This is a genomic window from Novispirillum itersonii subsp. itersonii ATCC 12639 (genome assembly GCF_000381985.1).
GTDB classification, from domain to species: domain Bacteria; phylum Pseudomonadota; class Alphaproteobacteria; order Rhodospirillales; family Rhodospirillaceae; genus Novispirillum; species Novispirillum itersonii.
The window spans coordinates 1-114,813 of record NZ_KB907349.1 but is presented as its reverse complement, the minus strand read 5'-3'; the positions used below and the strand labels follow the sequence as shown (position 1 = coordinate 114,813).

Genomic DNA, 114,813 nt, shown 5'->3' with positions numbered 1-114,813 from the left:
TCCAGCCATTCGTCCGGCCAGATACCCACGTATCCCTTCCCTCTCTTCACTTGTCTAACAGCGGCGCCACCGGGGTGACTTCCAACTTCGCACCGTCAGCTTTTCGCTGCGGCCCGCGTCGTCGGGAGGCGCTTTATAGGTCCCCCACGCAGAACCGTCAAACACTTTTTTCTCAAAAATGACTCTTTATTCAGGGGGGTGGCCGTTCGCATTTGCAAAATGCAATGTCCCCTTCCCCTTCCCTCATCCATCCTGCTCATATTTCCAATCAAGCCGGAATGCTATTCTCTACCAATCGCTCGGGGTCCCGGAAGACCCCGCGTGAAAGACACGAATACGACAAAACGGCAGAAGCCGATACACCGGCGCGGGTGGGGGGGGCTTAAGGCAGGACAGCAGCGACTGGCCCGTAGAACCATAACCATCATCAGGAAACGTCACGTTCCGCCCGTCAGCCCGGAGGGGGAAATCAAATGCAAAAGCGTACATTCCGTATCGCAACAAAGTTACCGCTTCTAACCGGCCTGATTGTTCTGCTGGCGATCACGGTGACAGCGTCCGTTGCTTATTTTCTGGAAGCCCGTCAGCTGGAAAATGACGCACTTGAAAAGCTCGATACCCTTCACGATAGCCGCAACACTATGCTGAAAGCTTACCTGGGAACGGTTTAAACCGACCTGATTGTACAGGCAAGCTCCCCGAATATTCAAGAAGCGTTACATGAACTGGGAGATGCGTATAGCCGTCTTGGTGGCAATGCGGAAACGACCCTGCAGGCCGCCTATATCACAAAGAGCCCCTACAAAGCTGGCGAGCGGCAAAAACTGGACGACGCGAAAGACGGTTCAGCTTATTCCGCCACTCATGCACGCTGGCATCCATGGCTGCGGACAGTTCAGGAAAGCCAAGGATATTACGATATATTTCTGGTCACTCCGGCGGGTGACGTGGTCTACACCGTTTTCAAAGAGCCTGACTTCGCCGGGAATGTTCTGACCGGGAAATGGAAAGACACCGACCTTGGCTCTGTCTTCCGTAAGATTGCCGCGGCACCAAAGAACGGGGCCGTGCAGTTTGCAGACTTTGCTGGCTATGCGCCGTCAGACAATGTCCCTGCCAGCTTTATCGGTACACCGGTCCTTGACGACAAGGGCAATTTCCTCGGTGCCCTGATCTACCAGATGCCGATCGACCGCATGAACAGTCTTCTGCAGTCTGAAAAGGGGCTTGGAAAAAGCGGGGAGATCATGCTGATCGGGAAAGATCTGCTGATGCGGAATCAGGCCCGGTTTATCAAAACCAATACAATCCTTAAGGAGAAGCGGGAAACGGCGTCAATCCGTGCCGCGCTTTCCGGTGAGGAAGGAACAACGGCAGAAGTCCTGGCCGATGGCACTCATGTTTTGACCTCCTACGCACCCTTTATCTTTGGTGGTGTGACATACGCTCTGGTCGCACAGATCAAATCAGATGAAGTGCTGCAGCCTGTCCGGGATGCCAGAAACAGCCTGCTGATGGTTGGCGCTGCGATTGCTGCCTTTGGGCTGATCTGCAGTGTTCTGTTCTCCCGCACCATTACCCGCCCGCTGAGTGATATGACCATCGCCATGAAGGGCCTTTCAGAAGGCAACCTGAGTATCCCGATCCCTGCCAGTGAGCGAGGGGATGAAATCGGTGCAATGGCTCAGGCAATGCGGGTCTTCCGCGATAATATGTCTGAGATCGACCGCCTGAAACTGGAGGAAGAAGCCAGTAAGAAGCGGGCGGCAGAACAGCGCCGAGCCGAAATGATGCAGTTAGCGGATTCTTTCGAGAACAAGGTACGGGGTGTTGTCAACAGCGTCTCCAGCGCCGCGACGGAACTGCATTCCCAGGCAGATGCCTTGAATGCCATGGCTTACCAGACCCAGCAGCAGGCCACCGCTGTTGCCGCCGCAACCGAACAGGCTTCAGCCAGCGTGCAGACGGTTGCCGCCGGTGCGGAAGAACTGTCAGCCTCGATCTCCGAAATCGCCCGACAGGTGGAGTTCTCAACCGACGCAGCACGCAATGCTATGGAAAAAGCCACCTCAGCCCGCGCCATGATTGATGGGCTGGCTCACTCCTCGCAGCGGATCGGAGAAGTTCTGACTCTGATCAGTGCCATTGCCGGCCAGACCAATCTTCTGGCGCTGAATGCCACGATTGAGGCGGCCCGGGCCGGTGACGCCGGAAAAGGCTTTGCCGTGGTTGCCAATGAAGTGAAAAGCCTCGCCAATCAGACCGCACGGGCCACCGAAGAAATTTCCCGCCAGATTGAGGGAGTACAGAATCAGACAGCACAGTCCGTGCAGATGATTGAAACCATTGTTGAGGCCGTCAACAGTATGAATGAGATTGCGGCAACCATTGCAAGTGCCGTGGAGCAGCAGAATGCTGCCACCCGCGAAATCGCTGGCAATACCCAGCAGGCCGCGACCGGCACCACAGAGGTCTCGACCCATATTCAAGGGGTAACCCAGGCGGCATCGGAAACAGAACACTCCGCCACCCAGGTCACGCAGGCCGCTGCAGATGTCAGCCGTCAGTCAGAAATTCTTCTGGCAGAAGTAGATGCCTTTATCGCGGAAATCCGCGCCGGGTAATGCTGCCCCTTTCTGCGGCGGACAGGGATCTTCCCCTGTCCGCCGCAGACTGACCTTGATTCCGTCCCCGAACCGTCTATGGTGCAAAAGCCAGATGGCCGGGTGATCGCCCCAGTCCGGCGGCTTCGGCTGCCGGAGGGGAGGAAAGTCCGGGCTCCACGGAATCACGGTGCCGGATAACGTCCGGCGGGGGCGACCCCAGGGAAAGTGCCACAGAGAGCAAACCGCCCGGACTGCGGTCCGGGTAAGGGTGAAAGGGTGCGGTAAGAGCGCACCGCGCTGCTGGTAACAGTGGCGGCATGGTAAACCCCACCGGGAGCAAGACCAAGTAGGGACGGCAGCCGTTAACCGTCGCGAGGATCCCCGCACCGCCTTCGGGCACGCGGTGACATCGGGCGGCAGGAGCGGCAGGCAGGATTTCGGGCCGCCGTCCGGGTCGGTCGCACCGAGGTGTTCCGGTAACGGGCACCCCAGATGAATGATCACCCAGCGCCTTTCGGGGCGTGGACAGAACCCGGCTTACAGGCCATCTGGCAATTTTCTCTTTTCTTTCTGGGATGTCAGGTCAGAGAAAATTTGCCGCAATTAATTTTAACACAAAAAAATTGTCATTATATTTAATTTTACATTCGTTATTGACAGGCCGTGGCACTGCGGTAGCATCGTTGTTGATCCTAACAGACGACTCCTGATTGCCGGACTCAAAATCATGACTACCTATCTCGTCGTTCCCGGCTGGCAGAACTCCGGCCCGCAGCACTGGCAGAGCCTGTGGCAGCAAAAATCCCGCAACTGGTACCGCGTTGAGCAGGCAGACTGGGAAAACCCGGTCGGGGACCAATGGGTCGCCACCCTCGACCAGACCATCCGCAGCCTCGGCCAGAGCCGTGGCAACCCTATTCTTCTGGTCGCCCACAGCCTTGGCTGCCTGACGGTCGCCCATTGGTTTGAAAGGCATTCGCCTGACGGGGTCATCGGTGCCATGCTGGTCGCCCCGCCGGATCTGACCCAGCCGAATGCCCCGAAAGAAATCGTCGGATTTCTTCCGCCGCCAGCCTCACCGATCCCGGTGCCATCCGTGCTGGTTGGCAGTACGAACGATCCTTATTGCAGTGTTGATGTGGCACAGGACTTCGCCCGCACCTGGGGATCGACTTTTATCAATGCCGGGGCTGTGGGGCATATCAATACGGACTCCGGCCTTGGGGAATGGCCGCAGGGGCAGCGCCTTCTTGCTGACCTTGTGGAACAGGCGCAGGAAGAAGATCCCTCGATCACGCCCCGGCAGGAACGGACGACGGAACCGGCATAACCATCCGGTCGCCTGACCCATAACGGGTCAGGCGGCCCCCCGTTCTGCCAGAAAGGCCCGGACTGCTTCCTCAGCGGGAACCGGGGCCACCGCTCCTAACCCTGTCGCCGACAGGGCAGCGGCAGCAGCGGCGTAAGAAACCGCGTCGGTCAGAGTGTCACCCACCGCCAGACGCGCCTCCAGCGCACCGTCGAAGCAATCGCCCGCCCCGCTGGCATCAACCACCTGCACGGCAAAAGCCGGAACAGATGTGACATGTCCGTCGTGATCAATCCACACCCGGCGCGGGCCATCTTTCAGGACCGTCGTTTTAACCCCCTGCGCCCGGCACCATGCCAGCCCTTCCTCCGGGGTCGAAACTCCGGCCAGCAGCCGCAGGTCATCGACACCGGGCAGAAACAGGTCACACAGCCGGGCAGCGGCCCCCACCAGCGCCCGGGCCATTGGCATCGGCCACAGGCTGGGGCGGACATTGGGATCAAAGCAGACCATAACCCCAACGTCCGCCGCCCGCTCCATCGCCGACAGGGTGGCGTTGGCAGCGGAGGAAGAGATTGCCAGACTGATCCCCGATGCATGTAGCATCCGGGTCCGGGCCAGAAGGCTATCGGGAATGTCCGCCGCCGTCAGGCCGGTGGCGGCAGAATGACGGCGGGCATAGCTGAACGCATGGCCCCCCGGGCCATGGGTGACGAAATAGGCCCCGGTCTGGGCCCCCGGCACCACGGCAACCGCCGAGGCGTCCACCCCTTCCCGCCGCCACAGATCCTGCAGCAGGCCGCCGAACGCATCGTCACCGATCCGGCTGACATAAGCCGTGCGCGCCCCCTGCCGGGACGCCGCAATCACCATGTTTGACGTATCACCGCCAAATCCCTGCACATAGGCGGACGAGACCGAGATATTCCCCGGCTGCTGATTAAACTCCACCATCGCTTCACCGATGGCGACGATATCCAGATCATCCGGCCCTTCAACGGGCCGGGGGGGCAGAAAGGCTGCGGTCATGATATCAGGCCAGTTCAGTCAGGCGGTCGCAAGCAGCCAGATGCCCGGGTGCCAACTCTGTCAGGGCGGGCACGGCAGCGGCACAGGCCGGGGCGGCATGCAGGCAGCGGGTGCGGAAAACGCAGCCTGACGGGGGATTTGCCGGGCTGGGCAGATCAGACTTCAGCAGAATCCGCTCCCTCTTCTGATCAGGATCAGGTTCCGGCGAGGCTGACAGCAGCGCCCGGGTATAGGGGTGACGCGGCCGGGTCAGGCTGGCGACCGGCAGAATTTCCATCACCCGCCCCAGATACATCACCATCACCCGGTCGGACAGATAGCGCACCACCGACAGGTCATGGCTGATGAACAGCATGGCAAGGTTCATATCCCGCCGCAGATCCTGCAGCAGATTGATGACCTGCGCCTGTACCGACACATCCAGCGCCGAAACCGGTTCATCCGCCACCACAAAGCGCGGCTCCACCGACAGGGCTCGGGCGATGCCGATACGCTGACGCTGACCACCGGAAAACTCATGCGGGAACCGGTTCATCGCATCGGCGGGCAACCCGACTTTCTCCAGAATCGACGCAATCCGGTCGTCCCGCTCTGACCGGCTGCACGGCAGATGCAGATCAATGGCTGTGCCAAGGATTGACCGCACCCGCTTCCGTGGGTTCAGGCTGGCGTAGGGATCCTGAAAAATCATCTGCATGTGACGGCGGAACCGGCGCATCGTGCCGGTATCGAGCGTGGTGACCTCCGTCCCGTCAAAGCGGATGCTGCCACCGGTCGGTTCCACCAGCCGCAGCAAAGACCGTCCGGCAGTGGTCTTCCCGGAACCGGACTCCCCGACCAGACCCAGCACTTCCCCGGCTTTCAGCGAAAATGTCAGATCCTCCACCGCCCGCACCCGGCCGACTTCCCGCCGCATCAGGCCGCGCACAATGGGAAAATGCTTCTGCAGACCGCTGATCTGCACCAGTGCGCCGGTCTCAGCGGCAGCGGTATTAACGGACGGCTGCGGCGACATCGGCGTCCCTCCAGCGGATACAGCGAAGACTATGGGGGGGAAGGCCGTTCCCTGAAGAAACGTCCTCAAGCGGCGGCACCGCCGTGTGACAGGCCTCAATCACCCGGTCACAGCGGCTGGCAAAGGTGCAGCCGGTCTGACGGATCAGCGGGCTGGGCACCGTGCCGGGAATGGCATACAGCCGACGGCCATAACCACTCTCCCCTTCCTCCAGACGCGGCACGCTGGCCAGCAGCCCCCGGGTGTAAGGATGGCCGGGCGCCTTGAACAGGGTGCGGGTCTCTGCGGTTTCAACAATCCGCCCGCCGTACATCACCGCCACCCGGTCAGCCACATCACAGACCACCCCCAGATTGTGGGTGATGAACAGAATGCTCATGCCGAAATCGCGTTGCAGACGGCGCATCAGATCAAGGATCTGGGCCTGAATGGTCACATCCAGCGCGGTTGTCGGTTCATCGGCAATCACCAGAGACGGGTCGCAGGCCAGCGCCATGGCGATCATCACCCGCTGGCGCATCCCGCCGGACATCTGGTGCGGATACTCCTGCACCCGGCGGTGCGGATCGGGGATGCCGACAACATCCAGCATTTCCTCGGCGCGTTTCCAGGCTGCCGCCTTGCTGACACCCTTGTGCAGCATGACGCTTTCGGCAATCTGGTCCCCGACCGGGTAAACCGGGTTCAGGCTGGTCATCGGCTCCTGAAAGATCATGCTGATCTCATTGCCGCGGATCGTGCGCTTTACCCGCTCCGGAGCAGTGCGCATATCCACCACGCTGCCATCGCGGCGGCGGACCAGAATTTCCCCTGCGGTCAGGCGGCCCGGCGGCGTCGGGATCAACCCCATCGTCGCCAGACTCATCACAGATTTCCCGGAGCCGGATTCCCCCACCAGAGCCAGCGTCTCTCCGCGCCGGATGGTCAGATCAACCCCATTGACCGCGTGGGCGACGCCCTCTTCGCCATGGAAGCGGACCTCCAGCCCCCGCACGGCCAGCATCACATCATCGGGCACAGGCGCTGTCATCGCGTGCAGCCCCGGGCAGCAATCTGCCAGGTGTCCACCACCGCACCGTTGCGCACCACCGGGATCGCATCATGCAGGTTGCTGACGACGCAGACATGGTTCGGCACAATCCGCACCCGGTCCCCGATCTGCGGCTTTTCCGGACAGCGGGACAGATCAACGATGCCATGTTCTTCATTCAGGCGGATGATCACCGCCCCGGGATATTCAAGGATCAGGCCGTGCCCTTCCCCCGCCGCCGGGCTGACCCGGTCGGACGACAGGGTCTTGGATCCACAGTCCAGCACTGCCAGCCCCTCTTCCGGGCGGCTGACGACAGTGGCGACCACCACCATCGCCACATCTTCCAGCGCCGCCGCCCCGGCGGCAACCGTGGCGCGGTCGTGGTAGGTATAGGTGCCGACACGGTATTCGGTCAGGAACGGCACCAGATGGGCGCCCCGGTATTCCGGGGTACCACCGCCGGAGACCACGCCGATCTTAAAACCGCTCTCGTCAGCCAGTGCTTTGAAAGCGGTCAGGAACGGGCCGGTCCGGTCGGTGATCGGATAGGTCATCACCCCTTTGTAGAAGCCCGGTCCCCCCGCAGCCTGAATATGGGCGACCAGAGCCACAGCTTCTTCCGGGGTGCGCACGCCGGTACGCATCCCGCCGGAATCAAACTCGATGTAAATCCCGATGGCCGCATCAGCGTCTCTGGCGGCCGCCAGTACCGTATCAACGGCCGCCACGCTGTCGGCAGCAACCGTCAGGGTACAGCCCCGCCGGGCCAGATCCGCCAGCCGGGCCTGTTTGGCGGCCCCGATCAGGGGGTAGGAAATCAGGATATCCGTGATCCCGGCTTCGGCCATCACCTCAGCTTCACCCAACTTCTGGCAGGTGATACCGACCGCCCCCAGATCCATCTGCTTTTTGGCCAGCAGCGGGATTTTGTGGGTTTTGATATGCGGGCGCAGGGCAAGGCCATGGGCATCGCAATAATCCTGCATCACGCGGAAATTATGGTCGACCCGGTCGGGATCAATCACCGGGGTCGGGGTTTCGAGGTCGTCAAGAAGCATCGGACAACTCCGCAGAAAGGGGGCGCCAGCCAAGATCGCGGGAAATAGCGTCGGCGGCAGACCGGATCACCGCACGCAGGGCCTGCAGACGGTCTTCGCCCATGTGAGCGAGGGAACTGGAGATACTGACCGCCGCCACCACCGCACCACGGGCATCGCGGATCGGGGCAGAAATGCAGCGGATACCGGGTTCATTCTCTTCCATGTCAAAGGCAACGCCATCCCGGCGCACCGACTGGATATCGGCGACAAAGGCCTCGACCGTCTGACAGGATGCCGGGGTGCGCACCCCATCCGCCGAAAAGCAGCCCCGCTGCTGGGCCAGCGGCTTGTCTGACAGCAGCGCCTTGCCCAGACTGGTGCACTGGGCAGGCATCCGCTGCCCGATGCGGGACCGCATTTCCAGCGACCGCCGCCCGGAAACCTTGTCGAGGTAAATTACCTCGTCGCCTTCCAGAACGCCCAGATGCACGGTGTCATTGGTCACCGCCGACAGGTCTTCCAGATGCGGGCGGGCAATGGTCGGCAGGTGGGCCTGCTCATGGGCGCGGAAGCCAAGCTCGATCAGCTTCGGCCCCAGCTGATAGCCTTTTCCATTCAGGCGACGCAGCAGCCCGGCTTTCACCAGCGTCGACAGCAGACGGTGGGTGGTGCTGCGGTTGATACCGACGGCCTCGGTGACCGTTTTCAGGTCATCGGCCCCGGCAGAGACGGCTTCCAGAACCGCCAGAGACCGCCATAGCACCTGACTGCCACTGTCTTTGGCACCGTCGGGAATCAGCGGGCTTTCGGTCCGGTCTTCGTCCATCAGCAGCCTCCTGCGCGCAAGCTGTTATCAGAAAAGGGATTAAGCCGCAGTTTCCGGCAGCAGGGCAATGCAGTCCATCTCGATCCACACGCCGATCAGACCGGCGGCGCAGGTGGTGCGGGCCGGGGCATTGGACGAGAAGAACTCTTTGTACACGTCGTTGTATTCATTAAAGCGGGTGGCATCAGACAGATAGGTATTAACCTTGATGATGTCTGACAGCCCACAACCGGCCTGCTTCAGAATGTTTTCCATATTGCGGATGCACTGGCGCACCTGCTCGGCGAAGTTATCCGGGATGGTGGTGGTCCCGGGGACCATCCCGATCTGGCCGGAGACGAACACCAGCCCGTTGGCAACCACGGCATGAGAGAAATGCCCGGCGGCGTTGGGACCATTGGTAATGACGATGTTTTTACGCATGGGATAATCCTTCAAAAAAGTCTCTGCGGTTCTGCTGTCAGGCCCGAAACACCCGACCGGAACACCCGACCGGGGGCCTGCCCCGGTGACAGGGTGACCGCCCGGCCATGATCCACCACCGGCACCCCGGCGACCCAGACATGATCAAGGCCCAGCGGCGGTAACGTCGGGTTGTCAAACGTGGCGCAGTCGCGCACATCATCGCCGAACAGCACCAGATCGGCGGCCAGTCCGGGGCGCAGGATCCCCCGGTCCTGCAGGCCGAACCGCTGCGCAGGCAGCGATGTCATTTTCCGCACCGCCTCCTCCAGCGGCAGGGTGCCCCCGGCCAGTGCATAAACACCGATAAAGCGCGGGAATGTGCCGCAGGCACGCGGATGCGGAAGGGTGCCCTGACGCGGCAGGCTGTCAGACCCCAGCATGTGCAGGCGGTGGCGCAGCACGTCGGCCAGTTCTTCTTCCGACAGCTGGAACATGATGATGGTGGTCTGTCCGGCATCGGACAGGATCAGATCCACCAGCGTCTCGAAGGGCTCTTCCCCGCGCTCTGCCGCCAGTGCTTTCAGGGTCCGGCCCTGCAACGGTTTCAGCACTTCGGTGGCAACACCGCTGATCCGCACATTCTCCCAGCCGATCAGCCGGACCTTGGATTCCCACCCGGCGTCCGGGGCCTCCCCCTGCTCCACCGCCCGTCGGATCGCCGCCTTCCCGGCCGGATCCCGCAGCCGGGCCGACAGGGCCGGATAGCCGCCGTCGAGCGCCGAAGGCGGCAGAAGCTGCAGAATGGTGCTGCTGCCTGCCGGATAAGGATACATATCAAACGACACATCGGTCCCGGCCTGCCGTTCCTGTTCCAGACGCGCCGCCGCCTGCCGGGCCTGTCCCCAGTACGGGGCTCCGGCGGCCTGCAGATGCGACAGCAGGCCAGCGGCTTTCGCCGCCCGCAGCAGACGCAGGAATTCCTCCACGCTGTCCAGCAGCCCGCCTTCATAGCTACGGACATGGGCAGCCAGAAGCCGCCCGCGCCGGGCCACCACAGCGGCGAGGGCCAGCAGTTCATCCTCATCGGCAAAGGCGCTGGGGGGATACACCAGCCCAAGGCTGAGACCTGCCGCGCCCTGTTCCAGCTGACGGTCGAGCAGCGCACACATGGTCTGCCGCTCCGCCGCAGAGGCCGCACGGCGTTCAAACCCCACCACCGCCAGCCGCAGGGCGGCATGACCGACCAGACCGACGTAATGGGTGTTCATCCCCGCCGCATCAAGCTCATCAGCATAGGTGGTAAAGTCGGGGAACACCTCGTCTTGCGCCACCGCCCCCAGCAGGGCCCCGTAGTGATCCCGCAGGGCAGCACCCGAAGACTCCACCGCCGGAAACAGCGAGAACGAGCAGTTGCCGCCGACCACGGTGGTGACCCCCTGCGCCGCCTTATCCCCCCGGGCCGGGGCCCGCAGGGCAATCAGGTCATCGTGGGTATGGGCATCAATGAAACCGGGGGCGAGGTAGCGCCCGGCGGCCTCGATCACCGTATCCCCGGCCTCCGCCATCGCCTGGCCGGGGGCGGTAACCGCGCGGATCACCCCGCCTTCTGCCACCAGATCACCACGGAACCACGGTGCGCCGGTGCCATCAATAATACGGGCATGACGGATAACCAGACGGGGAGTCATCGACAGGCACCCTTCTCTTACGAAGATTTCTGCAGGCGGGGATCAAGACTGTCCCGCAGCCCGTCGCCGACGATCTGCAGCGACAGCACGGTCAGCACAATCGCCAGACCGGGGAAGGCCATCAACCAGTCGGCCTGACCGATATACTGCTGCGACGCAGCGATCATATTGCCCCAGGTCGGGGTGGTCGGCGGGGTACCGACCCCAAGGAACGACAGCGCCGCTTCGGTCAGGATGGCATAGGCAAACACAAAGGTGCCCTGCACGATGATCGGCGATGACAGATTGGGCAGGATCTCTGACAGCATCACCCGCCACGGGGCAATCCCCAGCGCCCGCGCCGCCTCGACATACTGCATCTCGCGGATCACCAGCGTCGCGGCACGGGCCACCCGCAGCACACGCGGGGTGTAAACAATGCCCAGTGCCAGCACCACATTCATCAGCGACGGCCCAAGGCCCGCCATCAGCGCAATTGCCAGCAGAATATCGGGGAAGGCCATCATCGCATCGGTCAGACGCATGATCGGCCCGTCAAGCGGCCGGATGTACCCGGCCAGCAGCCCGCCGATGGCCCCGGCCACACAGGCAAAGGCGGCAACCAGTCCGCCGACCAGCAAAGACACCTGCCCGCCGTACAGCACACGGGACAGCAGATCCTGCCCGTATTCGTTGGTACCGAACCAGTAAGTGCCGCTCGGGCCCTTCAGGCGGTTCGCCAGTGACATCTTGTTGGGGGCGAACGGGGCCAGCCAGTCCGCCGCCAGAACGGCCAGAACAATCAGGGCCAGCACAACCGCCGACACCAGCACCAGACGGCGGCGGAACAGGCGGCGCAGCAACAGGCGCAACGGTGAGGTCTGCGGGCGGGGAACGGCGGCAGAAGAGGTGGAGGCGGTCATGATCAGTACCGGATCCGGGGGTCAACCACTGCATAAAGCAGGTCGATGACCAGATTGATAAGGACATACAGGCCGGAGATGATCAGCAGCGCCCCCTGAATCACCGGGTAATCCCGGCGCAGCACGGCGGAGACAATCAGATTTCCGGCCCCGGGCAGGCCAAACACGGTTTCGGTGACGATGGCCCCGCCGATCAGCACCGCCAGCGTCAGGCCGACCACGGTCAGAATCGGGATCATCGCATTGCGCAGGCCATGCTTGAGAACCACGCGATGGGTCGGCAGGCCCTTGGCCCGGGCGGTGCGGACATAATCCTCAGTCAGCACATCCAGCATGCTGGAGCGGGTAAAGCGGGTGATGATCGCAGAGTTGGGAATGCCCAGCGCCAGCGCCGGCAGCACCAGATGATGCATACGCTCCAGCAGACCGGCCCCCGGCTCGCCATAGCCCGAGACCGGAAACCAGCCAAGGTTGACGGCAAACCAGCGGATCAGGGTCAGACCGATCCAGAAGCTGGGCAGACTGGCCGCCAGCATCGCCCCGGCGATCACCGCCTGATCAACAGCCGTGCCACGGCGCACGGCGGAGATCACCCCGACCGGAACCCCGACCGCCACGGAGACCATCACCGCCATCGTCGCCAGCAGCAGGGTCAGTTCCGACCGCTCGGCAATGGCCGTCAGCACCGGCTTATTCAGGAAGATCGACTCCCCCAGATCACCGGTGACGATCTGTAAGGCGAACAGCCCGAACTGGGTCAGCAGCGGCTGATCCAGACCAAGGCGGGCACGCAGGGCCGCCACATCTTCCGGCGTTGCCGAGGTGCCCAGCATCACCGCTGCCGGATCCCCCGGCACCACTCGGGCGACGATAAAGACAACCACGGCCACCAGACACATGACGACCAGCATGCTTAACAGGCGGCGGACCACATAAGCGGCCATGACAACTCTCTCTGTAACGGGCTGTGAACAGCAGCAGACTGGAATGCTCCCGCAGGTCCGGCCCGCCACCCCCAAGGCCTAAGCCAGGGGCAGCGGACCGGCCCCGCCGGGGGAGGATTTATTTCACGCTGACATTCCAGAAATACGGCCACGGGGCCGGGTTGAGTCCCTCAACCTTTTCGCTGGTGGCGGCAAGGCTGTAGAACTCGCCGATTTTCAGGGTCGGGGCCTGCTTGAAGAACACATCCTGCAGATTGCCCCACAGCACGGCCCGGGTGGACGGATTGGCGTCAGAATTAAAGGCGTCCAGCGCCGCCGCTTTCTCCGGGGTGTCCCACCACCCGGCATAGGCCGGATTCATGATGGTGATCAGCGACGGTTCCGGCACAAAGGTATGATAGGTGAACAGCGCATCCCACTGCTTGGGATCATTGCGGCGCTGCACCAGCGTCGCCCAGTCCAGCACCTGCAGGTCAACCTTGAATCCGGCGTCCTCAAGCTGCTGCTGGGCAACCAGACTCATCTTATACAGGAAGTCATACTGGGTAGAGGTCATGATCCGGATCGGCTCACCCTTATACCCTGCCCCCTTGGCCAGCACCTTGGCCTTGGCAGCGTCAGCAGCGCCGAATGTTTCCGCGCCCTTGGTGCTGGCCAGCGCCGCACCCTTGCCGTAGAACGGTCCGTTGACGGCAAAAAACTCCGGGTCGCCAAAGGCGGCCATCAGCATATCTTCCGGGGCCAGTGCGCTCTGGATCGCACGGCGCAGGGTGGCGTTGGCCAGACTGCCTTCCTTATTGTTCATGATCATGAACGGCCAGGCGAACGGTTTGACCACAACCGGCTTGACGCCGGGCTTGCCGTTGATGCGGGCCTTCATCTCGGTCGGCAAAGCATCAGAATACAGGAACTGCCCCGACAGCGCCCCTTCCAGACGCGTCACCGCGTTGGGGGTCGGTACAAAGCGCAGCTCCGCTACTTTAGCCTCACGCTTCCCGGCATAACCGGACGCCTCCCCTGCCGGAGACGCGTAGTCCGCAAAGGCCTCCAGACGGATGTACTGATCGGGCTTATGCTCCACCAGCCGGAACGGGCCAGTCCCGATAAAGGTCTTCAGCGGGCCTTCGGCTTCAGCCTGCGCCTTCGGCATCATCACCGCGGCACCATTGTTGAAGGCCAGCAGCGACCCCAGCGGGGCAAACGGCTTCTTCAGGGTAAACCGCAGGGCCTTGCCATCGACGACCGACACTTCTTCCAGCACCGCCGCCACGGTCTTCCCGCGCGGAGACACCGCCAGCCAGCGCTTGACCGAAGCCAGAACATCCTCGCCGCCCATTGCCGAACCATCGTGGAACTTGACGCCACTGCGCAGCGGAATGGTCCACACCTTGCCTTCATCGGTCACCACCGGCTCCCCGGCTGCCAGCAGGGGCTTCAGGGTCCAGTTGGCATCAAAGGCATACAGGGTCTCAAAGACGTGCTGGGTGATGGTGCCGACCAGATCGGCGGTGGTGCTCATCGGGTCCAGCGACGGCGGCTCGCCGATGGTGGCAACGGTCATCACCCCGGTCGGGGCCGCCAGAACAGTCCCCGTCATCAGGGTTCCGGCAAAGGTCAGGGCGACAGACAGGCTGGCAGCCGCCAGCAGCCGCGGACGCAGGCTGGTCATTGTGGGATCTCCCATGGTCAACCGGTGCCGTCACAGCGTGCAACGGGCCGGAGTCAGATGCATGAAGCCGCCCGATACGATCCTCTTTTCCAGCGCTGACAGCGGGGAAACCGGGACCTGTCCGGGTCTTTTATTCGATGGGCAGACGTTACCTGCAGCCTTGATGAATCTCAATATGGAAAATTGATTTCATATAGTGAGAATTATTGCAAATCAATACGTTGTCAAAATACATGACGGATCCGCTGTGCTTTTTTTTTGCAGGCCACCGGAAAAAAGCATCCACCCGGCATTTTTTGACTGAATTTTTCCTGCCTCCATCCGTTGTGAAAGTGCATGCCGGAAGTTTACCCGCCCCCTGCGAGTCCCTTCCGGCAGCCGATCTCCCCGCTGGTTTTGAGGTATCTGATGTTCGAGGCCGACGGTATCAGTGTGATACATGACCGGAGCCCCCTGCTGCATCCGCTGTCCCTGACAGTTGCCCCCGGCACCGTGGTCGGCCTGATCGGTCACAACGGATCCGGCAAATCCACCGCCCTGAAAGTGATGGCCCGGCATCTGCCTCCGGCCTCCGGACAGATCAGAATCGACGGACAGGATGCCACCGGCCTCGACAGCCGGGCTTTTGCCCGCCTTCTGGCCTATATGCCGCAAAACCTGCCGCTGACGCCCGGTCTGTCGGGGCGCGATCTGGTCAGGTTGGGGCGTTATCCGTGGCATGGTGCCCTCGGTCGGTTCGGTGCCGAAGATCAGGCGGCGGTGGAAGAGGCCCTGACGTTGACCGGCACCCACACGCTGGCCGACCGCATGGTCGCCACCCTGTCCGGCGGCGAACGGCAACGGATCTGGCTGGCCCTGCTGCTGGCCCAGAAAAGCCGTTACCTGCTGCTCGACGAGCCGATCTCGGCACTGGATATAGCCCACCAGATCAATACGCTGGCCCTCGTGCAGGATCTGGCCCACAGCCTGAACCTTGGCGTGGTGATGGTGCTGCATGACATCAATCTGGCAGTCCGTTACTGCGACCGGCTCGCCGTGCTGAAAAAGGGGCAGCTGCAGATCGACGATACGCCTGAAGCGGTGCTCGGCAGCGGAATCCTTGAGGATGTCTATGGGGTCACCACCCACATCATCCCCCACCCCCATCACGCCAGCCCCGTGGTGCTGTTCGGGACCTGAAGGACGGCCCTGAAGAGACGATCCTCAAGAGAATATTGTCTAAATCCTTTATCGCGCTACAGTTCTTCCCGGATAGCAGCCCACCACCCCGGGAAGGAGCAGCTTTATGCGCCGGATAGATCATCTTGTGGTTGCCGTGCGGGACCTTGACAGTGCCGCAGACTTTTACCGCCGCCTCGGCTTTCAGGTCGGGGCCCGTAACCGCCACCCATGGGGGACGGAAAACCGCCTCGTCCAGTTCCGTTCCTCCTTCATTGAGCTGATCACCACCGGCGATGACCCGGCACTGATTCCCCCGCATGGCGACGGTGTTTTCAGTTTCGGGGCCTTTGTCCGCGATTCCCTGATCCGGCGGGAAGGCTTCCCGATGCTGGTTCTGGACAGCGAAGACGCAACCGGCGACGCAGCAGCCTTTGCCGCCGCCGGGATCGGGGCCTTTCAGCCGTTTTTCTTTGAACGCAAGGGCGTCCGCCCGGACGGAACGCCGACACATGTGGCCTTTACGCTGGCCTTTGCCGCCGACCCGCTGGCCCCGGAGGCAGGCTATTTTGTCTGCCAGCAGCATTTTCCCGAAAATTTCTGGAACCCGTCATTCCAGATCCATGCCAACGGCGGAGAGAATATCACTGCCGTCACGCTGACCACGCCCCGGCCACAGGCGCACGCCGCTTTCCTGTCAACCTTCGGACGCTCAACCGCCGACACCGGGACAGACGGGTCCGTCACCGTCCCCCTGCGGGGCGGGCGGATCATCGCCTCGTCCACCGGGGCGGGGGAAACTCCGCGCCTGACCGGATTCGCGGTGCAGGTCCCGTCCCTGTCGGCCACCGCCGCGCTGCTGCAGAAAGCAGACATCCCCTTCCACGCAACAGCGGATACCCTGACCATCAGCCCGGATATCGCCTTCGGGACCGCGATTGTGTTTGAACAGACCTGAAAAAACCGGGGCCGCCTGATCACAGACAGCCCCGGCTCTCTTTGTTACCCCTGTGCTTTCAGCGTCCGCATCTGCCACAGGAACATCGGCACCACGATCAGCCCGGCCAGACCGGCCGCCACCGCCGGACCGGCGATGACCCCCTGCATACCCCACACCAACGGCAGGGCCAGCAGCAGCGGCAGCAACAGATACCCCCGCTGCGCCAGCGCCACCACGGCAGACAGCCTGCCTTTGCCAAGGGACTGCAACAGCACCAGCAGCACACATTCCAGCCCCGCCAGCAGGAAGAACAGATGGAAGGCCACCAGCGCCGACGCCCCCTGTGCCTGTACCCCGGCATCATCGCTGAACAGGCTGACCACAGCCTGCGGCCACAACAGCATGACGGCAGAGAACACAGCCGCAAAAGCCGTCGTCACCAGCAGCATGAACCGGACACCATCCCGCAGACGGCGATAATCCCCGGCCCCGTGGCTATAGCTGATCACTGCCTGCGCCCCAAGGCAGAAGCCGATGATCGGGAAGTACCCCAGCAGAACCACCCGGGCCGCAATGCCGATTGCAGCCACGGCGCTTTCCCCGCCGTATCGCCCGGCCATGTGATACAGGATAGCGAAGCTGACAGCCGTCAGAATGCTGGCCGCCGTGGTTGGCATCCCGATGGCAAGGATCGGCCCGGTCACCCGCCGCCGCCAGCGGATCAGGCGGGTATGCACCTGCACCACCCCCCAGCGCCGGGCGAAGTAAACGGCATAGGCGCCCAGCGCCACACCCTTGGCCAGAATGGTCGCCCACGCGGCCCCGGCGATCCCCATTTCAAGGGTATAAATCAGCAGAGGGTCGAGGGCGATGTTCACCGCAAACGATCCCAGCAGGGTATACATGCTGAAACGGCTGTTCCCTTCAGCAATGGCGATAAAGTCACAGACGATCTGGATCAGGGTCAGCACACAGGTAAAGGCCAGAATGCTGATATAGATCCGCGCCAGCGGCTCGGTCTCTCCGCCGCCGCCCAGCAGGGTGATCACCGGCCCCTGTGCCAGCAGCAACGCCCCGGTCACCAGCAGCCCGATTACGGTTGCCAGAATCAGACCGGTGCTGGCAATCGCCCCGGCCTGCCCGCTGCGTCCTTCGCCCAGCAACCGGCCGACATTGGCCGCAACGCCGACGCCAATCCCTTCCCCCAGCGCGGCCACCAGTGAAAATACCGGCAGGGTCAGGCTGATTGCCGCCACCGCCGGGGTCCCAAGCCCCCCGACAAAGGCAGCATTAACCACATGGTACAGCGCGTTGATCAGCAGCCCGGCCACCGAGGGCAGGGCAAGGGTCAGGATCAGGCGCTTCAGGCGCGGATCGGCCAGATCAGCCGGTTCCGCGAAGCGGGCAAGCCGGGCCATCGCCTTACTCCGCCGCCTGCGCTGCCGGGGCAGCCGCGAGATGGGCCGACCACTTCCGGTTTTCGAAGAACCGTTCCCGCAGCAGCATCACCAGCATCGCCCGCTTATGCGGGAAATTAAATTCCTTCATCAGCGCAAAACCGCCGCGCGACAGGTTGTTCAGCTGCTGGGCATGGCTGGCGGCCGGTTCGCCGACAATCCGCTGGGTCCGCAGGTCATCCAGAAAGATGTAGTGCATCAGTGACGGCAGCCAGGCGGTGACATAGTCCCGGCCCCGGCAGTTTTCATCCCCGATCAGCACATGCCAGCCACGGTCAAAATCCTCGCAGTCGTAATACGGGGCAATGCGGTTTTCTTTCGCCCAGTAGACTTCAAAGTAGCCGAAGGGGCGGTCCCCGATCCGGCCGATCAACGGGGTGACATGCGGGTCCGCCAGCCGGTCTGCCACATAGGTGGCGTGCTTATCAAGATCACCGGCCTCATCCCAGATGGCATTCACACGGGGATCGTTCATCCATGTGTGGAAGGTCTCAAGGTCGGCGACGGGATCGATCAGGCTGAAGGTCAGCGACTGCTCCAGCCACGGAATAAAACGGCGGTACTGTTCGCCCGGCACCTTGGCCCGGCGCAGCGGATGACGGATGGCGCCGGTCATCACCCGCCGGATCTGATGCGGATGGTGCATGTGCGGGGCGGTCCACAGCGATGACACCTACCAGAACAGCTCTACGGAGACGGAAATCAGGTTTCCGTCCTGCACGGCGCAGCCGCTTTCCAGAATATAGTCGGCGGCCTCGGTCAGGGTCGGCAACTCCGCGACCGTCGCCGGAAACAGGACCGTATCCAGCTCCGGCGTGGCGGAAGACACCACTTCCGCCGCCCCCATCAGGGCCAGACACAGCGGATATCCGCCCGGCACCTCACCGACAACCGACGGGGTCAGGCGGCACACGGCAGGGGACAGGCTTTCCACCGTTACCCGGCACAGCACTTTCCCCTCCTGCGACACTTCCAGCAGCGCCGGGGCAACCGTTGTGATGCTGACCCCGCCGCCGGTGCAGTCAAGGCTGGAAAAAACGACGCCCGGCGCGGGCAGGGTCGGAAGGGTGGTCATAAACAGTCTCCGCTGATCAGAATGGGAGGAATGCGTCTCCCTCCTGTGACGAATGACCCTCTCATCGGTTCAACCGAAACCGGCGCGGCATTTTCTTTTCTTTTTTCACTGAATTTCGGGCCCTGCCGGTCGTTCGACAAAACGAGATTAAGTCGCAATAGCGATACTCCTGTTTTGCAGAGACCCCGCCATGACTCATCAGACCGCTGCCGACCCGATGTCGTCTGCCCCCGCCGTCTCCGGCCCGCTGCCGCCGACTGCCGCCCAACGCCGGATCTGGGCGCTGTGCCAGATCGGGCAGGATGCCGTTGCCGGGGTTCCCGCCCTGCTGCTGCCGCTGGAAAGCGCCGATACCGCAGCGGCTTGCCTGACTGCTCTGTCCGCCCGTCATCCGGTGCTGGCAACCCGGGTTCAGGTGTCCGCCGGGGGAAAGCTGGATCTGTTTCCCGGACAGCAGGAGATCCCTCTGTCCACCCTGTCCCTGACCGCCACCGAAGACCGTGAGGCGGCCATTGCCGCACAGGTCCGCCGCCCGGTCCGCCTGCCGGATCAGCCGCCGGTGCGGGCGGTGGTCATCACCCACCCCTATCATCCCCCGGCCCTGCTGCTGGTGATCCATCCGCTGCTGGCGGACCAGCATACGCTGACGGTACTCGGCGGCGATCCGGCGGTGGCGGTGGAAAGCGGCCCGCCGCCAGCCTATGCTGATGCGCTGACATACTGGCGGCCACGCCTGAACCCGGATGAACCGCCCGCCCTGCGCCTGCCGGTACGCCCGGTGCCGGTATCGCCGCCGCAGGAAACCCGCAGCAACCACAGCCGGACCCTACCCGCCGCCACCGCAGGCCGCGTTCACCGCCGGGGCCGCGAAACCGGTCTGGGGGTTGACGGCCTGCTTGCCGCCGCCATGGCCCTGCTGATTGCCCGTTACGGTGCCGGGTGGCAGGTTTCCGTCGGAATTATCAGCAGCCTGCGCGCCCCGACCGACCCCGCCCTGTGCCATGCAGAAACCATTACCCCGCTTTGCCTGCCACTGTCTCCGCAGCAGACCGCCGACGATATTATCGCAACGGTCACCGCCATCCGGCAGGAGGCCCTGACCCATGCCGCCCCCTTTGACCGGCTGGCACAGGATCTGTGGCAGGAAAACGGGGAAGACGGATCCGCCCTGCTGCATACACTGATCGAACATCTGCCCCTGCCTGCAACCCCGATGGTCCGGCGGGTCAGCCTGCCCCGCAGTGATGCCTCTGTGCTGCTGACCGGGGCCGATCTGCCCGATGGCAGCCTGCTGCTGACCCTGAATGCCGCCGAAGATGATCATGATCCGCGCCTGCTGGAACGGTCGATGGACCATCTGCTGCTGCTGCTGGACGCGCTGATCGGTGAGGCCAGCACCCAACCGGGCCTGCTGCCCCTGCTGACCGACGACGAGGTGCGGCGTCTGGGGGCCCCCTATGACGGCACGGAGCCCCGGGACGAAACCCCGGTCCATCAGCGCATCCACGCCCACGCCAAAGCCAACCCGGCAGAAACCGCCGTGCTGTTTGACGACCGCAGCGTCAGCAGGGGCGAGCTTGACACCCTCGCCGCCCGTATCGCCGCCCGGCTGCGGCGGATCGGCATCGGCCCGGAACACTGCGTCGCCATCCTGCTGCGTCGTTCGCCGGAAGCCATTGCCGCCATTCTCGGCGTCCTGCGCGCCGGGGGGGCCTATATCCCGCTGGACCCCGATCATCCCGACAGCCGTAATCACCACATTCTGCGGGATGCCCGTGTTGCCGCCGTGGTGACGGAAGACCGCTGGCGGTCCCGCCTGCCAAAAGACCCGAACCAGAAAGACCCGGCCAATGCCGACCTGCCGCTGGTCTGTCTGGATGATATCGCAGACGAAACGGATCAGCCGGACCCGGTTCCGGTCGATCCGTCCTCGCTGGCCTATGTCATGTATACCTCCGGCTCCACCGGGGCCCCGAAGGGGGTCGCCGTGGAACACGGGGTTCTGGCCCGTCATCTGGACAGCACCGCCCGCATTTACGAGATGGACGGCAATAGCCGGGAACTGCCGGTCCTGCCGTTCAGCTCTGACGGCGGGCATGAACGCTGGATGGTGCCGCTGATGCTGGGGGGCAGTATCGTTCTGCCGCATCGCCCGCTGCTGGCCCCGGAGGAAGCGCTGGATCTGATGCGCCGCCACGGTGTCACCAATGCCAGCCTGCCGACCAGCTATGTACACCAGCTGGCGGAATGGGCCGACCTGACCGGAGAGGCCCCCGACGCCCGGCTGTATTCGTTCGGGGGCGAGGCAATGGCCCCGGCCACCTTCCAGCTGATCACCCGTGCCCTGAAGGCAAAAACGCTGATCAACGGCTACGGCCCGACTGAAACGGTGATGACGCCGATGGTCTGGAAAGTACCGGCCGGCACCGCCTTTGACGGACTGTGCACCCCGATCGGCCGCCCGGTCGGCCTGCGCCGGGCCTACATCCTTGATCCGCAGGGGTTGCCGGTGCCGGTGGGAGTGCCGGGCGAACTGTACATCGGCGGTGACGGGGTCGCCCGTGGCTATGTCGGCCTGCCGGATCAGACCGCCGCCCGTTTTCTGCCCGACCTGCTGCACCCGGACAGCGAACGGATGTACCGTACCGGCGATCTGGCCCGCTGGCGCGAAGACGGGGCCATTGACTTCCTCGGCCGGGCCGATCAGCAGATCAAGCTGCGCGGCTACCGGATTGAGCTGGGCGAAATTGACTCCGCCCTCAAGGCCCTGCCGGAAGTGGGCGAGGCCGTCACCATCCTGCGGGATGACCTCGGAGATCCGATGCTGGTCGCCTATGTGGTCGCCGCCGCCGGACACACCGTGGATGCCGATGCGGTCCGGCTGGCCGTCACCCGCACCCTGCCCGATTACATGGTGCCCGCTGCCGTTGTCAGCCTGCCCGCCCTGCCGCTGACCGCCAACAGCAAGCTGGACCGCAGGGCCCTGCCCGCGCCACAGCGTACCGAACGGGTCCTGACCCCGCCGGAAACCCCGCTGCAACAGACCCTGTGCGAGATTCTGGCCGAAGTGCTGGGGTTAGACAGCGTCGGCCTTGATGAAAACTTCTTCCGTCTTGGCGGCAGCTCGATTCTGGCCCTGAAAGTTCTGGCGCAGGTGCGCCGCCGCCTGCCGAACTGCGACATGGCGATTGTCGATCTGTTCAATCATCCGACCGTGCGCGGCCTGTCTGCCCTGCTGACCTCGGACACCTCCGACCGTCATCAGGATGTGATCATCCTGCGTTCCGGCGGCACCCGGCCAATGCTGTACTGCTTCCCCGGGCTGCTGGTCTCAACCCGCGAATATCTGAAACTGATCGACTACCTCGGGCCTGATCAGCCCGCCACCGGCTTCATCTGCTACACGCTGGCCGATGATAAGAAGCAGAACGTTTCGGTTGCGGACATAACCGCCCGCTACGCTGACTACATCCGTCGTCACAGCAAAGGGCAGCCGGTCACCTTCCTCGGCTGGTCATGGGGTGGCCTGCTGGCCTACGAGGCCGCCTGCCAGCTGAAGGGTGAGGTTGATGTGCGGATGATCGGCATGATCGACGTCTGCGACATGGATACTGACTTTGCCATCGGGGCCGTGCCCACCTTCGCCCCCGGTCAGCGGGACGCGGTGGAAGCCCGGGTCCGTGACTGGCTGACCAGAACCGCCATGCGGGCGGAGTGGGAAAAACTGTTTGCGGTGATGGATCCCCTGACATGGGACCAGTTCCTGTCCTTCGTCCTCAACAGCCCCTATGACCTGCCGCTGGATGGCCCGGCAGTCGGCAGCACGGAACATATGTTCTGGGTGCTGATCGACAATGCGCTGATCTTCCGCAGCCACAGCCTGACCCCGCACGAGGTGCCGATCCGCTCTTTCGCCGCCGGGGACACCCTGCACCGGGGCCTGAACCTGATTGACTGGCGGCGCTATTCGTCGCTGACCCCGCCCGCCGAAATCATTCACGGTACCACACACCTGCACATCGTCGGCATGACCGCTTTCCACAGCCGCTTTGCCCGCTGCCTTGACGCGGTGGCGGCAGAACTGGCTGCAAAAGGCCGCTAAGGCCCCGGCGGCGGGGAATACTGAACCACAGCCCCCGCCATTCGTCTCTCTCCTGACACCGTCTCAAAAAGGATCTCCGCAATGTCTGCCTCTTCCCTGCTTGATCTGGCGGGTATCGGCTGCGGCCCGTTCACCCTGAGTGTCGCCGCCCATCTCGACCGCCTGCCGGAGGTGTCCGCCGCCTTCTTCGACCGCCGGACCACGTTTTCATGGCATCCCGGTATGATGCTGCCCGGCGTCGAGCTGCAGAATTCCTACCTGAAGGATCTGGTCTCCGCCGCTGATCCCACCAATCCGTGGTCATTCCTGTCCTATCTGGTCAGCCAGAAGCGCTTTTATGCCTTCCTGAACTGCGAGTTTGACGCCGTTTACCGCAAGGAAACCGCAGGGTACTTCAAATGGGTGGCCAACGGTCTGCGGTCCCTGAATTTTGGCCATGACGTGCAGGAGGTCCGCTTTGAGGACGGTGCTTTCACCCTGCGGATGACCACGCCGGACGGCAGCAGCGTCAGCCGGCGCTCGCGCAGCCTGTCCGTCGGGGTCGGCACCACCCCGTGGGCACCCGACTGCACCCGCCGTCACCTCGGCCCGACCTGCATTCACGCCAGCCAGATTGCCCTGAACCCCGGGATTCTGTCGGCCCGCCGTATCGCCATCATCGGCGGCGGCCAGTCGGGATGCGAGGTGTTTCAGGCCCTGCTGAACCGTGAGATGACCGCCGAAGATGAAGTGGTGTGGATCAGCCGCCGCCCGACCTTCGAGCCGATCGACGCCTCACCCTTCACCAACGAATATTTCTCCCCGACCTACAGCGACCTGTTCCACGGGCTGCCTGCCGCGCGGAAGGGCGAAAAACTGGCCCAGCAGAAACTGGCCAGTGACGGGGCATCGCTGTCGACCCTGAAAGCGATTTACCGCCGCCTGTACGAGCTGAAACATCTGGACGGTCATCCGGTCCGCCTGCGCCTGCTGCCCAACCGCACCCTGACCGCCATGGACCACACCAACGGTCAGTACCGCCTGCACACCGACAACGCCTTTGACGGCGGCACCGATATTTTCACCGCCGATGTGGTGATCCTCGCCACCGGCTATCACACCATCATGCCGGAGTGCCTCGCCCCGCTGGCCGACCGGATCCGCCGCACCGACAGCGGTCAGTACCGCCTGAACCGCGATTATTCGGTGGAGTGGGACGGTCCGGCGGCGAACCGTCTGTTTGCCCTGAACGCCAGCCGCCACAGCCACGGCATTGTCGACCCGCAGCTGTCGATCGCCGCGTGGCGCTCGGCGGAAATCGTCAATGCGCTCCTTGGCCGGAAGCATTTTGACCTGACCCTGCCGCCATCCATGGTGGAATGGGCCAGCACCCAAAGCGCTGCCCTGCAGATTGCCGCTGAATAACATGCGGCATCTGCTGGCCTTTCTGTGCATCCTGATCTGCTCCGGCTGGGGAAACTCGGCCGGGGCAGACGGCTTTTCCGCACCGGCCCGGCGGGTCATCACCCTTGACTGGGGGGTGGCGGAAACGCTGGTCGCCCTGGGGGCCCCGCCGGTCGGGGTGCCGGATATCAAAGGCTATGCGGACTGGGTGGCGGATCCGCCCCTCCCGCCCGGCACCGTCAATCTGGGATCACGGTTTGAACCGAATCTGGAACTGATCCGCAGCCTGAAACCGGACCTGATCATCCTGATTCCGTTCCAGAGCGGGCTGGAGCCGCTGCTGCGGCGCATTGCCCCGACCCTGACCCTGAGTGTCCATCAGGGGGTCGGTCAGCCCTACGCCGCCGCGCAGGAAGCAACCCGGACACTGGGCAGGCTGGTCGGACGCGAGGCCGAGGCCGAAGCCCTGATCCTCCGCACTGACGCCACGCTGGCCGACAGCCGGGCCCGCTTTTCCGCCGCCCCGCCGCCGCCGGTTCTGGTGGCGGCTGTCGCCGATGCCCATCACCTGTGGGTGTTCGGTCAGGGCAGCCTGTACGGTGATCTGCTGATGCGGCTGGGGCTGCGGAACGGCTGGACCGATCCGGTCTCTGACTGGGGATTTTCTGCCGTCGGTGCCGACCGGCTGGCCGGGGCCGGAGACAGCAGCTTTGTCACCCTGCGCCCGCTGCCCCCGGATTTTGAAACCGGGCTGACCCAAAGCCCGCTGTGGAACGCCCTGCCGTTCGTGCAGGCCCGGCGGGTCCACGTTCTGCCGCCGGTGCTGATGTTTGGCATGCTGCCGTCCTCTGCCCGGTTCGCCACCCTGCTTGCTGATGCACTGGTGCCCCGATGACCCTGCGTGTCCCGCCCCCCCTGCGGCCTGCCCTGCTGTGCCTGCTGCTGTTCACCGCCACCGCCGGAATGGGCAGCCTTGCCCTGCACCCCCTGCTGGAAGACAGCCGCCCGCTAGCGGAGATCCTGCTCTGGCAGGGGGCCGTGCCCCGTCTGGTCTCGGCGGTGATCTGCGGCTATGCCCTTGGCCTGTCCGGGGCCCTGTTTCAGCATATTCTGCGCAACCGGCTGGCGTCACCGGATACTGTCGGGGCCGCAGGCGGGGCGCAGCTGGCGCTGGCGCTGGCGCTGCTGTTTGCCCCTGGCCTGCTGACCGAAGGACGCTTCGCTGTCGCTTTCGCCGGATCGGCGGCAGCCGTCGCGGCAGTGCTGGCCCTAAGCTGGCGGCGACGGCTGGACCCGATGCCGCTGATCCTCTCCGGGCTGATCATCACCCTGTATACGGGGGCGGTATCGGCAGCCCTGATTCTGGTGAACGACGGCTATCTCGCCAGCCTGTTTCTGTGGGGCAGCGGATCACTGGTACAGACCGACTGGTCTTTACCGCAGACCCTGACACCGCTGGTCGCGGTCTGCGGCCTGCTGGCATGGGCCCTGCTGCGCCCGCTGTCGCTGCTGGATCTGGGGGATGACGCCGCCCGCAGTCTGGGGGTGCCGCTGACACTGATCCGCCTTGCCGCCCTGACGCTGGCCGTCACCCTGTCCGCCGCCGTGGTCGCCAAAGCCGGGGTTCTGGGGTTTGTCGGGCTGGCCGGACCGGCGCTGGCATATGTCTCCGGGGCGCGGACCCTGCGTCAGTCCCTGCTGTGGTCGCCGCTGCTGGCCACCGGCCTGCTGGCACTGACCGACCAGAGTGTCGCCGTCGCCGGGCGCTTTGTCCCTGATCTGCTGCCGACCGGTGCCGCCACCGCTGTTTTCGGGGCACCGCTGATCCTGATGCTGGTCCGCACCCTGCGCAGCCATCCGGCCCAGATCACCACCCCCGGCACCCCGGCCCGCAGCCGCCTGCCAACCCGTCACCCCGGGCGCTGGCTGCTGGCACTGGGGGGAATCACCCTGCTTCTGGTGCTGACTGCCCTGACGGTCGGGCGCGGGGCCGAGGGCTGGACTCTGGCGCTGGGGGATGATTTTTCCGACCTGCTGCCATGGCGCCTGCCCCGGGTTCTCGCCGCCGCCGCCGCCGGGCTGATGCTGGCGCTGGCAGGCACCATGCTGCAACGCCTGACCGGCAACCCTCTGGCCGGGCCGGAGGTGCTGGGCGTCACCTCCGGCGCTGCCATGGGGATGCTGATCAGCCTCTATGCCTTCCCGGCGGCAACCGGCGGCACATCCACCGGGTTCGCCGCACTGGGGGCCTTGGGGGTGTTGCTGGCCCTGCTGTGGCTGAACCGCCGTGACGGCGGCAGCACCGACCGTATTCTGCTGGCCGGGATCGCCGTCGGCGCCCTGTTTGACGCCTTGACCTCAATCCTGACCGCTGACGGCGATCCCCGCGCTGTCGCCCTGCTCAACTGGACCATGGGGTCCACCTACCGGGTGGACATGCCCGATGCCCTTCTGACCGGCGGCATCGCGCTGGCACTGGCGGCGGTGACACCGCTGTGCATCCGCTGGCTGGATCTGCTGCCCCTCGGGCCGGAGGGTGCCCGCAGTCTGGGCCTGAACCTTCAGGCGGTCCGGCTGCGGCTTCTGGTGCTGACCGCCGCCCTCTCCGCTGCAGCAACGCTGGTGATCGGCCCGCTCAGTTTCATCGGCCTGATGGCCCCGCATCTGGCCCGCCTGCCCGGCCTGCTGTCGGCCCGCACCCAACTGGCAGGGGCGGCCCTGTCAGGGGCCGGGCTGATGCTGGCCGCCGACTGGATCAGCCGGGTCGCGGTCTTCCCCTTCCAGATCCCCGCCGGACTGACCGCCACCCTGATCGGGGCGCCGCTGGTCCTGCTTCTCATCAGCCGGGAGTAAGCCAAGCCATGCAGCCTGCCCGACCCATCCCGCCGGATCAGATCACCCTGATGCTTGAACAGCGGATGACAGGATATCTGTCCGGCTGCCGCACCGTGCGCTTCTGCACCCCGGAAGACCTGCCAGACCACAGCGACACCTGCATTCCGGCCTGTCACCTGCTTGACCCCGCCGCCGTCAGCGCCCTGATCGACCGTTACGCCGCCACGCACAGCGAAGGCACCGACCGGCGGGGTCTGGCATCCATCTGGGCGCAGTATTTCTTCGGGGTGCTGCTGCCGCCGCTGGCGATCGCCGTCCTGACCGCCGATGCCGATGCCGCCGCTGACCCGGCGTTGTGGCGGATGCATCTGTCCGAGACAGCCCTGCCGGAACGCTTTGACATCGCCGTTGCCACACCGGCCTTTGCAACCGATCTCGCCGCCTTCGAAGCAGTGATCGCCCCGCTGGTGGAAAACCTGCACAAAGCCAGCCGCCTGTCACGGCGGGTCCTGTGGAACAGTGTCGGCAACGTTCTGGAATGGGGCCTGACCGAGCAGGCGAAGGAAGCCCCGGCCCTTGCCGCCCGCCTGCGCCCGGCGCTGGACCTGTTTGCGCAGGAACGGTTACCCCCCGATCACCCCAACCCGCTGTACCGCCCGGTCGCCTATGTCGAAGACCAGCGGATCCGGACGGTGTGTTGCCTGCGCAACCGCCTGCCGGAACTGGGAAACTGCAGCAACTGCCCGCTGACCCATGCCGACAGGCTGAAGGGATAAGGGCGCCCTTCTTTTTCATGACAGCCCCTCATGCCCCGGATCATGCCATGACCCATCTCTCCCCCTCTCTGCCGCAGCCGGATTTCACCGAGGTCCGGGAAATCCTGTTCGCCCGCACCGACTACGCCGCCAATGCGGCTGCGCCACCGATCTTTCAGACCTCGCTGTTCAGCTTCGATACCTACGAAGATATGGCCGCGGTTTTTGCCGGAGAGCCGCGTCTGGTGTACAGCCGGGGCGACAACCCGACGGTGATGGAATTTGAAAGCCTGACCGCCGCACTGGAAGGAGCGGAGGCCGGACGGGCCTTCTCCAGCGGTATGGCCGCCATCGCCGCCGTGGTGATGGCCTTCGTGCAGGCCGGGGACCGGGTGGTCACGGTGCGCAACGTCTACGGCGATGCCTTCAAGCTGTTCGAAAAACTGCTGGTGCCTCTGGGGGTCCGCTTCGACTACATCGACGGCGGCGACCCCGATGCCGTGGCCGCCGCCCTGCCGGGGGCAAAACTGCTGTATCTGGAAAACCCCACGACCCTGACGTTCGAGGAACAGGATCTGTCAGCCCTGACCGCTCTGGCAAAAGAGCACGGGGTGATCACGGCAATCGATAACTCCTGGGCCACGCCCCTGTATCAGCAGCCGGTGCGGCATGGTGTTGATCTGGTGATTCATGCGGCTTCCAAATATCTTGGTGGCTACAGCGATACCGTCGCCGGGGTTGTGGTCGGCCGCAAAGATCTGATTGATCGCATTAACGGCCTGACCTACCCCTACCTCGGGGCCAAACTGTCCCCGTTTGAGGCCTTTCTGCTGACCCGGGGCCTGCGCAGCCTGCCCCTGCGGATGCCCCTGCACATGAGCGGCGGGCTGGAGATTGCCGCCCGCCTTGCCGCCCACCCCGATGTGGAGCAGGTGTTCCATCCCGGCCTGCGCACGGTGACAGGCCCCCGCAGCCTGACCGGGTTCGGCGGTGTGTTCTCGTTCGAGGTCAGCCCGGCGGTCGATGTGCCCCGCTTTGCTAATGCGCTGCGCCATATCCGGCTGGGGGTCAGCTGGGGCGGGCCGGAAAGCCTGCTGGTCCCCCTGAAAGTCGCGGTACCGACCGCACCGTCACCGGTGCCCAACCCCTTCGCCCGCTTTGGCATCAGTCAACGCCTGATCCGCCTCGCGGTCGGGCTGGAGCCGGTGGAAACCCTGTGGGATGACCTGTCCGCCGCCCTTGCCGCCGCCCGCGTCTGACGCATCCCCCCGCTCAGACAAAACCCCCCGCCGGATTTCTCCGGCGGGGGGTTTTTCATGATCTGGCACAAAGCCTTACCAGTTAACGGTCAGAGACGACATCACCGTCATACCATCCCCGTAATAGCAGGTGCCGTAATAGCAGGTGGTCGTATATTCCTTATCGAACAGATTTGATCCGGTCAGCGACAGCTTCACGTTTTCCTGCACCTGATAATGGACCGCCGCATCATAAACGGCATACCCTTTATTATTAGCCTTTTTGCCACTGGCATCCAGATTGACCGTGTTGCTGACAAAACGGCCACCACCGCCGACGGACAGACCGCTCAGGGCACTGACAGCCGTCCCAAGGTCATAATCCAACCAGCCGGACACCATGTGCTGCGGCACCAGATCCGGGCGGGCACCGACTTTTTGCGGGTCGTTGTCCTTGGTAATCTCTCCATGCTGGAACGTGTAACTGGTCATCGCCGTCAAGCCGTTGACCACCTGCGTCCGGCCTTCCAGCTCAATCCCCCGAATATTGATCTTACCGGTCTGATTGTACCGGCTGGTCACCGGATCGGACGAAACCACATTGGTCTGGGTCAGATCATAGGCCGCCAGCGTGACCAGCGTGTTGCTGGACGGCGGTGCGTATTTGATGCCGGCTTCGTACTGGCGCCCCTTGGTCGGTTCAGCCTTCAGCGGATTGCCTGCCGCGTCCTTATAACCATACAGGGCCGCCACCGTCACCGGGTCAAAGGATTCTGAATAGCTGACGTAGGGGGCAAAGCCGTTGCTGAACAGATACGATACCCCGGCCCGGCCACTGAAGGCCCCGTCAGAGATGGTTTCCGCCGGATTGGTGCTGTTGGCGTAATCCACCGCCGAAACACTGGTCCGTACTGCATCATAACGCCCGCCAAGGGTCAGCAGCCAGTGATCATCCACTTTCAGCTGGTTCTGTCCGTACAGGCCGACGCTGGTCTGGCGGGCTTTAACGTATTGATCGGCAATCGTCGCATTCTTCAGAGTTCCTGCGGGGGCCCCGGTACCGGTCGAGGAAACATTGAAGACGGAGTCGACGTTGCCGCGCCATGTCCGCTCCGTCCCGGAGGCAATCCGGTAATCGACCCCGACCAAGGCCTGATTTTTCAAGCCCTTGCCTTCCCAGTCGTGCGTCACGTTGGTGTCCAGCGCCAGCGACCGGGTCTGACCGTCGACACCAAAATAGTAGCGGTCAAGCTGATCGGTGGAGGAATCGTAGCTTGACAGTGCCAGTGCCAGAGAATCGGCCTTGACGTAATTGAACCGTGCCCCCTGATGCACCGCCCACGCATCATTGAAGCGGTGATCCACTTCATAGCCGATACTGGCCTGCTCGGTTTCAAAAGTATCGTATTTGGAATCACCGAGCTGCACATCCCGCCCGATCCTGCCGACCAGCGCCTGCGGCACACCGAAGGGGGACATGCTTTCCACCTTCTGATACTGCGACAGAACGGTCAGCTTGGTCCGGTCATTGGGGGCCCAGGTGATCGCCGGGGCAAAGACAGCGCGGTCATTTTCGCTGTCCTTAACCTGCGTTTCCCCATCGCGCCCCAAGGCGGTCAGCCGGTAAGAAAAATCTGTGCCATCAATCTTGCCACCCAGATCCGCCGTGGCCTGCTTAGTGTTAAAGCTGCCATACCCGATGCTCAGTTCGTGCAGCGGCTCGCTGGTCGGGCGTTTGGTGGTGGCGTTGATCATCCCGCCCGGCTTGTTCAGACCGAACAGCGTAGAGGTCGATCCCTTGAACACCTCCAGCCGCTCCAGCATGAACGGATCAATACGGGCAACCGTGAAGTCGGTCAGGGACCGGTCAGCAAGGCCGTCACGGTAGACACCGCGCTGCCCATGATCGAAGCCACGGATCACAAATTGCTGGAAGCGGTCATCCTGCCCCCAGGCATCAGCATAAACCCCGGCAGTATACGCAACGGCCCCTTCCAGATCGGTCGGGCCACGCGTCTCAAGTTCTTTCTGGGTAATGATGCTGACCGCCTGCGGCACCTCGGTCACCGGCACTTTGGTCTTGGTGCCGGTGCTGCCCTCTGTTGCCACCCAGGAGGTGGCATCATCCTCTGATGCCACCGCTGCCCCGGTGACCGACAGCGGAGCAAGCTGGGCCGGGACCTGCTGCGCCATGGCCGGGGCAGACAGCGCCATCAGGGCAGCCATCCCGGTTCCCGCCAGAAGACGGTAACGGCAACGCAGCGAGGACAGGGTTACAGGGGGCAGGGTCGGAGACATCCGGGGCACCTCGTCTTAAGCCATTGGAAGAAGGATCGTTCCCCTTTCTGACGAATGATTGCCGCGATAATTCAGCGATTGAGAATGATTTTCATTATTGAATCTTTCCGGGAGCTGTGCATAGAGTTCGCCCGGAAACGCTCCTCCTTATAAGAGTTTCCTAACTTTAAACACTCTCTCAGGATGTAAAGATCATGACCTTCCGAAGCCTGTCCCGGACCGCCAGCCACGCCTTCGTTCTGACTGCATCCGGGTTCCGACGTCATGATGGCCACCGATCGCTCGCGTAACACTGCTGCCGTTGCGCTGCTGGACCGTGCCACCCGCCTGCGCCCGACCCTGCTGCGCATCGCCCGCCGCCGGACCGGCTGCCCCTATCGGGCGGAAGACGTGGTTCAGGACGTTTTCCTGAAGCTTCTGCAAACACCGGCGCAGGAGGCTGATGGCGTCACCGACGCTTATATCCGCCGCATGGTCAGCAATCTGGCCATTGACCGCTGCCGCCGCTGCACGCTGGAACGGACGCTGTTTGCGTCCCTTGATGATCCCGACATCACCCCCCCCTGCCAGACCGCCACCGCCGAAACCCGGCTGGTGTCCGCCGATGGCCTGCGGCGGGTTACCTCGGCCCTGCGGACCCTGTCCGGACGGGACCGGCAGATTTTTCTGCTGCACCGGATGGACGGCATCCCCCAGAAAGAAATCGCCGACAGCCACCATCTGTCCCGTGCATCAGTCTGCGGCATTATCCGCAAAGCCCATGACCGCTGCGCCGATGCCGCCGGAATCCTGCAGACAGGCACGGGGGACCTGTGATGACAGATCACCCACGCTTGACAACCTCCCCCCCTCTGCGGCCAGATCACCCGGACATCGCCTCACCGTTGCCGGAGACCTGCCATGGACCCCCTGTCTGCCGTTGCGGCCTTTACACTGGCCGCAGGACTGCTGACCATCACCCCCGGTCTCGATACGGCGCTGGTGCTGCGCACCGCAGCGGTTGAAGGGCCGCGTCAGGCCCTGCTGGCCGGGGTCGGGATCACCCTTGGCGTTCTGGCGTGGGGCCTGATTGCCGCCCTCGGTCTCGGGGCCGTGCTGGCGGTGTCAGAACTGGCCTACAGGGTGATTCAGAGTGCCGGGGCACTCTACCTGCTGTGGCTGGGGGCGCAGATGCTGCGCACCGCCCTGCGGCGGGGTCTCAGTCTGCCCGCCACAGAGGACGGCCCCCCGGTAACCCGCGTCAACTGGTTCTGGCGCGGGCTGGTGACCAATATCCTCAATCCCAAAGTCGGGATCTTTTACGTCAGCTTCCTGCCGCAGTTCATGCCTGCCGAGATGGCAGCAGGGCTGCCGTCGGTCGGCTTCAGCGTCCTGCTGGCGGGCATTCACGGCCTGCTCAGTCTGCTGTGGTTTGCAGCCCTGACACTGGCAACCCGCCCGCTGTCAGCCCTGCTGCGCCGCCCGGCGGTGCTGCGCGGTCTGGACGGGGTCACCGGAACCGTCCTGATCGGTTTCGGCCTGCGGCTGCTGGCGGAACGGCGCGGCTGACCCCTTTCGCCACAGCATCCCCCACCCCCATATACGGCGGAACAGACTTTGTTTTAAACTGGACCGCCCCGTGACAGAGATCCACCCCGCCCCGCGCACGGCTGATGGCCGGTTCACCAACACCACACCCCGGCCCCCGTCCGCGACCTCCGGCGGACCGGATCTGAAGCTGATCTGGACCCTGCTGTTCAACCCGCCCCCGGAAACCCGGCCCACCCGCCCGGTCCCGGTGCAGCCCTTATCGCGGGCTGACCTTGCGAACGCACCGGACAACAGCCTGTACCGCCTTGGCCACTCCACCGTGCTGATGAAACTGAACGGCGGCTGGTGGCTGACCGACCCGGTGTTCTGTGACCGGACCTTTCCGGTCCAGTTCATGGGGCCAAAACGCTTTCATGCCCCGCCGGTGGCCCTGACGGATTTACCGCGCCTGCGCGGCGTGATCCTGTCACACGATCATTACGATCATCTTGACCGCAGGGCTGTCAAAGCACTGGCCCGGATCACCGATCTGTTCCTGTGCCCGCTGGGGGTCGGTGACCGCCTGACCGGCTGGGGCATTCCGGCAGAGACGGTCAGACAGTTTGACTGGGGACAGGGCATCTCCACCGGTGGCCTGCGCCTGACCGCAACCCCGGCCCAGCATTTTTCCGGCCGCAGCCTGAAAGACGGCAACCGGAGCCTGTGGTGCTCCTGGGTGATCGACACCGGACTGCACCGGATCTTTTTCAGCGGTGACAGCGGTTATTTTGACGGGTTTGCCGCAATCGGGCGCCAGTTCGGCCCCTTTGACCTGACGATGCTGGAAACCGGGGCCTACGACGCGCGCTGGCCATATGTTCACATGCACCCTGAACAGACGGTGCAGGCCCACCGTGATCTACAGGGGCGCTGGCTGCTGCCGATCCATAACGGTACGTTCTCTCTCGCCCTGCACGGCTGGAAGGACCCGTTTGAACGGGTGGTCGCCCTCGCGGACAGCAACAATATCGCCCTGACCACCCCAATGATGGGAGAGCGGCTGGACCTGACCGCCCCGCACCGAGGCAGCCACTGGTGGCGGGAGAAATAAAAAAGAAGGGTGCCCCGCCACTATGACGAAGCACCCGAAGGGACTTGGGTCTCTCAAAAACGCCGGATCGACCGCAGCCTTACGGCTGATCGAAATCCACCACCATGCGGTCAGAGGCCGGACGGGTCTGGCAGGTCAGCACATAACCTGCCTCAACCTCTTCCGGCTCCAGCCCCCAGTTCTGGTCCATCACCGCCTGCCCTTCCACCACCTTGGCCCGGCAGGTGGCACAGACCCCACCCTTGCAGGCGAACGGCAGATCCAGACCGGCTTCCTGACCGGCATCCAGAACATAATCGCCGCGCGGCATGTCAAAGTCCCAGCGGTCACCGTCCATGATGACGGTGACATGCGACACCTCGCCGGAAGCGGCGGCACGGCGGCGGGTTTCTTCCCGCGTCGGGCCACCGGCCACTTTCGAGGCGCCCGGCGCGGTGAACAGCTCGGCATGGATCCGGCCCGGCTCAACGCCGCCTGCGGCCAGGGCCGCCTTCACATCCTCCACCATTCCTTCCGGACCGCAGAGATAAAAGCCTTCCACCGCCGGGGCATCAACCAGAACCTTCAGCAGATCCGCCACCTTGGCACGGTCGATCCGGCCATTGAACAGATCCACCTCCTGCCGTTCCCGCGACAGAACATGAAACACCCGCAGCCGCCCCATATAGCGGTTTTTCAGGTCTTCCAGTTCCTCACGGAACATGATGCTCTGGCTGTTGCGGTTGCCGTAAAACAGGGTGACATCGCTGCCCGGCTCCCGCGACAGCAGGGACTTCAGGATCGCCAGCACCGGGGTAATCCCCGACCCGGCAGCAAACAGAACGTAAGACGCCGCCCGTTCCGGGTCCGGGGTAATGCCGAAGCGCCCGGCCGGTTCCATCACCTGCAGGGTCTCCCCGGCCTTCAGCTGGGTGGTCGCCCAGGTCGAGAACACCCCGCCGGGGATTGCCTTGACCGCCACCCGCAGGTCGCCGTCATCCGCCCCGGAACAGATGGAATAGCTGCGCCGCACGTCGGTGCCGTCAAAGTCCCGGCGCAGGGTCAGGTACTGCCCCGGCACATAACGGAACTGCCCGGCCAGATCGGCGGGAATTTCAAAAACGATCGACACCGCGTCTTCGGTCTCGGGGCGGACGCTCTGCACCCGCAGGGCATGAAAATGAGCCATGATCCAGCAATCCTTGCTGTCAGATGCACTTGAAGTAGTCGAAGGGCTCGCGGCAGTCGCGGCAGCGCCACAGCGCCTTGCAGGCGGTGGAGCCGAACTCCGACAGCTGTTCGGTATGGGTTGAGCCGCAGTGCGGACAGGTCACCTGCGCCGGATGGCCGAGCAGGGCAGACCGCCCGCTGCCTTCCGGCGGGGCAATCCCGGCCTCCCGCAGGCGCTGGCGGCCGGTTTCGGTGATCCAGTCGGTGGTCCACGCCGGGGCCAGAACCCGCCGGATCACCACCTCGGCAAATCCGGCAGAGCGCAGGGCGGTTTCGGCATCCAGTTCAATCACCGAGACCGCCGGGCACCCGGAATAGGTCGGGGTCAGGTCAGCACTGACGCGGTCGCCGTCCGCCGACACCGCCCGCACCACCCCAAGGTCGACAATCGACAGCAGCGGGATTTCCGGGTCCGGCACCGCGCACAGCGCCTGCCATGCCCGGTCAAGCGCCGCCTGATCTCCGCTGAAGACCGGCGTCACCACTGGCTGCCCGGATAGGCGCGCTGCATCCACTGCATTTCCGCCAGCAGGAAGCCCAGATGCTCGCTATGGTCGCCGCGACGGCCACCGACCGGCTGCCAGCCATCAGCCGGACGGCTGAGGGTGGCTTCCGTCAGCGCGTCCCCAATCCGGGCCATCACGTCAGCCCGCAGGGCCTGACGGTCCACCGCAATCCCGGCGTCAACCAGACGCTGTTCGGCGGCGTCCATCTCAAACAGCTCATGCAGGAACGGCCACATCTCCTCAAGACCGGCCTGCATACGGTCATGACTTTCGTCGGTGCCGTCCCCCAGCCGCACCAGCCAGTCACGGCTGAAGCGCAGGTGATAGGTGCTTTCCTTCACGGCTTTGGCGGCAACAGCGGCCAGCGTTGCATCCGCCGACTGCGTCAGGGCTGTCATGAACGACACATCAAAGGCATCGAACAGAAACTGCCGGGCAATGGTACAGGCGTAGTCGCCGTTCGGCTGTTCCACCAGCAGCGCATTGCTGAAGCCACCGACATCGCGCAGAAACGCCAGCGCATCCTCATCCCGGCCCTTGCCCTCGACCTCTCCGGCATAGGTCAGGAAGGTGCGGGCCCGCCCGAACAGGTCGAGCGAGGTGTTCATCAGGGCAATATCGAGTTCCATTTCCGGCGATCTGGCACACCATTCGCCCAGACGCTGGCCCAGAATCAGGCTGTCGTCGCCCAGACGCAGGGCATAACGGAACAGATCTTCGCTGTGTGCGGCAGTCATTGCTCCGGCCCCTTACATATGCCCGACTTCGTCGGGAATGTCGTAGAAGGTCGGGTGACGGTAGACCTTGTCATCCGCCGGTTCAAACAGGCTGTCCTTGTCGGCCGGGTCAGAGGCGACAATCGCGCTGGCCGGCACCACCCACAGGCTGACACCCTCACTGCGGCGGGTATACAGATCACGGGCATTGGCGATCGCCATTTCGGCGTCGGCAGCATGGACACTGCCGACATGCTTATGGGACAGCCCGGCCTTGCCGCGCACAAACACTTCCCACAGCGGCCAGTTCACTTTGCTCATGGTATCCTCGATACGTCCTGCCCGCCCGGCGCTGCCGGGCGATGATTTCTTTGAGTCTGTCTCCCGGGGTTTGTCTCCCCGGGTTCCGGAACACCGGGATTACGCCGCCTGAACAGCGGCAGCCTGACGGGCCTTCTGCTTCCCGGCGTAGGCGGCGGCGGCTTCACGCACCCAGGCCCCGTCAGAAAACGTCTTGTTCCGGAAGGCCATCCGCTGGCGGTTGCACGGGCCATGACCCTTCAGCACGGCGTAGAACTCTTCCCACGGCAGATCGCCGAAATCATAGTGACCACGCTCGTCGTTCCACTTCAGGTCCGGGTCAGGAATGGTCAGCCCGAGGAACTCAGCCTGCGGCACCGTCATATCGACAAACCGCTGCCGCAGCTCGTCGTTGGAATGGCGCTTGATCTTCCATTTCATCGACTGGGCAGAATTCGGGGACTGATCATCCGGCGGGCCGAACATCAGCAGCGACGGGAACCACCAGCGGTTCAGGGCATCCTGCGCCATCTGCTTCTGTTCCGGCGTGCCCTGCGCCAGCACCATCATGATTTCGTAGCCCTGCCGCTGATGGAAGCTTTCTTCCTTACAGACGCGGACCATCGCCCGGGCGTAGGGGCCGTAGGACGTCCGGCACAGCGGGACCTGATTGCAGATCGCCGCGCCGTCCACCAGCCAGCCGATGGCCCCGATGTCAGCCCATGTCGGGGTCGCATAATTGAAGATTGAAGAGTACTTGGCCTTCCCGGTCAGCAGGTCGGCAACCATATCATCGCGGGAGGCACCAAGGGTCTCGGCAGCACTGTAGAGGTACAGGCCATGCCCGGCCTCGTCCTGCACCTTGGCAATCAGCGCCACCTTACGGCGCAGGCTGGGGGCGCGGGTGATCCAGTTGCCTTCCGGCTGCATGCCGATAATCTCGGAATGGGCATGCTGTGAAATCTGACGGATCAGGGTGCGGCGGTAGGCATCGGGCATCCAGTCCCGCGGCTCAATCTTCCGCTCGGCATCAATCCAGTCCTGAAAACGCTGTTCAAGGCTGACGGGGGCCCCGGCAGGGTCGGCGACGGTCTGGCTCACCTTGGATCTCCCTCAGGTCTTGCGGGCTCCGGCTCAGCCGGTGTTCCGCGTGTGCGCCTGCTCTCCGGCAGGCTCGCTGTCTGGAATAAATATAATTCATTTTTTGAGCCATTCCAGAAAAAAGTGAACCATATTGCCATTGCCATACCCACAAAATGCGCATGGTCAGACTGCGAAAGCCATCTCTTAAATCATAAAATATCATTATAAATCATTATTTTAAATGAAACGAATCGTATAAAATGAGACGCATCAGTCATGATACGATCAACCCTGAAATGATGCGATGCAACGCCACACCTCGATCCATCCCCGCACATTGGATCCAACTACGCCTTGTGCCAAGCCGCCGGGACGATTAAACCTGTGGCGGACCCGACGGAATCCGGCGGGTCGACTCCGTTTTCTCCCGTCCCAGCGAGGAACCCCCATGGCTATTACCCGTATTGATGTCGGCGCCCGCATGTCCGAAGCCGTGATCCACGGCAACACCGTCTATCTGGCGGGCCAGGTCGGCGAACCGGGTGCAAGCATCACCGATCAGACCAAGCAGGTTCTGGCCGCCATCGACGCCCTGCTGGCCAAGGCTGGCACCGACAAGACCAAAATCCTGATGGCCCAGATCTGGCTGGCCGACATTGCCGACTTCGCCGCCATGAACGCGGTGTGGGATGCATGGGTCCCGCAGGGCCACACCCCGGCCCGTGCCACCGGCGAATCCAAGCTGGCCGCTCCGGAATACAAGGTGGAGATCATCATCACTGCCGCCATCGACTGATCCCGGTTTCTTTCCGGTACCAGCCCCGGCGCCGCCGTCCTGTGACGGCGGCGCTTTTTTTATGATCCGAACGGCAGGATGGCCCGTAAATCAGGAAAAGGAGACCCGTTATGTCGTTCTTTTCCCTACGCCACAGCGAACACGCGGCCCGGATCCTCGGGTACGCCGGACTGATCCCCTTCATCGGCCTTACCCTGTCAGCCTGGGTGCTGACTGCGGTCGGAACCGGAGCAGGCCTGTCGGTCTTTCCGGCCGCGATCGCCGCGTACGGGGCGGTGATCCTGTCTTTTCTCGGGGCCGTCCACTGGGGCCGGATTATTTCCGCCCCGATGGAAGACCCGCTCGCCAGCCTGTGGCTGCTGGCGTCCGTCATTCCGTCGCTGATCGGCTGGGTGGCCCTGCTGCTGCCCCATCCTTATGGTCTTGGCCTGCTGCTGACCGGTTTTGCCCTCGCGTGGGACGGCGACCGCCGTGCCGCCCGGAATGGCCTGCTGCCACAGTGGTATGGCCGCCTGCGCACCCGACTGAGCCTGATTGTCGGCACCACGCTGGTGCTGGCGCTGTTCCTGCCCCACACCTGACTGCCTGCCCCTTAACGAACTCCCCTGCGTACCTCCCCCCTTCTTTCCCTCCCCTGTCTGCGGAGACGGCCCATGAACGCCAACACCCCCACTGTCGTGCCTGAAACCCCGGCTGCTTCCGGCCTGCGCCGCCCGGACCGGGCCGAAGCTGAAGCCGCCGTCCGCACCCTGCTGCTGTGGGCCGGGGATGACCCGGACCGCGAAGGCCTGCTGGGCACCCCGGACCGGGTCGTACGGTCCTACGAGGAATTTTTCAGCGGCTACAGCGTAGATCCGGTTGCCATTCTGCAGCGGACGTTCGAAGAGACCGACGGCTACGACGAAATGGTGCTGTTGCGTGACATCCGTCTGGAATCACACTGCGAACACCACATGGTGCCGATCATCGGCAAGGCCCACGTTGCCTATCTGCCGGGCAGCCGGGTGGTCGGTATCTCCAAACTGGCGCGGGTGGTCGATATCTATGCTCACCGCCTGCAGATTCAGGAAAAGCTGACCGCCCAGATTGCCAATGCCATCAACGATGTGCTGCAGCCCAAGGGGGTTGCGGTGGTGATCGAAGCAGCCCACCAGTGCATGACCACCCGGGGGGTCCACAAGCCGGAAGTATCGATGGTCACCAGCCGGATGCTGGGGGCCTTCCGCACCGACACCGCCCTGCGCAAAGAATTTCTGTCCCTGATCCGCTAATCTCTCCGTCCTGCTTCAGAAACCGAGGTTTTGCATGACCGTCCGGACCCTTACATGGCCGTTTCTTGCCACTCTGCCCCGCCGCAGTGACCGACTGGTGCGGGCGATCATCGCTCCCCGGCTGGTTGCCGGGACACTGGATCTGATTCTGCCGTCAGGGGACCGGATGGAGTTCAGCGGGCCCCTGCCCGGCCCCCGGGCCGGGCTGACCCTGCACCGGGTCCGGGCGCTGCGACGGTTCCTCACCGGGGGGGCCACCGGCTTTGCCGAGGCCTATATGGACGGCGACTGGGATACGCCGGATCTGACCGCCCTGCTGGAACTGGGGGACCTGAATGACCGCAGCCGGGGGGAAAGCATCACCGGCGGCCTGCCGGCGCGCCTGCTGCACCGCCTGTTCCACCGGCTGAATGATAACAGCCGCCGGGGCAGCCGTCGCAACATTGCCGCCCATTATGATCTCGGCAATGCCTTTTACCGCCGCTGGCTGGATCCTTCGATGACCTATTCCGCCGCCCTGTTCGCCGATGGCGATGCCCCCGGCATGGCAGGGCTGGAAACCGCCCAGACCCGCAAATACCGCGCTCTGGCGGATGATATCGGCCTTAAAGCCGGCATGACGGTGCTGGAGATCGGCTGTGGCTGGGGTGGCTTTGCCGAGATCGCCGCCCGCGACTACGGGGCGCGGGTAACCTGCCTGACCCTGTCACAGGAACAGCACGACTGGGCCAGACAGCGGATGGCCGCCGCCGGTCTGTCTGACCGGGTGGAAATCCGTCTTCAGGATTACCGCGATGTCACCGGCACCTTTGACCGCATCGTTTCCATCGAGATGATCGAAGCGGTGGGGGAACGCTGGTGGCCGACCTATTTCGCCACCCTGCGCGACCGTCTGGCCCCCGGCGGTAAAGCCGGGCTACAGGCCATCACCATTGCCGATGACCGGTTTGACAGTTACCGCGCCAGCTGTGACTTCATCCAGCGGTATGTGTTTCCCGGCGGCATGCTGCCCAGCCCGGCAGCCCTGACCGCGCAGGCACGGGCAGCCGGGCTGGACCTGACCACCACCCGCTGCTTCGGCATGGACTATGAACGGACGCTGGCCCTGTGGGGCGACGCCTTTGCCGCCAGCTGGCCGGAGATTGCCCCGCTGGGGTTCGATACCCGGTTCCGGCGGCTGTGGGATTTCTACATCGCCTATTGCCGTGCCGGGTTCCGCACCGGGGCGATTGATGTCTGCCACGTGGTTCTGGACCGCCCCTGATGCTGTCCCGGGCCCGCCTGACCGCGTATGCCCTGCCCGCGCTGCCACTCGCGGCCCTCAGCCTTGCCGCCCATGTTCATCTGCCGACGGTCTATGCAGGCGGGATCGGTCTTGCTGCGGCAGGAACCGCCCTGCTGGTATCCCGGCTGGTTGACGGGGTGATTGACCCGCTGATCGGGCTGGCCTGTGACCGGGGCAGGCTGCGCCGCAAACTGTGGCTGGCTCTGGGCCTGCCCCTGCTGGCCGTGGCCGGATGGGCGCTGTTCCGTCCGCCGCCGGGGGCGGGAGCAGTCTATCTGGGACTGTGGTCATCGCTGTTTTACCTTGGACTGACCGCCCTGCTGGTGCCCTATCAGGCATGGGGCACCGAACTGAGCGATGACTACCGGGAGCGCACCCGCGTTGCCGGGTGGCGCGAGGCTGCCGCCCTGTGCGGCATGATCGCCGCACTGGCCCTGCCTGCCGTTCTTGCTCTGCCAGTGACTGAGGCCCTGAAAATCCTGTACCCGCCGCTGGTGATCCTGCTGGCAGCGGCAACCGGGCTGGTCATCCTGACAGTGCCGGAACCGCAGCGGGGCCTGACCACCGGGCGGGGATCGCTGCGGGTGCTGCTGGAGAACCGGCCTTTTCGCCGGTTACTCGCGGCGCAGGCCCTGAATGCGCTGGCCAATGCCCTGCCAGCCACCCTGTTTCTGCTGTTTGTCGGCGATGGTCTCGGCGCACCGGATCTGTCAGGCCCGCTGCTGCTGGCCTATCTGCTGACCGGCGTCCTGTCGGTGCCGCTGTGGCTGCGGCTGGCCCGGTCCCGTGACAAACACCGGCTCTGGGCCGCCTCGCTGGCATTCACGGCGGCAGCTTTTCTGCCGGTGGCCTTTCTGGGGACCGGTGACGGCCTGCTGTTTATCGCGTTCTGTCTGCTGACCGGCATTGGCCTTGGCGCTGACCTGTGCCTGCCCGCCGCCATGCTGGCCGATGTCACCGATGAGCAGACCGCCCGGACCGGCGACAGCCGGGCCGGACTGTACGTGGCGCTGTGGAGCCTGACCGGCAAGCTGGCGCTGGCGCTGGCCGTCGGACTGGCCTTTCCGCTGCTGGATCTGGCCGGATTTATGCCCGGCTCCGGGCAGGCCCCGCTGGCGCTGCCCCTGCTGTATGCCGCCCTGCCGGTGGCCCTGAAACTGGCCGCAGCCCTGCTGATCCGCCGTTATCCCCTTGATGCGGCACGGCAGGCCTCTCTGCGGCACTCCCTCTCCTCCCCCGATCCGGAGACCCCGCCATGACCCGCCCGGCCCTCAGACGGTTCGCCGCCATTCTCCTTCCTGTCCTGCTGCTTTTTTCGGGGTGTACCAGCATGAAACCCGCTGACTTCGCCACCGCTCAGCCTAAACTGGTCCTTGAAGAGTATTTTGCCGGTAAAACCCGGGCCTGGGGACTGTTTGAAGACCGCTTCGGCACGGTCCGCCGCCAGTTTACGGTCGATATCGACGGTGACTGGAACGGAGAACGGCTGGTTCTCGACGAAGCCTTTCTCTACAGCGACGGTGAGACCGACCGCCGGGTGTGGACGATCCGCAAAACCGCCGACGGCCAGTACATCGGCGAAGCCGGGGACGTGGTCGGGCAGGCTGCCGGTGAATCCGCCGGGAATGCCCTCAACTGGGCCTATACGATGGACCTGAAGGTCGGCGACGGTACCCTGCGGGTGCGCTTCAATGACTGGATGTTCCTGCAGCCGGACAACGTCATCATCAACCGCGCCCGCGTCACCAAGTGGGGGGTGGAAATCGGTCAGGTCACCCTGTTCTTCCGCAAGGTGGACTGACCCCGCCCTGTCCCCCGGGCCGGATCCTCAGGATCCGGCCTGCGCGGCAATGCGCGGCTGATACTCAAAATCAGACCCCTTCAGCCGGAATGTCATCCCCGACCAGACTCCATCCGGGGAATAGGACAGCTTCAGCTTCACTTCACCATCCATCGCCCACCAGCCGCCACCCTCTGCCCTGACCGTCACATCAAGGGCATGACCGTCCTGACTGTCAAACAGCGGGCGGCCACTGGTCAGTGCCGGGGTCCAGTAACTGCTGGGCACCGCATCAGCAGGCAGGCGCACCGGCCCGGCACTGCCCGAGCCACGCAGCCCGTCCGGGGTGGCCTGCATCACCGCCCGCATTGCCGTGCCGTTATCGTCGGTCCGGCTGTCCAGACTGATCAGCCGGTCCCCCTGCCAGATCTCGGTGGAGCGGTGGCGGTAGGTGTACACCTTCAGGAAGGCGAACCAGACATCCAGCGCGATATCGACCTGCACCTCGGTCCGGTCGCCGTCCGGGCGGACACTGACCCGGTGATGACCGATCGGCGCCCCGTCCCGGAAAACGGTGAAATCGACGCTACGGTCAGGCTCCGCTGCCCCTCCCGGCGACGGAACCAGAGACAGGGCCAGCACGGCCACCACCGCCAGACTGCATGCCGAACGTCGCATTCCCGGTCCTCCTCCGCAGATCAGAACCGCAGACAGGCGGTTCCTTTGCATACTGCTACGATGGTGGGGGCCCGCCCGGATCAGTGACCGGAAGACGAAGATGAAAACGAAACCGGCCCGGAGCATGACGCCGGGCCGGTTGATCGGGGAACAGGGAACGGACGATCAGGTCGGGAACGCGAAGCTGGCCCCGGCCCGGATCCCGGTCGGCCACCGGCTGGTGACCGTCTTCAGGCGGGTATAGAAATGCACGCTTTCCGGCCCGTAGATGCCATGGCTGCCAAAGCTGGAACGCTTCCAGCCGCCAAAGCTGTGGTACGCCACCGGCACCGGGATCGGCACGTTGACCCCGACCATCCCGACATTGACCTGATTAACGAAAGCACGGGCGCTGTCACCGTCACGGGTGAAAATCGCGGTCCCGTTGCCATATTCATGACGGCGGATCAGGCCCACCGCCTCGTCAAAGCTGGCCGCGCGCACCACCGACAGCACCGGCCCGAAAATTTCCTCGCGGTAGATGCTCATCTCCGGGGTCACGCGGTCAAACAGCGTGCCGCCAAGGAAATAACCGTTCTCATACCCCTGCAATGTCAGGCCACGGCCATCGACCACCAGATCGGCCCCTTCCCGCACCCCGGCATCAATGTAGGCGGATACCTTGGCCAGATGCTGGGCGGTGACCAGCGGCCCCATTTCCGCCGCCGGATCGGTGGACGGCCCGATCTTCAGGGCCCGGACCCGGGGGGTCAGCGCTTCGATCAGGGCTCCGGCAGTCTTTTCACCGACCGGGACCGCCACCGAGACCGCCATGCAGCGTTCCCCGGCGGAGCCATACCCGGCCCCCATCAGGGCATCGGCAGCCTGATCAATGTCGGCGTCGGGCATCACCAGCATGTGGTTCTTCGCCCCGCCCAGCGCCTGCACCCGCTTGCCGTGGGCGGTGCCGGTCGCATAGACGTATTCGGCGATCGGGGTCGAGCCGACAAAACTGACAGCCATCACATCGGGGTGGGTCAGCAGGGCATCAACCGCCGGCTTGCCGCCATGCACCACCACCAGCGCCCCTTCCGGCACCCCGGCTTCATGCGCCAGCCGCACGATCAGGTTGGTGGCGGACGGATCCCGCTCCGACGGCTTCAGCACGAAGGTGTTGCCGCAGGCCAGCGCCATCGGGAACATCCACAGCGGCACCATCGCCGGAAAATTGAACGGGGTGATCCCGGCGACCACACCCAGCGCCTCGCGGCTGGAGAAACTGTCAATCTCCGGGCCGACGTCCCGGCTGAATTCCCCCTTCAGCATCTGCGGGATCCCGCAGGCGAATTCCACCACTTCCAGACCGCGCTGCACCTCACCCAGCGCATCCGGGTGGGTCTTCCCATGTTCGGCACTGATCGCCCGGGCAATCGCGTCGGCATTCTTTTCCAGCAGATCCTTATAGCGGAACATCACCCGCGCCCGCTTCAGCGGGGTCAGGCCCGACCACGCCGGAAATGCCGCGGCGGCAGCGGCCACGGCCGCATCAACATCGGCTTTTCCGCCGGACAGCACCGCCCCGCTCTGTTCCCCGGTGGCCGGGTTGAACACGGGGGTCACCGGGGCATCGGCGGCGGGAGTATAGCCGGGGATCAGGTGGCCGATCAGGGTCATGGCGGGTCTGCCTTCTGTGACGGACGTGGAGGGGGAGAGGCAACATTAAAAAATCATCAACAACCGGCAGCAGCGCCATGCTGCGACAGCACGCGCCGCCCTGCTGTGGAACCCCCTCAGTTTCCACAAAAAACAGGGCCCGCAACAAGCCGTTTTCTTGCTGCGGGCCAACCTGTGGCGGGATCAGGACTTTTCGCCAAACCGTTAAATATTCCGAAACAGCGTTAACAGAAACCGCCCGGCCCTCGCACTCCGGGCAGCCCCCGGTCAAAACCTCTCAGCGGTGCCCGCTGATCTCGGCATGCAGCGGCTTGGTGTCCTCAAACGCCTGCTTCTGCTCCGCAGTCGCTTCGGTCTGGTACTGGCGTTTCCAGTCCTCAAACGGCATGCCGTAAATCACCTGCCGCGCTTGCGCATCGGTCATCTCCACCCCGCGCTCGGTGGCGGCGGCGCGGTACCACTTCGACAGGCAGTTGCGGCAGAATCCAGCCAGATTCATCAGGTCGATGTTCTGCACATCGGTGCGGGTCTGCAGATGGGCCACCAGCCCACGGAAGGCGGCGGCTTCCAGCTCCAGCCGGGTTTGCGGATCTATGGTGTTTTCGCTCATCGGGGCGGCCCTTATCCAACCGTTTAGATTTCTCCCTTACTGTAGGGCGCATCATCAGGGGGGTAAAGATGGACGCCGGATATCAGAGACCCGGCGGAAGCATCAAATTTATCCTATTGAGTTTTCAGGACGGCCCGTTACCCTCTCGCAGCAGGCGGAAGGGCAGACTGGTAGTTGGGGAGTGACAGGTGGTGACGGTAAAGAAGTATTCCCGGCAGATCGGACCGCTGGCCCGGCTGACCTGTGCGGTTCTGGCCACATCGGTGGCGGGCTGTGCCCTGAAACGCGATGAGTATGATGTCCCGGCGGTTCCCCTGCCGGAAATCTATCTGAATCAGGGGGTCACCCCCGGCACCGACAGCCCCGCCAGCACGGACCCCGCCGCTGCCCCGGCAGACCCCGCCACCCCGGCAGTAACAACCGCCGCCCCGGTGAACCCTGACCCGACGGCCCCGGCGGTGGATGAGCAGACCCCCCAGACCCCCCTGACAGAGGTGCTGCCGGAATGGTGGCGTCTGTTCCGGTCGAGTGAGCTGGACGTTCTGGTGGACCGCGCCCTGCGCCGCAACCACGACCTGCAGATGTCCACCCTGCGGGTGGCACAGGCGCAGGCCCGCTTCAAACAGTCGGCGGCTGACGAGCTGCCGACGCTGACCGCCCCGATCACCGCAGCGGTCGATGCCCCGCCGAACGGGCTGGGATCCGTGGACAAAAACGGTGAGGTGACGTCTGAACGCTCTTTCCGCCTCGGGCTGCGCACCGACTGGCGGGTCGATTTGTGGGGCGAGCGGGCCGCCGCCGCCGATGCCGCCCGTCAGGCCCTGTGGCAGGCCACTTACGACCGCGATAACGTCCGCCGTCTGGTGGTCGGTCAGGTTGTCAGCACCTATTTCCAGTATCTGTCCCTGAATGACCGGTACCGGGTGGCGCAGGAAACCGAAGCCTCCCAGACCGATATGCTGGGCTCGGTCGAAGAGCGCTATAACGAGGGCGAGGCCACCGGCATTGAAATGCAGCAGCAGCGGGCCGCCGTCCGCTCCTCACGCGCCACGCTGCCGACGCTGGATCTGCAACGGGCAGAAACCCGGCACCGTCTGGCCATTCTGGTCGGTCTGACCCCCAGCGAAATCGTTCTGTCCGATGCCGGTCTCGAGTCCGTGACAACGCCGGGCGTGGTGCCGGGGGTGCCGTCGTCGCTGCTGCTGCGCCGCCCGGATGTCCGGTCCGCCGAAGCGGCCCTGATCGCCGCCGACGCCAACATCGACGAAGCCCGCGCCCGTCTTCTGCCGTCTCTCGATCTGTCAGGCGGGGGTGGTTTCGGTGCCAACCGGATGGAAGAGCTGTTCAAGCCCTACACCATGATGTGGAACGGGCTGGCCAGCCTGACCGCCACCATCTTTGACTACGGGCGGCGGCAGCGGCAGGTTGACTTCGCCCGCGCCCGCCATCAGGAGCTGGTGGAAGGCTATATCCGCACCATCTATCAGGCCGTGCGCGATGTCGAAGATTCTCTGGCCGGGGTCCGCTTCAACGCCCTGCGCCTGAAGGCCCAGACTGAGGCGCTGGAAGCCTCAAAAGCCGCGTGGGACTTCAGCCGGGAAAGCTACCGCGTCGGGGCGACCGACTATCAGACCATGCTGGATACGGAGCGCACCTTCCGCAGCGATCAGGATGCCTTCCACCGCGACCGGCTGGATCGGGTGCTGTCCACTGTCAGCCTGTTCCTTGCCCTTGGCGGCGGCACCGGCGATGACCTGCCGATCCCCGGTGACGGCAAGCGCCCGCCCCTGCCCGATACCAAAAACAGCGGCGTCGTTCTGGCAGCAGCCCCGGCGGCGCAGGAAACCAAGGCCATCGACTGGGCCGAGGATGCCAGCCCGCACGGCTGGTCCGTCACCCTGTCGGCGGTGTTTGACCGTACCGGCGTTGATGCCGCGTGGCGCGACCTGAAGGCCCAGCTTGGTGGCGATGCCGACGGGCTGATTGCCTTCCCGCAGCAGATCGGCCGGGTTGTCGGCGAAAAGGACGGCGAGGTGAAAGACCGCCTGACGTGGTACCGCCTGCGCCTTTCCGGCCTGACCACGGAAGGAGCCGCCAAAGCCCTGTGCGACCGCCTGAGCAAAGATGGCCGGAGCTGCACCGTCTCTGACGAGTGATCGGCACCACCGATAAGAAAAGCCCCCGGGGATGCCATCCCGGGGGCTTTTTTTCTGTCTCAGGCGGCGAGGAAGCCCCGGATCAGGCTGATCTGATCCGGGACGTTCAGGGCCGGGGCATGCCCGACACCGTCAATTTCCACCACCTGCGCCTGCGGGCCACGCCGCCCCATCTCCTGCGCCCATTCCGGCAGGATCAGATCAGACTCCTTCCCCCGCAGCAGCAGGGTCCGGGCGGTGATGGCATCATACAGCGGCCACTGATCATAGTCGGTGGGGTGGCAAACAAACTGGCGCACCATCTTCGGGTCATAATGCACCGTCACCCGGCCGCCGTCGGTCCGCCGGGCCGATGTTTCCGCCATCGACCGCCATTCCGCATCACTCAGCCAGCCATAGGGACGGTAGGCCGTCCGCAGGAACTGCTCCAGCTCCGTCACCGTATCGAACTGCGGCGGGGCTCCGGCATAAGCCAGAATCCGCTCAATGGCCGGGGCAGCCAATTGGGGGGCGATGTCATTGATCACCAGATGGCTGATCCGGTCGCGGAACAGTCCGCCAGCCAGCCGGATGCCCAGCGCACCGCCCATCGAGGTCCCGACCCACCGCACCCGGTGCAGATCAAAATGATCCAGCAGATCCGTGGCGATGGCGGCATAAAAGCCCAGACAGTATTCGTCATCCGGGTGCTTCGACCATGCCGACAGGCCGCGCCCCAGCGTATCCGGGGCGATAATGTGGTAGGTATCGGCCAGGGAACGGGCCAGCGTGTCAAAGTCCCGGCCGGTGCGGGCCAGACCATGCCACATCACCACGGTTTCGTGAGCCGGATCCCCCCACTCGGTGACGTGGATTTCATAGCCCCGGCAAAACGCATAGCGGGACCGGGGCGGACGGGTATTGGGGCCCATATGGGTCATCAGAACCTCCATGATCCGGGGTCAGCGCCCGGAACCGGTGCCGCGCAGGCGGCCCACCAGTCCGGTCGGGAAGAAATACACACTCAGGATAAACAGCACCCCCAGCCACAGCAGCCAGCGGTCCGGGGCGAACAGGTTGGGCAGCACCGGCACCCCGGAGACTGCCGAACTCAGCCCTGCCATCAGGGTCTGCAGATAGTTCTGGGCCAGCACGAACAGGGTTGCCCCCACCACCGCCCCATACAGGGTACCCATACCGCCGATCACCACCATCAGCAGGATGTTGACCATGATATCCATCGACAGCGTGGTTTCCGGCCCGGTATAGCGCGCCCACACCGCCATCATCACCCCGGCCAGCGCCGCCACCCCGGCAGCGATGCAGGATGCCAGCGTGCGGTACAGCACGGTGCGGTAGCCCAGCGCTTCGGCCCGGAATTCATTCTCACGGATTGCCTGCAACACCCGCCCGAACGGCGAATTAACCAGCCGCAGCAGCCCGAGGAACAGCCCGGCGCAGGCGGTCAGCACCAGATAATAGGTCAGCAGCCGCCCGTCGATGCGCACATCAAACACCTTGTCCTGCACCAGCCGGAAAGCCGGGGTCAGCTCCCGCGGCAGGCTGTAGCTCAGGCCATCCTCGCCCCCGGTGATGTGAAACAGCTGGCTGACCAGAATCGCGAAGGCCGAGGCCACCGCCAGCGTCACCATGGCAAAGAAAATCGCCCGGACCCGCAGACTGAACAGGGCAATCAGCAGCGCCAGCACCATCGCCGACAGGACCCCCAGCGCACCGCCGGTCAGCAGCGCACCCCAGCCGGGGCCGACTTTGGCCAGCGCAATCGCCGCCCCGTAGGCCCCCATGCCAAAAAACACGGTATGGGCAAAGGAGACCACCCCGGTATAGCCCAGCAGCAGATCATAACTGGCAACCAGCACAATAAAGATACAGACCTTCGCCGCCGTATCCAGCGGGCGGGACCCCGGGAACAGAAACGGGGCCAGCAGCAGTGCCACAGCGATCAGCAGCAGCAGGCCGGTCAGCCAGCGGGAGCGGGGAAAATCACCGGAAAACAGAGTGTTGAGCATGTCCGTCCCTTCCCCTCACCGGCCCTTGGCGACCGGCAGCAACCCTTCGGGCCGCCACATCAGAATCACCACCATCAGCAGGATCGACGACCCCAGCGCCATTTTCGGGGCCAGATAGGCGACGTAGTTGTTCATCAGGCCGACCAGCAGCGCCCCGAGGAAACAGCCTTCCACCGACCCCAGACCGCCGATGATGACAACGATAAACACCATCACCATCACACTCATCCCCATGTGGGCGGTAATGACTTCCTCATACAGGCCCCACATCACCCCTCCCAGACCGGCCAGCGCCGACCCGGCGATAAAGACGGCGATGAACAGCCGCGTCACCGGATAGCCGAGGGATTCCACCATCTCGCTGTTTTCAACCCCGGCCCGCACCAGCAGACCGATCTTGGTGCGGGTCAGCACCGCTGTCATCGTGGCAAAGATCACCAGACCGACCGCCACCGCCAGCAGACGGTACTTTTCCAGCACCACATCGCCGAAGGTCAGGGCCCCTTTCAGGGTTTCCGGGCGGGGAATCGGGATCGCATCCGGCCCCCACACCACGTAGATCAGCTGCTCCACCACGATCAGCCCGCCCATGGTGATCAGGATCTGTTTCAGGTGATTGCCATAGACCGGCATCACCACCAGCCGCTCGAACACGTAGCCGAACAGCCCGGTCACCACCATGCCGATGATTGCCCCGGCGAGCACTGCCGCCAGATTCACCGCCAGCGAGGCGGACTCCATCCACGGGCCCAGCGCCGCCATGACACTGACGCCGACAAAAGCCCCCAGCGAAATGAAAGCCCCGTGCCCGAAGTTGAGGACATCCATCAGGCCGAACACCAGCGTCAGGCCCGATGCCATGATAAAGACCATCATCCCCATCGCCAACCCGGCCAGCGTCAGGGTGATCCATGTCGGCAGGGACCCGACCCCGGCCAGCGCCAGCAGCATCAGGGCAACGATCAGCAGCAGACCGGAGCGCCGCGCCCCATCCCCGCCGCGCAGGCGGGCCAGAAGACTTTCAAAAGACCCGCTCATTGATGCATATCCATGCTGAGGCCGAGGAGCCGCTCCTGCAAGGCCTTGTCTGCGGCCAGATCGGCCATCAGTCCACGGTGGACGATACGCCCGTCATCCATCACCGCCACCGTATCCCCCACCGCCCGGGCCATGGCGAAGTTCTGTTCCACCATCAGAATGGTGGCCCCGAAGCTTTTAAGCTGCAGGATGGCCCCGGTCAGGGCTGAGACAATCGCCGGGGCCAGCCCCTTGGTCGGCTCGTCAATCAGCAGCAGGCGCGACGGCTCGATCACCGCCCGGGCAATCGCCAGCATCTGCTTCTGTCCGCCGGACAGCGATCCCGCCGGGCTTTTCCAGAATTTCTTCAGGGCCGGAAACACCTCGAACAGCCAGTCCAGCCGGGCGCTATCCATCGGGCCGCTGCGGGCGGCCAGATGCATGTTCTCCTGCACTGTCAACGCCCCGAAGATCCCCATATTTTCCGGCACATAGGCAATACCGCGCCGGGCAATCTCCGGGGTGGGAAGCCCGGCCAGCCCGGCACCGTCAAACCGGATCTCGCCGCGGGACGGCTGCCACAGCCCCATAATGGTGCGCATGGTGGTGGTTTTGCCCGCCCCATTGCGACCCAGCAGCATGGTCAGCTGACCTTCGGGGATGTCGAGATCGACCCCCTGCAGAATATGATATTGCCCGATGTGGGTATGCACCCCGGACAGCGACAGCAACGGCGGGCGCAGCGGCGTGCCGTGCGTAAGGCGGTCAGACATGGTCAGCCACTCCCGTCCCCAGATAGGCTTCCTGCACAATGGGGGAAGACATCACCTCTGCCGGGGCGCCATCGGCGACCAGATACCCGTTGTGCAGCACGATAATGCGGTCTGCCAGCGACCGGATCACATCCATCTTGTGTTCCACCAGCAGAATGGTCTTGCTGGTGTCAGCCTTAATCTGACGGATCAGATCAAGGATCACCGGGGCTTCATCAACACTCATGCCCGCAGTGGGTTCATCAAACATCAGAATGTCCCGCTCCAACGCCAGCATCATGCCGACTTCCAGCTTCCGCTTGTCGCCATGTGACAGGGTGGCGGCCACCGCCCCGGCCCGGTCCAGCAGCCCGACCCGGGCCAGAACATGCTCGGCCTGTTCGATCAGCTCCACATGGCGGCTGGCCATCGAAAACAGGCTGAAGCCGTGGGCACTGCGGGCCTGCACCGCCAGCCGGACATTTTCCAGAACGCTGAGGTTGGGAAACAGATTGGTCAGCTGAAAAGCCCGGCCGATCCCACGCTCGGTCCGGCGGGGGGCCGGAAAGCGGGTGACGTCCTCGCCATTGACGAAGACCCGCCCGGCGGTCGCCTTCAGCTGCCCGGAAATCAGGTTGAAATAGGTGGTCTTTCCGGCTCCGTTCGGCCCGACAATCGCCGTCAGGGTCCCCCGGTGGAAAGCACAGGTGACATCATTGACGGCCACATGCCCGCCAAAGCGGACCGTCAGCCCGTCCGTCGCCAGAACAGGATGTTCGGCATGGGTCATGGATTACCCCTTCAGGTACAGTCAGAACGCAGAGGAAACCGCCGCCGGAAACAGGCCCTGTCCGGCGGCGGACGGGGATCAACGCTTGTTCTGTACCGGAACGGCCATGTCGCCGATCTTCAGCACCCGCACCAGTTCGGGGATGCCCCAAGCCACACCGTCCTTCACGGCGATGCGGAAGTGATACATTTCCTGCAGGGCCTGATGGTCCTCCTTCCGGAACTGCATGGTGCCCTTCGGGGTCTCGAAGCTCATCCCTTCCATGGTCTTGATCAGGGTTTCGCCATCCGCCTTGCCTTTACTGGCCTTCAGGGCGGTAACAATCGCGCTGGCGGCAGAAAAGCCCCCGGCGGTGAAGAAATCAGGCGGGCTGCTGAAGCGCTTCTGATGTTCGGCAATCAGCCAGTCATTCATCGGATTCTTCGGGATTTCGTAATAGTAATACGTCGCCCCTTCCATCCCCGGAATGTCCTTATAGGCGGCCATCGCGGGCAGGATGTTGCCACCGCTGGCCAGCCTGATCTCCAGCCGTTCCGGGGCCATCGCCTTCAGCTTGCCGATCGGGTTGTTACCACCGGCCCAGATCACGAATACGATCCGCTCGCCTTTCTGGTCCTTCAGGGCATCAAACACCCGCTGACCGGACGCCGTGAAATCCTTGGTATCCGTCGGCACATATTCTTCATGGACGATATCGGCCCCGGTGCTTTTCAGGGCCTCCTTAAAGGCGGCAACACCATCGCGGCCAAAGGCATAATCCTGCGCCAGCGTGGCAATTTTCACCCCCGGCCTGCCCAGCGCCACCGCATTGGCAATGGCATCCTGCGAGGAATTGCGGCCGGTCCGGAACACAAAGCGGTTCCAGTTGGCCCCGGTGATGCTGTCAGCCACCGCCGGTTCCACCACCAGCACCTTGCCGAACTCCTGCGCCACCGGCAGCATCGCCAGCGCCACCCCGCTGGACACCGGACCAACGGCAATGTCGGCATCATCATCGCCAAAGGCTTCCGCCAGCATCGCCTTCCCGACATCCGGCTTGCCCTGCGTATCCTTCTCAATGACCTCAAGTTTCTTTCCGGCCACCTCCATCGTGCCGCCGGTCAGATATTCCAGCCCCAGCATCAGGCCGGTGGAGGACTGCTTGGCGTAGGCTTCCAGCGGGCCGGTCTTGTCATAGACATGGGCAATCTTCAGGGTATCAGCGGCGGTGGCGGCAACACTGCCAGCGGCCAGCAGCGCGGCGGCCAGCGTCAGGCGCACGGCATGGGGCATCACCCCCGTCAGGCGGGTCTTAAGCATCCGGAATATCCTCCCATGGTTGCGGCCTTGCCTCAGGCGGGCAGGCCAAGCCCGATGTCCGGGTCTTGCCTGCTGCTTACGCAAGGGTCATGCCAACCATAAAAAAGGCGGAAAACCGGGGGGTTCGCGGATCTCAGCGGATCTTCACCCCAGAGTGGGACTGTCCTGAAAACCGGACAGTCCTGAAGAAAAATGGGATACTCTACTGATTTTAATATAGTTTCAGGCGATGTCTGATTTTCCGGACACCCGGCATCCGTCCGGAATCCCGGACATCTTAGCTGTTTCCGGCTCTAAACATCCCGGCGTCAGCAGACGGATCAACGGGGCGGTCAGCGTGGTGGAAACCAGTGCCAGCATCACCAGCGCCGCATAAGTGGTCGCGGTCAGCAGACCGCTGTTCATCAGCAGGGTCGCAGCAACGATTTCCATCAGCCCCTTGCATTGCAGGAACACCCCCAGCGTCAGCCGCCGGTGCCGGGACAGGCCGGGCACCGGCGGCACCCACTGAACCGCCACAATCTTGGTGACCATCGACACCAGCAACAGCAGGGCCACCCACCCCAGTACATCCGGGGTCAGCAGCCGGGGATCAATGGCCAGCCCGCGATGCCCGAAAAACAAAGGGGCCAACCCCAGCAGGGCCCACCGGCCAATGGTCTGTTCCGGCAGCCGCGCCGCCCACCGGGCGGGCAGGATCATCCCGGCGAAATACGCGCCCAGCACCGCGTGCAGGCCCAGTTGCGCAGTGGCCAGTGACGAAACGGTCAGCACCACCGCCGCCCCGCCCCATACCGGCAGCGGATGCCCCGGACCGCTCCCTCCTCTTACCTGCCCCAAAAATGACAGAAGAAACGGCAGCGTCCCCAGAACCAGCAGGGCCAGCACATCCGCCGGACCAAACCCGACGCTGACCGCCTGCGACCGCCCCAACGCCATCAGCAGACCAAGGCCCAGCCACAGCGCCATGTCGTCCAGCGCCGCCACCCGGACCGCCACCGCCCCCAACGGGCGCAGGCCCGACGGCAGCTCCCGCAGCAGAGCCACCAGAACCGGCAGAGCACTGACCGCCAGGCACAGGCCGATCGACGCTGCCGCCAGTTCTTTCGGCAGCCCATCAGGTTGCCAGCCCTCTGCCACTGACAGCAGGCCCCATGCCAGCGCCGTTCCGGCGACGAACGGCAACGCCAGCGCCACCCCGGCAGACCGCAGAATGCGCCCCGGTGACGACGGGGCCCTTTCCGCCAGCCCCGAAGCCAGATGCCCCGGCGTCAGATGCCCCGGATCCCGCCCTTCCAGACCGGCGGAAAAGGCCAGCAAAATCACCCCCAACATCCCGAGGGCATCCCCCACCGCCGTCGGGGCCAGAAACTGCGGCCCCTGCTGACCGTTCAACGCCGCCAGCCCCGCCACCGCCAGACCGACCAGAACCGGCACCACCGCCAGCGGCACCACAGGCCGCACCAGCCGCCAGACCAACAGCGGCAGCAGCAGAAAAACGGCGAGATCGGTCAGGAAGGGCAGCATGGCATGTCCTGTTACAGAACGGGATCCGCTTCTGAAAAGTGTTTGGCCAGCAGGTCAAGGGCCTGATGCTCGCTCAGCCCTGCCGCCATCATGTCACGCTTCATCTCATCCCGCCGCTGGCTGTGCGCCTGCTGGGCCGGATCCGCCCCGGCGAACACCGCGTCTTCATGGATTTCAAAATGGAACGGATTGGCCGGGGTCTCGGTCACCGAATACGACAGCTCCTCGGCCACGCTGTTATCCCGGTGGAAGGTCAGGACCTTCGGGCGCAGATCATACAGCTCCTTCGGCTGCACATAGCTGGAAGCGGCGATGATCACCTCATCCCCGGCCTGACAGGTCCGGGCCGCCGCCCCGTTCAGAATGCAGCAGCGTGACCCCGGCTCGCCGAAAATCACATAGGTGGAAATGCGGGCCCCGCTGGCCTTATTCCAGATTTCAACAAATTCCAGCGGATAAATACCCGCACGCAGGCAGATTTCCGGGTCAAGCGTGATCGAGCCATGGTAGTGCAGCTCGGCATTGGTGACCCACAGGCCATGTAGCTTGGCCCGGACAACTTTGATCATCGTGTACGATCCCTGACAGGGGGCAGAAAGGTTTGGCCCTTCCCCTACCCCATTTCCCGATCCGGCGAAAGACCGCAGAAATCCTGTTATTCCGCCGGGGTCCGGTCCCCCTCCATCAGGCCATGCGCCGCCAGTTTTTCATAAAACTGCGCACGCGAAATGCCCAGCAGGCGTGCTGCCTGACTGCGGACTCCGCCCGCTTCGGCCAGAGCAGCGCGGATCGCGTCCCGCTCCGCCGCAGCAAGAACATCGCGCAGGGGCCGGACCGGACCGGCGGATGACGGCGGCACACCCTGCGCAGGGGGGATAAGCGGCGGGGCCGGAACCGGGACCGGGACCGGCAGAAGCGGCACAACCGCACCGACATCCAGCGTTTCACCGTCGGTTTCCGCCACCGCCTGCTCCAGCACATTGCGCAGCTCCCGCACATTGCCGGGCCAGAGATGGGCGGCCAGACGGTCCAGCGCCGCAGTGGTCAGCGCCGGAGGGACCCCGCCGGAGCGGGTGGCAATCTCTTCCAGCAGGGTATCGCACAGCAGCGGCAGATCTTCCCGCCGGTCGCGCAGCGGCGGGGCATGCAGCGGCAGCACGTTCAGGCGATAATACAGATCCGCGCGGAACTGTCCGGCCTCGACCATTGCCTTCAGATCGCGGCTGGTGGCGCTGATCACCCGCACATCAACCGGAATGACGGTGTTCGCCCCCAGCGGCTCGATTTCCTGCTCCTGCAGAACCCGCAGCAGCTTGGTCTGCAACGGCACCGGCATGTCACCGATTTCATCGAGAAACAGCGTACCGCCATCGGCCAGCCGGACCTTGCCTTCGCGGCCTTTGCGGTCTGCCCCGGTATAGGCACCGGGGGCCGCCCCGAACAGTTCCGCCTCCAGCAGCCCTTCCGGAATCGCCGAGACGTTGATCCGCACCATCGGCTTTCCGGCGCGGCCCGAGGCCGCATGAATCCCATGAGCCAGCAGTTCCTTGCCCACACCGGTCTCGCCGGTAATCAGCACCGGCACATCCCGCTCCGCCGCCCGGCGGGCCTTCAGCTTCAGGGTCCGCACCGCAGCCGAAGCCCCGACATACATCGCCAGACTGTATTTGGCGGCGCGGCTGCGGGCCAGCTCCTTCCGGGCGGTGTCGAGCTCACTTTGCAGGGACTGGAACCGGTCAACCAATGGCCGCAGGGAATTCAGGCGGTCATAGAGGATCACCCCCATCGCCCCGATCAGGCTGCCGTCTTCTTTCAGCAGCGGCAGGCGCGAAACCGTCAGCTGACGCCGCCCCAGCGGAACGATGTCCAGCAGGTCAGCCCGCCCGGTCTCCAGCACCCGGTTCATCTGGCTGTGCGGCAATACCTCATCAATCGGCTGCCCTTCGATGGCTTCGGTGCCGTTCCAGCCGATCAGGGCCTTAAACTTGTGATTCATCCACGTCACCCGCCCGCCGGTATCAATGGCGAAGGCCCCTTCATACAGGCTGTCAAACAGCTCAGAAAGGGCACGGGCGGCGTAACGCCGGACCTCCGCTTCGGTCATGCTGCGGGTCACGGACACCGGCCCGGGTCAGAGTGCTGTGCCATAGGATGCGAACCTTCCGGTGACGGTCACGCGGCCGGTCTGCCCGGACCGCAAAGACGACACCGGCATTCAACCACAAAGCGCCGGTGCTGGCACAGGGTTTATACCGGGTCGCCGGGGCGCTCGGCCGCACCCTCCGTCTGCTGTGGTTTGGCGCTGGGGCACCACAGCATCCAGGATGCACTGCCCAGCATCACCGCACCGATGGCGGCCACCGCCAGCCCCGGCACCTCAGACCAGACTGTCAGATACACCAGCGACACCGCCATCATGGTCATGGCGGCAACCTTGGCATGGCGGGGAATGACCCGGTGGCGCTGCCAGTTCAGCAGCAGGGGGCCGAACAGCCGGTGCTGTTCCAGCCACTGTGCCCAGCGGCGGCTGCCTTTATGGAAAGCCCATGCCGCCAGTAACACAAAGGGGGTGGTCGGCAGACCGGGCAGAATAACCCCCAGCACCGCCAGCGCCATAAACACCCAGCCGAGCATGATCCACAGTAAACGCATCACCGTGTCCTCCGGCGGCAGATCACAGACCCTTCATGGTCGCGGAAAATGCCCCCGGTGTCCATGGGCCGCCAGCATCATGCCGTTCCGCCGCCGGGATTATGGCCCGGCGGCGGAAGCGGCTCAGCCTCAGCTGAGGATATTGATCATGTAGGCATGGAACGGGATGGCGACGATATCGACCAGCACCGCACCGCACAGCGGCACAATCATCAGCGCCCGCGGCGAGGCCAGCCCAAACCGCTGGGCCATGGCGCTCATATTGGCAATGGCGTTGGGGGTCGCCCCCAGACCATGCCCGATCAGCCCGGCACACATCACCGCCGCATCATAGTTCCGGCCCAGCAGGCGGAACACCACAAACGCGGCCAGCAGAAGCAGGGCCAGAACCTGCGCCACCAGCACCACCATCAGTGGCAGGGCCAGATCATAGAGTTCCCAGATTTTCAGCGTCATCATCGCCATGGTCAGGAACACCCCGAGCGTCAGGTCCGACAGCGCATCCAGCGCTTTGGTGTTCAGGCGGATCAGGCCGAGGCCATCGTTCAGGTTACGGGCAATAATCGCCGCCACCATCGCCCCGACATAGGCGGGCAGCACAAAGGCCGTCGCCTGCTGCACCCAGCCCGACAGCAGCGCCCCGATCACCATCAGCACCAGCACAAGGCCGGTCATGGCGATCAGCGACTGGCTGGTGACGCTGACATCATCATCATGATCGTGGAATGCGGGCGCTGCCGATTTCACATCAACGGCTGCAATCTCAACCCCATGCCGCCGGACCAGCCAGGCCCCCAGCGGCCCGCCGAGCAGGCTGCCCGACACCAGACCGAAGGTGGCGGCGGTAATCGCCACGGTGGTCGAACCGGGATGCCCCATCTGCTCTGCCATCGGGCCGAAGGCCGCAGCCCCGCCATGCCCGCCCAGCAGCGAGACCGCACCGGCCATCACCCCCTGCACCGGATCAAGACCGACCAGCGAGGCGACCAGCGGACCAAAGGTGTTCTGGAACAGCGCGACCGTCCAGCAGACCCCGAGATAGACAAACAGGATCACCCCGCCGGTCCGCAGCAGCGCGATGCTGCCGCCAATGCCGACCGTGGTGAAAAAGGCCACCATGAACGGCGTCTGCAATGCGGTATTGAAGGTGACCTTCACCAGTCCGGTTTCCCGGAACAGCAGCATCAGCAGTGCCATACCAAAGCCACCGATCACCGGAGCCGGTATGCAGAACCGCTCCAGCACGCCGACACGCCGCTTGATCACCTGTCCCAGCAGCAGCAGCAGTACGGCCAGCGCCGTGGTCTGCACGGCATCAAGGCTGATTTCAATCATGATACGATCCCTCCTGTTATCATCCTGTTGTTTTCCTGCGGCTTTTTAGCGGTACAGATGGTGCACCAGCCGGGCCGCCAGCCGGGCGGTATGCCCGTCCTGATCAAAGCGGGGGTTAAGTTCGGCAATATCCGCCAGCCGCAGCCGCCCGCTGGCCCTGATCCGCTCAATCAGGGCCTCCACCACCGGCACGGCCACACCGCAGGCCGCCGGGGCACTGACCCCCGGGGCCTGCCCGGCGGGAAACACATCCAGATCAATGCTCAGGTACAGGTGGTCACAATCGGCCATAAAGGCATCCACCGCCTGCTCCGCCTCTGTCAGGCGCCAGCCGGTCAGGGCCCCGTCACTGATCCACTGCACCCCCAGACGGCGGGCCGTGGCATACAGCGCGCCGGTGTTGCCGGTTTCCGCCACGCCCAGACACAGATAGCGGAACGGCCAGCCCCGGGCTGCACACCGCTCCGCGATCTGCGCAAACGGCGTGCCCGACGTGCTTTCTCCGGCCTGCCGCAGATCAAAATGGGCATCAAAATTGATAATCCCGATGCGGGGAGTATCCGCCGGAGAGCCCAGAAACGCCTCCAGACCACAGAAGGTTGCATAGGCCACCTCGTGGCCGCCGCCGATCACAACGGGAAACTGCCCGTTCGCCAGCAGACAGGCCACCTGCTGCGCCGCAGCCTGCTGCGCCGCCTCAAGATTGCCATCCTCGCACACGACATCACCGGCATCCCAGAGCGGGCGGGAACCGTGCACCGGCACCCCGGCCAGAGCCCGGCGCAACGCCGCAGGGCCTTCGGCTGCCCCGGGGCGGCCCTGATTCCGGCGTACCCCTTCATCACTGGCCAGCCCCAGCAGGGCCACCCCGGGGGCGGACAGCTCCGTCCACGGGGCAATCACCTGATGCCAGCGCCGGGCCAGATCCCCTTCAGAGTCAATACGTCCGCTCCAGCGGCCCATGTCCGGCGCCACATGCATTCTGTGTCAGTCCTTCAAACAGAGGAAATCAGTCTACGGTCAGGGCCGCGCTGATCCTGCCCGCCGCCCGCAGGGTCAGGCTGATCAGGCGTTCACGGTCCTGATTGCCCCGACCGGAAGGGGCCATCAGGGTCAGGGCCCCGGCCAGACGCCCGCCATCCGCCAGCAGCGGGGCGCAGACGCCCCACACCCCCGGATCCAGCATGCTGTCGCTTTCGGCATAGCCCTGCTGACGCACTGTTTCCAACAGGGCGGCCTCTCCCCCCTGATGCGGATACGCGTCCAGCGCCACCTGCCGCTGACCTTCGGGCATAAAAGCCAGCAGGGTCATCGCCGTCGCCCCTTTTGACAGGGGCTGACCTTTCCCCGGCGCAAAAGCACAGCGCAGGGTCTGGCGGCTTTCAATCATATCTATGCAGATCGCCTGATAGTGGGTCGCCACCATCAGAGCGACCGTCTCACCGCTGCTTTCCGCCAGCCGGACCATTTCCGGCCGGGATTGCAGCACCAGCGCATTCCGGTCCTGAAAGTGCATCGACAGCTGCAGGCACAAGGGACCGGCGGTGTAGCGCCCGCTCTGCCCCAGCTCCACCACCAGCCCCCAGCGCACCAGCACGGCGATATGGCGGTAGGTGCTGGACAGCGGCATCCCAAGCGTTGCCGCCAGAGCCCGCACCGTCAGCGCCGACGGTGCGGCGGCAATCTGCTGCAAAATCAGGAAAGCCCGTTCCGGCATCGGGCAGGACGGTGTCGGCATGGTCTCTCCCCTCCGCTGACGGCGTCTGTCAATAGCCGGACTGTAATCCGCACACCGACAGTCAGAAAAGACGATAGTCCCATATTACGGGAAAATAATTTTCCCGACCGGCATATTAAGTTCAGACATTCCCACTTTACGGGAAGACCCGGACCCGTCAGCCCCCTCACCGCCCGCAGTCGGCGATCTGTTTTCCATAAAACAACCGGCTTCCCGAGGTCGGAAAGCCGGTTGATGTCGTTGTCCCCATGATCGGCACAGAATCGGGCTCAGCCCCGGCCTTAGCGCAGACCGTAATCAAAGGGCAGCAGCAGTTCCAGATCCGGTCCATCCGCCTGCGGATTCGGCGGCAGCGGATTGGCACGTTCGACCGTTTTCAGCATCGCTTCATCCAGCAGATCACTGCCGGTGGACTGACGCACCGTGACCGACCGCACATGACCGTCACGGCCAAGCACGATCAGCACCGCCCCACGCCCCTGAATCCCCCGGCGCTGCGCTGCCCGGGGATAGTCGCGGTACTTCTGCAGATGGGCCGATGCCAGCCCCAGATAGTCAGGCGTTGCCGAGACCGGACCCCGGATCTGCGGCGGCGCAGGCGGGGCCGGAGAAACCGGGGCCTGCACCGGCGGCGTTTCCACCACCGGCACCGGAGCTGCAGGAGCAGGCGGCGGCGGGGGTTCTTTTTTCTTCGGTGGCGGCTTCTTCTTTTCCGGTGGCTTGGCCAGTGGCGGGGCAACCGCCGCAGCACTGGTGATCACCGGCGGCGGCGGCTCAATGACCGGGGGCTCCGGCGGCACCGGCTGGGGCGGCGGCGGTTCCGGCGGCGGTTCGGTCACCGGCTGCGGCACCGGCGGAGCAGGCGGCGGAGGTGGGGCAACAAACACCATCTCAACCGGCTGTTCTGACGGCATCTGCGGCGGCGGGGGCTCCCGCAGGGTGCCCCAGACCAGCACGCCAAGCAGGCCGCCATGAACGACCAGCGACGCAGCCGTCCCGGCTGCCGCCCAGCGGGGACGGGGCGAACCGGCAGGAACCGCCGTCATCATGGGCATAACCGCACTGTCGGCCGTCACGGCTGGGCGCCTCCACCCTGCGGCATTTCCGCCATCAGCGAGACTTTGGAGAAACCGCTCTGGCCGATCCGGCCCATCAGATCAATCACCTGCCCGTAATCCAGGCCACGGTCAGCCCGGACATAGGCCAGCCGGGACGGATCTTCCGCCGCCAGCGCCTTCAGGCGCTGATCAAGCTGGTCAGCCGGGACTTCCTGTTCCAGCAGAAACAGTTTGCCGTCTTTCGTCAACGTCACCACCACCGGGTCTTTCGGCGGCTTGACCGGCTCCGCCGTCGTTTTCGGCAGATCCACCGGGACCCCGACCGTCATCAGCGGTGCCGCGACCATGAAAATGATCAGCAGCACCAGCATCACGTCAACCAGCGGGGTCACGTTGATTTCTGACAGCGGACGGTAACTGTCCCGCCCGCCTGACGGCCCTCCGACACCCATGCCCATGATCTTACTCCGCCGCCTGCGACAGACCCGCAGAAGACGGGCGCACCGCCTGACGGGCCAGACGGTTGCCGATGGCCGAAATCGCCTCTTCCATCTGCGCCGCCACCCGGCCCAGATCAACAGCCAGCTTGTTATAGGCCATCACCGCCGGGATCGCCGCCGCCAGACCGATCGCCGTGGCAAACAGCGCCTCGGCAATACCGGGGGCCACCACCGCCAGACTGGTATCCTGCGACTTGGCGATGGCGGTAAAGCTGTTCATGATCCCCCACACAGTGCCGAACAGACCGATAAACGGCGCGGCAGAGCCGATGGTGGCCAGAAACGGCAGGCCGGATTCCAGATGGCGCAGGTTGCGGGCCAGCGCCGACCGCATCGACCGCTCAATACGGTCGCGTACCTCGCTGCGGGTTTCATCGGCGGTGCGGTCCTGCCAGGCGGTCTGCGCCGCCGACAGGATGCTGTCAGCCAGCGGGCCGTGCGACAGGGCATCCAGCGGGGCGTGGGCGGCCTCATCCTCAAACCGCGCCGCCTGACGCTTCAGGCGGATCAGGCGGATGCTGCGGTCAAGAATAATGCTCCAGCTCGCCACCGAGGCCAGAACCAGCAGAATCATCACTGCCTTCACAAGCAGATCAGCCTGCATAAACAGTCCGATCAGGGAGAGATCGTGGGCTTGCATCAGTCCTCAACTCCATCAGCCCGGCACCGTCAGCGGTCCGGTCTACAGCCATTGATCAGCGGATGTCTGTGACGGGGCATTGTCCCCGATCCACAGCCCGCAATCCACATTTTTGGTGTGGCTTCCGGCTGTCGCGTACAGCACCCCGGAAACCACGGCTGTCAGGCTGGCTGGCGGCCCCACCCCGGCCTCATCACTGAAACCTGTGGCAGAGAAACTGGCTGGCTTGCCCTGTCAGTCCTAACGCTTCACCGGCAATCCGGTTCAGCGGTTTTCACAAAAACAGCACCGCAGGCCCCTATTTGGTCAGGATCAGGCGGTTGTTCGACGTCAGACGCAGGGTATACACCGCGTCCCCATGCAGGATGGAAATCTCACGGCGGGTACCAAGCAGGTCGGTCAGACGGACCAGACCGGCCCCTGTCCCCGACGGCCCGTTCTCCGTCCCTCTTTGCAGCACAGGGTCAGGCCCGGAGTCTGCTGTGGACCCCGGCGACGCCTGCTCCGGCCCGGACCGGCCCGGGGAGGAAGTGGTCATCACGGCTGCCTTTCATCACTGAGCGCTGAATTCTATATTTTATCCCTTCGCCATACTGCAATTAACACTGATTCTCAATATTAAAGTCAAAAAAACCGACCCAGAACACTCCGGGCCGGTTTTTTTTATAACACATACACCTAAAGGGTGTTGCTTACGGCTTGGCAGCCGGTTCCACTGCGGGCAGCGACAGACTGCCGCCAACGGCACGGCTCAGGTTCACCCCGGCATTCAGGCGCGACAGACGCACCAGAATCGACGCATCTTCAGCCTGCAGCAGGGTCCGTTCCGCATCCAGCACCGTCATGTAGGCAACCGCCCCACCCCGGTAACGGATATCGGCCAGACGCCGCGCTTCGCGCGAGGCGGTCACCACCTCACCCTGACGGTCTTCCTGCTCGGTCAGCCAACGGTTGGCCGCCAGCGCATCTTCAGTATCGCGCAGGGCGTCGATCACACTCTGGCGATAGGTCGCCGCCAGTTCTTCACGGCGGGCATTGGCCTGATCAACCGCGCTGTCAATCGCACCGTTGTCAAACAGCGGCGCGGCAAGACTGCCCCCGATCGACCAGATGGCACTGGCCGGGGTCAGCAGCGACGACAGAGCCGCGCTGGAGAAGCCACGTTCCGCCGTCAGCGTCAGGGACGGGTAATAGCGGGCCCGCGCTTCGCCGATGTTGGCATTGGCCGCCAGCAGGCGGGCTTCCGCCGCGCGCAGATCCGGGCGGCGGCGCAGGATGTCAGACGGCAGACCCGGCTTTACCGGCGGCAGGACCACCCCGGACAGGCCGGGGGCCTGCACGTTGATTTCACCGGCAGACTTGCCGAGCAGGGCCGCCAGCGCGTTCAGGGCCTGCGCATGCTGAAGCTCCAGCGCCGCGATCTGGGTGCGGATCTGGGCCACGGCGCTGCGCTGCTGGGCATTTTCCGCCGACAGCACCGACGCGGCCCGCTTACCCCAGAAATCAACTTCGTAGCTGGCGCTGAGCCCAAGAGAATAGCTGCGGGCGCTGTCGCCGCTGGTGGTGCGGGAGCTGGCCGACCGCTTGGCTGCGGTCTCACCGCCGCTGACCGACAGACTCGGCCATTCCGGGGCTTCGGCAGTGCCCAGCTGGGCCTGCGCCTGCCGGATCCGCGCCACGGCCGCTTTCAGATCATTGCCGTCCGACAGGGCCTGTTCGATCAGCCGGTTCAGTTCGGCGCTGCCGAAGCTTTCCCACCAGCGGTCTTCCGGGGCGATCACTGCCGTATCGGTCACCACCGCAGAAGCCAGCGGCGAAACGCCGGGATTGTGCCAGGCACCCGGCAGCGGGCCCGTCTCGGGGGTGTAGTCGGGCACCTGCGAACAGGCCGCAAGCATCACCAGAGCCGACACCGCCATAACCGCTTTACCCTTGCGGGCCGCAACAACTCGCATTTGCACACCTATCCCCGAAAGTCGCCCGGGCAGGTCCTGTCCCGCCATCAGTTCGTGCCAGAGATAATGCGGTTTGGCCGATCCGGCAATTCCCCGAATGCATTTTATACCGATCAGTCATGAAAATCCGCACAATCGGCCTGTTCAGCCCCCTGTCTCCCGGCCAGAAGACGGAGGGCGGCAGTGTCCGCAACCGCCACCCGGCGGTGATGCAGGGCGACTCCGTCGCCGCGCAGACGGGTGAAAGCCCGGCTCAGGTTCTCCGGTGTCAGGCCGATCCGCGCCGCAATCACCGCATGCCGTTCGGTCAGCACCACGTCCGCCGGCCCCGACACCGGCTCCTCCCCGATCTGCTGCACCAGATACCGGCACAGACGCTGACGGGGGGTCAGCACCTTCAGGGCAAGAAGGTCGTCCGCCATGTCCTGATAACGGGCACTCAGACGGGCCAGTGCCTGCGTCACCGCCACCGGATGGGCCCGCAGCCAGCGCAGGACATCCCCACGACGCAGCGGCAGAACCGTGGCGGTTTCCAGCGCCTCCGCCCCCAGCGCGTAAGCCCGGCCATCCACCAGCGCGGACAGGCCGATCCAGTCGCCCGCAGCCGCGACATGCAGCACGTTTTCCGCCCCCGCCGCCCCGAACAGTTTGACGGTTCCGGCGCAGACATAAAACAGCTGTTCCGCCGGATCCCCGGCCACAAACAGCGGATGCCCGGCAGCGACCACCTGCCGCGCGCCTGCGGTCAGCAGACCGGAAAACAGATCAGTCTCCGGCATCGGCAAAATCCTTGTCAGACCACAGATCTTCAGGGTCGCACAGCCGCCGCAGACGGTCGCGGTCATCACAGCGGATGACCGCCCCCTGCACATCAACCCCATCCTGCCGCAACTCACGCAGCAGGCGCGACAGGCTTTGCTGGGTCATTCCCAGCAATCCTGCCACATCTTTTTTCGGCAGGGGCAAGACCCGGCTGCCACCGTCAAGCACGCCCAGCAGATACCGTGCCAGCCGCAGCCGGGCCGGAACATGCTTCTGGGCCTCAACCGCCGCCAGTCCGTCATGCAGGCGCCGGGTCAGCCCGGCCAGCACCGTCAGGCCCAGAACCGGGTCGGCGGCCAGTGCTGCCAGAGCCCGTGACGCTGGCACCGTCAGCACGTCCACCGGCGTCACCGCCCGCACCTGCCAGCGGTGCAGGCCGGTTTCCCCGCCGGACCCCAGAGCCTCAAGACCGGCGACATAGCCGCGCCCGGCCTGTTCTACCGGGGCGAACACCCCGGCCATTTGACCGGAAATCAGCACTAATCCGCCCAGACAGACCTTCACCGCCGTAACCGGCATTCCGGGGTCGGCCAGAACCGCCCCCCGGGGCACCCGGCTGCGTAAAGCCGGATCGGGGAAGACCCGTTCCCACGCCGCAGCCGTTGCTTCCACCGCCGGATCAACAGGCAGGCAGGCCGCATCATGCGGGGCACATGGCAACAGATCAGTCTGGACGGTAGACATCGGGGCACTCACGGACTCAACCGGACAGGCCCCCAGCATGCCGCAACGCGGCAAATCTGACGTTGACCTGTATCAACGCCCCCTCAGGCCGCGGCCTCCCCCACCCAGGCGGTACCGTCAACCCCGTGCAGGAAGCCGTTGCACAGGGGCTCGCCGCCGGTCGCTTCCCGGATCACCCGCTCGGCGGTCTCAGGGTCAGCCTGCCCGTCCGCCACAGCCCGGAAGGCGGCAATCACCGCCACCATGTCCCCGGCCTCCGGCATCAGGCGCAGGGATTCCACCCCGGCCTCCCGCAGGGCGGCAACCTCATGAATGGCGGCATGGACCGCCCCTGACAGGGTCTGGACCCCGTTAATCCGCAGGAAATCGGCCCCTTCCAGCGTTTCCACCGTCAGCCCGGCGGGATCGCGGTCACAGACGTACTGGCAGCCATCCTTGGCAAGGCCATGCAGGCGGGCATGATAGCACCGGGCCGAAATCGCCAGAGGCACCCGCCCGAACACCGGCACCTCCAGCCGCAGGCCTGCCGCCGTCCGGCCCAGCGGGCGCAGACTGTCCAGCGACAGCTCCCACGGCAGGCAGACCTGCTCTGCCCCGTTGGCCGCCAGCACCGCCAGCGTCCCGGGGGCATAGGTGTTCAGGAATGGCCCGGCCCAGTGGGGCCGCCCGCGCAGATGATACAGCGCCCCGGCATCATTGGCCTCCGTCAGCAGGTCAGCCTGTCCGCACAGGGCGGCCACATCGGCCCGCTCCGCCGCCGAGACCGCCAGCGCCAGCGTTGACAGCACCACCCGTTTCCCGGCGGCCAATAACAGGGCAGCCTCTTCGGCCATCGCCTCCCGCAGGAACGGGCTGCGACGGAAACAGACCGTCTCCCCCAGCACCACGGTATCCACCGCCGAGGCGGCAATCTGCCGGTAAAATTCCCTCCGGCGCTCCACCGGCCAGTTGTACTGAACCGGCCCCAAAGTCAGATGCAGGGTCATGTCTCGTGCCTCCGTCACCGCCAGCTTTTCCGGTACGCGCCCTCGGTGGCGCGGCCCCCTTCCAGAAAGCGCTGACGGTCCGCCACCCTGGCGGTGCCACCGCCCAGAGTCTCCCGCAGCGATTTCACCACCGCACTGATGTAGGCTTTGCCACGCTGGCGGCCCTCTATCTTGAAAGCGGCAACCCCGGCAGCCGCCAGATCCGGCAGAATCGGCCCGGCATCCAGACTGACCGGATCCTCAAACAGGTACCCCGCCTGCCCCCCGGCCTTGAACCGGCCCTTGCACAGGGTGGGATACCCCGCTTCCTCCCCCGGTCCGAAGCGGTTGATCACATGCGGCCCCAGCCGCGACACCATCACCGCCCCGTCCTGCTCATAGCGCACCCGCTCCGCCGGAGAGCAGACCCCATCCTTGTTGGGGGACCGTCCGGCGGCATAGGACGACAGCGAACAGCGGCCCTCAGCCATCACGCACAGGCCGCCGAACACGAAGACCTCCATCTCCACATCCGGCACGGCGGCAATGGTGTCCCGCACCTGATCGACGGTGAATACACGCGGCAGCACCACCCGGCTGATGCCAAAGGCATCCCGGTACCAGCGGATCGCCTCCGGGTTGGCGGCGGATGCCTGCACCGACAGATGCAGGCGCAGATCCGGCCACGTCCGGGCGGCATAGGCCGCCACCCCGGCATCCGCGACAATCACCGCATGGGCCCCGGCCCGGGCAGCGGTATCCACCGCCCGGTGCCACGGTGTTTCATCGGTTGCATCGGGGAACGTGTTGATGGCGACCATCGGCCGCACGCCGGTCCGGTGACAGAATGCCACCGCATCGCGGACTTCCTCATGCGAGAAATTCAGTCCGGGAAAATTACGGGCGTTGGTGCGGTCCCGGAAGCCGAAGTACACCGCATCGGCCCCGGCATCGACCGCAGCCTTCAGGGCGGCAGGGGTTCCCGCCGGGCAAACCAGTTCCGGCATCGGACGGGGGGGCGTCATTGCAGGCCCTCCGTGGGCCGGGCCCGGCGGGCATCCATCCGGCTGGCCCGGGCGGACAGGGCGGTCACCGTCCCTTCCAGACCCGCCATGTCATGCTCAAGCCGCTGCATCCGCCGGGCCAGCGGCTCCAGCAGGCGATCCTGCCAGCGGCGCAGAACGGTGCCGACGGTCCGGCCATGGTGGATCAGACGGTCGGCCAGCGGGCGGGTCAGCCGCTCCGGCAGCGGCGGCAGGGCCGCAAGCACCTCTGAAGGGGTCAGATCGGCGTCTTCCAGCGCATAGCGCAAGGCCATCGCAAGAGCGGTATCCCCCTCCATCCGCAGGGTACGGGCGAAGAAGCTGCCGTCACCATCCAGCCCGCCGCCGAACATCAGCGTCCACAGGGTCGCCAGCGGCGCATGAATTTCCGCCTCGGCCGTCTGGGTGGGGCGCAGCACCACCCGGCAGCGCAGACGTCCCCCGGCCCCGATCCGCACGCTGACCGCCAGCGGCACCCCACCGGTGGCAGCGGGCGGCAGATCGGTCGGGCGGATCAGAACTTCGCCGGTCATCCCGTCCAGCCGTCCGCCCAGACGGGGGGACAGCAGGCGGTCAAGCCCGGGAAGAGGAATCTGGGACGGAACCGGCGGCAACGCCGCCGCAAGCAGGCGGGACAGGGGCATTCTCGGGGTCTCCCTTCGGGTCTCCAACCGGATACCGGAAACAGAAGGGCGCACCATAACGCCGGGGTACAGCGGCGGGCGATGTCGCCGGATAAATCGGCAACATATTGTAATTGTTATTATTTTTCTGTCAGAAAGAAAAATAGGCCGCCCTCCGGCCCGGCAGGAACCGGAGGGGCGGCCAGCACGGCACGCAGGAAAGCCGTTTCGATTTTTCCGGCAGGGAGGGAGGTCCGCCACCGGAAACCCCGCGCGGAGACTCCGGCACGGGCGGAGCGCACCCTAAGCAAACCCCTTCGGCCTGACATTGATTATAATCAATTCGAGGTACGGAAGAGTCCGGCATTCCCGCCCTTCTCTTCCGCCCCCCTTCCGGTCTCAGCCGTCGATCAGGCCGCCGTTCTGGCGGTCCACCAGACGGCGGTACAGCCCGCCGGAGATCCGCATCAGGGTGTCGTGGTTGCCATCCTCGCGGATAACACCCTGATCGAACACCAGAATACGGTCCAGACTGCGGATGGTGGACAGGCGGTGCGCCACCACCAGCGTGGTCCGGCCCTGCATCAGCCGCTCCATCGCATCCTGAATCATCGCCTCCGACTCGCTGTCGAGGCTGGAGGTCGCCTCATCGAGAATCAGGATCGGCGCATCCGCCAGAAAAGCCCGGGCCAGAGCCACCCGCTGCCGTTCCCCGCCGGAGAGTTTTACCCCGCGTTCGCCGACCGGCGTGGCATAACCGTCCGGCAGACGGCGGATGAACACATCGGCATGGGCCAGCGCCGCCGCAGCCTCGACCTCTGCCATACTGGCATCAGGCCGGGCATAGCGGATGTTGTCAGCCAGCGAACGGTGGAACAGCAACGGCTCCTGCTGCACGATGGCAATCTGCCGCCGCAGGCTGGCCTGTGTCACGGCCCGCACATCGATGTCGTCCAGCAGCACCGCACCGCTGTCAACGTCATACAGGCGCTGCACCAGCTTGATGAAAGTGGTCTTGCCGGAACCGGACGGCCCGACCAGCCCGACCCGCTGCCCCGCCGGAATCGTCAGGCTGAAATCGCGGTACACCGTGCGCTGCTGGGCCGGATAGGTGAAAGAAACCGTTTCAAAACGGATCTCTCCCCGGGGCCTCGGCAACGCCGGTGCCCCGGGCCGGTCCTCCACCCCCAGCGGCCAGTCAGCCAGCACCGCCATATCTTCCAGATCGTTCATGGCCCGCTGGAAGGTCCGGATATGGTGGCCGATGTCGCTGAGGTGGGCATGGATCACCCCGTAGGCGGTCAGGGCCAGCGTCAGATCCCCGGCAGAGGCCCGCCCCTGCCACCAGAACCACACCACCAGCCCGACAATCGTGGCATGCAGGGTCACCAGCATCACCTGCTGCACCAGTGCCGAGCGGGTGCCCCGCAGCCAGGTGGCGCGGGTGCGGCGCTTCCAGCCGGTCTGCACCCGGCGCAGGCGGCGTTCCTCCCGCTCCTCCGCCCCGAATCCCTTGACCACGGCATTACAGCCGATCGCATCGGCCATCACCGCACTCATCCGGCTGTCCCAGCGGTTGGCCCGGGTGGCATAGGGGGCAACATACAGCAGAGACAGGCTGACCGTCACCGCCACATACATCGCCGCCCCCCCCAGCACCACAGCCCCCAGCAGCGACCAGTGCAGGGCAAACATCACCACCGCCCCGACCAGCACGGCGCAGGACGGAAGCATGGCCAGCAGAATGGCATCATTCAGCTCATCAAACCCCCAGCTGCCGCGCCCGATTTTGCGCACGGTGCTGCCGACGAAGGTGTTCGCATGCCAGTCCGTGGACAGTTTCTGGACCCGCCGGAAGGTATCCAGCGCCGCATCGGTCATCATCCGGGGGGTCAGGGCCGTCAGACCGGCATAGACCCCGATCCGCAGCAGCAGCATGCCAACGCCAAGGCCGACCATCATGCCCAGCGCCGACAGGGCCAGATCCAGCACTGCATCGCGGCCCAGTGTCTGGGTATGGCTGAGGGCATCCACCAGTTTTCCGGCAAACACCGGCAGAATGATTTCCAGCACCGCCGCCAGCGTGGTGGCCAGCGCAATCGCCAGCACCAGTCCCCAGTGACGGCGCCAGTGCATCACCACAAAGCGCCACGTCCGGCGCAGGGTCGGCTTCAGGGTCTCGGCCAGCGGCGCAGCGGCAGCCAGCCCCCCTTCAGGCCCCATCGTCTGGGCAGTCTTTTGAGCGGTATTTTGCCCCGACAGCGCCGACGGAGCCGCCGGGCCGGGGGGAAGTCCGATATCAGTCATGTCAGTTTTGCCCCGTCCGGGTCCTCCGGGCAGGGTCCTGCAACAGGGACGGCGAAGCATGAAGACTCCGGCGTCCGGTGAAGAAAAACGGGTATCCTGCGGAGGATCGCCCCCGGGGCGTCCTAACCGATGGCGGCAGCGCCGCACCGGACCGTCATCCCCGCTTCGGCAGAAGCGGCTGGCATTCGGTTTTGTCGTGAAAGCAGCCCGGCATCAGCCGGAGCCGCAGAACCGCAGAGGGGCCCGTGGGCTCGTCGGTGGCCTGATCAGGCGGTGCGTTTGTGATGCACGCTGCCTGACCGGATGGCGGATACGGACAGACCGGAAAATGCGCTCATGGACCGTCTCCTTTAACCGACAGTTGCGTTAATGCTTTCGATATAGCGCGTTCGCCCCGCAGAGCCAAGCCCCAAAAGCCCGGACTGTGACATTTATCGCCGATTATGTGATTAATATACAACAATCACCATCAGCCTCTCTTTCCCTTGACAATCCGGGGGTGAATTCGGTAGCGCTGAAGCTGTCTACGGTTCCCCCTACGGTCAAACGCCGGGGGATTAAAAGGGAACGACGGAAGAGAGGAACGGACTCCGACTCTCAAGCCGTGGCTGTCCCCGCAACTGTGAACGGCGAGTCCCTGTCACAATGCCACTGGCCCGACCCTGCGTCGGCAGCCGGGAAGGCGGCAGCGGATGATGACCCGTGAGCCAGGAGACCTGCCGCAGACAGCGTCACTTTACCTTTGGTCGGGGTGTGCCAGGGGTGCGGTAAGCCCGTTGTGGTGGCGCGCATCACCGATGTCGGCACCACGGGTCCGGGCTTCTGCGTCCTCCCGGACGCCCCCGTGCGTCCGCAGTCCAGCAGCCCTGCCTGAGCCGTCATTGGTGCCTGTCCTTCACCGGGGCGGGCCACCGCGCCCGTTCCCTTACCGGGAATGCAATGATGACGTTTCGGTTTCTTCTCCCCTCTTCCCTGTTTTTGACCCTGCTGGCGATCCCCCCGGCACTGGCGCAGACAGGCCCGCAGCCGCTCCCCCCTCTGTCCGTCAATGCCAGCCCGGCTGTCACCGCGGCAGAGACACAGGCCCGTGCCGGGTCCGTCCCGCAGGAAAGCAGCAGCACCGCCCGCTCCACCGTCACCGCGACCACACTTGACCAGCGGCAGGCCCGGCGGCTGGAAGACGTGCTGCGCGACATCCCCGGCGTCACCCTCGGCCCGCAGCGCGGCGCCGGACTGGAGCGGGCCGTCAGCCTGCGCGGCATCGGGGCCCGTGGGGTCCGGGTGTTTGTCGATGGCATGGAGATGAGCGACACCAGTCAGGCTCAGTCCCAGTACAAGCTGACTGAAATCAATCTGCGGGATATCGAGAGCGTCGATGTGCTGCGCGGCCCGCAGACCGGACGGTATGGGGCCGACACCGGCGGCGGGGTCATCGTCATCACCACCCGCCGCCCCACCGCCCCGCTCGCCGGGCAGGCCGGACTTGAGGCGGGCAGCTACAAAACCAAACGCGCCTTCGCCAATGCCTCCGGCCTTCAGGGGCCGGTGGACTGGCGGCTGTCGGCCTCCGGGGCTGATATCGGCGGCTATTCAGACTTTAAGGGCGGCGAAAAAGACGATCCCTTTCACCAATGGGGCCTGAACGCCACCGTCGGGGTTCAGGCCAGCGACACCCTGCACCTGCAGGCCGTCGCCCGGTATCAACGCCGGGACGTGTTCTACGATGCCTCCACGCAGGACCGGGACTGGGACCGGGATGAAACCGAACAGGCCCTGCGGTTGGGTGGCACCCACAGCGCCCTGTCCGGGGCGCTGATCAGCCAGTTCGGCATTGCCGATACCCTCACCACCCGCCAGTACTGGGGGTTCGGGACCAAAGGCGACACCTACGACGGCGGCAAGACCCGGCTGGATTACACCGGCACCTATGCCCTGACCGACACCGTCAGCCTTGCCTTCGGGGGCGATGCCACCCGCGAGCGGATCGAGCAGCGCACCCCCGGCTTTGCCCCCACCGCCGGGCCGCTGGATGCCCATTTCTGGAAAAAAGGGGCCTTCACCACCCTTGGCGTCACACCGCTGGAAAATCTGAATCTGTCGGCCACCGTGCGCGGCGACACCCATGATGATTTCGGCGGCAAGGGCACATGGCGGCTGGGCAGCGCCTATACCATCGCCGCCACCGGCACCACCCTGCGCGGCAGCTACGGCACCAGCTGGCAGACCCCATCGCTGTATGAACGCTTTGATCCCTGCTATGGCCGCGACAGCCTGCGCCCGGAGACGGCGAAAGGCTGGGACATCGGGCTTGACCAGAGCCTGCTGAACAACCGGGTGAAAAGCGGGGTCAGCCTGTTCCGGACCACCACCGAGGATGAAATCGCCTTTCAGGGCGGCGCAGCCCTGCGGGCAGGCTGTAACGGCGGCGGCTATGTCAACCTCAACCGCACCAAGGTCAAAGGGGTGGAATGGGAAAGCGCCCTGCAGCTGACCGATACCCTGCGCGCCACCGCCAGCTATACGTGGATGCAGGCCGACAACGCCCTGACCGGCACCCGCCTGCGGGACCGCCCGCTGCATCAGGCCGGGGGCGGCCTTGACTGGCAGCTGCGCAAGGATGTGTCCGTCGGCACCAGTCTGCACTACCGCGACAACACCACCAACAGCTGGACCGGGCGGGCCGACGAATTCTGGACCGCCGATCTGCGGGCCGCGTGGGACGTGACCGAAGCGGTCAACCTGCATCTGCGCATCGAGAACCTGTTCAACGCCCGCTACGAGGAAGACCCCGGATACGGCACCCCCGGCCGGTCCGGCTATGCCGGTGTCACCGTCTCGTTCTGAGGCCCCTTCTGTCTCCAGACTCAAAAGGTTCCCATCATGTCCTCTCTTCCCCATATTTCTCCGGCAATGACCCCGACCCTGCCCGCCCCGCCGGTCCGGGTCCATGAGCCCGGCAGCGGTGATGTCGATATCTTCCCGCTGCCGACCGATCAGGATTTTCTGCTGGTTCTGCTCGACGATCTGTTCGTCAACCACTGGGACAAAATTGTCTTCGGCACCCTGATACAGGGGGCGGTGTTTGAAATCCGGGTTCCGGCCCCGCCCCGGCGGGTGCGCTGCCACGACGGCTATCTGACCGTCGATTTCGGACTGTGGCATTTTCACGTCTGCATCGGCCTGAACCGGGGGTCTTCGCGCAACCCGACCGACGACGGCCTGGGTCGCCTGCGCCGCACCGGCCGGGCAGAGCTGTACCGCGCCATCAGCCGCGACGGCACCCCGCGCAGCTGGGGCCTGCGGCTGTTCAACGGGGCCAATGAAAACCAGCTGACGGTTTTCTTCCCCAACCCGCTGCTGAGGGACAATGACAAGATCCTCAAACAGCCGGATTACAGCCGTCTTGCCCTGTGGGACGCCGTGCGGGAACGCTATCTTGGGCTGCCGCCGGACCCGCTGGACCGCACCGCCACCGGCTTTCCCTGCGGGGGATAAGCGATGCTCCGCCACCTGCCGGGCCGGGTTCTGGCCCTGACGGCATGCCTTGCCTGTACCCCGGCGGCGGCGGCTGACCTGCCCCGGGTCGCCAGCGCCACCCTGTGCGCTGACCAGCTGGTCCTCCGGCTGGCAGACCCGGGGCAGATCATCAGTCTGTCCCCACAGGCCCACGACCCCACCCTGTCCCTGCTGGTTGACGCCGCCCGGTCCTATCCGGCCCAGACCGCCGGGGCCGAAGCCTATCTTGCCGCCGGAGCGGATCTGATGATCACCGACGCCTGGACCGGGCAGGCCACCGCCGGACTGCTGGAACGGCTGGGCGTCAGGGTCCTGCGGCTTCCGCTGACCAATGATCAGGCCGGGGTCGAGACGATGATCCGCAGCGCCGCAGAGGCGCTCGGCCACCCGCAGCGGGGCGAGACCCTGATTGCAGAGGTCCGGGCCCGGCTGGCCGCAGTCCAGAGGGCCGCCGCCGGAAACGGGCAGACCGCCCTGTACCTGCGCCCGGATGGCGGCACCGCCGCCGGGGGCACTTTCGTCGGCTGGATCATGGACCTGAACGGTCTGGACAATCAGGCCCGGCATTACGGCCTGAGCGGATGGACGGGTGTTCCGGCGGAGGCCCTGATCCTCGATCCGCCCGCCGTGATGATCCACAGCTTTTTTGACCGGACCGCCTTTTCCCTGCGCGGTCAGCGCGGCCGGGGCGGGGCCTATGCCTTCAGCGGGCCGGTGGTCACCGTCCCCGGTGCGCAGTGGGTCTGCGGCAACTGGGGGCTGGCAATGGCGGCGGAAACCCTGTCGCAGGCCCTGTTAACCCTTCGCGGGCGGAGATGACCGATCATGCAGGACCGCACCCTGATTTTTGTTCTGCTGCTCGGCCTGCTGGTATGCGGCGCCGTCAGCCTGACCGTCGGCAGCCCATTGCCCGCCGCCGACCTCCTGCTGGCCGCGATGGGGGAAGGTGACCCACGCCACCGGCTGATCCTGCTGGAAATCCGTCTGCCCCGGGTGCTTCTGGCCGTCCTTGTCGGCTGGGCGCTGGGGCTTGGCGGGGCCGCCCTGCAAGCCCTGCTGCGCAATCCGCTGGCCGAACCCGGCCTGATCGGCGTTTCTGCCAGTGCCGGTCTGGGGGCCGTCATCGCCCTCTACTTCGGTCTCGCCGGAGTATGGGCACTGGCCCCGGCAGCCAGCAGCCTGACCGGGGCGGGGCTCGCCACGGCCCTGCTGCTGACGCTGACACGGCGCGGCGATACGCTGTCCGTGATCCTGTCGGGCATTGCCCTGTCCAGTCTGGCGGTGGCCCTGACCTCGCTGGCGATGGCGCTGGCCCCCAACCCTTACGCCCTGTCAGAGATGGTGCTGTGGCTGATGGGGTCCCTCAAAGACCGGTCCCTGCACGATGCCGCCACCGCTGCCCCGCTGATCGCCTGCGGCAGTCTGCTGATCCTGACCGCGCCCCGGGGGCTGCGGGCGCTGACTCTGGGCGAGGACACCGCCACCACCCTGGGGATCCGCCTGCCTGCCCTGTACCTGCGGGTGGTTGGCGGCACGGCGGCAATGATCGGCGGGGCCGTCACGGTTGCGGGGTCGATCGGATTTGTCGGTCTGCTGGTGCCGCATCTGCTGCGCCCGCTGACCGGCCACGATCCGGCCCGCCTGCTGCTGCCCAGCGCCCTCGGCGGGGCCCTGCTGGTCTGTGCCGCCGATCTGGCGGTCCGCCTGTTGCCGACCCCGCAGGAACTGATGGTCGGCGTCATCACCGCCCTGATCGGGGCACCCTTTTTTCTGCTGCTGCTGCTGCGGCGTCACCTGCGCGAGGCCCTGCCATGAGCCAGTCCCTTCTCTTAACCGGCGTTACGGTTCTCCGGCAGGGCCGGACGGCCCTGCATCCGCTGACCGTTGCCTGTGCGGCTGGCACCATCACCGGCATCCTCGGCCCCAACGGTGCAGGAAAGACCACTCTGCTGAAAGCTCTGGCCGGGCTGCTGCCCCACCGGGGCGGGGTTACGCTGGGAACCACCGATCTGACGGCCCTGAGCCCCGGGGACCGCGCCCGCCTGATCGGCTATCTGCCGCAGGATCAGCGCCTGCACTGGCCGCTGCCGGTGCGGGAGGTGGTCCGCCTCGGCCTGCTGGCCCGGCAGCACCGGCCAGACGCTGGCACCATCGTCGACCGGGCGATGACAGCCACCGATGTCAGGACGCTGGCCGACCGCCCGGCCACCGCACTCTCCGGCGGAGAACAGGCCCGGGTGCATCTGGCCCGGGTTCTGGCCGGAGACCCGGCGGTGATTCTGGCCGATGAGCCGGTGGCGGCGCTGGACCCCGCGCACCAGCTTGCCGTGATGGCGCTGCTGCGACAGCAGGCCGCCGCCGGATGTACGGTGGTGATGGTGCTGCACGACCTGACGCTGGCGGCCCGGTTCTGCGATCAGGTGCTTCTGCTGGACCGGGGGCGGATGATCACCGCAGCCCCACCGGCAGAAGCCCTGACCGCATCCCGGCTGACACGGTTGTACGGCACCTGTTTTGTGACCGGCACGGTCGCCGGTCAGCCGGTCATTCTGCCTGTCGGGAACCCGGATCAGGCGTCTTCGCCGTCGCCGTCCTGCGGCAGGATGGTCACCACCGAGATCAGCGCCTCCGCCCCCGGCCCTGCGGTGACCGTCACCCCTTCATCATCAATGCGGGCCGTATGATCTTCCGTCAGGCGGGTGTCGGCATCCCCGGCGTGAATCCGGACTGATCCACGCAGGGAATAGACCACGACAATGGTGTCGTCTGCCCCGCCGGTCCAGCTTTCCCCGGCCCGCAGGCGGATCATCTCGCCGCGCATCCGCGCCCGGTCAACGATCAGGTTAAAGTCGCGGGTCGGGCCGCCGATCAGATCGCAGGTGACGGCGGCATCGCCGGAAAAGAAAAAAGGCCGGGCATCACGCGCCACAGCCTCCGGCTCTCCGCCATCCACCACCAGACGCATGCCTTCGCCTTCAATACAGGCGATCAGGCGGTCATAGCCGGTGAAGGCGGAAAACGCCCCGGCGCTGACCACATCGGCAATGCTGACCCGCCACTGAAAACGGCCAAAGCCATCCGGCGGAAAGCGGGCAATCTCGGTGGTCATACCCTGCCCGTTTTTCCAGGGCATCCGCTGATAGTCTTTGGGACCAAGTACCTTAATCCGGCTCATTCCCCCATCTCCTCACACAGCCCCACCGGGTGGGCCGGTGGGATCGGCGGCAGGGCCTCTGTCGGGCCCTTCGTTTGCCTGCCGGGTTGTCTGCCAGTCCGGGACCCGCCGGAAGATTACCCCCGCCAGCGGATTACGGACGCCAATCAGTATAGACCTTCAACAGGCGACGCAAGACCGCCTGAATGCGAACGGCCCGGTCTTCACGGTACGTGAACCGCAGGGAATTTCCAGACCCCTCTTCCTGCATATAGGTCTCCTGCGACAGCTCCATCTGGATTGCCAGCCGGTTTTCCTGCGGGCGACCATGGGCCCGGGTAATGTAACCGCCGATAAAACGGCCGTCTGTGACGCTGGTAAAGCCATCTTCCGCCGCCGAATCGAGGACCATCCCCAGCCGGTCCCGCAACGCCGGGGGCACACTGACCCCTTTGACCGTCCCAAGGTTCAGATCCGGCAGCACGCCGTCAAACAGGCGGGGCACCCGGGCGGCGATGGAATGGGCATCATAAAGCAGGGCATAGCCATGCCGGGCCTGCGCCGCAGCCAGCGCCGACTCCAGCGCGTCATGATAGGGTTTCCAATAGGTTTCCACCCGCTGCGCCGTTTCTGCCGCATCGGGGGCCATGCCGTCACGGTACAGCGGACGCCCGTCAAACAGGGTCTCCGGGCACAGGCCGGTGGTGGCCTGCCCGGGATACAGACTTTCTCCGCTGGCCGGACGGTTGAGATCGACCACATAGCGGGAATAGCGGGCGCTGATCAGGGTCGCCCCGAACTCCCGCGCAAAATCATACAGACGCGGTACGAACCAGTCGGTATCGCGCAGGGTCAGTGCCTCCGGGGTCAGGCGGTCAGCCAGACCGGGGGACAGGTCGGTGCCACAATGCGGCATGCTGATCACCAGCGGGCTGTCGCCCGGCACCAGATCGAAAACAGCGGCGGTCATCCCGGCTTCCTTCTGCTCAGACAGGGCCGGGCGGAACGGCATCCGCCCGGCCTGTACCGTTTTTTTTTCTTACAGCGACATATCGAAGCTGACAGCCCCGTCAAAGCCGCCGGTCTGCACCAGCGTACCGATGGCAGCCAGATCGGGGGCGAAGTAACGGTCAACATCATAGCGCGGCACGGCGGCGCGGATGGTGGTCATCGCCGCCTCCAGACGCGGTGACGTTTCCAGCGGACGCCAGGTTTCCAGCCCCTGCGCCGCCGCCAGCAGCTCAATCCCGACAATGGTGGCGATGTTTTCGGCGATATCGCCCAGACGGCGGGCGGCGAAGGTCGCCATCGACACGTGATCTTCCTGATTGGCCGAGGTCGGCAGGCTGTCAACGCTGGCCGGATGGGCAAGGGTCTTGTTTTCCGACGCCAGCGCCGCCGCCGTGACATGGGCGATCATGAACCCGGAGTTCAGGCCCGGCTCTGCCACCAAAAACGGCGGCAGGCCGCTGATGGTGGTGTCGATCAGCATCGCGATCCGGCGTTCGGACAGCGCCCCGATTTCCGACGCGGCAATCGCAAGCTGGTCAGCGGCCATCGCCACCGGCTCGGCATGGAAGTTGCCGCCGGAAATCACCTCGCCGGTATCGACCATCACCAGCGGATTGTCGGTGACGCCGTTGGCTTCGATCACCAGCGTGCGGGCGGCCATCCGCATCTGATCAAGGATCGCCCCCATCACCTGCGGCTGGCAGCGCAGGCAGTAGGGATCCTGCACGCGGTGACAGGCTTCGCCCTGATGGCTGCTGTGGATGGTGCTGCCCGCCAGCAGATCGCGGAAGGTGGCGGCGACATCCATCTGGCCCGGCTGGCCGCGCAGGGCGGAAATACGGGCATCAAACGGGCGGTGGCTGCCCTTGACTGCCTCAACCGACAGCGCCCCGGAAATGATCGCCGCCTTATAGACACGCTCGATCTCAAACAGACCGGCCAGCGCCAGCGCGGTGGATACCTGCGTGCCGTTGATCAGGCCCAGACCTTCCTTGGCCTTCAGGTCAAACAGCGGAATCCCGGCGGCCTGCAGACCTTCGGTGGCCGCAACGGTCTGCCCGTTGACCCGCACATGGCCGATCCCCAGCAACACACCGCACATATGCGCCAGCGGCGCCAGATCGCCGGAAGCCCCGACCGACCCCTTCGACGGGATCACCGGATAGACCCCCTTGTGGTACAGGTCGAGCAGGGCCTCGACCAGTTCGGGCCGCACACCGGAGGCCCCGACCGCCATGCTGGCGGCCTTGGTCGCCAGAATCAGCCGCACCACCCCGTCGCTCATCGGCGCACCGACGCCGGTGGCATGCGACAGGATCAGGTTCTTCTGCAGCAGATCAAGATCTTCGGCGGCAATACGCTTCTGCGCTAATTTCCCGAAGCCGGTGTTGATGCCGTAAACGGCCTCGTCCCCGGCGGCGATGGTCTCGACGATGGCGCGGGATTTCGCCATGCGGGCCCGGGCTTCATCATTCAGGGCCAGCGGCGCGCCATCGCGGTAAATCCGGCGCAGGGCATCAAGGCTGAGGGAACCGGGGGACAGGATGATGGTGTCGCTCATGAGAACAACCTTTCAAGAGTATGGCGGTAGCGACGGCTGAGGGTATCTTCGTGAGGGTGGCGGCCATCGCGCACAACCGCCTGACCGGCGATCAGCACATCCTTGACCACCGGCACGTTGCCGGAAAACACCCAGCCGTCGAGCAGGGAATCCCCGGTGCAGGCCGCCAGCAGCGGCGAGTCTGCGTTAAGGGTGATGATATCGGCACGGTATCCGGCGGCGATCCGGCCACTGGCAAAACCGCAGGCCTGTGCCCCGCCGCTGCGGGCGGCATCAAACAGGCGACGCCCGGTGGAACGCAGCGGCCCGCCGGTCAGCACCGTCCGGCGGCGGGAGGTCAGCCGCGCCCCATATTCCAGCCAGCGCAGCTCTTCCACCGGGGATACCGAGATATGGCTGTCGGAGCCGACACCAAAACGACCGCCTGCCGCCAGATACTCTTCCGCCGGGAACAGACCGTCCCCCAGATTGGCCTCGGTGGTCAGACACAGACCGACCACCGCGCCGGACCGGGCCATGCCGGTCACTTCCGGCGTGGTGACATGAGTGGCATGAATCAGACACCAGCGGTCATCAACCGGGGCGTGATCCAGCAGCCATTCCACCGGGCGCTGACCGGTATGGGCCAGACAGTCCTCAACTTCCTTCACCTGTTCGGCAATGTGGATATGGACCGGGCAGCCGGGCAACAGGCGGTTCACCTCCGGCAGCACCGCCGCCAGAAGATCCGGCGGCACCGCCCGCAGAGAATGCGGGGCAATGCCCAGCCGCACGTCAGGGGCCGCACCATAAGCGGTGTTCAGCCGCTGCATCAGCGCCAGAAAGGCATCGCCCTGATGGATAAAACGCTTCTGCCCATCAGTCGGCGGCGTCGCCCCGAATCCTGAGGTATTGTACAGCACCGGCAGCAGGGTGATCGGTATCCCGGCCTCCCGCGCCGCCGCCACACAGCGGTGGCTCATTTCCGCCGGATCGGCGTAGGGCGTGCCGTCAAAATCATGATGCAGATAATGGAACTCACCGACAGCGGTATAGCCCGCCTTCAGCATCTCGACATACAGCCACGCCGCCACCGCCTGAAACGCATCGGGATCCATCCGGCGGACAGCGCGGTACATGGCATCGCGCCAGCTCCAGAAGCTGTCTGCCCCCTCACCCGACCGCTCCCCCAGCCCGGCAATCGCCCGCTGATGGGCATGAGAATGCAGATTGGCCATCCCCGGCAGGGCCGGACCGGACCAGCGCTCCGCCTGTGGCGGGCAGGCCGCGCCCTCCTCCACCGCCGCGATCATTCCGGCGGCATCAACGGTGATCAGAACCTGCTCTGCCCAACGGGTTTCTTCCCCGCCTCCCAGCAGGGTACGGTCAAAAAACAACAGGCGCATCGCGCTCCTCCCAGAATTCTTATAGACAAGCCTATACAACACTAGACAACAACGCAAGGCCCTCTCATAATGCGTCTCATCATCCCGACTGCCGAGGATTTCGCCCGATGACCGCCCCGTGGGACAGCCTGCTGATCAACGTCACTGCCGCCACCATGGTGCCCGGCGACGCAGCCTATGGCCTGTGCCCGGATGCCGCCGTGGCGGTGCAGAACGGTCTGATCACCTACAGCGGCCCGCGCAGCGCATTGCCCGACGCGCCGGAAAACCTTGCCCGCACGGTGACTGACGGGCACGGCATGCTGGTTACTCCCGGCCTGATCGACTGCCACACCCATCTGGTCTATGGCGGCAACCGCGCCGCTGAATTTGAAATGCGCCTGACCGGCGTGCCCTATGAAGACATTGCCCGGCGCGGCGGCGGGATCATTTCCACGGTCCGGGCCACCCGCGCCGCCGATGACGACGCCCTGACAGCCAGTGCCCTGACCCGGCTGGATGCGCTGCTGGCGGATGGCGTCACCACCGTGGAAATCAAGTCCGGCTATGGCCTGACCACGGAGTCGGAACGGAAAATGCTGCGCGTCGCCCGCCGTCTGGCGACAGAACGGCCTGTAGACATCCGCACCACGTTTCTGGGTGCCCATGCCCTGCCGCCGGAATACACCGGACAGGCTGATGCCTATATCGACCATCTCTGTACCGACATGCTGCCTGCGCTGGCAGCCGAGGGGCTGGTCGATGCGGTGGATGCCTTCTGCGAGGGTATCGGCTTTTCTGTCGCCCAGACCCGCCGCCTGTTTGAGGCCGCCCGCGCCCTCGGGCTGCCGGTGAAGCTGCATGCCGAGCAACTGTCCAATCTCGGCGGCTCCGCGCTGGTTGCCGCCTTTAATGGTCTGTCCGCTGACCACATCGAACATCTCGACGAAGCCGGTGTGCAGGCCATGGCCGCTGCCGGAACCGTCGCCGTGCTGCTGCCGGGGGCCTTTTACTGCCTGCGGGAAACCAAACTGCCGCCGATGGATCTGCTGCGGCAGTATGGCGTGCCGATGGCGGTTTCCACCGACTGCAACCCCGGCACCTCGCCGGTCACCTCCATGACCCTGATGCTCTCGATGGCCTGCACCCTGTTCCGCCTGACCCCGGAAGAAGCGCTGGCCGGGGTCACCCGCCATGCCGCCAAAGCCCTTGGTCTCAGTGACCGCGGGCAGATTGCCCCCGGCCTGCGGGCCGATCTGGCCCTGTGGCGAGTGGACCATCCGGCAGAACTGGCCTATTCCATCGGCCTGAACCCCTGTGCCGCGACCATGACCGGCGGCACCCTGCGGTGGAGGGACCGATGACCGAACCGAAAATTTCCCAGTCGCAGCCACGGTACCGGCAGATCAAGGATGCCATCCGCCACCGGATCACCTCCGGCGACTGGGCGGAAGGCAGCCAGCTACCGTCAGAGCTGAAACTTCTGGAGGACTTCAGTGTCAGCCGGATGACCGTCCACCGCGCCCTGCGGGAACTGACGGAAGAAGGCCTGCTGACCCGGGTGCAGGGCGTCGGCACCTTTGTCGCTGAACAGGCCGCCCGTATGGATGCGCTGGAGCTGCGGGCGGTCTCTGACGAGATCACCGCCCGGGGTAACCGTCATTCGTGCCGCGTTGAGCTGCTGGAAGACATCATTGCCGATGGCACGCTGGCCCGGCAGTTCAATCTGCCCGCCGGATCCCGGCTGTTCCATTCCCGGGTGGTGCATCTGGAAAATGAGGTGCCGCTGCAGCTGGAAGACCGCTGGGTCAATCCGCAGGTGGCCCCGCAGTACCTGAAGCAGGACTTTACCCGCATCACCCCCACCGAATACCTGACCCGGTTGGAAGCCAGCCCGCTTGTCGAGCATGTGATCGAAGCAACCCTGCCTGACATGACGGCGGCCCACCTGCTGGGCATTACCCCGGCTGAACCCTGCCTGCGGCTGATCCGCCGCACGCTGCGGGGCAGTCAGGTGGTAACCGTGGCGCATCTGCTGCACCCGGGAAGCCGCTTCCGCCTGAGTTCCACCTTCAGGGTCCATGCCGCCAGCGTCCCGATGCTGGCTGCCCTGTAACCCGGCTGCTGTTTTCCTGTCCGCCGCGCTGCCCTCAGCCCGGCCAGATTTATTCCCTGCGTCTGCCCTGCGGCGGACGCAGACCCCTGTTTGCGCGCCAAAGCAACCAGACCATTCTGTTGGAGACGATACACCATGACCGCCTTCACCCGTCTTGATAACCAGCGCGTGATCCGTGCCCCGCACGGCAGCGAAAAGACCTGCAAGAGCTGGCTGACCGAAGCCGCCCTGCGCATGCTGATGAACAACCTTGACCCCGATGTGGCGGAACGCCCGCAGGAGCTGGTTGTTTATGGCGGCATTGGCCGCGCCGCCCGCAGCTGGGAACACTTTGACCGCATCGTCGAAACCCTGCGTCAGCTGGAAGACGATGAAACCCTGCTGGTGCAGTCCGGCAAGCCGGTCGGTGTGTTCAAGACCCATGCCGATGCCCCGCGCGTGCTGATCGCCAACTCCAATCTGGTGCCGCACTGGGCGACGTGGGACAAGTTCCACGAACTCGACCGGAAGGGTCTGATGATGTACGGCCAGATGACCGCCGGGTCGTGGATCTACATCGGTTCGCAGGGCATCGTGCAGGGCACCTACGAAACCTTCGTTGAAATGGGCCGCCAGCATTACAACGGCAGCCTGACCGGCAAGTGGATCCTGACCGGCGGCCTCGGCGGCATGGGCGGGGCCCAGCCGCTGGCCGCCACCATGGCCGGGGCCTGCATGCTGGCGGTGGAATGCCAGCCGAGCAGCATCGACATGCGCCTGCGCACCGGCTACCTCGACAAGTCCACCGCCTCTCTCGATGAAGCGCTGGCGTGGATCAACGACGCCTGCGCCAAGGGCGAAGCCATTTCCGTCGGCCTGCTCGGCAATGCCGCCGAGGTGTTCCCGGAACTGGTGCGCCGGGGTGTCCGCCCGGATGCGGTGACCGACCAGACCTCCGCCCACGACCCGATCAACGGCTACCTGCCGGTCGGCTGGACGCTGGAAGAATGGGAAGCCAAGCGCGTCTCTGACCCGAAGGCCGTCGAAAAAGCCGCCCGTGCCAGCATGAAGGTGCAGGTCGAGGCGATGCTGGCCTTCCAGAAGATGGGGATCCCCACCTTCGATTACGGCAACAACATCCGCCAGATGGCGCAGGAAGAAGGGCTGGACAACGCCTTTGACTTCCCCGGCTTCGTCCCGGCCTACATCCGCCCGCTGTTCTGCAAGGGTATCGGCCCGTTCCGCTGGGTGGCCCTGTCCGGCGACCCGGAAGACATTGCCAAGACCGATGCCAAGGTGAAGGAACTGATCCCCGACGATCCGCACCTGCACCGCTGGCTGGATATGGCCGCCCAGAAGATCCACTTCCAGGGCCTTCCCGCCCGCATCTGCTGGGTTGGTCTGGGGCAGCGCCACCGCCTTGGCCTTGCCTTCAACGAAATGGTCGCCAACGGCGAGCTGAAGGGCCCGATCGTAATCGGGCGCGATCACCTCGACTCCGGCTCCGTCGCCAGCCCCAACCGCGAAACCGAAGCGATGATGGACGGCTCTGATGCGGTCTCTGACTGGCCGCTGCTGAATGCCCTGCTCAACACCGCCGGCGGCGCCACCTGGGTCAGCCTGCATCATGGCGGCGGCGTTGGCATGGGCTTCTCGCAGCATTCCGGCGTGGTGATCGTCTGTGACGGCACCGAAGCCGCCGCCCGCCGCGTTGGCCGGGTGCTGTGGAATGACCCGGCCACCGGCGTGATGCGTCATGCTGATGCCGGCTATGAAATCGCCCGGACCTGCGCCGCAGAACAGGGCCTGACTCTGCCGTTCCTGAAATAAGGACCGGCGGTACACCGTCCCGCAGGGGCATCGGCGCGCACCCTGCGGGACGGATTTTGTCAAACGGACTGAGGACACCGGCGGTACAGGGGACAGGAGTGTCCTTTATGGGAGGTATCGCCGGTTTCCCTCTTCCGGGCGCACCGCAAAAGAAAAAAACTTGCTCAGATTTTCACCCCACCATTGAAAACAGGGAGCATCTCTCACAATGAACCGTCGCGATTTTCTGAAAACGGCAGCCGTCGGCTCTGCCGTTGCCGCCACCGGCTCCGTTCTGGCCACTCCGGCACTGTCCAAGGGCCTTCAGCAGTGGACCATGGTCACCAGCTGGCCGAAGAATCTGCCCGGCCCGGGTCTGGCCGCCAATATGCTGGCCGAGCGTATTTCCAACCTGTCCGGCGGTCGCCTGCAGGTGAAAGTGTCCGCCGCCGGAGAACTGGTCCCCGGCCGGGGCGTGTTTGATGCCGTGTCAGACGGCACCGCCCAGCTTTACCATTCCGTCCCGGCGTACTGGGGATCAAAGTCCCCGGCCTTTCTGCTGTTCGGATCCCAGCCCTTCGGCCTGACCGCTGTCGAACAGTCCGGCTGGCTGAACCACGGCGGCGGGCAGGCGCTGTATGACAAGCTGTACGGCAAGTTCAACATTAAGCCGTTCCTGTGCGGCAACTCCGGCGCCCAGTTCTTTGGCTGGTTCCGTAAGGAAATCAATTCTGTCGATGATCTGCGCGGCCTGCGCTTCCGCACCACCGGCCTGAACAGCGAAGTGCTGTCCAAGCTGGGGGTCGCCGTACAGGCAATGGGCGGCGGAGAAATGTTCCAGGCGCTGCAGTCCGGCTCGCTCGACGCCGGGGAATTCATCGGCCCGTGGTCGGACAGTGCCCTTGGCTTCTATCAGATCGCCAAAAACTACTATTACCCCTGCATCGGGGAACCGTCCTCGGCGGAAGAGTGCGGCGTCAATAAGGAAGCCTACGACGCCCTGTCTGACGACCTGAAGATGGTGATCCGCGTTGCCTGTCAGTCGCTGCACGATCAGGTTCTGACCGAATACAACACCAACAATGCCAAAGCACTGCAGCTGATGGTTGAAAAGCATGGCGTGCAGCTGAAGCGTCTGCCCGACGACGTGATCGTCGCCATCGGCAACGCCGCCGGCGAGGTGATCAAGGGCCTGCGCGACCACAGCGATGATCTGGTCCGCGCTGTTACGGCCTCTTACCTTGAATACCGTAAGCTGTCGCACAGCTACATGGCCTATGCTGATGCCGCCGTCTTCGCGGCCCGGGGCCTGAAGTACAACTACGGGGAATAACCCCCTTCGCCTGCCCTTCCGGTCCGGGCGCATCCTGCCCCGGACCGGATAACAAGAAAAACCGAGCCAGCCGGATGCCCCCGCATGCGGCTGGTGGCGCGAGAAGGGACTTACCGATGTCCTCCCCCCTGCTGCGGGTCAGTGGCCTGCTGAATCAGGTCAACAGTGCCATAGGCAATATTGCCATGTGGTCCGCCGTTGGCATGATGCTGGTGATGTTTGTCATTGTTGTTCTGCGTTATATCTTTGGTATCAGTTATATTTTCCTGAATGAAACTGAACTGTATTTTCACGGCACCCTGTTCATGCTCGGCGGCGGCTACACTCTGCTGAAAGATGGCCATGTCCGTGTTGATATTTTTTATGGCACCGCCCGGTATCGCACCCGTCTGTGGATCGACCTGATCGGCACGCTGGTCCTGCTGGTTCCTTCCTGCCTTGTGCTGCTGTATTTCACCTGGCCGTTTGTGTCTAAGGCGTGGGCGATCCGTGAAGGGGCGATTTCTGTCGGGGGTATCCCGGCCTCGTTCCTGCTGAAAACCCTGATCCCGGCTTTTGGCGGATTGATCCTGCTGCAGGGCATCAGCCTGATGCTGCGCAACCTCGGCCTTCTGCTGTCCGGTGCGACCGTTGACCCGGAGGACAGCCATGCTTGATCTGCTGAGTAACTCTCTCGATATCCTGATGTTTGTCGGCATGTGCGCCGGCATTCTGATCGGCTTTCCGGTTGTGTTCACGCTGGCAGGGGTCGCCGTGATCTTTGCCGTGCTTGGCGTCAGCCTTGATGTTTTTGACCTGAACCTGCTGAAGGCGCTGGCCCCCCGGGTGTTCAGCACCATGACCAATGAAGTTCTGCTGGCGATCCCTCTGTTTGTGCTGATGGGCGTGATCCTTGAACGGTCGCGCATGGCGGAGGAACTGCTGGAAGAAATGGGCAAGCTGTTTGGCGGCGTGCGCGGCGGTCTGGCGGTTTCCGTCATTCTGGTCGGGGCACTGCTGGCGGCGTCCACCGGGATTGTCGGGGCCACCGTGGTGGCAATGGCAATGATCGCCCTGCCGACCATGCTGCGTTATGGCTATGATAAGTCTCTGTGCTGTGGGGTCATCGCCTCTTCCGGTACGCTGGGACAGATCATTCCGCCATCAACCATGCTGATCATCCTCGCCGAAGTGATGTCATCCGGCTATCAGCAGGCCCAGTTCGCATCGGGGAAGTTCAGTATCGAAACCATCAGCGTCGGGGAAGTCTTCGCCGCGGCCCTGATCCCCGGCTTCTGCATTGTCGGCATTTATATTGCCTATGTGCTGATCGCCTCCTTCCTGAAGCCATCGCTGGCCCCGGCAATGCCGCCCCGGGATGTTCAGCCGCTCAGCCAGACCCTGCGCCACCTCGGAACGGTTCTGGTGCCGCCGATTGTGCTGATCATTGCCGTTCTCGGCTCTATTCTTGGCGGGATCACGACCCCGACCGAAGGCGCTGCCGTCGGTGCGCTTGGCGCCCTGCTGCTGGCCGCCCCCCGGGTGATCCCCGGGGCCTCGCCATGGCCGTTCCGTCTGACCGGCCTTGCTGTGGTCGCGCTGCTGCTGATGCGCCAGTTCTTTGATCTCCGCATCGGGCGCTCCGAGATTCCGACATCCGACGCGGTGATGATCGGACTTGCGGCCCTGCTGAGCATTGTCGCCGGGTATGGAATTCTGGTGGCACTGCTGCGGTTCCTGCGGGCCGGGGTTCTGGTGCCGACCCTGCGCTCCACCCTGACCGTCACCTCAATGATCTTTGCGATGATGATCGGGGCCAGCCTGTTCTCTCTGGTCTTCCGGGGTCTGGGCGGTGATGCCCGGGTTGAAGAATTCCTGACCAATATGCCGGGCGGCGAAACCGGCGCCCTGCTGTTTGTGATGGTGGTGGTGTTCCTGCTCGGTTTCGTGATGGACTTCGTTGAAATCGCCGTCATCGTGCTGCCGATCACCGTTCCCATCCTGCTGGGCATGGGGATGGACCCGATCTGGCTGGCAGTCCTGCTGGCGATCAATCTGCAGACGTCGTTCCTGACCCCGCCGTTCGGCTTCTCGCTGTTCTATCTGCGGGGGGCAACGCCGAAGAGCATCTCGACACTGGACATCTACAAAGGGGTTATCCCCTTCGTGCTGATGCAGATCGTTGCCATGCTGGTGATTTACCTATTCCCGGCGGTGGCGACCACCCTGCCCCGCATCCTGTTCGAATAACGCTTTCCAGCACCTCATGAAAAAGCCCGGCTCTTCAGCCGGGCTTTTTTCTGGTCGTCAGATCACTCTCAGGGGCTCTCTTCACCGCATCAAGAAGCGACCTCAGAGGAGATCACGATAAACAGCCAGATGTTGAGCGACGACAGAGTGGATATCAAAGGCCCGCTCAGCCAAAGCCCGTCCGGCCTGCCCCATTGCCCGGCGGCGGGGCGCATCGGTGATCAGGGCCCGCATTCCCTCCGCCAGCCCGGCGGTATCCCGCACCGGCACCAACAGGCCGGTCGTACCCGCCTCAATCGCTGAACGGCAGCCCGGCACATCCGTGGTTACCACCGCCCGGCCACAGGCCGCCGCCTCGACCAGCACACGGGGCAGCCCCTCCCGATAAGACGGCAACACCACAAGGTTAGCCGCTGCAAACAGAGCAGCAATATCGGTGCGGTGCCCCAGACACTCCACCACGCCCTCAGCCTGCCAGCGGGCAACATCTGCCGCCGTCACGCTGGCCGGATTGCCGGGATCGGGGGCCCCGACCACCAGAAAGTGGGCCTGTATACCCTGCTGCCGCAGCAGACGTGCCGCCCCGATAAACTCCTCAATCCCTTTATCACGCAGCAGACGGGCCGCAAAAATAACCACCGGCACCCCTTCCGGCTCCGGCACATAGGGATAGGCCGACAGATCAACCCCCGATCCCCGGATCATCACACAGTCCGCCTCGCGGACCAGCCTCTGCACGACGAAGGCCGCCCGGTCGTCAGGATTCTGGAAAATGACCTTCTGCCCGGGACGACGGAGGGCCAGACGGTACAGCGCAGTGACCACCGTGCGGATCAGCCGGGCCTTAAAACCGGTGGCGATGAACACCGCCCCCAGACCGGAAACCGCAGCCACCACAGCCCGAACCCCGGCCAGACGCCCGGCAAGACCGCCATAGATCACCGGCTTGATCGTGACAGTATGCAGCAGATCCGGCCGGATCTGACGCAGCAGCCGCCACAGCACCACCAGCAGGCGGAGTTCAGACAAAGGGTTCCGCCCCTGCCGGGACAGCGGCAGGACATGGGTAATCAGCCCGTGCCGCTGCAATTCCGCCACTGCCGGGCCATCGGCCGTTGCCGTATGCACCTCGTATCCAGCCTCACGCGCGGCCAGCGCCACCGGCAGCCGGTGCGACACCAGAAAGCCCGGATCATTGACAAAAAGCAGAAGTTTACGGCCCTGTGCCATCTTAGCAGATCCTATCTACCCCCGCAGAAGAACAAGCCGAAACACGGCCTGCTCTGCCCTGAAAGCGCTTCAGATAAAAACAAACCCCTCCGGCAGAACCGGAGGGGTGCCTTCACGTATAGCCACGGCGCCACAGGCCGGATTTCGCCCGGTCAGACGGCACCACAACAGTCTTACAGACGCCCGTCAGCCTGCCCCAGCGGCAGAATGCTCTTCACGTCATACAGCACGGCCCCGGCCTGCCCGAAAGCGCGGATTCCCTCCGCCCCCAACGCGACAAACTGCTGATGGCCGACCGCCAGCACAACCGCGTCATAGAGTCCCGCCGCCGGGGCTTCTGTCAGACACTCCAGACCGTACTCATGGCGGGCTTCAGCAACGCTGATCCACGGGTCATAGACATCAACCTGCGCATGATACTCTTTCAGCGCCGCGATCAGATCGACGACCTTGGTGTTGCGCAGGTCGGGGCAGTTTTCCTTGAAAGTCAGGCCCAGCACCAGCACCCGGCTGTTCAGCACCGGCAGACCTTTGCGCAGCATCAGCTTGACGGTCTCATCCGCCACATGCGACGCCATGCTGTCATTGATCCGGCGGCCGGCCAGAATCACTTCCGGGTGATATCCGACTTCCTGCGCCTTGTGCGTCAGGTAATAGGGATCAACGCCGATGCAGTGCCCCCCGACCAGACCGGGACGGAACGGCAGGAAGTTCCACTTGGTCCCGGCGGCTTCCAGGACTTCCAGCGTATCAATGCCGAGACGGTGGAAAATCAGGCTCAGCTCATTCATCAGGGCGATGTTCAGGTCGCGCTGGGTGTTTTCAATCACCTTCGCCGCCTCGGCAACCTTGATGCTGCTGGCCTTGTAGGTGCCTGCGGTGATGATACCGGCATACAGGGCGTTCACCTCCTCGGCAATCGCTGGGGTGCTGCCGCTGGTAACCTTTTTAATCGTCGGCAGCCGCCGTTCTTTATCGCCGGGGTTGATCCGCTCCGGGCTGTAACCGCAGAAGAAATCGGTGTTGAACGACAGGCCGCTGTGCTTTTCCAGCACCGGCACACACACTTCTTCGGTCGCACCGGGGTAGACGGTGGACTCATAGATCACAATCGCGCCGCGCTTCATCACGCTGCCGACCGTTTCGCTCGCCTTCACCAGCGGCGTCAGATCCGGGCGATTGGCCTTATCAATCGGCGTCGGCACCGTAACGATAAAAATATCGCAGTCCGCAAGATCAGCCTTATCGGCGGAATAGACCAGATGCCGCGCCTCAGCGAGTTCCTCTTCCGGCACTTCCAGCGTGCTGTCGCGGCCCGCACGCAGCTCGGCGATCCGTCCCTGATTGATGTCGAAGCCGATCACCGTCCGGCGCTTGCCGAATTCGACCGCCAGCGGCAAGCCGACATACCCCAGTCCGATAATCGCGATCTTCTTGCTGGCGTTACCCATCAGGTGCCCCACAAAGGTAAAATCTGAAAATCCATACACCCCTGTCCGGCAAACAGGACACTGGCCGGGGATAGCGTAAATCTGCCGACCCGTAAACGCCTAAACCAATGCCTTAGCATCTTTCAGCTCAGCAGCGTTATATCATCGTTACAGGCGTTATCCAGATGCCTGCGCATCCAGCCAGGCATTAAACATCAGGACATCCCACAGGTGATAGGCCCAGTTCCGCCCGCCTTTCAGATGGTCGGCCCACAAGACACGCACCTGCCGGGGATCAAAGTAACCATCCTGCCGCAGTCGGCTTTCCGACAGCAGCGTCTCCGCCCAGTCTTTCAGCGGCCCCCGCAGCCAGCTGTCAATCGGCACTCCAAAGCCCATTTTCGGGCGCTCAATCATCGCCTGCGGCACATGGCGATACAGGACTTGCCGCAAAACCCACTTTCCGACGCCATCCCGCATCTTCACGGACTGCGGCAGTGACCAGGCATATTCGACCACCCGGTGATCCAGCATCGGGACCCGGGTCTCCAGACTGTTGGCCATCGCCGCCCGGTCCACCTTGACCAGAATATCGTCCGGCAGATAGCTGAGGAAATCGAGAGCCATCATCCGCTCCACCGCGGACAGTCCGCCCAGATCCGGACGCAGGCCGGTCAGCACCGTCGGCAGCTCCTGCCCGCCGCGCACCAACGTCTCCGGTTCCTGCCAATGCGAGACCAGACTGCGGTACAGCGCATCGACACTGTCGCACGACAGCACACCGGCCCCCTTATGCAGACGGTCGCCAAAGCGGTTTCCGGCCCGGGGGACCACTCTGCCAAGGGCATTCCACGCCCCGACCGGCACCGCACGGATCACTGCCGCCGCGGCCGACCGGACCGGGACGGGCAACCGGGAAATCCGGCCCCACAGGGCACTGGTCATCGTATAGCGGCTATAGCCGCTGAACAGCTCATCCCCGGCATCCCCGGACAGGGAGACAGTCACGTCCCGGCGCGCCATCTGCGAGACCAGAAATGTCGGAATCTGCGATGAGTCCGAGAACGGCTCGTCATACACCGTCGGCAGCCGGGGGATCACCGCCATCGCCTCCTGCGGCGAGACATACAGCTCTGTATGATCCGTTTTCAGATGGGCAGCGACCTGCCGGGCGTACTGCGCCTCATCGTACCCGTCTTCGGTGAACCCGATCGAAAAGGTCCGCACCGGCACCGCGCTCTGGGCCTGCATCAGGGCCACAACCGTCGAGGAGTCAATGCCGCCGGACAGAAAAGCCCCCAGCGGCACATCGGCCGTCATCTGCTCTCCGACTGCCCGGGACAGAACCGCCTCCAGACCGTCAATCGCATCCCGGTCGCTGATCGTCTGACGCTTTTCACCGGTCCGCAGAACCTCCGGCAGCGACCAGAAGGTTTCCAGCTCCTCCTGCCCCGATGGCAGAACCGTCAGGACCATCCCCGCGCCCAGCTTTTTCACCCCACTGTAAATGGTATAGGGGGCCGGAATGTAATTATGCCGCATGAACAGGGCCAAGGCCCCACGGTCAATATCGGCCCGGAACGACGGATGAGCCCGGAGTGCCTTCAGCTCCGACCCAAACATCAGCACATCACCGATCCGCGCATAGTAAACCGGCTTTTCCCCGGCCCGGTCACGGGCAATGGTCAGGATCCGGGTCTGCCGGTCCCACAGGGCAATGGCAAACATACCGACCAGACGGCTGAGGGTTGCCTTGATGCCCCAGACGGCGAAGGCCGCCAGCATCACTTCGGTATCAGAGTGCCCCCGCCATGCCTTCACTACCTCGGTGAAGTATGCGGTGGTCTCCAGCTCTGCCCGGATATCACGGTAGTTATAGATTTCCCCATTGTAGACGATGGAATACCGCCCACAGTGTGAAAGCATCGGCTGCGCCCCGGCGGGCGACAGATCAACGATGGACAGCCGCCGGTGACCAAAGGCAACCGGCCCTTCCGCCCAGACCGCATCGGCGTCCGGCCCGCGGTGGGCAATCGCTGTGGCCATCCGCAGGGCAATCCCCGCATCTGCATCGCCCCGGCCTGCCCCGTTCAGGAACCCAACAAAGCCACACATTCAGAAGACCTTCCCTAAACAGTGCCCAGTCATGACCACGTCGAACAGAAAGCGCAGCTTGGACTTTCCCCGGAAAAGCGGAAAGCAAACGGGTCGTTATGCAGCCCTTCCTGAGAGACGAACTCTCAAACTGGATCGGGCTGCTGAAGCCCAAGGCTGAATACCTGCGCCTGAGGTTATAGAAGGCCTCAATGCAGCGGCCAATGACAATTTCAGCAGCGTAACGGACTTTGAGTTCGGTTCTCCCCATGCTCTCGGGCTTCAGCGTTTTGAACACTGTTTCGGCCATTGCGCTGCCACAGCACTTGCCCTTGCCGCTCATAGGCGCAATGCATTCGCCACTGACCGGGGGGGCTTGACCGTTATCCAGGCAATATTGGCGGCCACGATCAAAGTGAGGCATAACGCCTTGAGCTCGGCAAGGATATGCGCGAGCAACATCATCACCCTGAGCTTCATTTCATGACCCCCTGCGCGAAGAAGGCTGCGGCTTTTTTTTCAGGAGAGCGCGCTCCTGCCGCAGGATCTCGCCCTCCTGGTACTGATACACCAGGTGCCTAGCCGCATCTTCGGGTGAGCCGGACAAAAGATCCTCCCCGTGCCACCGGGATCCATTTGCCAAAGCATCGAAAGCCCAAGCCCTGCCACGATACAGGAAGGGACCGGGATGGAGAGGGAAAAATGAGTCTTCAGAAGGGGATGATAAGATGTTGACATCCGTTCACAGTTACAGTTGTTGACAGTTATTGCGGGGCATGGGACGCTCCTCCGCCGTCAGTTTTGCCGTTGGTTTGTCGTGGGATTAAGGAAAATGGGGATGCCGATATCGATGGTTCTTTCTGATTACGTGGCCGAGTTCCTGGCCGGAAAAGGGATCGATCATGTTTTCGGATATCAAGGCGGTGCCGTAACCAAAATCATCGATTCCATGGTCAATGGCGGTCGGATTCGCTTTGTCCAGAACTACCACGAGCAGGCTTCAGCTCTGGCTGCTGACGGTTCCGCCCGTATTTCGGGCAAGGTTGGTGTCGCGGTGGCAACGTCAGGGCCCGGCGCAACCAATCTGGTCACCGGTATCGCCAACGCCCAGCTGGACTCGATCCCGGTTCTTTTCATCACCGGCCAAGACTACGCACACAATATCAGCAAAACTCTGGGTCGCCTGAATGGTTTCCAGGATCTGGACATCGTCAGCGTTGTTAAGTCGATCACCAAATACGCCGTCACCGTCACGGATCCGAGCCGGATCCGTTATGAATTGGAAAAGGCGTTTTATCTGGCGGCCAATGGCCGCCCCGGCGCGACCCTGATCGACCTTCCCATCGACATTCAGTTTAAGACGATCGTTCCCGAAGAGCTGGAAGGCTATGTGCCGTCGCAGGAACCCTCGCTTCCCGTGCACACCAAAGATCTGGAAACGGTCCTGACAGCCCTGCGCGGAGCACGGCGCCCCCTTGTCCTTGCAGGTGGTGGCGTTCGCCTTGCCAAAGCCGAGCAGGCACTGCGACACTTGATCGACGCGACCGGCCTGCCCGTCGTGACAACCCTGAACGGGCTGGATGTTATTGAAGGTGGGCTTGGTTTCGCCGGGCTGTATGGCAATACAGAAGCCAATCTTGCCGTGTACAATGCAGATCTTCTGCTGGTGCTGGGGGCTCGTCTTGGGCAGCGGCAAGTCGGTAAAGTGGTTGAAAAATATACCCATGCCCACGTGATCCACGTTGATATTGACCCCGAAGAGCTGCGGCGGGTCATCACCGATTCCACAGTCATCCATGCCGATATCAGAACCTTTATTGAGGCGCTGACGGAGGCCGTCGGCACCGGCCTGTCTCAGGACTGGCCGACCTGGTGGGAGATGCTGCGCGGTTGGCAGCGTGAATTCGGCAAGAACGTTCACGTGAGCGTGACTGAACTGGACCCCGTCAGGTTCCTGACGACCTTGGTCGAAGGGGCGGATGACGATGCCATCTTTGCTGCCGATGTGGGACAGAATCAGATGTGGCTGGCCCAGGCATTCAAAGTGCGGGGACAGCAGCGGCTTCTTAATTCGTCCGGGCTGGGCGCAATGGGCTACTCCTTGCCCGCAGCGATCGGGGCTCGCATCGCCAGCGACAGTGCTCAGGTGATTGCCGTCACCGGTGATGGTGGACTGCAAATGAATTTGCAGGAATTGAACCTGATCGGCCATAAGGCGCTGAACATCAAGTGTATTGTCATGAACAACAATACGCTTGGGATGATGCGTGAAGTTCAGAAGCGTTATTATGGCGAACGTTATTACGGGGCGGATGAGGAAAGTTTCTCGTGTCCCGACCTCGAGCGATTGGCCTATGCGTTTGGCCTTGATTACATCAAGGTCACCAGCGAAGACTCTGCTCCGGATGTGCTTGCGGCTTTGCGCAAGACGGGTCCGTGCCTGATTGATGTCAGGGTCGATTTTGACAGTCTTCTGCTCAACCGCTATGACGAGCTGCATGTTTTCGAAGCGAATACAATCCATGACCCGAACCCTGCTTCTTGATTTCGACGGGACGCTGATTGATTCACGCCGCCGTCTTTACGGGCTGTTTCGGGAGCTGGTACCATCGTCAGATCTGTCATTCGAGCAATACTGGGATCTAAAGCGGCAGGGTCTGTCGCAGCCCAATCTGCTGCGTGATAAATGCGGAATGGATCCAGATCAGATCGACCGCTTTCGACTGGACTGGATGGAACGGGTCGAAGACCCCGATAGATTGGCTCTGGATCAGCCGCTGGTCGGGGTTGGTGATTTCCTTGAACGCGTTGCCGGTCGGTCTCGGCTGGTGTTGGTCACCGGGCGCCAGCATGCCGACCGCGCCCGCGATCAGATCGGTCATCTAGGCTGGGCAGCGTATTTCTCTCTCATCCTGGTAACCGCTCAGCGCAAGGCTAAGGCAAGCTTGGTCCTCAGCCACCTAACCCCGTCACCCGACGACTGGATGGTAGGCGATAGCGGGGAGGACATCTTGGCCGGGCGTGAGCTAGGGGTCAAAACGGCTGGCGTCCTCACTGGACCACTCTCACCAGACAGGCTGCACACATATAATCCAGACACACTCCTTAAGGATGTTACGGAGATCGAACCTCTTATTTGATAATCAAGGAAGGGCAATGTGCATTGCCCTTCCAAGAGCGGTGACAAGCCCCGTTGTGTTTCAGCGGGGTTTGTTTTTCTGGAAATTCAGGCTGGGATGCAGCGCCAGCAGGCATTCCTCTGTCACTCTGGCAAGTCCGCGCATGCGGGCATATCGATGCCCATGCAGCTCTTTGGCATCGGCAAAACTTCGTTCGACCGCCTCCCTTTCGTCTGATACCAACCCGGGCTGATTAAAACTCATGTGCCCACTGGCGGAGACCAATGGACATGATCTTTCATGGATGGTCGATGAGCTGGCAGCAGAGGGCAATGATCTGGTCGTAGGACTCGAATACGCGGATAGAGCATTTTCAGATTGAGTGTGCATAAGCCGCTGCTTTGAAGAAATTGGCACACTGCTGTGGAGAGAAACGCTCGATAAGGCTGACGCCCGTCTCATCAAGGAAAACAAGCTTTTCAGGGTCAAGATAGGGCTGTACGACTTTCCAGACCCGCCTCCGGTTTGCAACGTTCGGCCTTTCTTGCTCTCTGGCACGCAGTGTTTTTTTGAACATCAGCCCCAGTCGGTCAATGACCAGCCAGATGACCCCGCCACTGCTCCTGTTCTGGCGTCAGTTTGCGGGGGCGATGCCCACGCACTGTACTCGCCTCGATTTCACCCGTCTTTCTCCGGCGGATCTACGCCTTGTAAATGTAAGATACACTGACCTGAAACAGCAGGGCCGCCTGTCTGGCCGGCATCCCACCGTCAACTGCGGCCAGAACCCGGGCCCGCAAATCAGAAGAGAGCTTTGTCCCTGTCGCCAACCCATCGCGTCACCTGCACGTCCGCGAAATCCGGAAGCACGGAATCACGGGTCCGTACAGGTGAGAATCCTATACAGATTCCGGTCATTTTAAAAATGCTCCAGACGCGCAAGAGCTTGTCGGTCAGATAGAATTGTTACTTTATAAAATCCGCCCTTAATAAAAAGAAATATGAATTAAAAAATTTAAATACGACATGTTTAATTATAAATTTAAATAATATAAAGTTAATTGCTTTGAAATAAATGATAAATGTATTTTTTTATTTAAAAGATTTTTCAAATAAATTTAAATTTTAATATTTTAATAATTAATGATTGATTTTACTGCGAAAAGTTATTCCTTGCTCAGCTTATAACTAACATGGTATCAGAGCAAAGCTTTAACGTCGCGCCTGCGTGCGAGGCAGCGATCAAGAAAGGGCGACTTATGGAGGTATTGCTGGTTACGGGAGCTGCGGGCTTTGTCGGCAGCCAATTCGTGCGCACCGCTTTGGAGCAAGGCTATGCGGTAATTGGCCTGGATAAGCTGACCTATGCGGGCTCTCCGGATAATGTGGCTGGGCTGCCTGCCGATAGGTTTGAGCTTGTGGTGGGCGACATCGCTGATTATAGCCTTGTGCGTTCTCTGCTGGAGCGGCACCGGCCGTCTGGAGTCCTGAATTTTGCAGCGGAATCCCATGTAGATCGGTCCATTTCGGGGCCAGACGCCTTTATCGAGACGAATGTACTGGGCACGATGCACATACTGCGTGCTGCGTCGGATTATCACCAGACGCTAACCGGTGGTGACCGTGAGGGTTTCCGCTTTGTCCAGATTTCCACGGATGAAGTGTTCGGTTCGCTGGGCGAAGAAGGTTTCTTCACCGAAACCACACCTTACGCACCGCGCTCACCCTACTCGGCGTCTAAGGCAGGAGCCGACCATCTTGCGTCGGCGTGGCATCACACCTATGGCCTGCCCACCATCGTCACTCATTGCTCGAACAATTACGGTCCGCGTCAGCATCCTGAGAAGCTGATCCCCCATATGATCACCTGCGCCCTTGCGGGCAAACAGCTGCCTGTTTATGGTACCGGGCAGAATATCCGTGACTGGATCCACGTTGAAGATCATTGCGCCGGGGTGATGGTCGCACTGCAGCGTGGCCGTGTGGGAGAACATTATTGCTTTGGCGGGCAGTCGGAATGGCGCAACATTGATCTGGTTACACAGATCTGCACGATTTTGGATCGGATTCGCCCGCGCAGCGACAAGCAGTCCTACACCTCACAGATCAGCATGGTGACTGACCGGATGGGGCACGATTACCGTTATGCGATTGATATCGCGACGGCAACCCGGGAACTCGATTTCACACCGCAGGTCACTTTCCCCGAGGGGTTGGCCTCTACCGTGGAGTGGTACCTCGACGCAAGCAAGATGCGGGGTCAGGACACACCGTAGGGGCCGCTCATTGCTCCTAATACTGTTCTTTCACGCAAAAAATCAATGAACTCTGCCGTAAAGATTGCGGTGAATGTTTTCTTACTGTGAGAGCATTCTTGGCGATCGGGGCATTCTGTCTGATCGGTTGTGCCATCATGGTTCCAAGAGCGGAGGCTGACGCGCTGGATATCGCGCTTGGAAGCATCGCCATTGATGGCATAGCCGGGCAGAGAGTTGACAGGGCAGTTATTCCTGAAATCGAGCATCTGCCTTATTATCTTTACATTAACAAGCCACGCTCGCAGGTAGACGGAAAGGTGCAGGTCAACAGTGTCGGCTACCGCAGCCCGGATGTCTCGCTGCAGCCTCTCTTCCCGGCCCCGGGTGCGACTGCCATAGGGACGACCTGCCCTAAATGAACCAAAAAGCTAATATCATCGCCAATTTCCGGATGTTTCTGCGTTATTTCGGCAAGGGCTACGGCCCTTCGATGACGTTGATCATGCTGGGTAGTGTGCTTTTGGCCATCTTCGAGACGCTGACCATCTTCGTGATCTTTCCGTTGCTGGAACTGGTCCTCGATCCGGCCGGGGCTGTTCGCGGTGGGATGTTGGGATTTGGCTACCGACTGTTTGGCTCCCCACCTATTCCCACCTACGTCATGATCATCAGTGGCATGGTTGCCGGATTTTATCTGGCAAAAGCGTTTTTCCAGGTGTGGTTCTCACGCTGGGAACACCGTGTGTTGTCGCGGTGGAAGGTTTCCATCGGCCTTGAGTTCTTCCGAAAGTATCTTGATGCGGATTATAACTATCACGCACAGAGAAACTCATCAGGAATTATTACGCTGATTTCCAGCACGATCAGCAGCACCCTGAATGACTTTACATATCACGTACTGTCATTGTGCTCTCAGGCGCTTACGGCAATATTTATTTGTTCATTTCTAGTATACAGACATCCAATGATTACTTTAATCATTGCTGTGTTTTTTGCTATTTTGTTTTACACACAAAATTCCATGATCAAAAAAAGGATTCAGGCTGCAGGTGAGGAAGTCACCGCCTTGAGCAGCAGGAATATGTTTGCGCTGCAGCAAGGGCTTGGTGCCTACAAGGAAACCAAGATCAATCTGAAAGAAGAATACTTTGCAGCGATCTTCAAGACCACGAACAATAACCTTGTTGGTGCAGAAGGCCGCGTTCTGTTTCTGAAAAACCTGCCGGGTGCTACCACGGAACTGATTGTCCTGCTGACGACGATCCTGACATTCAACCTGATTGTGCACTCGGGCCAGACAGCGCAGGCCATCACCAAAGACCTGGCGGTGATCGTACTGACGCTGTTCCGGCTGATACCGTTGGTTAACCGTGGTCTGACCTCTTTTTCCTACATCAACAGCGCGCTTTATGGGCTGCACCTGCTGATTACGGAAGCCGATACGATTGGTTACGGTAAACGGGACACGTCCGGAGCGGGTGAGGGCCAACAGTCGCCGCCGCAACCACTCCCGCTCAGGTCTCAGCTTGAGCTGACAAACCTGTCCTTCAGTTATCCCAAAGCGGGTGAGAAGGCCTTGGACGACATTAATCTGACGGTGACGCGGGGCGAGTTTATCGGTGTTATCGGCCCCTCGGGCTCAGGGAAGACGACTCTCGTTGCTGTTCTGTTGGGTCTCGTCAAGGGCGATCAGGGAGCGTATCGGGTCGATGGTCAGGAGATGACCGATGAGCGCATCCGTAGTTTGCGCGCCAGCATCGGCTATGTAGATCAACAGCCTTTCATCTTTGACGGCAGCGTGATGGAGAATGTCGCGTTTGGCGTTGACCTCGACAAAATCGACACGGACCGCGTGGAGCTTGCGTTACGTCAGGCCCAATTGTGGGAAACGGTCCAGGGTCTTGAAAAAGGCATGAAGAGCTCAGTCGGGGAAAATGGCAAACGCTTCTCGGGCGGTCAGCGCCAGCGTCTGGCCATCGCCAGAGCCCTTTACAAAGAACCAACATTGCTGATTCTTGACGAAGCGACATCAGCCCTTGACCCTGATACAGAATATCGTATTTCCCAGACAGTGCAGGGACTGAAGGGTTCGCGGACCATCATCGCCATCGCTCACAGACTCTCTACGCTTCAGGCCTGCGACCGGCTGATCTTGATGGATCGTGGCAAGTTGGTGGACAGCGGGCCGTTTGATGAGCTGTACACGCGGAACGCCACGTTCCGCCATCTGGTTGAATTGTCGGGCCTGAAGGGCGACGAAGTTTCGAATACCCCATGTTGATCTCTAGGAACCAACCAATGAAGAAAATTGTGGTCACCGGGGCGGGAAGCGCCCAATCCAACGGCACCATTAACTGCCTGCTGATGGGCGGGGGCCCCGAGGAAATCATTGGCCTCGGCTCGGATCTGCACGATCTGGCCCTGTGTAAGGCGCCCCGTCGCTATCTGGTTCCCCATGCCCGCAAGCCGGAATACAAGGACTGCCTGTTGCGCTTCCTGCGGGACGAACGGCCGGACATGATTATCTTGCAGCACGATGTGGAAATTGCCATCGCCCTGCAGTTCCGCGACGAGATCGAGGCGCTTGGCGTGCGCATGATTGTGCCGGATTATGACGTCATCGACACCTGCGTTCACAAATACAAATCCTGGGTGAAGTTCAAGGCTGCTGGTGTTCCGGTGCCGGAAAACATCATTATCCATACCGAGGATGATTTGCGTCGGGCTTTTAAGGAGCTGGGCGACGATAAAGGCTCGATCTGGCTCCGGTCGATGGCTATCGGTAATGGTGGACGCGGTTCCCTGCCGACCAATGATTTTGACATCGCCCGCGAATGGATTGAGCGATGGAAGGGCTGGGGCAGTTTCCTTGCTGCCGAACTGCTGACTGAGGATTCGATCACCTGGCTCTCCATCTGGCACGAAGGTGAGCTGATTGTTGCCCAGACCCGGCGTCGGCGCGGCTGGGCCTATGGGGCATCCACCGTCTCGGGCATTTCCGGCATTACCAAGGTCGGTGAAACCTGCTCGTCGCCGACAGTCGATCAGGTTGCGCTGGATGCTGTACGGGCCATCAGCCCCCGACCGCATGGTATCTTCGGCGTAGACATGACCTATGACCGTCACGGGGTCCCCTGTCCGACGGAAATGAACATCTCACGGTTCTTCACCACCATCCAGTTCTTCGCGGAAGCCGGGGTAAACTTCCCGGTCATCCTGAAAGACCTCTGTCTGTACGGAAAGAAGCCGAACCTTGAAAAGAATATCAATCCGCTGCCCGACGGTCTGCTGTGGCTGCGTGCCATGGACTGTCTGCCCCGGTTGATCACTCCAGAGGCACTGTCTCAGGAAATCCCCGACAGCTACACCAAGGCTTAGGACATTTTTTGAGTAAAGGGAAACCGGTTGGTCGAAGAAAAGGCGCAGCTCTTTAGAATAGGGCAGCGTGTCTGGGCGCTACCGGTTTCCTTTTTCTGTAAACGCTCTAAGCGGGGCGACAGAGCCCCTGGGAGAGTAGCCCTGCCGCTGACCGCAACTCTGGGTCAGCTTTTCCCGAGATAGCGGTCACGACGCCTACGATGAATATCCACGAAAGCCACGATACGATCTTTGAGGATCCACGTATTACGGTCATTCCTCGCCAGGATACTTTACCTGCGTCGGGAGCGTCGTGGATGGACGCTATTATTCAAAGTAAGTTCGCGGTTTTTTATAGAAAAAGAATCAAGAAGCATAGGCTTCTGCGCTCAGTTGTCCTGATCGCAATGCGCATTTTTTTCAAGACAAATGGATACCTTTCTAAGAAAAAATACAAACTCATAAAGCAGAATATATACGCACAGCTTACAGGGGCTCGACTTGAGGTTGCGCCTTCTTATAAAACTTGCAATCCACGCCCTTCTATTTTTCCTTCCAGGGCCATTGAGGAACTTGGAATTAAAAGCTATTATAAATACGAGATGCCCCCTGCATATATCAGCGTCATCGAAGATGCTTTGGTTTTTGCGGGCACGGGGATTATTGTTAAAGATCTGAATGCTATATACAGTGACAGCATTAATATTAAAAAAGAAATCGTTTTTGAAGAGTATCGGTGTTACACAAGGTTTTGTTGGGATTATCAATTTGCGAGTTGGTTCCTACCAACCAAGTGGGCGCTCGAGATTCCTGAGGCTGCATCTTTCACGGATACTGCATCTGCGAATTTTGCTCATTGGCTTACGGAAATTCTCCCTAAAATCGTCCTGTTCTGTAGCCAGCCACAGTTCAAAGATGTCCCTCTGATCCTGAATGATGGCCTACCGGCTTCCATTCTGGAGTCAGCCCGGGTTGCTGCAGGGCCAGAGCGCAGGCTCTATCTTCTGTCGTCGCGATATTCCGTTAAGGTTGGGCGTCTCCATTTGACATCTAGTGTGGGCTATGCTCCCGCTGGGTCTCGCGGCAAACGGGGTAATAATTTTGTCGAGGGCCATTTTAATGGTCACGCCCTCAGGCAGATGCGTCACGTTATGCACACGGCAGCAGCTGACTTTCCACACTGTGGAGAGCGCTTATACCTCCGCCGTCAAAGCAGTATGCGCAGCTTGCTCAATAACGACGAGATCGAAAAGATTCTGGAGGAGCAGGGTTTCACCTCCATCGATACGGGCCAGATGTCTTTTCTCGAGCAAGTCGCGGCCATGGCAGGCGCCCGCTGGATTGTGGCGCCGGGCGGGGCGGCCCTAGCCAATCTGATGTTCTGTAAGCCAGATACTAACGTGGTCGTCTTGGCAGCAGCAAAGCGGGAGAACGCGTATTTTTACTGGGATAATATGGCCCGACCATTTGACGTCAAGGTCTCATTCGTCCTAGGAGCATCCAAGGATCATGACATTCATGCCGATTATCAGATCAATCCCGCCGATCTGCTGGATGCATTGAGCCAAAGATAATGTTGCGAGGGAAGGGTAATATTATACCAGTCAGCGGTGAGATTGACTCACTGAGGGGACTCCCAAGATCTGCCGAATATGGGTCTCTCGGGTAAACAGCCTGAGACATAGAGCGTTTTCAAATTGAGTGTACATAACCCGCTGCTTTGAAGAAATTTGCACACTGCCGTGGAGAGAAACACTCGATAAGTCTGCCAACCTTATCCCACAGCGCATCAATGGTGCGCTGTGGTTCCTGCCGCAGCAGCGGCTTTGAGTTTGGATAAAGCCATCTCAATGGGGTTCATGTCGGGGGAGTATGGCGGCAGATAAAAACACTATACGCCCGTTGCTTTTATGGCCGCCTGAACTTCCTGCGTTTTGTGTGCCGGAAGATTCAATGCCCACCTTCCGCAGAGAAGGACCAAGAATCTGGCGAATATCGGCAAGGAACGCCTCCCTGACCTGAGACCGGAAAACTCCTCCAAATTTGGGTAGAGTTCGCTATCTACGGAGACGGACTTATGAAGCGCAGCCGGTTCACGGAAGAACAGATCATCGGCATCCTCAAGGAGCAGGCCAAACTGTACCAATCATGGCGTGAGCCAGCGGCGGGCGTGTCTCGTGCTGGAGGCGGATCGGTCATCGATCCGCTACCGTTCCCGGCCCCCGATGACACCGAGATCAGGAGCGATTGCGCGAGCTATATCGCCGCCTTCATCTCCTGCTGGCCCGGGAGGGCCATGCCATGAACCAGAAGAAGCAGCGTCGATTGTATGCAGAACAAAAGCTCCAGGTGCGGCGGCGGTGCAGGCGCAAGCGTGCTTTGGGCACAGGGGCGCCGATGACGATCCCGGAGGGGCTGAACCAGCGCTGGTTGCTGGACTTTGTCGCCGAGGCCTTCCGCGACGGCCGGCGGTTCCGCATCCTGACCGTGGTGGACGACTTCACCCGCGAATGCGTGGCGCTGGTGGCCGACACCTCGTTGTCAGGCGCCCGCGTCGCCCGCGAACTGGATGGTTTGCTCGCCAGCCGCGGCAAGCCACTGATGATCGTCAGCGACAACGGCACCGAGTTCACCAGCATGGTCATGCTGCGCTGGAGCCAGGATCGCCAGGTGGACTGGCATTACATCGCGCCGGGCAAGCCCATGCAGAATGGCTTCGTCGAGAGCTTCAACGGCAAGCTCCGCGATGAGTACCTCAACGAGACGCTGTTTGCGTCACTGCCCCATGCTCATCGCGTCTTGGCCGATTGGAAGGACGACTACAATCACGTGCGGGCCCACTCCGGTCTCGGTGGCCTCACCCCCACCGAAGCCGCCGTCAAGGCCGCGACGCAAGCAGGGCTGGGGCATACCCCAGCCCTACTTGCCATTACCGCCCGCTTCGGGCATCAAAACCACACGGGACTCCACCCATAACCGGAGGAAACTTCGATCTCAGGTCAGCGCCAAAGTCATTGTTTCTTTGCGGATCTCGAAACCCGTCCCGTTCGGGGGCAGCTAACAGACTGTAAATGACGTACAGCCCGGGGCTTTCGCCCAAAGTTCACGGCGCCAAAAGATTTATTCTTTAAAATAAGTGGCGAAGAACAGCTATTTGATTACTGGAGACCACCACTATCCGGCCCACCCACGACGCGGTATCGCGTCATGTTACTCTAAGAGCTTTAAACCGGGTGAAACGCTTTAGGGACGAATCACAACCATGTCCTCCCGCCGATTTGCCATCGGCAGGTGCATTGGCTGGGGCAGCAGGAAAGCATGGAAACCGGCAGCCCGGCAACGGGCGAGGACACCGAGCAGAACGCCGTCGTCGATTTCCTTAGGCTCCAGAACATTGAACGTGACGTTCGGACTGCCGTTCGGGTCGAAAGACGCCTGATGATGACGCAGCCCAGCGGGACTGGCCAGGAAACGCTTGCGCATGGACGTGTTGGGAATGTCACCGATCAACAGCTGGCCACCATCAGCCAGACGGGACAGGCAAACATCGACAAAGGCGAAAATGTTCTGATCGGCAAACACATATTGCAGGACGCTATAGATAATAATGACGTCAAAAACATCGTCGCCTAGCGCCTGTTCGCATTCCTCAGGGAAGCGCCCGCCGATCTTGCGCACGTCGCTGTCGTAATTCGCCAGCATCTCAGGTGAGTCGATAGCGGTCAAGCTGTGGCCGTTTGCCTTGCAGTACTGGGCAATGCTGGCCCCCAGTTCCCCACAACCGATGCCGATATCCAGAACACGACGGCCTGGCACAGTCAGATTAGATGCCTTGGCGATGATATCGTTCAGGATCGCGCCGCCTTTACCCGCACGATAGGCATCGGGAAACCCGATTTTTTCCTCGGCGCTGAGCGATGGGTCGCAGGCACGACGGCGAAATTCCTCGAAGTTAAGATTGGAATGTTTCAAGTGATGCTTCTCGGTCATGATCTTCTTCCGGGCTTCGCCGTTATGGTCCGGGCCTTATTAACCACCAGAATGGCGGCCAAGAGACCTTATTGATGTCTTAGCCGTTTGATCCGAAAAAGAATCTCGCTGGCAATGATGCGAGGCGCTGTCCACTTCCAACCGGACAGGGCGATGCTTCTGATCAGATGGGACAGAGCTGGACCGATATTCATATTGCGCAGGCAGCGGAAGGCCAGAATGAATTCGTGATCCGCAGCCCGCAAGGATACCTCGTTAGGGTACTGCGGGAAAAGAGCACGTAATACTTCGATTTCCCGTGCCTTCTCGGTGGCAATCTGGTCCGTCGCGGCCATGGTCAAATTCTGACCATGCTTGATGTAATGCATATAGACGCCGGGGACGAAGTCGATGCGCAATCCTGTCCGCTCCAGGGCTTCGGCGAAAAACACAGTGTCGCCCGAACACCCCAGTTCAGGACGCATGTTAGCTTCCCGCAGCAAGCTTTGGCGGACCATCGGCGTTTGCGCCGAAAAGAACGAGCCATGGCGAATCACCGTGGCAGCGTTACCGCGGTACATCGGATGACGGTCGCTAAAACGCCAGGGAGCGAACTCGCCGGTGGACGACACCACCAAAATGTCGTGGTAACACAGCCCGACATCGGGGTGTCGGTCCAAAAACTCCATCTGGCGGTGAAATTTTCCCGGCAGCACCTTGTCATCACCGGCCAGCAAGGCAACGTACTGCCCCCGGGAAGCGGCCATATTGCGGTTGCCGTTGGCGCAGGGGCCCACGTTACGGTTGCCCAAGATAGCGCGCAGGCGTCCGGGCCAGCGTTCGACATAGTCACGCAGCACATCCTGAGTGCCGTCCTGCGACCCATCATCGCCCACCAGAACCTCCACACCGTCCATAGTGCCGACTTCAGCCATGACGTCGTCCAGGAACGGACCGATCATGTCCTTTTGGTTATAGGTGATGATGTTGACGGTCAGGCGGATGGGCTGATCATTGGGGATATTGCCGATTTCGATGGCATCGCCCAAGGCGAAGCGTGGCCGTTCAGGCCGACAGGCGTTGAGGTCCACGCGGTAATAATCATGAACCACGGTGCGTGCGGCAAAACCTTCCTTGAATTCGATAAGACCGGAGTTAAGGACCGATCCGGCTTCATTCGAGATGCCGAAATCGAACCAGATCTCATCTTGAGCAAACGTTTCGATTGAACCAAACAACAGATCCAGGGCCCCGGCATCGCGCCCATCCTTGCTGCTGCCGATATATTGGGCATGCAGTACGGTGGGGGTCCGGTATAGAACTGTTCCGGCCAGCATACGGTCACCATCATAACAGGCAGCTAGCTGGATGTTGTTCGGGAAGCGCTCAGAGAGCAAGGTGATCTCAGCCAAACTATGCACCGGGCGGGTGCCGTGCTGTTCCTTGAGATTGGCTTCAAGAATTTCCCAGAAGGCAGCGTAATCGTGGCTCAGGCGGACGGTCAGACCGGCATTCGTAGCCTTTTTCATGCCACGGCGGCGGCGCTCCTGAATCTTCACACCACTGCCGATACGGCGTACCGATAGAGTGTCGCGGCGGAACAGAACCGCCTTGGACAGAAACAGGGCGTACCGGTCTTCCTCGGCGGGCAAGCGGTGGTAAATGGTTGGAACAGTCTTATAGACAAAGCTGTCCAGACCCAACTGGCGCAGATGATCGCACAACGCCTCGAACATCTGAAGGAACATGGGAGTGGTCATAGCAGGCCCCACCACGAGCCCACCATAGGTCAGGCCGCCATGGCTGACCATTTCTTTACCCTTGATGTTCGCAGGCAGCACCGAGACCAGCTTACTGCCTGCATTTTCGTAGATCATCAACGACCCGTCGGCGAAGCGGTCGGCATGATAATCCATGTAGTTCCGGTCGAACAAAAACGTACCGTTCTTGCTGCTGGCGACAAAAGCATTCCACTCGTCGCGCCGCTCCGGGGTGTAATGGATGATGCTATACATTTTCAGCACCATCCCGGCGGTCAGAGGGGATCAGGACGGCACAGCCCATCCCATCCAGACCATAATGGTTTCCGCAATAAAACAGGTAGGTTCGACCGCCACAGGTAATGCGGTTGGCGAAACAGACCATTTCGCTGTCCCAGCCGGTGAGAGATACGTCCAGACCAACCAAGGAATCCTGGCGGGTGAAGTGGGTACCATCGATAGACTCCGCATAGCCAAGGCGGTAGCCTTTTTCACGATGGCGGACAGAATAGATCACTTTATAAAGGCCATCCTCGCGCCAGACGGATGGGACGGTCAGACCAATCTCATCACGCCCAAGACTGATGGCGGTTTGCGGTACTGCATCCCAACGGTGAAGATCGGCCGAGGTCAAGACCTGAATGTCATATCGCGGCACATCCTTGCCACCAAAAGAATCCCACCCGGCACCGGCGGCATACCACAGACGGAAGCCATTGCGATCGGGCTGGCAAACCGCCGATGACCGCATCAACAGCTCATCGTCGCGCCGTTCTAAAACAGGTACGCCCGACAGGCGGGTGAAACTGTCGCCATCGTCAGTACTGACAGCCATGCCGGTGAAAATCGCATAAGGCGCCTTTTTCAGTAACTGGTAGGCCGAATAGAACAGAACCAAGCGGTCGCCATCCACCACCAGAGAGGCGGGTAGGACACCGCTATCATCAAAGGCACCAGGGACACCGATATCCAGAACCGGGGTACGGCTGTATCCCAGAATTTCCTGCGGATTGTTAGGATTGACATCCACATAACCGATCCGGCTGACATTGTCCTGGTCGCATAGCGACAGAAAGATGCGCAGGACGCCGTCGCGGCGCAGATACGGCACCGGAACCATGACATTCCGTTTAAACCAAGGCAGGTCGAGGCTGTTCTGGTCAAGAATCCGGCCCAGCTTCTCCCAGTGGAGCGGCGCGCGGGTCAAAGGACCCTCAACACGGCAGCAACCCGTTCAGGAGCATCCTCGGGCAGTTCAGCGTACAGCGGCAGACTGATGGAATGGGCCGCCCAATCCTCGGCATTAGGAAAGTCACCAGGCTGGTAGCCTAGATCGCGGTAACATTCCTGCTGATGCAGGGCAAAGGGATAGTGGATGCCAGCACCGATCCCCGCCTGATGCAGTTTAGTCAGAGCGGCATCCCGGTCGGCGACCCGAATGACGTAAAGGTGATAGACTGAGCCGGGCCGATAGATTGTACGACGCACCTGAGGCAGGTCGGCCAGTACGGCATCATAACGGGCTGCATGCTGGCGACGAGCAGCGGTCCAGCCATCCAGATAGCGCAGCTTGACCCGCAGGATGGCTGCCTGAATGGAGTCGAGGCGACTGTTCCCCCCCAGTTGCTCATGGTGGTACTTGACCTTGGCACCATAATTGCGCAGCGAGGACAGCCGTTCGTTCAAAGCGTCGTCGTTGGTGCAGATACCGCCGGCGTCACCATAGCCCCCCAAGTTCTTGCCCGGATAAAAACTGAAGCAGGCGGCAAGACCCAAACTGCCTGCACGGAGACCATTATCGTCAGCACCGTGAGCCTGTGCAGCATCTTCAATGACCGGCAACCCATGGCGGGCGGCGACCGCAGTGATGGCTGCCATGTCCGCGCACTGACCATAAAGGTGCACGGCGCAAATAGCCTTCGTCCGCGGGGTGATGGCGGCTTCGATCCGGGCGGGATCAATCAGGGCGCTATCGGAGGTCACATCTACCAGAACCGGCGTGGCCCCTACCTGACTGAATGCCAGGGCCGAGGCAATAAAGGTCATGGCCGGCACAATTACTTCGTCACCAGGGCCGATACCCAAGCCGCGCGCCACCAGTGTCAGGGCGTCCAGACCATTGGCCACGCCCAGAGCATGTTTGGCATGGCAATAGCGGGCAAATTCGGCCTCAAATGCCGTTACCTCCTGGCCTAAAACGAATTCGCACTGGTCGAATACCGTGTCGATGGCAGCGCGGACTTCGTCGCGAATGGCAAGGTATTGAGCTTTTAGATCAACGAACGGGACAATCATTTCCGATTCTTTCCAAGGCCAGCGCGGTGAAGGTTTCGTAATCGCGGATGTATTCCGCTTCGTCATAGGGTTCCGAAGCCAGAACGCCGAGGACGGTATCCGGGGTCATGTCTAGGTCACGCCACACCATCGGATTGATAATCAGCGCCTGTTCGGGTGAATCAAGAACAATGGTGCGCCGTTCGCTACCGGAATCCACGGTGATTTCAGCGCGCCCGGCAAAAGCGATGAAGCATTGGCGCAGACGCCGGTGGGCATGCCCGCCACGCGGCTTTCTGACGTCGTACAGAAAATAAAAGCGGCTGGCGGAAAAGCCGCATGACCGGGCCAGCTCGACGATACCCAAGGCACCCCGTTCATCCTTGATGGTGGTAACGGGGAGTATCCGGACCAGGTGGTCAAGCATGGGCGCGGGGCTCATCAAGCAGGCCCAGCAGGTAATTGCCGAGCGGATTGTTGCGCATGGCCTTAGCCGTGGCACGGACGTCATCGGTGGAAATGTAGTTCATACGCCAAGCAATTTCCTCGGGCAGTCCGATCATCAGGCCCTGACGGACCTCCAGCATGTGAACGTACTGGCTGGCCCCTAGCAGGCTATCGAATGTTCCGGCATCGAACCAAGCGGCACCCCGCCCCATGAACTCAATGTTCAGCTGGCCCCGCTCCAGATAGATTTGGTTAATGTCAGTGATTTCCAGTTCACCGCGCTGTGAGGGGCGCAAGGAGCGGGCAATGTCATGCACTTGACCGTCATAGAAATACAGGCCTGTGACGGCCCAGTTCGACGCGGGCTTGGCAGGCTTTTCCACCAGTCGGATCGGCTTGCCAGTGGCGTCCAGCTCGACCACACCATAGGCTGAAGGATTACTGACTCGGCAGGCAAGGACCGAGGCCCCCTCCTTGCGGTTTGTGGCTCGTGCCAGCAGATGGGGTAACTCATGACTGTGGAAGATGTTGTCGCCGAGGACAAGGCAAACGGGTTCACCCTGCAGGAAGTCAGCACCGATCGTGAATGCTTCGGCGATTCCGTTTGGCTTTTCCTGAACGGCGTAGTGCAGCGACAGGCCAATCTGACTGCCATCCCCCAGCAGCCGCTCGATCATCGGAAGATCACGCGGCGTCGAGATAATCAGGATCTCCCTGATACCTGCCAGCATCAGGGTGCTGAGCGGATAGTAGATCAGGGGCTTGTTATAGACCGGCAGCAACTGCTTTGACAGGGTCTGGGTCAAAGGGAGTAGCCGAGTTCCGCTACCGCCTGCCAACAAGATGCCTTTCATATGAGTACATTCCTTGGGGCCGTCAGGAAAGCTCGCGCTCCGGCCGTGAACACGATAAGTTTGTATCGGCGAGACTACCTTAAGAGAGTACGCCAAAAAGTCGCTGAACTATATCCGGATATCGAATTCTCCTCAATGCTCGATGAAGCTCTTGAAGGGTGACAGCTGGTACAAATGTTCAGGAACAGCTCGGCACAAACAAATAAGCCGCCAACTCGATGAGTTGACGGCTTATTTTTGGTTGCGGGGGCCACCGTCAAGTGAGCCATTGCATTGATTGGACAGGCATCCTGCCGTGCCCTGTCCTTAACAAACCATACGAACGACCAATGTGTCAAGGCGCACGAAAAGCGGGCCAAGATACATGTCGAAGCAATGGGGCAAAGCGAAGACGGCCATCGCCGTACTGAGCAAAGAAATCGAACGCCGCATCAAGAGCGGAGAAACGGCAGCGGCTGTTTATGACGCATTGGTTGCCGAAGGACAGGCTGAAGGGTTCAGCCGCTCCTCTTTTTTTCGCTGGGTTCAGCCCAAAGCGAAAACAGGACGCTCCCCGTCAAATCTGACCACGGGCAGCACAAAACGCCAGACCGCAGCATCACCACCGCGCGCTCTCCCCTCACCTTATCAATCCACGATCCAGCCCGCCACACCTCTGACGGGCACACCGAACGGCTCTCCCCTGATGCTGGGCGACGACGACGACGGCACCAACTGACACACGACCCCTTGCGGTCGCTGTGACCGCCGGGGGCTGTCCACTTTCAATCCATTAAAACAACGGGGATCCCCACAATGGCACAGATCCATTTCACGCTGCAGGGCAAGGGCGGCGTCGGTAAATCCTTTATTTCGGCGCTCTTGGCCCAGCACTTCCTGTCTCGGGGGATCACCCCCCACTGCTTCGACACCGACCCGGTGAACCAGACGTTCGGGGGCTATGCGGCGTTCTCGACCCACGTAGTCCGGCTGGGAGAAAAGGAAGGAGAGATCAATCCACGCAATTTTGACGTCCTTATGCAGGCACTGCTCGTCCTCCCGGACGATGCCGTCGCTGTCGTAGACAACGGCGCTGCGACCTTCATGCCATTGATCGCGTACATGATTGAGGCTGATATTATCGAGGTTCTGGAAGACGCAGGGCACACCGTGTTCCTGCACACCGTCCTGACCGGCGGGCAGGCGCTCCACGATACGGCTCAGGGTCTGGTCAATCTGGCGAAGGCTATCCCCAATGGGGCCATCGTCGTGTGGCTTAACGAGTACTTCGGCCAAATCCTGATCGAGAGCGACAAGGGATCGCTCACCTTCGAACAGAGCCCCTTCTTCGCCCGCTTTAAGGCCCGCATCGCTGCCATCATCCAGCTGCCCGCCGTGCCGCCCCAGACCACCGGCGAAGACATCAAGCGCATGACCTCGGCCCGGCTGACCTTCGCCGAAGCCAGCACGTCCGAAGCCTTCGGGATTGTTGAACGCAGCCGCCTGCGGAAAGTCTGGGGCCAGATCAACGGTCGCATCTCCGCCGCCAATTTCTGAGGGGCCGGGCGATGCACTCCTATGAGAATGATCGGGGGCCACCCCCGGATTTCTATGACGATTTCGGACCGGAAACCGGGTTTGACGACAGGGAAAACACTCCTGCCACCCCCTCCGGCCCGTCCGCCGGTCAGATTGTGCCGCGTCTGTCACTGGATGAGCTGCGTCGCAGGCTGATGAGTGACACCGGCATCCCGCTGTCTGCGGATGATCCCGTCCTGCTGATCTACGCCATTCACCGCGTGGCGCTGGACGAACAGACGGCGCTGTCAGCGGCCCTGCTGCAGGACACGCGGGAGGATATCGAAGCCGCCACCACACAGGTGA

102 protein-coding genes, 1 other RNA gene, 4 pseudogenes and 1 riboswitch are annotated in these 114,813 nt (G+C 63.0%); of the genes and pseudogenes, 44 read left to right on the top strand and 63 right to left on the bottom strand.

All coding sequences use genetic code 11. The annotated features are described in order from the left end of the window. The first annotated feature begins 473 nt into the window (after positions 1 to 473). From G365_RS0116520 to G365_RS0116510, 4 genes are all read left to right on the top strand, one after another. The gene (locus G365_RS0116520) at positions 474 to 671 is read left to right on the top strand and encodes a hypothetical protein (RefSeq protein ID WP_019646648.1); all 198 of its coding nucleotides are present in this window, start codon (positions 474 to 476) and stop codon (positions 669 to 671) included. A gap of 276 nt (positions 672 to 947) precedes the next feature. Then, positions 948 to 2,624: a methyl-accepting chemotaxis protein gene (locus G365_RS22075; RefSeq protein ID WP_019646647.1), complete on the top strand. Its 1,677-nt coding sequence runs from the start codon at positions 948 to 950 to the stop codon at positions 2,622 to 2,624. Between the two features lie 90 nt (positions 2,625 to 2,714). Further along, positions 2,715 to 3,162: RNase P RNA component class A (gene rnpB, locus G365_RS23190), an RNA gene on the top strand. A 171-nt stretch (positions 3,163 to 3,333) separates the two neighbouring features. Then, a complete protein-coding gene (locus G365_RS0116510; protein WP_019646646.1) occupies positions 3,334 to 3,936 on the top strand; it encodes an RBBP9/YdeN family alpha/beta hydrolase in 603 nt (200 codons plus the stop codon). Between the two features lie 27 nt (positions 3,937 to 3,963). Here the strand turns inward: G365_RS0116510 and G365_RS0116505 are convergent, their stop codons facing one another. The 10 genes from G365_RS0116505 to G365_RS0116460 all read right to left on the bottom strand — a co-directional run bounded on the left by G365_RS0116505 (position 3,964) and on the right by G365_RS0116460 (position 14,466). Next, positions 3,964 to 4,944, bottom strand: coding sequence for a sugar kinase (locus G365_RS0116505; protein ID WP_019646645.1), 981 nt, complete (start codon positions 4,942 to 4,944; stop codon positions 3,964 to 3,966). A 4-nt stretch (positions 4,945 to 4,948) separates the two neighbouring features. After that, a complete protein-coding gene (locus tag G365_RS0116500; RefSeq protein WP_019646644.1) occupies positions 4,949 to 5,959 on the bottom strand; it encodes an ABC transporter ATP-binding protein in 1,011 nt (336 codons plus the stop codon). Then, positions 5,937 to 6,989, bottom strand: a complete 1,053-nt coding sequence (locus tag G365_RS0116495) for an ABC transporter ATP-binding protein (RefSeq protein ID WP_019646643.1) — start codon at positions 6,987 to 6,989, stop codon at positions 5,937 to 5,939. Before G365_RS0116495 ends, G365_RS0116500 begins: the two co-directional genes overlap by 23 nt. Continuing rightward, a complete protein-coding gene (locus G365_RS0116490; RefSeq protein WP_019646642.1) occupies positions 6,986 to 8,050 on the bottom strand; it encodes an alanine racemase in 1,065 nt (354 codons plus the stop codon). The genes G365_RS0116495 and G365_RS0116490 overlap by 4 nt, the downstream gene beginning before the upstream one ends. Next, positions 8,040 to 8,858, bottom strand: a complete 819-nt coding sequence (locus G365_RS0116485) for an IclR family transcriptional regulator (protein WP_019646641.1) — start codon at positions 8,856 to 8,858, stop codon at positions 8,040 to 8,042. The genes G365_RS0116490 and G365_RS0116485 overlap by 11 nt, the downstream gene beginning before the upstream one ends. Positions 8,859 to 8,897: 39 nt before the next feature. Next, positions 8,898 to 9,281, bottom strand: coding sequence for a RidA family protein (locus G365_RS0116480; RefSeq protein WP_019646640.1), 384 nt, complete (start codon positions 9,279 to 9,281; stop codon positions 8,898 to 8,900). Positions 9,282 to 9,292: 11 nt separating this feature from the next. Next, entirely contained in the window at positions 9,293 to 10,951 is a 1,659-nt protein-coding gene (locus G365_RS0116475) for an N-acyl-D-amino-acid deacylase family protein (protein WP_019646639.1), read from the bottom strand. A 17-nt stretch (positions 10,952 to 10,968) separates the two neighbouring features. Then, positions 10,969 to 11,853: an ABC transporter permease gene (locus G365_RS0116470; RefSeq protein WP_019646638.1), complete on the bottom strand. Its 885-nt coding sequence runs from the start codon at positions 11,851 to 11,853 to the stop codon at positions 10,969 to 10,971. Between the two features lie 2 nt (positions 11,854 to 11,855). After that, positions 11,856 to 12,797 carry an ABC transporter permease gene (locus tag G365_RS0116465; RefSeq protein ID WP_019646637.1) on the bottom strand — a complete coding sequence of 314 codons (942 nt, stop codon included), beginning with the start codon at positions 12,795 to 12,797 and terminating at the stop codon, positions 11,856 to 11,858. 118 nt (positions 12,798 to 12,915) lie between these two features. Next, positions 12,916 to 14,466, bottom strand: coding sequence for an ABC transporter substrate-binding protein (locus G365_RS0116460; protein WP_019646636.1), 1,551 nt, complete (start codon positions 14,464 to 14,466; stop codon positions 12,916 to 12,918). A gap of 61 nt (positions 14,467 to 14,527) precedes the next feature. Between G365_RS0116460 and G365_RS24510 the strand changes: the two genes are divergently transcribed. The 3 genes from G365_RS24510 to G365_RS23185 all read left to right on the top strand — a co-directional run bounded on the left by G365_RS24510 (position 14,528) and on the right by G365_RS23185 (position 16,582). After that, positions 14,528 to 14,653 (top strand): hypothetical protein, encoded by a 126-nt coding sequence (locus tag G365_RS24510; RefSeq protein ID WP_281164088.1) that lies wholly within the window; start codon positions 14,528 to 14,530, stop codon positions 14,651 to 14,653. A gap of 221 nt (positions 14,654 to 14,874) precedes the next feature. Beyond that, positions 14,875 to 15,645, top strand: coding sequence for an ABC transporter ATP-binding protein (locus G365_RS0116455; RefSeq protein ID WP_019646635.1), 771 nt, complete (start codon positions 14,875 to 14,877; stop codon positions 15,643 to 15,645). Between the two features lie 106 nt (positions 15,646 to 15,751). Further along, positions 15,752 to 16,582, top strand: a complete 831-nt coding sequence (locus tag G365_RS23185) for a VOC family protein (protein ID WP_019646634.1) — start codon at positions 15,752 to 15,754, stop codon at positions 16,580 to 16,582. 44 nt (positions 16,583 to 16,626) lie between these two features. Here the strand turns inward: G365_RS23185 and G365_RS0116445 are convergent, their stop codons facing one another. From G365_RS0116445 to G365_RS23180, 3 genes are read right to left on the bottom strand one after another with little or no spacing between them, the layout of a single operon-like run. Then, positions 16,627 to 17,982, bottom strand: a complete 1,356-nt coding sequence (locus G365_RS0116445; protein ID WP_019646633.1) for an MATE family efflux transporter — start codon at positions 17,980 to 17,982, stop codon at positions 16,627 to 16,629. Between the two features lie 4 nt (positions 17,983 to 17,986). Further along, positions 17,987 to 18,667, bottom strand: a complete 681-nt coding sequence (locus G365_RS22065) for a GNAT family N-acetyltransferase (protein WP_019646632.1) — start codon at positions 18,665 to 18,667, stop codon at positions 17,987 to 17,989. 27 nt (positions 18,668 to 18,694) lie between these two features. Beyond that, positions 18,695 to 19,096, bottom strand: coding sequence for a hypothetical protein (locus tag G365_RS23180; RefSeq protein ID WP_019646631.1), 402 nt, complete (start codon positions 19,094 to 19,096; stop codon positions 18,695 to 18,697). Between the two features lie 190 nt (positions 19,097 to 19,286). On the opposite strand from G365_RS23180, the gene G365_RS22060 reads away from it, so the two are divergent. The 6 genes from G365_RS22060 (at position 19,287) to G365_RS0116410 (ending at position 29,430) form a co-directional block, all read left to right on the top strand. Next, complete coding sequence (locus G365_RS22060) at positions 19,287 to 23,198, top strand: non-ribosomal peptide synthetase (protein ID WP_019646630.1); 3,912 nt, start codon at positions 19,287 to 19,289, stop codon at positions 23,196 to 23,198. A gap of 81 nt (positions 23,199 to 23,279) precedes the next feature. Then, positions 23,280 to 24,602, top strand: coding sequence for a lysine N(6)-hydroxylase/L-ornithine N(5)-oxygenase family protein (locus G365_RS0116430; RefSeq protein ID WP_019646629.1), 1,323 nt, complete (start codon positions 23,280 to 23,282; stop codon positions 24,600 to 24,602). Between the two features lies 1 nt (position 24,603). Beyond that, positions 24,604 to 25,476, top strand: a complete 873-nt coding sequence (locus tag G365_RS0116425) for an iron-siderophore ABC transporter substrate-binding protein (RefSeq protein WP_019646628.1) — start codon at positions 24,604 to 24,606, stop codon at positions 25,474 to 25,476. Then, positions 25,473 to 27,434 (top strand): Fe(3+)-hydroxamate ABC transporter permease FhuB, encoded by a 1,962-nt coding sequence (fhuB, locus tag G365_RS22055; RefSeq protein WP_019646627.1) that lies wholly within the window; start codon positions 25,473 to 25,475, stop codon positions 27,432 to 27,434. The genes G365_RS0116425 and fhuB overlap by 4 nt, the downstream gene beginning before the upstream one ends. Before the next feature lie 8 nt (positions 27,435 to 27,442). Beyond that, positions 27,443 to 28,192 (top strand): siderophore-iron reductase FhuF, encoded by a 750-nt coding sequence (gene fhuF / locus G365_RS0116415; protein ID WP_019646626.1) that lies wholly within the window; start codon positions 27,443 to 27,445, stop codon positions 28,190 to 28,192. A gap of 47 nt (positions 28,193 to 28,239) precedes the next feature. Further along, positions 28,240 to 29,430, top strand: coding sequence for a PLP-dependent transferase (locus G365_RS0116410; protein ID WP_043742791.1), 1,191 nt, complete (start codon positions 28,240 to 28,242; stop codon positions 29,428 to 29,430). Between the two features lie 75 nt (positions 29,431 to 29,505). On the opposite strand, the gene G365_RS22050 is transcribed toward G365_RS0116410, so the two are convergent. Then, positions 29,506 to 31,707 (bottom strand): TonB-dependent siderophore receptor, encoded by a 2,202-nt coding sequence (locus G365_RS22050; RefSeq protein ID WP_051089916.1) that lies wholly within the window; start codon positions 31,705 to 31,707, stop codon positions 29,506 to 29,508. A gap of 264 nt (positions 31,708 to 31,971) precedes the next feature. Between G365_RS22050 and G365_RS22045 the strand changes: the two genes are divergently transcribed. The 3 genes from G365_RS22045 (at position 31,972) to G365_RS0116385 (ending at position 34,327) form a co-directional block, all read left to right on the top strand. Further along, complete coding sequence (locus G365_RS22045; RefSeq protein WP_019646622.1) at positions 31,972 to 32,523, top strand: sigma-70 family RNA polymerase sigma factor; 552 nt, start codon at positions 31,972 to 31,974, stop codon at positions 32,521 to 32,523. An 84-nt stretch (positions 32,524 to 32,607) separates the two neighbouring features. Further along, a complete protein-coding gene (locus tag G365_RS0116390) occupies positions 32,608 to 33,255 on the top strand; it encodes a LysE family translocator (RefSeq protein ID WP_019646621.1) in 648 nt (215 codons plus the stop codon). 70 nt (positions 33,256 to 33,325) lie between these two features. Further along, entirely contained in the window at positions 33,326 to 34,327 is a 1,002-nt protein-coding gene (locus G365_RS0116385; protein WP_019646620.1) for an MBL fold metallo-hydrolase, read from the top strand. Between the two features lie 79 nt (positions 34,328 to 34,406). Here the strand turns inward: G365_RS0116385 and paaE are convergent, their stop codons facing one another. The 5 genes from paaE to paaA all read right to left on the bottom strand — a co-directional run bounded on the left by paaE (position 34,407) and on the right by paaA (position 38,159). Continuing rightward, positions 34,407 to 35,495, bottom strand: coding sequence for a 1,2-phenylacetyl-CoA epoxidase subunit PaaE (paaE, locus tag G365_RS0116380; protein ID WP_019646619.1), 1,089 nt, complete (start codon positions 35,493 to 35,495; stop codon positions 34,407 to 34,409). A gap of 19 nt (positions 35,496 to 35,514) precedes the next feature. Beyond that, positions 35,515 to 36,018 carry a 1,2-phenylacetyl-CoA epoxidase subunit PaaD gene (gene paaD, locus G365_RS0116375; protein ID WP_051089918.1) on the bottom strand — a complete coding sequence of 168 codons (504 nt, stop codon included), beginning with the start codon at positions 36,016 to 36,018 and terminating at the stop codon, positions 35,515 to 35,517. Continuing rightward, a complete protein-coding gene (gene paaC / locus G365_RS0116370; protein WP_019646617.1) occupies positions 36,015 to 36,779 on the bottom strand; it encodes a 1,2-phenylacetyl-CoA epoxidase subunit PaaC in 765 nt (254 codons plus the stop codon). Before paaC ends, paaD begins: the two co-directional genes overlap by 4 nt. Before the next feature lie 12 nt (positions 36,780 to 36,791). Next, positions 36,792 to 37,079: a 1,2-phenylacetyl-CoA epoxidase subunit PaaB gene (gene paaB, locus G365_RS0116365; RefSeq protein WP_019646616.1), complete on the bottom strand. Its 288-nt coding sequence runs from the start codon at positions 37,077 to 37,079 to the stop codon at positions 36,792 to 36,794. 99 nt (positions 37,080 to 37,178) lie between these two features. Then, on the bottom strand, positions 37,179 to 38,159 hold the full coding sequence (paaA, locus tag G365_RS0116360) for a 1,2-phenylacetyl-CoA epoxidase subunit PaaA (RefSeq protein ID WP_019646615.1): 981 nt from the start codon (positions 38,157 to 38,159) through the stop codon (positions 37,179 to 37,181). 430 nt (positions 38,160 to 38,589) lie between these two features. On the opposite strand from paaA, the gene G365_RS0116355 reads away from it, so the two are divergent. The 6 genes from G365_RS0116355 to G365_RS0116330 all read left to right on the top strand — a co-directional run bounded on the left by G365_RS0116355 (position 38,590) and on the right by G365_RS0116330 (position 43,294). Then, positions 38,590 to 38,937, top strand: a complete 348-nt coding sequence (locus G365_RS0116355) for a RidA family protein (protein WP_019646614.1) — start codon at positions 38,590 to 38,592, stop codon at positions 38,935 to 38,937. A 110-nt stretch (positions 38,938 to 39,047) separates the two neighbouring features. Next, positions 39,048 to 39,518: a DUF3429 domain-containing protein gene (locus tag G365_RS0116350; protein WP_019646613.1), complete on the top strand. Its 471-nt coding sequence runs from the start codon at positions 39,048 to 39,050 to the stop codon at positions 39,516 to 39,518. Positions 39,519 to 39,590: 72 nt separating this feature from the next. Beyond that, on the top strand, positions 39,591 to 40,208 hold the full coding sequence (gene folE, locus G365_RS0116345) for a GTP cyclohydrolase I FolE (protein WP_019646612.1): 618 nt from the start codon (positions 39,591 to 39,593) through the stop codon (positions 40,206 to 40,208). A gap of 34 nt (positions 40,209 to 40,242) precedes the next feature. After that, entirely contained in the window at positions 40,243 to 41,472 is a 1,230-nt protein-coding gene (locus G365_RS0116340) for an SAM-dependent methyltransferase (RefSeq protein WP_019646611.1), read from the top strand. Next, complete coding sequence (locus G365_RS0116335) at positions 41,472 to 42,752, top strand: MFS transporter (protein WP_019646610.1); 1,281 nt, start codon at positions 41,472 to 41,474, stop codon at positions 42,750 to 42,752. The genes G365_RS0116340 and G365_RS0116335 overlap by 1 nt, the downstream gene beginning before the upstream one ends. Further along, positions 42,749 to 43,294, top strand: coding sequence for a DUF3833 domain-containing protein (locus G365_RS0116330; RefSeq protein WP_019646609.1), 546 nt, complete (start codon positions 42,749 to 42,751; stop codon positions 43,292 to 43,294). The genes G365_RS0116335 and G365_RS0116330 overlap by 4 nt, the downstream gene beginning before the upstream one ends. A gap of 27 nt (positions 43,295 to 43,321) precedes the next feature. Here G365_RS0116330 and G365_RS0116325 read toward each other — a convergent pair whose 3' ends face one another. The 3 genes from G365_RS0116325 to G365_RS0116315 form a co-directional block, all read right to left on the bottom strand. Continuing rightward, positions 43,322 to 43,951: a DUF6134 family protein gene (locus G365_RS0116325; protein WP_019646608.1), complete on the bottom strand. Its 630-nt coding sequence runs from the start codon at positions 43,949 to 43,951 to the stop codon at positions 43,322 to 43,324. Between the two features lie 165 nt (positions 43,952 to 44,116). After that, on the bottom strand, positions 44,117 to 45,604 hold the full coding sequence (locus G365_RS0116320) for a CoA-acylating methylmalonate-semialdehyde dehydrogenase (protein WP_019646607.1): 1,488 nt from the start codon (positions 45,602 to 45,604) through the stop codon (positions 44,117 to 44,119). A 277-nt stretch (positions 45,605 to 45,881) separates the two neighbouring features. Then, complete coding sequence (locus G365_RS0116315) at positions 45,882 to 46,214, bottom strand: DUF1244 domain-containing protein (RefSeq protein ID WP_019646606.1); 333 nt, start codon at positions 46,212 to 46,214, stop codon at positions 45,882 to 45,884. A 191-nt stretch (positions 46,215 to 46,405) separates the two neighbouring features. On the opposite strand from G365_RS0116315, the gene G365_RS23175 reads away from it, so the two are divergent. After that, positions 46,406 to 48,370 carry an efflux transporter outer membrane subunit gene (locus tag G365_RS23175; protein WP_169545179.1) on the top strand — a complete coding sequence of 655 codons (1,965 nt, stop codon included), beginning with the start codon at positions 46,406 to 46,408 and terminating at the stop codon, positions 48,368 to 48,370. Between the two features lie 59 nt (positions 48,371 to 48,429). Here the strand turns inward: G365_RS23175 and G365_RS0116305 are convergent, their stop codons facing one another. The 24 genes from G365_RS0116305 to G365_RS0116190 all read right to left on the bottom strand — a co-directional run bounded on the left by G365_RS0116305 (position 48,430) and on the right by G365_RS0116190 (position 72,086). After that, positions 48,430 to 49,290 carry an alpha/beta fold hydrolase gene (locus G365_RS0116305; protein WP_026345433.1) on the bottom strand — a complete coding sequence of 287 codons (861 nt, stop codon included), beginning with the start codon at positions 49,288 to 49,290 and terminating at the stop codon, positions 48,430 to 48,432. Between the two features lie 21 nt (positions 49,291 to 49,311). Then, positions 49,312 to 50,379 (bottom strand): branched-chain amino acid ABC transporter permease, encoded by a 1,068-nt coding sequence (locus G365_RS0116300; RefSeq protein ID WP_019646603.1) that lies wholly within the window; start codon positions 50,377 to 50,379, stop codon positions 49,312 to 49,314. Positions 50,380 to 50,394: 15 nt separating this feature from the next. Next, on the bottom strand, positions 50,395 to 51,417 hold the full coding sequence (locus G365_RS0116295; RefSeq protein WP_019646602.1) for a branched-chain amino acid ABC transporter permease: 1,023 nt from the start codon (positions 51,415 to 51,417) through the stop codon (positions 50,395 to 50,397). Next, complete coding sequence (locus tag G365_RS0116290; RefSeq protein WP_019646601.1) at positions 51,414 to 52,169, bottom strand: ABC transporter ATP-binding protein; 756 nt, start codon at positions 52,167 to 52,169, stop codon at positions 51,414 to 51,416. Before G365_RS0116290 ends, G365_RS0116295 begins: the two co-directional genes overlap by 4 nt. After that, positions 52,162 to 52,938: an ABC transporter ATP-binding protein gene (locus G365_RS0116285; RefSeq protein WP_019646600.1), complete on the bottom strand. Its 777-nt coding sequence runs from the start codon at positions 52,936 to 52,938 to the stop codon at positions 52,162 to 52,164. The genes G365_RS0116290 and G365_RS0116285 overlap by 8 nt, the downstream gene beginning before the upstream one ends. A gap of 78 nt (positions 52,939 to 53,016) precedes the next feature. Then, complete coding sequence (locus G365_RS0116280; protein WP_019646599.1) at positions 53,017 to 54,237, bottom strand: substrate-binding domain-containing protein; 1,221 nt, start codon at positions 54,235 to 54,237, stop codon at positions 53,017 to 53,019. 222 nt (positions 54,238 to 54,459) lie between these two features. Further along, entirely contained in the window at positions 54,460 to 55,764 is a 1,305-nt protein-coding gene (locus G365_RS22035) for a cation:proton antiporter (protein WP_019646598.1), read from the bottom strand. Between the two features lie 11 nt (positions 55,765 to 55,775). Next, complete coding sequence (locus G365_RS0116270; RefSeq protein ID WP_019646597.1) at positions 55,776 to 56,333, bottom strand: aspartate 1-decarboxylase; 558 nt, start codon at positions 56,331 to 56,333, stop codon at positions 55,776 to 55,778. A gap of 86 nt (positions 56,334 to 56,419) precedes the next feature. Then, positions 56,420 to 57,880, bottom strand: coding sequence for a sigma-54 interaction domain-containing protein (locus G365_RS0116265; RefSeq protein ID WP_245554771.1), 1,461 nt, complete (start codon positions 57,878 to 57,880; stop codon positions 56,420 to 56,422). A 131-nt stretch (positions 57,881 to 58,011) separates the two neighbouring features. Beyond that, entirely contained in the window at positions 58,012 to 58,416 is a 405-nt protein-coding gene (locus G365_RS22030) for a YbaN family protein (protein WP_019646595.1), read from the bottom strand. Between the two features lie 129 nt (positions 58,417 to 58,545). Beyond that, complete coding sequence (gene gltS / locus G365_RS0116255) at positions 58,546 to 59,751, bottom strand: sodium/glutamate symporter (RefSeq protein ID WP_019646594.1); 1,206 nt, start codon at positions 59,749 to 59,751, stop codon at positions 58,546 to 58,548. Positions 59,752 to 59,796: 45 nt separating this feature from the next. Next, positions 59,797 to 60,732: a formimidoylglutamase gene (gene hutG / locus G365_RS0116250; protein ID WP_019646593.1), complete on the bottom strand. Its 936-nt coding sequence runs from the start codon at positions 60,730 to 60,732 to the stop codon at positions 59,797 to 59,799. Between the two features lie 28 nt (positions 60,733 to 60,760). Further along, positions 60,761 to 61,489: an IclR family transcriptional regulator gene (locus tag G365_RS0116245; RefSeq protein WP_026345429.1), complete on the bottom strand. Its 729-nt coding sequence runs from the start codon at positions 61,487 to 61,489 to the stop codon at positions 60,761 to 60,763. A gap of 281 nt (positions 61,490 to 61,770) precedes the next feature. Continuing rightward, positions 61,771 to 62,565: an energy transducer TonB gene (locus G365_RS22025; RefSeq protein ID WP_020722890.1), complete on the bottom strand. Its 795-nt coding sequence runs from the start codon at positions 62,563 to 62,565 to the stop codon at positions 61,771 to 61,773. After that, the gene (locus G365_RS0116235; RefSeq protein WP_019646589.1) at positions 62,562 to 63,005 is read right to left on the bottom strand and encodes an ExbD/TolR family protein; all 444 of its coding nucleotides are present in this window, start codon (positions 63,003 to 63,005) and stop codon (positions 62,562 to 62,564) included. The genes G365_RS22025 and G365_RS0116235 overlap by 4 nt, the downstream gene beginning before the upstream one ends. Positions 63,006 to 63,009: 4 nt before the next feature. Next, positions 63,010 to 63,687 (bottom strand): MotA/TolQ/ExbB proton channel family protein, encoded by a 678-nt coding sequence (locus tag G365_RS0116230; RefSeq protein ID WP_019646588.1) that lies wholly within the window; start codon positions 63,685 to 63,687, stop codon positions 63,010 to 63,012. A gap of 298 nt (positions 63,688 to 63,985) precedes the next feature. Then, complete coding sequence (locus G365_RS22020; RefSeq protein ID WP_019646587.1) at positions 63,986 to 64,225, bottom strand: hemin uptake protein HemP; 240 nt, start codon at positions 64,223 to 64,225, stop codon at positions 63,986 to 63,988. A 154-nt stretch (positions 64,226 to 64,379) separates the two neighbouring features. Further along, a complete protein-coding gene (locus G365_RS0116220; RefSeq protein WP_019646586.1) occupies positions 64,380 to 65,642 on the bottom strand; it encodes an efflux transporter outer membrane subunit in 1,263 nt (420 codons plus the stop codon). Positions 65,643 to 65,755: 113 nt separating this feature from the next. Beyond that, complete coding sequence (locus G365_RS0116215; protein WP_019646585.1) at positions 65,756 to 66,421, bottom strand: Crp/Fnr family transcriptional regulator; 666 nt, start codon at positions 66,419 to 66,421, stop codon at positions 65,756 to 65,758. After that, positions 66,408 to 67,148 carry a Crp/Fnr family transcriptional regulator gene (locus G365_RS23170; RefSeq protein WP_155976333.1) on the bottom strand — a complete coding sequence of 247 codons (741 nt, stop codon included), beginning with the start codon at positions 67,146 to 67,148 and terminating at the stop codon, positions 66,408 to 66,410. The genes G365_RS0116215 and G365_RS23170 overlap by 14 nt, the downstream gene beginning before the upstream one ends. 83 nt (positions 67,149 to 67,231) lie before the next feature. Beyond that, entirely contained in the window at positions 67,232 to 68,134 is a 903-nt protein-coding gene (ubiV, locus tag G365_RS0116205) for a ubiquinone anaerobic biosynthesis protein UbiV (RefSeq protein ID WP_019646583.1), read from the bottom strand. A gap of 14 nt (positions 68,135 to 68,148) precedes the next feature. Then, positions 68,149 to 69,138, bottom strand: coding sequence for a ubiquinone anaerobic biosynthesis protein UbiU (ubiU, locus tag G365_RS0116200; RefSeq protein ID WP_019646582.1), 990 nt, complete (start codon positions 69,136 to 69,138; stop codon positions 68,149 to 68,151). Then, on the bottom strand, positions 69,135 to 69,800 hold the full coding sequence (locus G365_RS23165; RefSeq protein WP_019646581.1) for an SCP2 sterol-binding domain-containing protein: 666 nt from the start codon (positions 69,798 to 69,800) through the stop codon (positions 69,135 to 69,137). The genes ubiU and G365_RS23165 overlap by 4 nt, the downstream gene beginning before the upstream one ends. A 378-nt stretch (positions 69,801 to 70,178) precedes the next feature. Next, positions 70,179 to 72,086, bottom strand: a complete 1,908-nt coding sequence (locus tag G365_RS0116190) for an ABC transporter ATP-binding protein (protein WP_245554770.1) — start codon at positions 72,084 to 72,086, stop codon at positions 70,179 to 70,181. A 510-nt stretch (positions 72,087 to 72,596) separates the two neighbouring features. Then, a riboswitch (cobalamin riboswitch) is annotated at positions 72,597 to 72,824 on the top strand. Positions 72,825 to 73,025: 201 nt separating this feature from the next. Between G365_RS0116190 and G365_RS0116185 the strand changes: the two genes are divergently transcribed. The 5 genes from G365_RS0116185 to G365_RS23635 are packed head-to-tail and all read left to right on the top strand — an operon-like array spanning position 73,026 to position 78,286. Next, positions 73,026 to 74,930, top strand: coding sequence for a TonB-dependent receptor plug domain-containing protein (locus G365_RS0116185; RefSeq protein ID WP_019646579.1), 1,905 nt, complete (start codon positions 73,026 to 73,028; stop codon positions 74,928 to 74,930). 36 nt (positions 74,931 to 74,966) lie between these two features. Further along, the gene (locus G365_RS0116180; RefSeq protein ID WP_019646578.1) at positions 74,967 to 75,581 is read left to right on the top strand and encodes a DUF7676 family protein; all 615 of its coding nucleotides are present in this window, start codon (positions 74,967 to 74,969) and stop codon (positions 75,579 to 75,581) included. A gap of 3 nt (positions 75,582 to 75,584) precedes the next feature. Continuing rightward, positions 75,585 to 76,421 carry an ABC transporter substrate-binding protein gene (locus G365_RS0116175; RefSeq protein WP_019646577.1) on the top strand — a complete coding sequence of 279 codons (837 nt, stop codon included), beginning with the start codon at positions 75,585 to 75,587 and terminating at the stop codon, positions 76,419 to 76,421. A gap of 6 nt (positions 76,422 to 76,427) precedes the next feature. Continuing rightward, positions 76,428 to 77,417 (top strand): FecCD family ABC transporter permease, encoded by a 990-nt coding sequence (locus G365_RS0116170; RefSeq protein WP_019646576.1) that lies wholly within the window; start codon positions 76,428 to 76,430, stop codon positions 77,415 to 77,417. Continuing rightward, complete coding sequence (locus G365_RS23635) at positions 77,414 to 78,286, top strand: ABC transporter ATP-binding protein (RefSeq protein WP_081628598.1); 873 nt, start codon at positions 77,414 to 77,416, stop codon at positions 78,284 to 78,286. The genes G365_RS0116170 and G365_RS23635 overlap by 4 nt, the downstream gene beginning before the upstream one ends. Here G365_RS23635 and G365_RS23160 read toward each other — a convergent pair. The 4 genes from G365_RS23160 to G365_RS0116145 form a co-directional block, all read right to left on the bottom strand. Further along, positions 78,172 to 78,777, bottom strand: coding sequence for a HutD/Ves family protein (locus G365_RS23160; protein ID WP_019646574.1), 606 nt, complete (start codon positions 78,775 to 78,777; stop codon positions 78,172 to 78,174). The two genes, G365_RS23635 and G365_RS23160, sit on opposite strands and share 115 nt — an antisense overlap. 133 nt (positions 78,778 to 78,910) lie before the next feature. Further along, positions 78,911 to 79,726, bottom strand: coding sequence for an N-formylglutamate deformylase (gene hutG, locus G365_RS0116155; protein WP_026345426.1), 816 nt, complete (start codon positions 79,724 to 79,726; stop codon positions 78,911 to 78,913). A gap of 69 nt (positions 79,727 to 79,795) precedes the next feature. After that, entirely contained in the window at positions 79,796 to 81,328 is a 1,533-nt protein-coding gene (gene hutH / locus G365_RS0116150; RefSeq protein ID WP_019646572.1) for a histidine ammonia-lyase, read from the bottom strand. After that, positions 81,325 to 82,713, bottom strand: a complete 1,389-nt coding sequence (locus G365_RS0116145; RefSeq protein ID WP_019646571.1) for a formimidoylglutamate deiminase — start codon at positions 82,711 to 82,713, stop codon at positions 81,325 to 81,327. The genes hutH and G365_RS0116145 overlap by 4 nt, the downstream gene beginning before the upstream one ends. Positions 82,714 to 82,820: 107 nt before the next feature. Between G365_RS0116145 and hutI the strand changes: the two genes are divergently transcribed. From hutI to G365_RS0116115, 6 genes are all read left to right on the top strand, one after another. Further along, on the top strand, positions 82,821 to 84,056 hold the full coding sequence (hutI, locus tag G365_RS0116140; protein WP_019646570.1) for an imidazolonepropionase: 1,236 nt from the start codon (positions 82,821 to 82,823) through the stop codon (positions 84,054 to 84,056). After that, the gene (gene hutC / locus G365_RS0116135) at positions 84,053 to 84,808 is read left to right on the top strand and encodes a histidine utilization repressor (RefSeq protein WP_019646569.1); all 756 of its coding nucleotides are present in this window, start codon (positions 84,053 to 84,055) and stop codon (positions 84,806 to 84,808) included. The genes hutI and hutC overlap by 4 nt, the downstream gene beginning before the upstream one ends. Positions 84,809 to 84,943: 135 nt before the next feature. Beyond that, the gene (gene hutU, locus G365_RS0116130) at positions 84,944 to 86,617 is read left to right on the top strand and encodes a urocanate hydratase (protein ID WP_019646568.1); all 1,674 of its coding nucleotides are present in this window, start codon (positions 84,944 to 84,946) and stop codon (positions 86,615 to 86,617) included. Positions 86,618 to 86,825: 208 nt separating this feature from the next. Beyond that, complete coding sequence (locus G365_RS0116125; RefSeq protein WP_019646567.1) at positions 86,826 to 87,929, top strand: TRAP transporter substrate-binding protein; 1,104 nt, start codon at positions 86,826 to 86,828, stop codon at positions 87,927 to 87,929. A 116-nt stretch (positions 87,930 to 88,045) separates the two neighbouring features. Further along, positions 88,046 to 88,585: a TRAP transporter small permease subunit gene (locus G365_RS0116120; RefSeq protein WP_019646566.1), complete on the top strand. Its 540-nt coding sequence runs from the start codon at positions 88,046 to 88,048 to the stop codon at positions 88,583 to 88,585. Beyond that, positions 88,578 to 90,158 carry a TRAP transporter large permease gene (locus tag G365_RS0116115; protein ID WP_019646565.1) on the top strand — a complete coding sequence of 527 codons (1,581 nt, stop codon included), beginning with the start codon at positions 88,578 to 88,580 and terminating at the stop codon, positions 90,156 to 90,158. The genes G365_RS0116120 and G365_RS0116115 overlap by 8 nt, the downstream gene beginning before the upstream one ends. 102 nt (positions 90,159 to 90,260) lie before the next feature. Here G365_RS0116115 and G365_RS0116110 read toward each other — a convergent pair whose 3' ends face one another. The 3 genes from G365_RS0116110 to asnB all read right to left on the bottom strand — a co-directional run bounded on the left by G365_RS0116110 (position 90,261) and on the right by asnB (position 94,933). Beyond that, complete coding sequence (locus G365_RS0116110; RefSeq protein ID WP_019646564.1) at positions 90,261 to 91,388, bottom strand: glycosyltransferase family 4 protein; 1,128 nt, start codon at positions 91,386 to 91,388, stop codon at positions 90,261 to 90,263. A gap of 173 nt (positions 91,389 to 91,561) precedes the next feature. Then, positions 91,562 to 92,839, bottom strand: coding sequence for a Vi polysaccharide biosynthesis UDP-N-acetylglucosamine C-6 dehydrogenase TviB (tviB, locus tag G365_RS0116105; RefSeq protein ID WP_026345423.1), 1,278 nt, complete (start codon positions 92,837 to 92,839; stop codon positions 91,562 to 91,564). A gap of 156 nt (positions 92,840 to 92,995) precedes the next feature. Then, entirely contained in the window at positions 92,996 to 94,933 is a 1,938-nt protein-coding gene (gene asnB, locus G365_RS0116100) for an asparagine synthase (glutamine-hydrolyzing) (protein ID WP_019646562.1), read from the bottom strand. 817 nt (positions 94,934 to 95,750) lie between these two features. Here asnB and G365_RS22000 point away from each other — a divergent pair. Then, a complete protein-coding gene (locus G365_RS22000) occupies positions 95,751 to 97,457 on the top strand; it encodes a thiamine pyrophosphate-binding protein (RefSeq protein WP_019646560.1) in 1,707 nt (568 codons plus the stop codon). After that, positions 97,435 to 98,052, top strand: coding sequence for an HAD family hydrolase (locus G365_RS23630; RefSeq protein WP_169545177.1), 618 nt, complete (start codon positions 97,435 to 97,437; stop codon positions 98,050 to 98,052). The genes G365_RS22000 and G365_RS23630 overlap by 23 nt, the downstream gene beginning before the upstream one ends. 102 nt (positions 98,053 to 98,154) lie before the next feature. On the opposite strand, the pseudogene G365_RS23960 reads toward G365_RS23630, so the two are convergent. Both G365_RS23960 and G365_RS24595 read right to left on the bottom strand, forming a co-directional pair. Next, positions 98,155 to 98,259, bottom strand: a pseudogene (locus tag G365_RS23960) (transposase); the annotation flags it as partial. A 217-nt stretch (positions 98,260 to 98,476) separates the two neighbouring features. Continuing rightward, a pseudogene (locus tag G365_RS24595) lies at positions 98,477 to 98,596 on the bottom strand (IS630 family transposase); the annotation flags it as partial. Positions 98,597 to 99,290: 694 nt separating this feature from the next. Here G365_RS24595 and rfbB point away from each other — a divergent pair. Next, entirely contained in the window at positions 99,291 to 100,307 is a 1,017-nt protein-coding gene (gene rfbB / locus G365_RS0116070; protein ID WP_019646556.1) for a dTDP-glucose 4,6-dehydratase, read from the top strand. Here rfbB and G365_RS23955 read toward each other — a convergent pair. Continuing rightward, entirely contained in the window at positions 100,292 to 100,555 is a 264-nt protein-coding gene (locus G365_RS23955) for a hypothetical protein (protein ID WP_155976329.1), read from the bottom strand. The two genes, rfbB and G365_RS23955, sit on opposite strands and share 16 nt — an antisense overlap. 149 nt (positions 100,556 to 100,704) lie before the next feature. On the opposite strand from G365_RS23955, the gene G365_RS0116060 reads away from it, so the two are divergent. From G365_RS0116060 to G365_RS0116050, 3 genes are all read left to right on the top strand, one after another. Then, complete coding sequence (locus G365_RS0116060) at positions 100,705 to 102,570, top strand: ABC transporter ATP-binding protein (RefSeq protein ID WP_019646554.1); 1,866 nt, start codon at positions 100,705 to 100,707, stop codon at positions 102,568 to 102,570. Between the two features lie 17 nt (positions 102,571 to 102,587). Continuing rightward, the gene (locus G365_RS0116055) at positions 102,588 to 103,667 is read left to right on the top strand and encodes an ATP-grasp domain-containing protein (protein WP_019646553.1); all 1,080 of its coding nucleotides are present in this window, start codon (positions 102,588 to 102,590) and stop codon (positions 103,665 to 103,667) included. A 200-nt stretch (positions 103,668 to 103,867) separates the two neighbouring features. Beyond that, positions 103,868 to 105,220 (top strand): glycosyltransferase family 61 protein, encoded by a 1,353-nt coding sequence (locus G365_RS0116050; RefSeq protein ID WP_081628595.1) that lies wholly within the window; start codon positions 103,868 to 103,870, stop codon positions 105,218 to 105,220. A gap of 118 nt (positions 105,221 to 105,338) precedes the next feature. Here the strand turns inward: G365_RS0116050 and G365_RS24590 are convergent. Further along, positions 105,339 to 105,597 (bottom strand): annotated as a pseudogene (locus G365_RS24590) (transposase); the annotation flags it as partial. Positions 105,598 to 105,796: 199 nt separating this feature from the next. Between G365_RS24590 and G365_RS0116040 the strand changes: the two are divergent. Next, positions 105,797 to 106,622, top strand: a pseudogene (locus G365_RS0116040) (IS3 family transposase); the annotation flags it as partial. Positions 106,623 to 106,889: 267 nt separating this feature from the next. On the opposite strand, the gene G365_RS0116035 reads toward G365_RS0116040, so the two are convergent. From G365_RS0116035 to rfbA, 6 genes are all read right to left on the bottom strand, one after another. Then, entirely contained in the window at positions 106,890 to 107,636 is a 747-nt protein-coding gene (locus tag G365_RS0116035; RefSeq protein WP_019646549.1) for a class I SAM-dependent methyltransferase, read from the bottom strand. 68 nt (positions 107,637 to 107,704) lie between these two features. Further along, on the bottom strand, positions 107,705 to 109,630 hold the full coding sequence (locus G365_RS23155) for a GNAT family N-acetyltransferase (RefSeq protein WP_155976328.1): 1,926 nt from the start codon (positions 109,628 to 109,630) through the stop codon (positions 107,705 to 107,707). After that, positions 109,623 to 110,582, bottom strand: coding sequence for a glycoside hydrolase family protein (locus G365_RS0116025; protein ID WP_026345421.1), 960 nt, complete (start codon positions 110,580 to 110,582; stop codon positions 109,623 to 109,625). Before G365_RS0116025 ends, G365_RS23155 begins: the two co-directional genes overlap by 8 nt. Then, positions 110,579 to 111,670, bottom strand: coding sequence for a DegT/DnrJ/EryC1/StrS family aminotransferase (locus tag G365_RS0116020; RefSeq protein WP_019646546.1), 1,092 nt, complete (start codon positions 111,668 to 111,670; stop codon positions 110,579 to 110,581). Before G365_RS0116020 ends, G365_RS0116025 begins: the two co-directional genes overlap by 4 nt. Continuing rightward, a complete protein-coding gene (locus G365_RS21990) occupies positions 111,651 to 112,076 on the bottom strand; it encodes a sugar 3,4-ketoisomerase (protein WP_019646545.1) in 426 nt (141 codons plus the stop codon). The genes G365_RS0116020 and G365_RS21990 overlap by 20 nt, the downstream gene beginning before the upstream one ends. Next, positions 112,069 to 112,950, bottom strand: coding sequence for a glucose-1-phosphate thymidylyltransferase RfbA (gene rfbA, locus G365_RS0116010; protein ID WP_026345419.1), 882 nt, complete (start codon positions 112,948 to 112,950; stop codon positions 112,069 to 112,071). Before rfbA ends, G365_RS21990 begins: the two co-directional genes overlap by 8 nt. Before the next feature lie 364 nt (positions 112,951 to 113,314). Here rfbA and G365_RS23945 point away from each other — a divergent pair, with 364 nt between their 5' ends. The 3 genes from G365_RS23945 to G365_RS21985 all read left to right on the top strand — a co-directional run. Next, on the top strand, positions 113,315 to 113,668 hold the full coding sequence (locus G365_RS23945) for a hypothetical protein (RefSeq protein ID WP_155976327.1): 354 nt from the start codon (positions 113,315 to 113,317) through the stop codon (positions 113,666 to 113,668). A 77-nt stretch (positions 113,669 to 113,745) separates the two neighbouring features. Continuing rightward, the gene (locus tag G365_RS0116000) at positions 113,746 to 114,486 is read left to right on the top strand and encodes a P-loop NTPase family protein (protein WP_019646543.1); all 741 of its coding nucleotides are present in this window, start codon (positions 113,746 to 113,748) and stop codon (positions 114,484 to 114,486) included. Between the two features lie 11 nt (positions 114,487 to 114,497). Beyond that, the coding region (locus G365_RS21985) for a hypothetical protein (protein WP_043742083.1) at positions 114,498 to 114,813 on the top strand (316 nt) is incomplete at its 3' end.

What these genes read in the sequence shown, in the direction of transcription:
- G365_RS0116520 (WP_019646648.1), top strand. Translation starts at nt 474, where the DNA reads ATGCAAAAGCGTACATTCCGTATCGCAACAAAGTTACCGCTTCTAACC.
- G365_RS0116510 (WP_019646646.1), top strand. Translation starts at nt 3,334, where the DNA reads ATGACTACCTATCTCGTCGTTCCCGGCTGGCAGAACTCCGGCCCGCAG.
- G365_RS0116505 (WP_019646645.1), bottom strand. Translation starts at nt 4,944, where the DNA reads ATGACCGCAGCCTTTCTGCCCCCCCGGCCCGTTGAAGGGCCGGATGAT.
- G365_RS0116500 (WP_019646644.1), bottom strand. Translation starts at nt 5,959, where the DNA reads ATGTCGCCGCAGCCGTCCGTTAATACCGCTGCCGCTGAGACCGGCGCA.
- G365_RS0116495 (WP_019646643.1), bottom strand. Translation starts at nt 6,989, where the DNA reads ATGACAGCGCCTGTGCCCGATGATGTGATGCTGGCCGTGCGGGGGCTG.
- G365_RS0116490 (WP_019646642.1), bottom strand. Translation starts at nt 8,050, where the DNA reads ATGCTTCTTGACGACCTCGAAACCCCGACCCCGGTGATTGATCCCGAC.
- G365_RS0116485 (WP_019646641.1), bottom strand. Translation starts at nt 8,858, where the DNA reads ATGGACGAAGACCGGACCGAAAGCCCGCTGATTCCCGACGGTGCCAAA.
- G365_RS0116480 (WP_019646640.1), bottom strand. Translation starts at nt 9,281, where the DNA reads ATGCGTAAAAACATCGTCATTACCAATGGTCCCAACGCCGCCGGGCAT.
- G365_RS0116475 (WP_019646639.1), bottom strand. Translation starts at nt 10,951, where the DNA reads ATGACTCCCCGTCTGGTTATCCGTCATGCCCGTATTATTGATGGCACC.
- G365_RS0116470 (WP_019646638.1), bottom strand. Translation starts at nt 11,853, where the DNA reads ATGACCGCCTCCACCTCTTCTGCCGCCGTTCCCCGCCCGCAGACCTCA.
- G365_RS0116465 (WP_019646637.1), bottom strand. Translation starts at nt 12,797, where the DNA reads ATGGCCGCTTATGTGGTCCGCCGCCTGTTAAGCATGCTGGTCGTCATG.
- G365_RS0116460 (WP_019646636.1), bottom strand. Translation starts at nt 14,466, where the DNA reads ATGACCAGCCTGCGTCCGCGGCTGCTGGCGGCTGCCAGCCTGTCTGTC.
- G365_RS24510 (WP_281164088.1), top strand. Translation starts at nt 14,528, where the DNA reads ATGAAGCCGCCCGATACGATCCTCTTTTCCAGCGCTGACAGCGGGGAA.
- G365_RS0116455 (WP_019646635.1), top strand. Translation starts at nt 14,875, where the DNA reads ATGTTCGAGGCCGACGGTATCAGTGTGATACATGACCGGAGCCCCCTG.
- G365_RS23185 (WP_019646634.1), top strand. Translation starts at nt 15,752, where the DNA reads ATGCGCCGGATAGATCATCTTGTGGTTGCCGTGCGGGACCTTGACAGT.
- G365_RS0116445 (WP_019646633.1), bottom strand. Translation starts at nt 17,982, where the DNA reads ATGGCCCGGCTTGCCCGCTTCGCGGAACCGGCTGATCTGGCCGATCCG.
- G365_RS22065 (WP_019646632.1), bottom strand. Translation starts at nt 18,667, where the DNA reads ATGCACCATCCGCATCAGATCCGGCGGGTGATGACCGGCGCCATCCGT.
- G365_RS23180 (WP_019646631.1), bottom strand. Translation starts at nt 19,096, where the DNA reads ATGACCACCCTTCCGACCCTGCCCGCGCCGGGCGTCGTTTTTTCCAGC.
- G365_RS22060 (WP_019646630.1), top strand. Translation starts at nt 19,287, where the DNA reads ATGACTCATCAGACCGCTGCCGACCCGATGTCGTCTGCCCCCGCCGTC.
- G365_RS0116430 (WP_019646629.1), top strand. Translation starts at nt 23,280, where the DNA reads ATGTCTGCCTCTTCCCTGCTTGATCTGGCGGGTATCGGCTGCGGCCCG.
- G365_RS0116425 (WP_019646628.1), top strand. Translation starts at nt 24,604, where the DNA reads ATGCGGCATCTGCTGGCCTTTCTGTGCATCCTGATCTGCTCCGGCTGG.
- fhuB (WP_019646627.1), top strand. Translation starts at nt 25,473, where the DNA reads ATGACCCTGCGTGTCCCGCCCCCCCTGCGGCCTGCCCTGCTGTGCCTG.
- fhuF (WP_019646626.1), top strand. Translation starts at nt 27,443, where the DNA reads ATGCAGCCTGCCCGACCCATCCCGCCGGATCAGATCACCCTGATGCTT.
- G365_RS0116410 (WP_043742791.1), top strand. Translation starts at nt 28,240, where the DNA reads ATGACCCATCTCTCCCCCTCTCTGCCGCAGCCGGATTTCACCGAGGTC.
- G365_RS22050 (WP_051089916.1), bottom strand. Translation starts at nt 31,707, where the DNA reads ATGTCTCCGACCCTGCCCCCTGTAACCCTGTCCTCGCTGCGTTGCCGT.
- G365_RS22045 (WP_019646622.1), top strand. Translation starts at nt 31,972, where the DNA reads ATGATGGCCACCGATCGCTCGCGTAACACTGCTGCCGTTGCGCTGCTG.
- G365_RS0116390 (WP_019646621.1), top strand. Translation starts at nt 32,608, where the DNA reads ATGGACCCCCTGTCTGCCGTTGCGGCCTTTACACTGGCCGCAGGACTG.
- paaE (WP_019646619.1), bottom strand. Translation starts at nt 35,495, where the DNA reads ATGGCTCATTTTCATGCCCTGCGGGTGCAGAGCGTCCGCCCCGAGACC.
- paaC (WP_019646617.1), bottom strand. Translation starts at nt 36,779, where the DNA reads ATGACTGCCGCACACAGCGAAGATCTGTTCCGTTATGCCCTGCGTCTG.
- paaB (WP_019646616.1), bottom strand. Translation starts at nt 37,079, where the DNA reads ATGAGCAAAGTGAACTGGCCGCTGTGGGAAGTGTTTGTGCGCGGCAAG.
- G365_RS0116355 (WP_019646614.1), top strand. Translation starts at nt 38,590, where the DNA reads ATGGCTATTACCCGTATTGATGTCGGCGCCCGCATGTCCGAAGCCGTG.
- G365_RS0116350 (WP_019646613.1), top strand. Translation starts at nt 39,048, where the DNA reads ATGTCGTTCTTTTCCCTACGCCACAGCGAACACGCGGCCCGGATCCTC.
- folE (WP_019646612.1), top strand. Translation starts at nt 39,591, where the DNA reads ATGAACGCCAACACCCCCACTGTCGTGCCTGAAACCCCGGCTGCTTCC.
- G365_RS0116340 (WP_019646611.1), top strand. Translation starts at nt 40,243, where the DNA reads ATGACCGTCCGGACCCTTACATGGCCGTTTCTTGCCACTCTGCCCCGC.
- G365_RS0116335 (WP_019646610.1), top strand. Translation starts at nt 41,472, where the DNA reads ATGCTGTCCCGGGCCCGCCTGACCGCGTATGCCCTGCCCGCGCTGCCA.
- G365_RS0116330 (WP_019646609.1), top strand. Translation starts at nt 42,749, where the DNA reads ATGACCCGCCCGGCCCTCAGACGGTTCGCCGCCATTCTCCTTCCTGTC.
- G365_RS0116325 (WP_019646608.1), bottom strand. Translation starts at nt 43,951, where the DNA reads ATGCGACGTTCGGCATGCAGTCTGGCGGTGGTGGCCGTGCTGGCCCTG.
- G365_RS0116320 (WP_019646607.1), bottom strand. Translation starts at nt 45,604, where the DNA reads ATGACCCTGATCGGCCACCTGATCCCCGGCTATACTCCCGCCGCCGAT.
- G365_RS0116315 (WP_019646606.1), bottom strand. Translation starts at nt 46,214, where the DNA reads ATGAGCGAAAACACCATAGATCCGCAAACCCGGCTGGAGCTGGAAGCC.
- G365_RS0116305 (WP_026345433.1), bottom strand. Translation starts at nt 49,290, where the DNA reads ATGACCCATATGGGCCCCAATACCCGTCCGCCCCGGTCCCGCTATGCG.
- G365_RS0116300 (WP_019646603.1), bottom strand. Translation starts at nt 50,379, where the DNA reads ATGCTCAACACTCTGTTTTCCGGTGATTTTCCCCGCTCCCGCTGGCTG.
- G365_RS0116295 (WP_019646602.1), bottom strand. Translation starts at nt 51,417, where the DNA reads ATGAGCGGGTCTTTTGAAAGTCTTCTGGCCCGCCTGCGCGGCGGGGAT.
- G365_RS0116290 (WP_019646601.1), bottom strand. Translation starts at nt 52,169, where the DNA reads ATGTCTGACCGCCTTACGCACGGCACGCCGCTGCGCCCGCCGTTGCTG.
- G365_RS0116285 (WP_019646600.1), bottom strand. Translation starts at nt 52,938, where the DNA reads ATGACCCATGCCGAACATCCTGTTCTGGCGACGGACGGGCTGACGGTC.
- G365_RS0116280 (WP_019646599.1), bottom strand. Translation starts at nt 54,237, where the DNA reads ATGCTTAAGACCCGCCTGACGGGGGTGATGCCCCATGCCGTGCGCCTG.
- G365_RS22035 (WP_019646598.1), bottom strand. Translation starts at nt 55,764, where the DNA reads ATGCTGCCCTTCCTGACCGATCTCGCCGTTTTTCTGCTGCTGCCGCTG.
- G365_RS0116270 (WP_019646597.1), bottom strand. Translation starts at nt 56,333, where the DNA reads ATGATCAAAGTTGTCCGGGCCAAGCTACATGGCCTGTGGGTCACCAAT.
- G365_RS22030 (WP_019646595.1), bottom strand. Translation starts at nt 58,416, where the DNA reads ATGCGTTTACTGTGGATCATGCTCGGCTGGGTGTTTATGGCGCTGGCG.
- gltS (WP_019646594.1), bottom strand. Translation starts at nt 59,751, where the DNA reads ATGATTGAAATCAGCCTTGATGCCGTGCAGACCACGGCGCTGGCCGTA.
- hutG (WP_019646593.1), bottom strand. Translation starts at nt 60,732, where the DNA reads ATGCATGTGGCGCCGGACATGGGCCGCTGGAGCGGACGTATTGACTCT.
- G365_RS0116245 (WP_026345429.1), bottom strand. Translation starts at nt 61,489, where the DNA reads ATGCCGACACCGTCCTGCCCGATGCCGGAACGGGCTTTCCTGATTTTG.
- G365_RS0116235 (WP_019646589.1), bottom strand. Translation starts at nt 63,005, where the DNA reads ATGGGCATGGGTGTCGGAGGGCCGTCAGGCGGGCGGGACAGTTACCGT.
- G365_RS0116230 (WP_019646588.1), bottom strand. Translation starts at nt 63,687, where the DNA reads ATGCAAGCCCACGATCTCTCCCTGATCGGACTGTTTATGCAGGCTGAT.
- G365_RS22020 (WP_019646587.1), bottom strand. Translation starts at nt 64,225, where the DNA reads ATGACCACTTCCTCCCCGGGCCGGTCCGGGCCGGAGCAGGCGTCGCCG.
- G365_RS0116220 (WP_019646586.1), bottom strand. Translation starts at nt 65,642, where the DNA reads ATGCGAGTTGTTGCGGCCCGCAAGGGTAAAGCGGTTATGGCGGTGTCG.
- G365_RS0116215 (WP_019646585.1), bottom strand. Translation starts at nt 66,421, where the DNA reads ATGCCGGAGACTGATCTGTTTTCCGGTCTGCTGACCGCAGGCGCGCGG.
- G365_RS23170 (WP_155976333.1), bottom strand. Translation starts at nt 67,148, where the DNA reads ATGTCTACCGTCCAGACTGATCTGTTGCCATGTGCCCCGCATGATGCG.
- ubiV (WP_019646583.1), bottom strand. Translation starts at nt 68,134, where the DNA reads ATGACCCTGCATCTGACTTTGGGGCCGGTTCAGTACAACTGGCCGGTG.
- ubiU (WP_019646582.1), bottom strand. Translation starts at nt 69,138, where the DNA reads ATGACGCCCCCCCGTCCGATGCCGGAACTGGTTTGCCCGGCGGGAACC.
- G365_RS23165 (WP_019646581.1), bottom strand. Translation starts at nt 69,800, where the DNA reads ATGCCCCTGTCCCGCCTGCTTGCGGCGGCGTTGCCGCCGGTTCCGTCC.
- G365_RS0116190 (WP_245554770.1), bottom strand. Translation starts at nt 72,086, where the DNA reads ATGACTGATATCGGACTTCCCCCCGGCCCGGCGGCTCCGTCGGCGCTG.
- G365_RS0116185 (WP_019646579.1), top strand. Translation starts at nt 73,026, where the DNA reads ATGATGACGTTTCGGTTTCTTCTCCCCTCTTCCCTGTTTTTGACCCTG.
- G365_RS0116180 (WP_019646578.1), top strand. Translation starts at nt 74,967, where the DNA reads ATGTCCTCTCTTCCCCATATTTCTCCGGCAATGACCCCGACCCTGCCC.
- G365_RS0116175 (WP_019646577.1), top strand. Translation starts at nt 75,585, where the DNA reads ATGCTCCGCCACCTGCCGGGCCGGGTTCTGGCCCTGACGGCATGCCTT.
- G365_RS0116170 (WP_019646576.1), top strand. Translation starts at nt 76,428, where the DNA reads ATGCAGGACCGCACCCTGATTTTTGTTCTGCTGCTCGGCCTGCTGGTA.
- G365_RS23635 (WP_081628598.1), top strand. Translation starts at nt 77,414, where the DNA reads ATGAGCCAGTCCCTTCTCTTAACCGGCGTTACGGTTCTCCGGCAGGGC.
- G365_RS23160 (WP_019646574.1), bottom strand. Translation starts at nt 78,777, where the DNA reads ATGAGCCGGATTAAGGTACTTGGTCCCAAAGACTATCAGCGGATGCCC.
- hutG (WP_026345426.1), bottom strand. Translation starts at nt 79,726, where the DNA reads ATGACCGCCGCTGTTTTCGATCTGGTGCCGGGCGACAGCCCGCTGGTG.
- hutH (WP_019646572.1), bottom strand. Translation starts at nt 81,328, where the DNA reads ATGAGCGACACCATCATCCTGTCCCCCGGTTCCCTCAGCCTTGATGCC.
- G365_RS0116145 (WP_019646571.1), bottom strand. Translation starts at nt 82,713, where the DNA reads ATGCGCCTGTTGTTTTTTGACCGTACCCTGCTGGGAGGCGGGGAAGAA.
- hutI (WP_019646570.1), top strand. Translation starts at nt 82,821, where the DNA reads ATGACCGCCCCGTGGGACAGCCTGCTGATCAACGTCACTGCCGCCACC.
- hutC (WP_019646569.1), top strand. Translation starts at nt 84,053, where the DNA reads ATGACCGAACCGAAAATTTCCCAGTCGCAGCCACGGTACCGGCAGATC.
- hutU (WP_019646568.1), top strand. Translation starts at nt 84,944, where the DNA reads ATGACCGCCTTCACCCGTCTTGATAACCAGCGCGTGATCCGTGCCCCG.
- G365_RS0116125 (WP_019646567.1), top strand. Translation starts at nt 86,826, where the DNA reads ATGAACCGTCGCGATTTTCTGAAAACGGCAGCCGTCGGCTCTGCCGTT.
- G365_RS0116120 (WP_019646566.1), top strand. Translation starts at nt 88,046, where the DNA reads ATGTCCTCCCCCCTGCTGCGGGTCAGTGGCCTGCTGAATCAGGTCAAC.
- G365_RS0116115 (WP_019646565.1), top strand. Translation starts at nt 88,578, where the DNA reads ATGCTTGATCTGCTGAGTAACTCTCTCGATATCCTGATGTTTGTCGGC.
- G365_RS0116110 (WP_019646564.1), bottom strand. Translation starts at nt 91,388, where the DNA reads ATGGCACAGGGCCGTAAACTTCTGCTTTTTGTCAATGATCCGGGCTTT.
- tviB (WP_026345423.1), bottom strand. Translation starts at nt 92,839, where the DNA reads ATGGGTAACGCCAGCAAGAAGATCGCGATTATCGGACTGGGGTATGTC.
- asnB (WP_019646562.1), bottom strand. Translation starts at nt 94,933, where the DNA reads ATGTGTGGCTTTGTTGGGTTCCTGAACGGGGCAGGCCGGGGCGATGCA.
- G365_RS22000 (WP_019646560.1), top strand. Translation starts at nt 95,751, where the DNA reads ATGCCGATATCGATGGTTCTTTCTGATTACGTGGCCGAGTTCCTGGCC.
- G365_RS23630 (WP_169545177.1), top strand. Translation starts at nt 97,435, where the DNA reads ATGACCCGAACCCTGCTTCTTGATTTCGACGGGACGCTGATTGATTCA.
- rfbB (WP_019646556.1), top strand. Translation starts at nt 99,291, where the DNA reads ATGGAGGTATTGCTGGTTACGGGAGCTGCGGGCTTTGTCGGCAGCCAA.
- G365_RS23955 (WP_155976329.1), bottom strand. Translation starts at nt 100,555, where the DNA reads ATGCTCGATTTCAGGAATAACTGCCCTGTCAACTCTCTGCCCGGCTAT.
- G365_RS0116060 (WP_019646554.1), top strand. Translation starts at nt 100,705, where the DNA reads ATGAACCAAAAAGCTAATATCATCGCCAATTTCCGGATGTTTCTGCGT.
- G365_RS0116055 (WP_019646553.1), top strand. Translation starts at nt 102,588, where the DNA reads ATGAAGAAAATTGTGGTCACCGGGGCGGGAAGCGCCCAATCCAACGGC.
- G365_RS0116050 (WP_081628595.1), top strand. Translation starts at nt 103,868, where the DNA reads ATGAATATCCACGAAAGCCACGATACGATCTTTGAGGATCCACGTATT.
- G365_RS0116035 (WP_019646549.1), bottom strand. Translation starts at nt 107,636, where the DNA reads ATGACCGAGAAGCATCACTTGAAACATTCCAATCTTAACTTCGAGGAA.
- G365_RS23155 (WP_155976328.1), bottom strand. Translation starts at nt 109,630, where the DNA reads ATGTATAGCATCATCCATTACACCCCGGAGCGGCGCGACGAGTGGAAT.
- G365_RS0116020 (WP_019646546.1), bottom strand. Translation starts at nt 111,670, where the DNA reads ATGATTGTCCCGTTCGTTGATCTAAAAGCTCAATACCTTGCCATTCGC.
- G365_RS21990 (WP_019646545.1), bottom strand. Translation starts at nt 112,076, where the DNA reads ATGCTTGACCACCTGGTCCGGATACTCCCCGTTACCACCATCAAGGAT.
- rfbA (WP_026345419.1), bottom strand. Translation starts at nt 112,950, where the DNA reads ATGAAAGGCATCTTGTTGGCAGGCGGTAGCGGAACTCGGCTACTCCCT.
- G365_RS23945 (WP_155976327.1), top strand. Translation starts at nt 113,315, where the DNA reads ATGTCGAAGCAATGGGGCAAAGCGAAGACGGCCATCGCCGTACTGAGC.
- G365_RS0116000 (WP_019646543.1), top strand. Translation starts at nt 113,746, where the DNA reads ATGGCACAGATCCATTTCACGCTGCAGGGCAAGGGCGGCGTCGGTAAA.